The organism is Bacillus pinisoli (genome assembly GCF_023036475.1).
GTDB classification, from domain to species: Bacteria; Bacillota; Bacilli; order Bacillales; family SA4; genus Bacillus_BS; species Bacillus_BS pinisoli.
The window spans coordinates 230,687-346,029 of record NZ_JAJQKI010000002.1; the positions used below are offsets into that span (position 1 = coordinate 230,687).

116 protein-coding genes (2 of these 116 running past the window's edge) are annotated in these 115,343 nt (G+C 37.4%); 1 reads left to right on the top strand and 115 read right to left on the bottom strand.

Annotation, left to right across the window (positions count from 1 at the left end; all coding sequences use genetic code 11):
* The 102 genes from LT143_RS03580 to LT143_RS04085 all read right to left on the bottom strand — a co-directional run.
* Positions 1–1,662: the 5' portion of an FtsK/SpoIIIE family DNA translocase gene (locus LT143_RS03580; protein ID WP_246939776.1), read on the bottom strand. Its footprint begins 663 nt before the window's first position; the window shows 1,662 of its 2,325 coding nt (coding positions 1–1,662); it begins with the start codon at positions 1,660–1,662; the stop codon falls past the left edge of the window.
* Positions 1,663–1,882: 220 nt separating this feature from the next.
* Complete coding sequence (locus LT143_RS03585) at positions 1,883–2,110, bottom strand: YlzJ-like family protein (RefSeq protein ID WP_246939779.1); 228 nt, start codon at positions 2,108–2,110, stop codon at positions 1,883–1,885.
* Positions 2,107–2,853 (bottom strand): ClpP family protease, encoded by a 747-nt coding sequence (locus LT143_RS03590; RefSeq protein WP_246940374.1) that lies wholly within the window; start codon positions 2,851–2,853, stop codon positions 2,107–2,109. The genes LT143_RS03585 and LT143_RS03590 overlap by 4 nt, the downstream gene beginning before the upstream one ends.
* A 349-nt stretch (positions 2,854–3,202) precedes the next feature.
* Positions 3,203–4,858, bottom strand: coding sequence for a ribonuclease J (locus LT143_RS03595; RefSeq protein WP_246939782.1), 1,656 nt, complete (start codon positions 4,856–4,858; stop codon positions 3,203–3,205).
* A gap of 295 nt (positions 4,859–5,153) precedes the next feature.
* Positions 5,154–6,023 carry a 4-hydroxy-tetrahydrodipicolinate synthase gene (gene dapA / locus LT143_RS03600; protein WP_246939785.1) on the bottom strand — a complete coding sequence of 290 codons (870 nt, stop codon included), beginning with the start codon at positions 6,021–6,023 and terminating at the stop codon, positions 5,154–5,156.
* 20 nt (positions 6,024–6,043) lie between these two features.
* A complete protein-coding gene (gene dapG / locus LT143_RS03605) occupies positions 6,044–7,273 on the bottom strand; it encodes an aspartate kinase (protein WP_246939788.1) in 1,230 nt (409 codons plus the stop codon).
* A 58-nt stretch (positions 7,274–7,331) separates the two neighbouring features.
* Positions 7,332–8,375, bottom strand: coding sequence for an aspartate-semialdehyde dehydrogenase (gene asd / locus LT143_RS03610; protein WP_246939793.1), 1,044 nt, complete (start codon positions 8,373–8,375; stop codon positions 7,332–7,334).
* A 129-nt stretch (positions 8,376–8,504) separates the two neighbouring features.
* The gene (dpaB, locus tag LT143_RS03615) at positions 8,505–9,107 is read right to left on the bottom strand and encodes a dipicolinate synthase subunit B (protein WP_246939796.1); all 603 of its coding nucleotides are present in this window, start codon (positions 9,105–9,107) and stop codon (positions 8,505–8,507) included.
* Positions 9,107–10,006: a dipicolinic acid synthetase subunit A gene (gene dpaA / locus LT143_RS03620; RefSeq protein ID WP_246939799.1), complete on the bottom strand. Its 900-nt coding sequence runs from the start codon at positions 10,004–10,006 to the stop codon at positions 9,107–9,109. Before dpaA ends, dpaB begins: the two co-directional genes overlap by 1 nt.
* Positions 10,007–10,236: 230 nt before the next feature.
* Positions 10,237–10,497 (bottom strand): YlmC/YmxH family sporulation protein, encoded by a 261-nt coding sequence (locus tag LT143_RS03625; protein ID WP_246939803.1) that lies wholly within the window; start codon positions 10,495–10,497, stop codon positions 10,237–10,239.
* Positions 10,498–10,597: 100 nt separating this feature from the next.
* Positions 10,598–11,836 (bottom strand): M16 family metallopeptidase, encoded by a 1,239-nt coding sequence (locus tag LT143_RS03630; RefSeq protein ID WP_246939806.1) that lies wholly within the window; start codon positions 11,834–11,836, stop codon positions 10,598–10,600.
* Between the two features lie 216 nt (positions 11,837–12,052).
* Complete coding sequence (locus LT143_RS03635; RefSeq protein ID WP_246939810.1) at positions 12,053–13,036, bottom strand: polysaccharide deacetylase family protein; 984 nt, start codon at positions 13,034–13,036, stop codon at positions 12,053–12,055.
* A gap of 153 nt (positions 13,037–13,189) precedes the next feature.
* On the bottom strand, positions 13,190–15,313 hold the full coding sequence (gene pnp, locus LT143_RS03640; protein ID WP_246939812.1) for a polyribonucleotide nucleotidyltransferase: 2,124 nt from the start codon (positions 15,311–15,313) through the stop codon (positions 13,190–13,192).
* Positions 15,314–15,891: 578 nt separating this feature from the next.
* Complete coding sequence (gene rpsO, locus LT143_RS03645; protein ID WP_246939815.1) at positions 15,892–16,161, bottom strand: 30S ribosomal protein S15; 270 nt, start codon at positions 16,159–16,161, stop codon at positions 15,892–15,894.
* Between the two features lie 122 nt (positions 16,162–16,283).
* Positions 16,284–17,228, bottom strand: a complete 945-nt coding sequence (gene ribF / locus LT143_RS03650; RefSeq protein ID WP_246939817.1) for a bifunctional riboflavin kinase/FAD synthetase — start codon at positions 17,226–17,228, stop codon at positions 16,284–16,286.
* 31 nt (positions 17,229–17,259) lie between these two features.
* Complete coding sequence (gene truB / locus LT143_RS03655) at positions 17,260–18,168, bottom strand: tRNA pseudouridine(55) synthase TruB (RefSeq protein WP_246939819.1); 909 nt, start codon at positions 18,166–18,168, stop codon at positions 17,260–17,262.
* A gap of 98 nt (positions 18,169–18,266) precedes the next feature.
* Positions 18,267–18,626: a 30S ribosome-binding factor RbfA gene (rbfA, locus tag LT143_RS03660; protein WP_246939821.1), complete on the bottom strand. Its 360-nt coding sequence runs from the start codon at positions 18,624–18,626 to the stop codon at positions 18,267–18,269.
* 14 nt (positions 18,627–18,640) lie between these two features.
* Positions 18,641–18,919, bottom strand: a complete 279-nt coding sequence (locus LT143_RS03665) for a DUF503 domain-containing protein (RefSeq protein WP_246939823.1) — start codon at positions 18,917–18,919, stop codon at positions 18,641–18,643.
* Positions 18,919–21,093 (bottom strand): translation initiation factor IF-2, encoded by a 2,175-nt coding sequence (gene infB / locus LT143_RS03670; RefSeq protein WP_246939825.1) that lies wholly within the window; start codon positions 21,091–21,093, stop codon positions 18,919–18,921. The genes LT143_RS03665 and infB overlap by 1 nt, the downstream gene beginning before the upstream one ends.
* A 16-nt stretch (positions 21,094–21,109) precedes the next feature.
* Positions 21,110–21,415: a YlxQ family RNA-binding protein gene (locus LT143_RS03675; protein WP_246939828.1), complete on the bottom strand. Its 306-nt coding sequence runs from the start codon at positions 21,413–21,415 to the stop codon at positions 21,110–21,112.
* Complete coding sequence (gene rnpM / locus LT143_RS03680; RefSeq protein ID WP_246939831.1) at positions 21,415–21,693, bottom strand: RNase P modulator RnpM; 279 nt, start codon at positions 21,691–21,693, stop codon at positions 21,415–21,417. Before rnpM ends, LT143_RS03675 begins: the two co-directional genes overlap by 1 nt.
* Before the next feature lie 13 nt (positions 21,694–21,706).
* Complete coding sequence (gene nusA, locus LT143_RS03685; RefSeq protein ID WP_246939834.1) at positions 21,707–22,807, bottom strand: transcription termination factor NusA; 1,101 nt, start codon at positions 22,805–22,807, stop codon at positions 21,707–21,709.
* Between the two features lie 275 nt (positions 22,808–23,082).
* Positions 23,083–23,556 carry a ribosome maturation factor RimP gene (gene rimP / locus LT143_RS03690; RefSeq protein ID WP_246939837.1) on the bottom strand — a complete coding sequence of 158 codons (474 nt, stop codon included), beginning with the start codon at positions 23,554–23,556 and terminating at the stop codon, positions 23,083–23,085.
* A gap of 301 nt (positions 23,557–23,857) precedes the next feature.
* Positions 23,858–28,177 carry a PolC-type DNA polymerase III gene (locus tag LT143_RS03695; protein WP_418909799.1) on the bottom strand — a complete coding sequence of 1,440 codons (4,320 nt, stop codon included), beginning with the start codon at positions 28,175–28,177 and terminating at the stop codon, positions 23,858–23,860.
* 254 nt (positions 28,178–28,431) lie between these two features.
* Positions 28,432–29,691, bottom strand: coding sequence for an RIP metalloprotease RseP (gene rseP, locus LT143_RS03700; protein WP_246939840.1), 1,260 nt, complete (start codon positions 29,689–29,691; stop codon positions 28,432–28,434).
* Between the two features lie 13 nt (positions 29,692–29,704).
* Positions 29,705–30,853 (bottom strand): 1-deoxy-D-xylulose-5-phosphate reductoisomerase, encoded by a 1,149-nt coding sequence (locus tag LT143_RS03705; protein WP_246939844.1) that lies wholly within the window; start codon positions 30,851–30,853, stop codon positions 29,705–29,707.
* A gap of 36 nt (positions 30,854–30,889) precedes the next feature.
* Positions 30,890–31,678 (bottom strand): phosphatidate cytidylyltransferase, encoded by a 789-nt coding sequence (locus tag LT143_RS03710; RefSeq protein WP_246939847.1) that lies wholly within the window; start codon positions 31,676–31,678, stop codon positions 30,890–30,892.
* A 17-nt stretch (positions 31,679–31,695) separates the two neighbouring features.
* A complete protein-coding gene (locus tag LT143_RS03715) occupies positions 31,696–32,469 on the bottom strand; it encodes an isoprenyl transferase (RefSeq protein ID WP_272495676.1) in 774 nt (257 codons plus the stop codon).
* Between the two features lie 410 nt (positions 32,470–32,879).
* Positions 32,880–33,437 carry a ribosome recycling factor gene (gene frr, locus LT143_RS03720; RefSeq protein WP_246939850.1) on the bottom strand — a complete coding sequence of 186 codons (558 nt, stop codon included), beginning with the start codon at positions 33,435–33,437 and terminating at the stop codon, positions 32,880–32,882.
* Between the two features lies 1 nt (position 33,438).
* Positions 33,439–34,161, bottom strand: coding sequence for a UMP kinase (pyrH, locus tag LT143_RS03725; RefSeq protein WP_246939853.1), 723 nt, complete (start codon positions 34,159–34,161; stop codon positions 33,439–33,441).
* A gap of 127 nt (positions 34,162–34,288) precedes the next feature.
* Entirely contained in the window at positions 34,289–35,173 is an 885-nt protein-coding gene (gene tsf, locus LT143_RS03730) for a translation elongation factor Ts (protein ID WP_246939856.1), read from the bottom strand.
* Between the two features lie 145 nt (positions 35,174–35,318).
* Complete coding sequence (gene rpsB, locus LT143_RS03735; protein ID WP_246939859.1) at positions 35,319–36,026, bottom strand: 30S ribosomal protein S2; 708 nt, start codon at positions 36,024–36,026, stop codon at positions 35,319–35,321.
* A gap of 155 nt (positions 36,027–36,181) precedes the next feature.
* Positions 36,182–36,721 (bottom strand): hypothetical protein, encoded by a 540-nt coding sequence (locus LT143_RS03740; RefSeq protein WP_246939862.1) that lies wholly within the window; start codon positions 36,719–36,721, stop codon positions 36,182–36,184.
* 8 nt (positions 36,722–36,729) lie between these two features.
* A complete protein-coding gene (locus tag LT143_RS03745; protein ID WP_246939864.1) occupies positions 36,730–37,017 on the bottom strand; it encodes a hypothetical protein in 288 nt (95 codons plus the stop codon).
* A gap of 24 nt (positions 37,018–37,041) precedes the next feature.
* A complete protein-coding gene (locus tag LT143_RS03750; RefSeq protein WP_246939867.1) occupies positions 37,042–37,812 on the bottom strand; it encodes a FliA/WhiG family RNA polymerase sigma factor in 771 nt (256 codons plus the stop codon).
* Positions 37,813–38,276: 464 nt separating this feature from the next.
* Positions 38,277–38,627, bottom strand: coding sequence for a hypothetical protein (locus LT143_RS03755; RefSeq protein WP_246939869.1), 351 nt, complete (start codon positions 38,625–38,627; stop codon positions 38,277–38,279).
* Entirely contained in the window at positions 38,627–39,130 is a 504-nt protein-coding gene (locus tag LT143_RS03760; RefSeq protein WP_246939872.1) for a chemotaxis protein CheD, read from the bottom strand. Before LT143_RS03760 ends, LT143_RS03755 begins: the two co-directional genes overlap by 1 nt.
* Positions 39,117–39,761: a chemotaxis protein CheC gene (locus LT143_RS03765; RefSeq protein ID WP_246939873.1), complete on the bottom strand. Its 645-nt coding sequence runs from the start codon at positions 39,759–39,761 to the stop codon at positions 39,117–39,119. Before LT143_RS03765 ends, LT143_RS03760 begins: the two co-directional genes overlap by 14 nt.
* A 9-nt stretch (positions 39,762–39,770) precedes the next feature.
* A complete protein-coding gene (locus LT143_RS03770; RefSeq protein ID WP_246939876.1) occupies positions 39,771–40,235 on the bottom strand; it encodes a chemotaxis protein CheW in 465 nt (154 codons plus the stop codon).
* 22 nt (positions 40,236–40,257) lie between these two features.
* Positions 40,258–42,318: a chemotaxis protein CheA gene (locus LT143_RS03775; RefSeq protein ID WP_246939878.1), complete on the bottom strand. Its 2,061-nt coding sequence runs from the start codon at positions 42,316–42,318 to the stop codon at positions 40,258–40,260.
* Between the two features lie 16 nt (positions 42,319–42,334).
* The gene (locus tag LT143_RS03780; RefSeq protein ID WP_246939880.1) at positions 42,335–43,417 is read right to left on the bottom strand and encodes a protein-glutamate methylesterase/protein-glutamine glutaminase; all 1,083 of its coding nucleotides are present in this window, start codon (positions 43,415–43,417) and stop codon (positions 42,335–42,337) included.
* An 11-nt stretch (positions 43,418–43,428) separates the two neighbouring features.
* A complete protein-coding gene (locus tag LT143_RS03785; protein ID WP_246939883.1) occupies positions 43,429–44,295 on the bottom strand; it encodes a MinD/ParA family protein in 867 nt (288 codons plus the stop codon).
* Complete coding sequence (gene flhF, locus LT143_RS03790) at positions 44,292–45,458, bottom strand: flagellar biosynthesis GTPase FlhF (RefSeq protein ID WP_246939885.1); 1,167 nt, start codon at positions 45,456–45,458, stop codon at positions 44,292–44,294. The genes LT143_RS03785 and flhF overlap by 4 nt, the downstream gene beginning before the upstream one ends.
* Positions 45,455–47,491, bottom strand: a complete 2,037-nt coding sequence (flhA, locus tag LT143_RS03795) for a flagellar biosynthesis protein FlhA (RefSeq protein ID WP_246939888.1) — start codon at positions 47,489–47,491, stop codon at positions 45,455–45,457. The genes flhF and flhA overlap by 4 nt, the downstream gene beginning before the upstream one ends.
* A 24-nt stretch (positions 47,492–47,515) precedes the next feature.
* Positions 47,516–48,598: a flagellar biosynthesis protein FlhB gene (gene flhB, locus LT143_RS03800; RefSeq protein ID WP_246939892.1), complete on the bottom strand. Its 1,083-nt coding sequence runs from the start codon at positions 48,596–48,598 to the stop codon at positions 47,516–47,518.
* A gap of 2 nt (positions 48,599–48,600) precedes the next feature.
* The gene (fliR, locus tag LT143_RS03805; protein ID WP_246939896.1) at positions 48,601–49,383 is read right to left on the bottom strand and encodes a flagellar biosynthetic protein FliR; all 783 of its coding nucleotides are present in this window, start codon (positions 49,381–49,383) and stop codon (positions 48,601–48,603) included.
* Positions 49,384–49,385: 2 nt separating this feature from the next.
* A complete protein-coding gene (fliQ, locus tag LT143_RS03810; RefSeq protein WP_246939899.1) occupies positions 49,386–49,655 on the bottom strand; it encodes a flagellar biosynthesis protein FliQ in 270 nt (89 codons plus the stop codon).
* A 19-nt stretch (positions 49,656–49,674) separates the two neighbouring features.
* Entirely contained in the window at positions 49,675–50,340 is a 666-nt protein-coding gene (gene fliP / locus LT143_RS03815; RefSeq protein WP_246939903.1) for a flagellar type III secretion system pore protein FliP, read from the bottom strand.
* Positions 50,333–51,058 (bottom strand): flagellar biosynthetic protein FliO, encoded by a 726-nt coding sequence (locus LT143_RS03820; protein ID WP_246939907.1) that lies wholly within the window; start codon positions 51,056–51,058, stop codon positions 50,333–50,335. The genes fliP and LT143_RS03820 overlap by 8 nt, the downstream gene beginning before the upstream one ends.
* 19 nt (positions 51,059–51,077) lie before the next feature.
* Positions 51,078–51,440 carry a response regulator gene (locus LT143_RS03825; RefSeq protein ID WP_246939910.1) on the bottom strand — a complete coding sequence of 121 codons (363 nt, stop codon included), beginning with the start codon at positions 51,438–51,440 and terminating at the stop codon, positions 51,078–51,080.
* Between the two features lie 23 nt (positions 51,441–51,463).
* Positions 51,464–52,714 (bottom strand): flagellar motor switch phosphatase FliY, encoded by a 1,251-nt coding sequence (gene fliY, locus LT143_RS03830; RefSeq protein WP_246939913.1) that lies wholly within the window; start codon positions 52,712–52,714, stop codon positions 51,464–51,466.
* Positions 52,704–53,702, bottom strand: coding sequence for a flagellar motor switch protein FliM (gene fliM, locus LT143_RS03835; RefSeq protein ID WP_246939916.1), 999 nt, complete (start codon positions 53,700–53,702; stop codon positions 52,704–52,706). Before fliM ends, fliY begins: the two co-directional genes overlap by 11 nt.
* A 42-nt stretch (positions 53,703–53,744) precedes the next feature.
* Positions 53,745–54,182: a flagellar basal body-associated protein FliL gene (gene fliL / locus LT143_RS03840; RefSeq protein WP_246939920.1), complete on the bottom strand. Its 438-nt coding sequence runs from the start codon at positions 54,180–54,182 to the stop codon at positions 53,745–53,747.
* Positions 54,183–54,186: 4 nt separating this feature from the next.
* Entirely contained in the window at positions 54,187–54,405 is a 219-nt protein-coding gene (locus LT143_RS03845) for a flagellar FlbD family protein (protein ID WP_246939923.1), read from the bottom strand.
* Positions 54,406–54,451: 46 nt separating this feature from the next.
* Positions 54,452–55,348, bottom strand: a complete 897-nt coding sequence (gene flgG / locus LT143_RS03850; RefSeq protein WP_246939926.1) for a flagellar basal body rod protein FlgG — start codon at positions 55,346–55,348, stop codon at positions 54,452–54,454.
* Between the two features lie 70 nt (positions 55,349–55,418).
* Positions 55,419–55,784 (bottom strand): TIGR02530 family flagellar biosynthesis protein, encoded by a 366-nt coding sequence (locus tag LT143_RS03855; RefSeq protein WP_246939929.1) that lies wholly within the window; start codon positions 55,782–55,784, stop codon positions 55,419–55,421.
* Positions 55,785–55,799: 15 nt separating this feature from the next.
* Positions 55,800–56,252 (bottom strand): flagellar hook assembly protein FlgD, encoded by a 453-nt coding sequence (gene flgD / locus LT143_RS03860; RefSeq protein WP_246939932.1) that lies wholly within the window; start codon positions 56,250–56,252, stop codon positions 55,800–55,802.
* Between the two features lie 10 nt (positions 56,253–56,262).
* Positions 56,263–57,522, bottom strand: a complete 1,260-nt coding sequence (locus LT143_RS03865; RefSeq protein WP_246940383.1) for a flagellar hook-length control protein FliK — start codon at positions 57,520–57,522, stop codon at positions 56,263–56,265.
* Between the two features lie 41 nt (positions 57,523–57,563).
* Positions 57,564–58,157, bottom strand: coding sequence for a MotE family protein (locus tag LT143_RS03870; RefSeq protein ID WP_246939936.1), 594 nt, complete (start codon positions 58,155–58,157; stop codon positions 57,564–57,566).
* A gap of 8 nt (positions 58,158–58,165) precedes the next feature.
* A complete protein-coding gene (gene fliJ / locus LT143_RS03875) occupies positions 58,166–58,609 on the bottom strand; it encodes a flagellar export protein FliJ (RefSeq protein ID WP_246939939.1) in 444 nt (147 codons plus the stop codon).
* A gap of 3 nt (positions 58,610–58,612) precedes the next feature.
* Positions 58,613–59,932 carry a flagellar protein export ATPase FliI gene (fliI, locus tag LT143_RS03880; RefSeq protein ID WP_246939942.1) on the bottom strand — a complete coding sequence of 440 codons (1,320 nt, stop codon included), beginning with the start codon at positions 59,930–59,932 and terminating at the stop codon, positions 58,613–58,615.
* A gap of 6 nt (positions 59,933–59,938) precedes the next feature.
* The gene (gene fliH / locus LT143_RS03885) at positions 59,939–60,709 is read right to left on the bottom strand and encodes a flagellar assembly protein FliH (protein ID WP_246939945.1); all 771 of its coding nucleotides are present in this window, start codon (positions 60,707–60,709) and stop codon (positions 59,939–59,941) included.
* A complete protein-coding gene (gene fliG / locus LT143_RS03890; RefSeq protein WP_246939947.1) occupies positions 60,702–61,721 on the bottom strand; it encodes a flagellar motor switch protein FliG in 1,020 nt (339 codons plus the stop codon). The genes fliH and fliG overlap by 8 nt, the downstream gene beginning before the upstream one ends.
* Positions 61,722–61,732: 11 nt before the next feature.
* The gene (gene fliF, locus LT143_RS03895; protein WP_246939949.1) at positions 61,733–63,331 is read right to left on the bottom strand and encodes a flagellar basal-body MS-ring/collar protein FliF; all 1,599 of its coding nucleotides are present in this window, start codon (positions 63,329–63,331) and stop codon (positions 61,733–61,735) included.
* Between the two features lie 103 nt (positions 63,332–63,434).
* Positions 63,435–63,737, bottom strand: a complete 303-nt coding sequence (fliE, locus tag LT143_RS03900; protein WP_246939952.1) for a flagellar hook-basal body complex protein FliE — start codon at positions 63,735–63,737, stop codon at positions 63,435–63,437.
* A 15-nt stretch (positions 63,738–63,752) separates the two neighbouring features.
* On the bottom strand, positions 63,753–64,214 hold the full coding sequence (gene flgC, locus LT143_RS03905) for a flagellar basal body rod protein FlgC (protein WP_246939956.1): 462 nt from the start codon (positions 64,212–64,214) through the stop codon (positions 63,753–63,755).
* Positions 64,215–64,216: 2 nt separating this feature from the next.
* Positions 64,217–64,609 (bottom strand): flagellar basal body rod protein FlgB, encoded by a 393-nt coding sequence (flgB, locus tag LT143_RS03910; protein WP_246939960.1) that lies wholly within the window; start codon positions 64,607–64,609, stop codon positions 64,217–64,219.
* A gap of 457 nt (positions 64,610–65,066) precedes the next feature.
* Positions 65,067–65,846, bottom strand: a complete 780-nt coding sequence (gene codY, locus LT143_RS03915) for a GTP-sensing pleiotropic transcriptional regulator CodY (protein ID WP_246939963.1) — start codon at positions 65,844–65,846, stop codon at positions 65,067–65,069.
* Between the two features lie 45 nt (positions 65,847–65,891).
* Complete coding sequence (gene hslU / locus LT143_RS03920; protein WP_246939966.1) at positions 65,892–67,289, bottom strand: HslU--HslV peptidase ATPase subunit; 1,398 nt, start codon at positions 67,287–67,289, stop codon at positions 65,892–65,894.
* A gap of 10 nt (positions 67,290–67,299) precedes the next feature.
* A complete protein-coding gene (gene hslV / locus LT143_RS03925; RefSeq protein ID WP_246939969.1) occupies positions 67,300–67,842 on the bottom strand; it encodes an ATP-dependent protease subunit HslV in 543 nt (180 codons plus the stop codon).
* A 22-nt stretch (positions 67,843–67,864) separates the two neighbouring features.
* Positions 67,865–68,764: a tyrosine recombinase XerC gene (gene xerC, locus LT143_RS03930; RefSeq protein ID WP_246940386.1), complete on the bottom strand. Its 900-nt coding sequence runs from the start codon at positions 68,762–68,764 to the stop codon at positions 67,865–67,867.
* Between the two features lie 67 nt (positions 68,765–68,831).
* Entirely contained in the window at positions 68,832–70,136 is a 1,305-nt protein-coding gene (gene trmFO, locus LT143_RS03935) for an FADH(2)-oxidizing methylenetetrahydrofolate--tRNA-(uracil(54)-C(5))-methyltransferase TrmFO (protein WP_246939972.1), read from the bottom strand.
* A gap of 93 nt (positions 70,137–70,229) precedes the next feature.
* Entirely contained in the window at positions 70,230–72,305 is a 2,076-nt protein-coding gene (gene topA, locus LT143_RS03940; RefSeq protein WP_246939975.1) for a type I DNA topoisomerase, read from the bottom strand.
* Between the two features lie 203 nt (positions 72,306–72,508).
* Positions 72,509–73,396, bottom strand: coding sequence for a DNA-processing protein DprA (gene dprA, locus LT143_RS03945; RefSeq protein ID WP_246939980.1), 888 nt, complete (start codon positions 73,394–73,396; stop codon positions 72,509–72,511).
* Between the two features lie 65 nt (positions 73,397–73,461).
* Positions 73,462–74,364, bottom strand: coding sequence for a succinate--CoA ligase subunit alpha (gene sucD / locus LT143_RS03950; RefSeq protein ID WP_246939983.1), 903 nt, complete (start codon positions 74,362–74,364; stop codon positions 73,462–73,464).
* Positions 74,365–74,382: 18 nt separating this feature from the next.
* Positions 74,383–75,543 (bottom strand): ADP-forming succinate--CoA ligase subunit beta, encoded by a 1,161-nt coding sequence (gene sucC / locus LT143_RS03955; protein WP_246939986.1) that lies wholly within the window; start codon positions 75,541–75,543, stop codon positions 74,383–74,385.
* Between the two features lie 219 nt (positions 75,544–75,762).
* Positions 75,763–76,056 carry an EscU/YscU/HrcU family type III secretion system export apparatus switch protein gene (locus tag LT143_RS03960; protein WP_246939989.1) on the bottom strand — a complete coding sequence of 98 codons (294 nt, stop codon included), beginning with the start codon at positions 76,054–76,056 and terminating at the stop codon, positions 75,763–75,765.
* Complete coding sequence (locus tag LT143_RS03965; RefSeq protein WP_246939992.1) at positions 76,053–77,696, bottom strand: hypothetical protein; 1,644 nt, start codon at positions 77,694–77,696, stop codon at positions 76,053–76,055. Before LT143_RS03965 ends, LT143_RS03960 begins: the two co-directional genes overlap by 4 nt.
* An 18-nt stretch (positions 77,697–77,714) precedes the next feature.
* Positions 77,715–78,488 (bottom strand): ribonuclease HII, encoded by a 774-nt coding sequence (locus LT143_RS03970; protein ID WP_246939995.1) that lies wholly within the window; start codon positions 78,486–78,488, stop codon positions 77,715–77,717.
* Between the two features lie 66 nt (positions 78,489–78,554).
* Positions 78,555–79,415 carry a ribosome biogenesis GTPase YlqF gene (gene ylqF, locus LT143_RS03975; RefSeq protein WP_246939998.1) on the bottom strand — a complete coding sequence of 287 codons (861 nt, stop codon included), beginning with the start codon at positions 79,413–79,415 and terminating at the stop codon, positions 78,555–78,557.
* Between the two features lie 337 nt (positions 79,416–79,752).
* Positions 79,753–80,304: a signal peptidase I gene (lepB, locus tag LT143_RS03980; RefSeq protein WP_246940001.1), complete on the bottom strand. Its 552-nt coding sequence runs from the start codon at positions 80,302–80,304 to the stop codon at positions 79,753–79,755.
* Positions 80,305–80,471: 167 nt separating this feature from the next.
* Complete coding sequence (gene rplS / locus LT143_RS03985) at positions 80,472–80,816, bottom strand: 50S ribosomal protein L19 (protein WP_246940003.1); 345 nt, start codon at positions 80,814–80,816, stop codon at positions 80,472–80,474.
* Positions 80,817–80,956: 140 nt separating this feature from the next.
* Positions 80,957–81,694 carry a tRNA (guanosine(37)-N1)-methyltransferase TrmD gene (gene trmD / locus LT143_RS03990; RefSeq protein ID WP_246940007.1) on the bottom strand — a complete coding sequence of 246 codons (738 nt, stop codon included), beginning with the start codon at positions 81,692–81,694 and terminating at the stop codon, positions 80,957–80,959.
* Positions 81,695–82,210, bottom strand: a complete 516-nt coding sequence (gene rimM, locus LT143_RS03995; protein ID WP_246940010.1) for a ribosome maturation factor RimM — start codon at positions 82,208–82,210, stop codon at positions 81,695–81,697. It abuts the gene before it with no gap.
* 12 nt (positions 82,211–82,222) lie between these two features.
* Positions 82,223–82,600, bottom strand: a complete 378-nt coding sequence (locus LT143_RS04000; protein ID WP_246940014.1) for a YlqD family protein — start codon at positions 82,598–82,600, stop codon at positions 82,223–82,225.
* Between the two features lie 427 nt (positions 82,601–83,027).
* Entirely contained in the window at positions 83,028–83,258 is a 231-nt protein-coding gene (locus LT143_RS04005; protein ID WP_246940017.1) for a KH domain-containing protein, read from the bottom strand.
* A gap of 13 nt (positions 83,259–83,271) precedes the next feature.
* A complete protein-coding gene (gene rpsP / locus LT143_RS04010) occupies positions 83,272–83,544 on the bottom strand; it encodes a 30S ribosomal protein S16 (RefSeq protein ID WP_246940020.1) in 273 nt (90 codons plus the stop codon).
* Positions 83,545–84,090: 546 nt separating this feature from the next.
* Entirely contained in the window at positions 84,091–85,437 is a 1,347-nt protein-coding gene (ffh, locus tag LT143_RS04015) for a signal recognition particle protein (RefSeq protein ID WP_246940023.1), read from the bottom strand.
* 13 nt (positions 85,438–85,450) lie between these two features.
* The gene (locus LT143_RS04020; protein ID WP_246940026.1) at positions 85,451–85,771 is read right to left on the bottom strand and encodes a putative DNA-binding protein; all 321 of its coding nucleotides are present in this window, start codon (positions 85,769–85,771) and stop codon (positions 85,451–85,453) included.
* Between the two features lie 455 nt (positions 85,772–86,226).
* Positions 86,227–87,234, bottom strand: coding sequence for a signal recognition particle-docking protein FtsY (ftsY, locus tag LT143_RS04025; RefSeq protein ID WP_246940028.1), 1,008 nt, complete (start codon positions 87,232–87,234; stop codon positions 86,227–86,229).
* Between the two features lie 26 nt (positions 87,235–87,260).
* Positions 87,261–90,827 (bottom strand): chromosome segregation protein SMC, encoded by a 3,567-nt coding sequence (gene smc / locus LT143_RS04030; protein ID WP_246940030.1) that lies wholly within the window; start codon positions 90,825–90,827, stop codon positions 87,261–87,263.
* A 265-nt stretch (positions 90,828–91,092) separates the two neighbouring features.
* Positions 91,093–91,818, bottom strand: a complete 726-nt coding sequence (gene rnc / locus LT143_RS04035) for a ribonuclease III (protein WP_246940032.1) — start codon at positions 91,816–91,818, stop codon at positions 91,093–91,095.
* A gap of 147 nt (positions 91,819–91,965) precedes the next feature.
* Positions 91,966–92,199, bottom strand: coding sequence for an acyl carrier protein (gene acpP / locus LT143_RS04040; RefSeq protein WP_246940034.1), 234 nt, complete (start codon positions 92,197–92,199; stop codon positions 91,966–91,968).
* A gap of 67 nt (positions 92,200–92,266) precedes the next feature.
* A complete protein-coding gene (fabG, locus tag LT143_RS04045) occupies positions 92,267–93,007 on the bottom strand; it encodes a 3-oxoacyl-[acyl-carrier-protein] reductase (RefSeq protein WP_246940036.1) in 741 nt (246 codons plus the stop codon).
* Positions 93,007–93,951 (bottom strand): ACP S-malonyltransferase, encoded by a 945-nt coding sequence (gene fabD / locus LT143_RS04050; protein WP_246940039.1) that lies wholly within the window; start codon positions 93,949–93,951, stop codon positions 93,007–93,009. The genes fabG and fabD overlap by 1 nt, the downstream gene beginning before the upstream one ends.
* 25 nt (positions 93,952–93,976) lie before the next feature.
* Positions 93,977–94,963 carry a phosphate acyltransferase PlsX gene (gene plsX, locus LT143_RS04055; RefSeq protein ID WP_246940042.1) on the bottom strand — a complete coding sequence of 329 codons (987 nt, stop codon included), beginning with the start codon at positions 94,961–94,963 and terminating at the stop codon, positions 93,977–93,979.
* Positions 94,964–94,990: 27 nt separating this feature from the next.
* The gene (fapR, locus tag LT143_RS04060; protein ID WP_246940046.1) at positions 94,991–95,566 is read right to left on the bottom strand and encodes a transcription factor FapR; all 576 of its coding nucleotides are present in this window, start codon (positions 95,564–95,566) and stop codon (positions 94,991–94,993) included.
* 295 nt (positions 95,567–95,861) lie between these two features.
* Positions 95,862–97,910, bottom strand: coding sequence for an ATP-dependent DNA helicase RecG (gene recG / locus LT143_RS04065; RefSeq protein ID WP_246940049.1), 2,049 nt, complete (start codon positions 97,908–97,910; stop codon positions 95,862–95,864).
* On the bottom strand, positions 97,903–98,790 hold the full coding sequence (gene sdaAA, locus LT143_RS04070; protein ID WP_246940388.1) for an L-serine ammonia-lyase, iron-sulfur-dependent, subunit alpha: 888 nt from the start codon (positions 98,788–98,790) through the stop codon (positions 97,903–97,905). The genes recG and sdaAA overlap by 8 nt, the downstream gene beginning before the upstream one ends.
* A gap of 30 nt (positions 98,791–98,820) precedes the next feature.
* Complete coding sequence (sdaAB, locus tag LT143_RS04075) at positions 98,821–99,483, bottom strand: L-serine ammonia-lyase, iron-sulfur-dependent subunit beta (protein WP_246940052.1); 663 nt, start codon at positions 99,481–99,483, stop codon at positions 98,821–98,823.
* Positions 99,484–99,571: 88 nt separating this feature from the next.
* Positions 99,572–101,260, bottom strand: a complete 1,689-nt coding sequence (locus LT143_RS04080) for a DAK2 domain-containing protein (RefSeq protein WP_246940055.1) — start codon at positions 101,258–101,260, stop codon at positions 99,572–99,574.
* A gap of 16 nt (positions 101,261–101,276) precedes the next feature.
* Positions 101,277–101,639 carry an Asp23/Gls24 family envelope stress response protein gene (locus tag LT143_RS04085; RefSeq protein WP_246940058.1) on the bottom strand — a complete coding sequence of 121 codons (363 nt, stop codon included), beginning with the start codon at positions 101,637–101,639 and terminating at the stop codon, positions 101,277–101,279.
* A gap of 337 nt (positions 101,640–101,976) precedes the next feature.
* Between LT143_RS04085 and rpmB the strand changes: the two genes are divergently transcribed.
* Positions 101,977–102,165: a 50S ribosomal protein L28 gene (rpmB, locus tag LT143_RS04090; RefSeq protein WP_246940061.1), complete on the top strand. Its 189-nt coding sequence runs from the start codon at positions 101,977–101,979 to the stop codon at positions 102,163–102,165.
* Positions 102,166–102,333: 168 nt separating this feature from the next.
* On the opposite strand, the gene spoVM is transcribed toward rpmB, so the two are convergent.
* The 13 genes from spoVM to rpoZ all read right to left on the bottom strand — a co-directional run.
* The gene (spoVM, locus tag LT143_RS04095) at positions 102,334–102,414 is read right to left on the bottom strand and encodes a stage V sporulation protein SpoVM (RefSeq protein WP_058002606.1); all 81 of its coding nucleotides are present in this window, start codon (positions 102,412–102,414) and stop codon (positions 102,334–102,336) included.
* Positions 102,415–102,509: 95 nt separating this feature from the next.
* Positions 102,510–103,154 (bottom strand): thiamine diphosphokinase, encoded by a 645-nt coding sequence (locus LT143_RS04100; RefSeq protein WP_246940064.1) that lies wholly within the window; start codon positions 103,152–103,154, stop codon positions 102,510–102,512.
* Positions 103,155–103,220: 66 nt separating this feature from the next.
* Entirely contained in the window at positions 103,221–103,862 is a 642-nt protein-coding gene (gene rpe / locus LT143_RS04105; protein ID WP_246940067.1) for a ribulose-phosphate 3-epimerase, read from the bottom strand.
* A 2-nt stretch (positions 103,863–103,864) separates the two neighbouring features.
* Positions 103,865–104,743: a ribosome small subunit-dependent GTPase A gene (gene rsgA, locus LT143_RS04110; RefSeq protein WP_246940391.1), complete on the bottom strand. Its 879-nt coding sequence runs from the start codon at positions 104,741–104,743 to the stop codon at positions 103,865–103,867.
* Between the two features lie 16 nt (positions 104,744–104,759).
* The gene (gene pknB, locus LT143_RS04115; protein WP_246940071.1) at positions 104,760–106,709 is read right to left on the bottom strand and encodes a Stk1 family PASTA domain-containing Ser/Thr kinase; all 1,950 of its coding nucleotides are present in this window, start codon (positions 106,707–106,709) and stop codon (positions 104,760–104,762) included.
* Positions 106,709–107,467 carry a Stp1/IreP family PP2C-type Ser/Thr phosphatase gene (locus LT143_RS04120; RefSeq protein WP_246940074.1) on the bottom strand — a complete coding sequence of 253 codons (759 nt, stop codon included), beginning with the start codon at positions 107,465–107,467 and terminating at the stop codon, positions 106,709–106,711. The genes pknB and LT143_RS04120 overlap by 1 nt, the downstream gene beginning before the upstream one ends.
* A gap of 3 nt (positions 107,468–107,470) precedes the next feature.
* Positions 107,471–108,526 carry a dual-specificity RNA methyltransferase RlmN gene (gene rlmN, locus LT143_RS04125; protein ID WP_246940395.1) on the bottom strand — a complete coding sequence of 352 codons (1,056 nt, stop codon included), beginning with the start codon at positions 108,524–108,526 and terminating at the stop codon, positions 107,471–107,473.
* 44 nt (positions 108,527–108,570) lie between these two features.
* A complete protein-coding gene (rsmB, locus tag LT143_RS04130; RefSeq protein WP_246940076.1) occupies positions 108,571–109,932 on the bottom strand; it encodes a 16S rRNA (cytosine(967)-C(5))-methyltransferase RsmB in 1,362 nt (453 codons plus the stop codon).
* Positions 109,910–110,878 (bottom strand): methionyl-tRNA formyltransferase, encoded by a 969-nt coding sequence (gene fmt / locus LT143_RS04135; protein ID WP_246940078.1) that lies wholly within the window; start codon positions 110,876–110,878, stop codon positions 109,910–109,912. The genes rsmB and fmt overlap by 23 nt, the downstream gene beginning before the upstream one ends.
* Positions 110,879–110,889: 11 nt before the next feature.
* A complete protein-coding gene (gene def, locus LT143_RS04140; protein WP_246940080.1) occupies positions 110,890–111,354 on the bottom strand; it encodes a peptide deformylase in 465 nt (154 codons plus the stop codon).
* A 47-nt stretch (positions 111,355–111,401) separates the two neighbouring features.
* Entirely contained in the window at positions 111,402–113,819 is a 2,418-nt protein-coding gene (priA, locus tag LT143_RS04145; protein ID WP_246940082.1) for a primosomal protein N', read from the bottom strand.
* Complete coding sequence (gene coaBC / locus LT143_RS04150) at positions 113,816–115,015, bottom strand: bifunctional phosphopantothenoylcysteine decarboxylase/phosphopantothenate--cysteine ligase CoaBC (protein ID WP_246940084.1); 1,200 nt, start codon at positions 115,013–115,015, stop codon at positions 113,816–113,818. The genes priA and coaBC overlap by 4 nt, the downstream gene beginning before the upstream one ends.
* A 236-nt stretch (positions 115,016–115,251) precedes the next feature.
* Positions 115,252–115,343: the end of a DNA-directed RNA polymerase subunit omega gene (gene rpoZ / locus LT143_RS04155; RefSeq protein ID WP_246940086.1), read on the bottom strand. The gene runs 145 nt beyond the window's last position; the window shows 92 of its 237 coding nt (coding positions 146–237); its start codon lies off the right edge, out of view; it ends in the stop codon at positions 115,252–115,254.

The following is a 115,343-nucleotide window of genomic DNA, read 5'->3' on the forward strand; positions in this document are numbered from 1 at the left end:
TGCTTCCTCCGAATTTTGCCTCTTGATAAACTCATTATATCCCTCGATATTTCTAGTTCCTGTATGAGAGAATAATTCATATCTTCTTTCCATTTCAGAAACTACTTTTTTTAGTGCCTGTGAGGCTTTGCGTGCATCTGTAACCACTGGTGCAAGCAAATGCGGAATACCGTTATACACATTTAATTCTACCATTTTGGGATCAATCATCATCATCTTCACTTCATGAGGTTTTGTTCTCATTAATATACTAGTGATGATTCCGTTGATGCACACACTCTTTCCACTTCCGGTTGCTCCAGCTACTAGTAAATGCGGCATTTTATTTAATTCTGAAACAACTGCCTCACCTGAGATATCTCTTCCTAATCCAATGAGAAGTTTCGCATCTTTATTACTAGTATGAGGTGAATCTATTACTTCTCGTAGTGTTACCATTGAAACTTCTTCATTAGGGACCTCTATCCCAATTGCTGATTTTCCAGGAATCGGTGCTTCAATTCTTATATCCTTAGCAGCTAATGCTAACGCTAAATCGTCACTTAGATTTACGATTTTACTTACTTTTACACCCACATCAGGATACACTTCATATTTTGTCACAGCAGGACCTAAATGAACTTTTTTAACACGAGCCTTTACACCAAAACTTTCAAAGGTCCTTTCCAGCTTTCGGATATTTACACGGATTAATTCATTGTCTTGGCCGGTCGTCTGATTTTTTGGTAAAGCGAGTAATTCATATGGTGGTAGCTGATAATCTGGATTTTCTTCTTCCGTAAAGGTGAGCTTAGGAGCCTCTACTTCTTCTTCCTGTTTCTTCGGTTCATTTTTTATAGGTTCCATTGTTTCTGCAGTCGAGGTCTTGATTGATTGGTCTTGGAAGTTTGAAATAATCGGCTGAATGATTGCATCTTCATCCTCATCCTTACCAATTATTTCTATACTCTCATCCTCTACTCTTGGTATCTTTGTTTCTTTTTGTTTTTTTGTTTTTGCCTTTTTTGTACTTTTCCCTATACTTGTAATCGTTGCTTTAACGTCGGAAATAAAACCTAAAAATTGTTCCTTTAGGAATTGGACTATAGGTTGAAGTATCTTTCCAGAAACATCTTTAATTGACTTCCCTGTTAAAAGGATGCCTCCAATTACTATGAATAACACAGCTATTAGTTCAGTTCCTTGTGCCGCAAATAGAACATGAAATAACGCAAATAAAAGGGCGCCAATCATTCCTCCACCCAAATCGTGTGTAGCCGTTTTTTCGGCTAATTCCTGCTTAAATAATTCAAATGTATTAAGAATAACTGATGGTTCACTGAAAACTCCATCTTTTACAATTGCATCAAACAAGTTTACGTGACTGAATAGTAAAAGTGCAGCAATAATAAAATAAAGGCCAATTAGTCTACGGTGAAATAAATATGGATTTTGCCTTTTCCATATATAATAAATAGACAGACATAGAAACCCTAGTAGGAGTATAATATACCATTCACCTAGAAAGAATCGAGTGAAAGCAGTTAAGCTCTTCCCAACCATTCCAAGACCTGATATTCCAATACAGGTTAAGGCGAAAAGAGTTAAACCGATTAACTCGAATTTTAATGTGTCCTTCCACTCCTGTTTTTTTCTCTTCTGTCTTTGTTTCTGCTTTGCCATTGTTACACCTCAGATTTTTCTATATATGTCTATTATAAAGACAAGTTTTCCATAGTTACAATGTTTCTTTCTATTTTACAGACACTTTAGTTCAACTTAGTAGGATTTTACTAGTAGTATTTCGTTTAATTCAAGCGGTAAAACACGCTATATAAAAATAGCAATTAAATCATTTCTTACTAACTCTAAACTTATAAAAAAAAGAGCTTTAGGATAGCTCCTAAGCTCTAATCATATCTTGACTAAGTGCAATCATTGTACCAGGACAGTACTCCTCTGAAAGGTAGTGCTCTGGGTCTGTACTTAGCAAACGAATAATACGGTACTGGTCCTCACTCTTTTCAACCATCATGGAAACACCATTCATTTCTATCACTTTTTGATTAACGTATTGCTTTTCATCAGTGGGAAAGATATATTCTTCTGGCATTATTGTATATAAACTCACTGAATCATCTTCCCTTCTTGGTTAAACGTTGATCGTTCTTCAATAAGTTTATTTAACTTAGCTATAGCCTTTCCTATTCCCCCCACCTCATTAATGAGGCCATATTTTACTGCATCTTCACCAACCACGTTAGTCCCGATATCTCTTGTTAGATTTCCTTTTGAAAGCATTAGCTCTTTAAATCGATCTTCTGTTATGTTGGAATTCTTTGTGACAAATCTAATAACACGGTCTTGCATTTTATCCAGATATTCAAATGTTTGCGGTACCCCAATGACAAGTCCCGTCAGTCTGACTGGATGAATTGTCATTGTGGCAGTTTCTGCGATGAATGAGTAATCAGTCGAAACTGCTATTGGCACCCCAATGGAATGTCCGCCACCTAACACAACCGAAACTGTTGGCTTGGATAAAGATGAGATCATCTCTGATATAGCGAGCCCTGCCTCTACGTCTCCTCCTACTGTATTTAAAATAATAAGTAACCCCTCAATTTTAGGATTTTGCTCAATTGCTACAAGCTGAGGTATTAGGTGTTCATATTTTGTTGTTTTGTTTTGAGGTGGAAGCTGAACATGACCCTCAATTTGCCCGATAATAGTTAAACAATGAATTTTAGATTCATTTCCCATTTGAGGCACATTTGTTTGTCCAAGTTGTTGTATTTTATCTAAGAGACCCTCTTTTGGATCTTCCTTTTTCTCTGTTTCTTGTTCTTGATTGGTAAACCCTTGATTCTCCATAGACATGGAAGTTCCCCTTTCACTTTGTATGATACCCTTAGTATGAACTGACAACATGTTTTCATTCGACAAGTTAAAAGAAGAATAAAAAATAAATCTCAAAAATGAACAAAAGGCTCAAACTCCCCGTTATAGCCTCAAGCATAGCAAATGTTCCTTTGACCGAGGAAAAAGTGTCGTTCTTTATCTTTCGAGGGGCTGGGAGCTGTATCTAGATTGAAATGCACTAACAACAAGTTATCCACAGATGAAAGTTTAAAATTTCCAAAACAAAAAACCTACTTGCTTTCATTGAGCAAGTAGGTTTTTTTGTGGTAGTAATTACCGTAGTTCTAGCTTTAACCCGATATTATGCTTCCATAATGATTGGGAGTATCATTGGGCGGCGTTTGGTCTTCTCATATAAAAATTGATTTAGAGCGTCTCTTATACTAACTTTAATTGATGACCAATCCATATCTTGATCTCGGATACACTTTTCAACAATATCTTTTACTATGCCTGTCGCATCTTCTAGAAGCTTCTCTGATTCTCTTACATAGACAAAGCCCCTTGAGATAATCTCTGGACCTGCTAAAAGATGATTACGATCTTTACTTAAGGTGACAACAACTACTAGAATTCCGTCCTGAGATAATAAACGTCGATCTCTTAAAACAATATTTCCTACATCCCCTACTCCCAGGCCATCAATTAAAACATTTCCCGTATTAATTTTGAAGCCATAGGAAGCCGTATTCTTACTAAATTCAATGACTTCTCCTTTGTCAACAAGGAAAATACGATCTTCTGTCATACCTAAGGATTTCGCTACCTTCGCATGAGCATTTTGCATTCGATATTCGCCATGGATAGGAATTAAATACCTTGGATTCATAAGGTTTAACATTAATTTGATATCTTCTTGATGACCATGACCTGAAACATGGAGTTTTTTGTCATACACAACTTTAACTCCTGCACGGTATAACAAGTCAATTGATCTAGCGATACTAATTTCAGTTGCTGGTGTTGGAGCTGCTGCCACTATAACAGTGTCTCCGCTCTTTAATTGTACTTGTTTATGTGATCCTTTTGCTAATCGAGAAAGTGCACTCACTGGCTCGCCCTGATACCCTGATACAACTAGGACAACCTCATCATCTGCTAGTTTTGTGCGATCATTCCAAGAAGCATGCATTTCTTCTGGAATTTCTAAATAACCAAGCTCTTTAGCAATCTCAACAGAGTCATGCAACTGCTTTCCAACAAAGATGATTTTTCTTTTTGATTCTCTTGCAACTTCAACAATTTGCTGAATACGTTGGATATTGGTTGCATATGTAACAATAATGATTCGATTATTCTCTTGGTAGAATGCTTCGCTCAGAAATAATCCAACCTGATGTTCAGAACCAGAATACCCCGGCTTTTCAGCATTTATACTAGCTGACAATAAGCATAAGACACCTCTTCTACCAGCCTGTGCCATCTTTTCTAGATCTGCCCCATAAAGTCCTATGGAGGTTTGATCAAACTTGTAATCTCCAGTGCAAACAATTGCTCCTTGAGCTGTATCAAATATTATTCCAATAGAATCTGGGATATTGTGTGTAGTTCTAAAAAAAGAAACTCTTATTTCATTAAAATTTAGGGTTTGATGCTGATTCACCTCAACAAGTGAATAAGATTGATCACTTTTTAATTCTTGCTTAACTAATGCTAACGTAAACTTTGTACCGTATACGGGAACATTTAGCTTTTTTAATATGTAAGGTAAACCACCAATTTGTTCGGCATGGCCATGTGTTAGAAAAATCCCCTTAACCTTGTCCTTATTTTCTATTAAATAAGAGATATCAGGAATTACTGCGTCAATTCCAAACATCTCATCAGCTGGCACCATTAAACCCGCTTCTATTATAAAAATTTGGTTATTTGTTTCAATTACATACATATTCTTGCCGATTTCGCCGACTCCCCCAAGGGCAAATACTTTAATTTTGTCTATATCTTTCGTAGCCAATGTAAAATCCTCCTGTGTCCATAAAAAAATAGCCCCGTACCTCTTGCCATATCAACATTATAACTTATGCAAGAATTGGAATACAAGAGAATTATAGGGAGTTTTGAGTGCATTCAGACATCAACAACTCCTAGAAGTCTACTGTATATAATAAAAAAAATCAGCCTCGGGGCTGATTTTTTTGTGCTCTATTCTCACACTTTGTTGCTTATCAAGATTTAACATGCAGTAACTTGTCGTTCCTTTGTGCTACCATTTTAGAATTAAATTCAATCCATACGAATAGAGCTTTTCTTTATAGCGTGTTTAACGTATTCGTTAAAGTGATTCTTTCTTGATCTGTTAAAGGTACTAGTGGTAATCTAACTGAACCGACATCCAACCCTTTTAATTGTAAAGCTGTTTTTACTGGAGTTGGACTCGGAGCCTGGAATAACGCCTTCATAATTGGCAATAGCTTTTGGTGCTGTTTAGCTGCAGCTTTGTAATCACCTGATTGGAAGCTTTCAATCATCTGCTGCATTTCCGTACCTATTACATGAGAGGCAACAGATACTATTCCTTTTCCACCGATAGATAAGACCGGAATTGTCAGCCCGTCGTCACCACTGTAAAGTACAAAGTCTTCAGGAGTTGAAGCAATGATGTCTGTCATCAAATCTAAGTCACCACTTGCTTCTTTAACAGCAACAATGTTATCAATTTCAGCCAATCTCGTGATTGTTTCTACTGACATATTGACAACAGAACGTCCTGGAATATTGTAAAGCATAACTGGTAGTGAAGTAGATTGAGCAATTGTCTTAAAATGTTGATATAATCCTTCTTGATTTGGTTTATTATAGTAAGGTGCGACTAGCATTACAGCGTCTACGCCTGCTTCTTCTGCCTTTTTAGTTAACTCAATTGATTGACGAGTGTTATTACTTCCTGTTCCTGCGATTACTGGAACTCTTCCATTTACAACACTAACGACATGTTTAAATAGAGCCACTTTCTCCTCACTTGTTAGCGTAGGAGATTCTCCAGTTGTCCCAGCTATTACAAGGGAATCTGTACCATTGTTAATTAGATAGTTCACTAACTGAGTCGTTTTTGCAAAGTCAATATTGCCTTTACTGTCGAACGGGGTAACCATTGCTGTTGAAACTCTTCCAAAATCCATGCGATTCTTCCTCCTTAAACCTAAATCTCTACTTCGCTATCAGCAAGTTGAAAAGCTTCATGTAGTGAGTTTACTGCTAATACTAAATCTTCTTCTTTTACAAGAACCCATATGGTTGTATTACTGTCCGCTGATTGCAGTATTTGTATCCCATTTTCTGATAGGGCTGTTACAATCTTAGATGTAACTCCAGGGACACCACTCATACCTGCTCCAACTGCAGAAACCTTTGCACAATTTCTAGTGACAACAGGTTCATACCCAAGTTCCTCCAGAATTCCAATCGCACGATCTGTATTGTCGCCAGATACGGTGTAAACAACACTCGTTGGTGTTATATTAAAGAAATCTACACTTATTTCAGCACTTGCCATTGCTTTAAATACTTCTTTCTGGGTATTATAATGTCCTTCTTTTGAAATCACTCTTATTTGAGAAACATCCGAAACGTGAGCTATACCAGTAATGACTCTTTCTTTAAAGTCTGTTCCTTTTTTTGCATTACCTAGAGTTGTCACAAGTGTTCCTGTCGTATTTGTATAAGTGGAACGTACTCTTATTGGTATCTTCCCATGCATGGCAATTTCCACAGCTCTAGGATGGATAACCTTTGCCCCCTGATATGCCATATTACAAATTTCAGTATACGTAACTATATCAAGTGGTCTAGCATTCTCTACGATTCTTGGATCCGCCGTCATGACACCTTCCACATCTGTAAAAATGTCAATCCACTCTGCGTTCAAGGCTACTCCTAGTGCAGAAGCAGATGTATCGCTTCCACCCCTTCCTAGAGTAGTTACATCCCCATTTTTGGAGATCCCTTGAAAACCAGCGACTACAACTACGTCATACTCTTTTAGCATTTCAAGCAGGTCATTACATTGCATATCAATAATCTTTGCATTTTGATGGTCATTATTTGTGCGAAACCCGGCTTTTGCTCCTGTAATGGCAGCCGCATTAACACCTCTATTTCGTAACATGTTCGAGAAAACAATAGAAGAGATTGTCTCACCACATGACAATAATAAATCGTACTCTCGTTTACTGATGTTTCCTTTTGTCCCATTTACTAAGTCAAGTAATGTATCTGTTGCATAGGGATCACCATTTCTCCCCATCGCAGATACAACTGCTACTACTTTATAGTCTGAAGATAATGCCTCTTGAACATGCCTAATTGCATGTTCTCTACTTTCTTCTGTTTTTACAGAAGTTCCACCGAATTTCTGTACAATTATTTTCATGTTGCCACCCCATTTATCATGTTAGAGGCAAAAAGGGAGCAAATCCCCCTTTTTTGACTTATTTAACTATTTCTAATTTAATTAGACTCTCTGCAATCTGAACTGAATTCCATGCAGCACCTTTTAATAAATTATCAGATACAATCCACATATGGAATCCTTTATCATCTGATAAGTCCTTACGTATTCTACCTACAAACACGTCATTTTGTCCTACACAGTGTGCTGGCATTGGATAAACCTGTTCGTTAGGATTATCTTGTAAAGTCACTCCAGGTGCGTTAGCAAGTAGTGACTGAATATCGCTCGCTGTTACGCCTTCTTTTTCCACTTCGATAAATACACTCTCTGAATGTCCAGTGGCAACAGGTAGTCTAACACATGTTGCAGCGACCTGAAGCTCATCCATACTCATAATCTTTTTTGTTTCATTAATCATCTTCATCTCTTCAAAAGTAAAACCATTATCTTGGAACTTATCTATTTGTGGAATTGCATTAAACGCAATTTGGTATTTCTTTTCATCTGAACCTACGGGTAAAATTTGAGGAGTAAATTCTTCTCCTGCCAAGATTGACTTTGTTTGATTCATCATCTCTTCAACAGCTGCTGCGCCAGCTCCAGAAACAGCCTGATAAGTTGATACTATAACTTTCTTTAATCCATACGCCTGACGGATTGGCTCTAGAGCAACAACCATTTGAATGGTTGAACAGTTGGGATTAGCAATAATTCCATTATGATCAAATAATGCCTTTTCATTTACTTCTGGAACTACTAGAGGCGTATTTTCCTCCATACGGAATGCACTCGTATTATCAACTACAATAGCACCTCTTTTTACTGCTTCAGGAGCCAATAATTTTGAAACAGAGCCTCCTGCACTAAATAATGCTATTTGAACACCTTCAAAGCTTTCCGGTGTAGCTTCTTGAACTGTAATTTCTTCTCCCTTAAACACTACCTTTTTTCCAGCTGATCTTTTAGAAGATAATAATGTCAGCTTTGAAATAGGAAAGTCTCGATCTTCTAATGTTTTGAGCATTTGTACACCTACAGCGCCAGTTGCTCCGACAACAGCTACATGAAAACCTTTAACCATATTTATATAATCCCCTTCCACTATTAACAAAAGATATAATGACAAGCAAAGGAAGGAGAAAATGTTATCTTCTCCTTCAATTAATACCTTTTATTGTATCATAACTACATACAATAGAAGAATATATTTCTACTTCTCGTCTAAAAATCTCTCGATGACAACAGGTTGTAGCTGCTTGCCTTCAATAGCTGCAACCACGGTATCTACTAAAGATCCCATTCTCGCTACCATGGAGTTTGGCTTCTTTACTGGGTCATCTTGACCAAAAGGGATGAAATAAATATTTTTTGTTGCCATAAGTCTCATAAGGTTTACACCATTTAAGCCTAATGCATCGTTTGTGGAAATACCAAGAACAACTGGTTTTTGGTTCCTTAGTGTAGCTTTCGCCGCCATTAATACAGGTGAGTCTGTCATGGCATTAGCAAATTTACTCATTGAATTTCCTGTTAGAGGAGACACGACCATGCAATCTAAAGGGATTTTCGGACCAAGTGGTTCTGCTTTCACTATTGAATCTATGAGTTGATTACCTGTAATCTCTTCTAGCTTCTTTACCCATTCGTCTCCGTCACCAAATCTAGTATTCGTTAATCTAACTGTATTCGTGGCAACAGGAATTACTTCTGCACCAGCTTCCATTAGTTTCTCAATTTGTGGAACGACCGCATCATACGTACAATGAGAACCAGTTAAGCCAAAGCCAATTCTTTTACCTTTTAAAGATGTCATTATCCATTCCCCTTTCTGTCTAATACATCTTCCTTTAATAATTGTGATAATACATTAGCCACGATTTGACCTGCCGTTTTAGGTGCAACAATACCAGGTAATCCTGGTGCTAATAAAGCTTTTATTCCTCTTTTTTCTGCATAACGGAAATCAGTACCACCTGGCTTTGATGCTAAATCTATGATTAACGTGTGAGCTGGCATTTTAGAAATGACACTAGCAGTTACTATTTGATGGGGGACTGTATTGATACAAACATCAATATCTTGTACCTCGCTCTCAAGATCAGATAGTTGAAATGGCTGCATACCCATTTCAAAAATTCTTGCTAGATGCTCACTTTTTCTTGCACCCACCTTAACATTTGCTCCTAATGCAGAAAATGTTCTGGCAACACTCAACCCTACACGACCCATTCCTAAAATGATGACATTTGAATTATGAATAGTTATCTCTGTATGCTGAATGACCATCATGATGGTTCCTTCAACGGTAGGAATCGAGTTGTAGATAGCTACGTCATCTCGTTCAAATAACCTGACTAATTTTCTATTTGTTGTATCTACTAACTGATCAAGATAACTGTTACTTATGCCGGAATAAATGGTACAATGCTCAGGCGTTTTTGACATTAGCTCCGCAGTTAACACTACTTTTTCATTTGAAAAAATGGTATCTACTTCACCTTCACTATTCGTTCCAGCTACTGGCAGAACTATTGCATCAATTTCTGTGAAGTCTACTTCATCCATTTGTTCCTTTGAAGCACCAGTGAAGCCATGATCAAGCTGATCAAAGCCTATTAATGACAGCTTCGCATCTAAATCTGTCAGCTTTCGAATGACTTCTAGCTGTCTTGCATCTCCTCCAATTATTGCTATATGCAATCCAGTTAACATGGTTTTCATTCACCTTCTTTTTGTAATCTGGCAAGGCAATGTTATAAAACTAGTGCCCAACGATTCTGTTACTTTACTTCAACATCTTATGTAAGAAGGGTTTATTAGGTGAATGAATTATGTTTCTGTAAAGTAGCTGTTTTTTGCTATCATTTATATCCAGTCAGCTTTTTTAACCTTACCAAAAGAAAAAAGTGCCTTAAGCAATAGCTACTTAAGACACTTTGGGGCTATTTTCTATTCATATAAGGTGGTTCTTCATGAATGTCTATGATGATCATGTCTGCTCCAATTTTCTTAATATGATGCCACGGAACTTTAATTTCGGCCCCCTGCCTTTTAAAACCAAACCATTTCATTGTTGGAATAATAAAGGCTTTAATATGACCTGTTGTTTCATCGATCTCTAAATCTGTTTGGCCGAGAACCCCCAGTCGCTCCGCCCGTTTTAAATCCACGATTTCTTTTCCGCTTAGCTCACTTAGCCTCACTCTGCTCACATCCTTTACATTGGACTATCCTTTTTACATATTTATCATAAATTCATAAAAAAAATGCCTATAAGTCAAAACTTACAGACATTTGTTGTATTTATTGAAGCATATCAGGCAGTTTTCCATCAGGACTTACTAATGACACACATGGTTCTGAGCTAAAGATTGTTCTAGCAAGTTGATTAACTGAATCCTCTGAAACGCCATTGACCAATTGTAGAATTTCATCTAAGCTTCTGTGTCTTCTTAATAGGAGTTCATTCTTCCCATTACGACTCATACGACTATTCGTACTTTCTAAACTAAGCATTAGACTACCCTTCATTTGCTCTTTACTATTAGCCAACTCTTTAGATGTAATTCCTTTATCCATTAACGTAGTAAGTGTTTGTTGAATTGTTTCATATAAGAGGTTTAACTGTTGGCTCCCAGTTCCTCCATAAATCGTTAACATCCCATTGTCTTTAAAGGAGGAATGGTAGGAGTAAACTGAATAGGCCAGACCTCTTTGTTCCCGAACTTCTTGAAAAAGTCTACTACTCATACTTCCTCCAAGTATATTATTCAGGACAATTAGACTGTAAATTTTTTCGTGACCGACTGGTAAGCCATTATATCCTAGACATAAATGAGCTTGTTCCGTTTCCTTCTTTCTAGCGAGCCTTTCCGCATGAAAACTAGGTACAGTTGTTTCTTCTTGACTTTTTCCTGTTTCATAGCTGCCAAAGTACTGTTCTACTACCTTAATAAAACGTTCATCTATATTACCAGCAATTGAAACAACCACATTTTCGGGTGTATAGGTTTCTTTCATGTAATTACGTAAAGTATCACCATTAAAAGTAGAAAGAGTCTCTTCTGTCCCAAGGATTGGATATCCTAATGCATGCTCTTTGTATGCAGCTCGACTAAGTAAGTCATGAACGATATCATCTGGAGTATCCTCGTACATTTTTATTTCTTCATATACCACATTTTTTTCTTTCTTTAACTCTTCTTCATCAAAGGTTGAATTAAAAAACATGTCTGCAAGCACTTCTAATGCATAGTTGGCATGCTCATCTAGCACCTTAGCATAGTAACAGGTATACTCTTTTGATGTAAAAGCATTTACTTGACCGCCAATGCTATCGAATGATTCTGCAATTTCACGCGCCGATCGTGTGTTAGTACCTTTAAAAAACATATGTTCTAAAAAGTGGGAGACTCCATTATTTTCTGGTATTTCATTTCTAGAACCGGTGCCAATCCAGACACCAATTGCTACAGATCTAACAGTAGGAATATTTTCAAGTACGATACGAACTCCGTTATTACATGTATATTTCTTTATCAAAATCTTTCCTCCTAGGGTAGGATTTCTCCTAAATGTCCATTGTTTAGGCTCTTTTCTAAAACTTTGTTGCTTTCTAGCCTATTTCATCTGAAGTTAAACTCAATTTTATCAATAAATTTCCGTATTTATGATTAGAAAAGAGCTACTGTCTAGATGAAAAGCAAATAACATTAAACTAGTATTGAAAGCAACAATCTATACGAAAAGAGCCATTGTTTATTGTTGTCCCTGCGATGTAGGTGGAAGATCTACTCTTTTTTCACTCAATAGATTTGTCACATGACCAATCTTCAAATTTTTCTCTTTAATTCGTAAAATGAGTGAATCTAAAGATTTTGCAGTAGAATCTGTTGGATGCATCAAAATCAACGCCCCTGGATGTACTTTATTCATGACTCTTTCTATTAATGTCTCAGGTGTAGGCTTTTGCCAATCGATTGTGTCAACACTCCACATAATTGTGCCCATCTCAAGTTCAGAGGCAATCGTAACAACTTCTTGTCGATAGCTACCACTTGGAGGAGCAAACCATTTTGGTTTAATACCTGTCGTTGCCTCTATAACGTTCTGAGTAGAAACGAGTTGTTCTCTGACAAGTGAAGCAGTCATTGTCTTTAAATTAGGATGGTTATAGGAGTGATTCCCCACTTCATGCCCCGCATCCACAATCATTTTGGCTAGTTCAGGATTTTCTTTAACCCAACGTCCTTCAAGAAAAAATGTCGCATATACTTTATGCTTTTTCAACGTTTCTAGCATAGTAGGAATATATTCATTCCCCCACGCAACATTTATCAAGAAGGAGACCATTTTCTTTTCTGGATGACCTCTATAAATTGGTTCTGGAGGCAGATCAGATAAATGTACTGACGGTGGAATCTCCTTATACACTAATTTCTTTGGATCAAATATTCCATCCTTTTTCATGTTTTCATAAGAAGCTTCTACATCTACTTCTAAACCATTGTATCCAGGAGTTGCTTTCCATACTTTATCCACTACAGCATCTTGAGGACTTTTCTCATAATTTTCTCTGTTCTCTTGGATTTCTTCATATAATGAATCCACTTGTTTAGAAACCGTCATTGTTGGTTCCTTTAGTTCAGATAAATAATCAGTTGTATAAGGATTTTGTACCAATCCTAAGGTTAATAATAAAATTGAAGAAAATGTAAATAACTGCAAAGTTAATCTTTTCATGTTTAACATCCCCCTTGTAATTAAAAGTATGTAAAAGGGGGACAAGGTAGAACAAAAAGTAAAGCATCCTAGTATTCAACAAATTTCATGAAGTTGCCTTTTAAAAAAAGAAGCTGGGTGCCCAGCTTCTTCTAGTTTTTATGTTAGGCTCTGTTAAGATGTTGGGTTTGCATTTTCTGCATCTTTTTGTTCTTTTAGCACTACTTTGCGTGATAAGTTTACACGGCCTTGTTTATCAACCTCTGTAACTTTTACCAAGATCTCATCGCCGATGGCAACGACATCTTCCACTTTCCCTACACGTTCTTCTGCTAATTCAGAAATGTGAACAAGTCCATCTTTACCGCTAAATAGTTCAACAAAGCAGCCGAATTTTTCAATTCTCTTAACTTTACCTAAGTACATTTGTCCAACTACAACCTCACGGACTATGTCTTCAATAATCTTCTTAGCTTTTTGATTCATTTCTTCATTTACTGAAGAAATAAATACTGTGCCATCCTGTTCAATATCAATTTTAACGCCAGTTTCTTCAATGATTTTATTGATCTGTTTACCACTTGGACCAATTACATCTCTAATCTTATCTGGGTTAATTGTCATTGTTAAGATTTTAGGAGCATATTGTGACAATTGTGTACGTGGCTCGTTAATTGTGCTTAACATGTGTTCTAAAATGTGAAGTCGTCCAACACGAGCTTGAGTCAATGCTTCTTCTAAGATTTCACGTGAAAGGCCTTCAATTTTAATATCCATTTGAAGAGCTGTTACACCTTTTGCCGTTCCAGCTACTTTAAAGTCCATATCACCTAAGTGATCTTCCATTCCTTGGATATCAGAAAGGATTGTATAATCGTCACCTTTCTTCACAAGTCCCATTGCAATTCCAGCTACAGGAGCTTTAATTGGAACACCGGCATCCATCATAGCCAATGTGCTTGCACATATACTTGCCTGAGAAGTTGAACCATTTGATTCTAATACTTCAGATACAAGACGAATGGTATAAGGGAAATCTTTTTCTGATGGAATAATTGGTTCAAGCGCACGCTCCCCTAAGGCACCATGTCCAATTTCGCGACGACCTGGTCCTCTCATTGGTCCAGTTTCCCCAACACTAAATTGTGGGAAGTTGTAATGGTGCATAAATCTCTTTTCCTCTTCAATACCTAAGCCGTCTAGTATTTGAACATCTCCAAGTGCTCCTAATGTACAAACACTTAATGCTTGAGTTTGTCCTCTAGTAAACAAACCTGAACCATGTGTTCTAGGGAGAAGCCCAATCTCGGAAGCAAGTGGACGAATCTCATCTTGTTTTCTTCCGTCAGGACGAATTTTTTCTTGTGTGATAAGACGACGTACTTCTTCTTTTACAAGGATATACAGTACTTCAGAAACCTGACCTAGTACCGCTTTTTCTGCTTCTTTTGCCTCATAATGAGCCATTACTTCCTTTTTAACTTCAGATATTGCATTTTCTCGCGCATGCTTTTCATGTACTTGTACAGCTTTATTTATTTTTTCTTCCGCTAGAGCTCGTACTTCTTTTTCTATTTCTTCATCAACTTGGTAAAGAACTACTTCACGCTTTTCTTTACCAACGCTTGCAACGATACTCTCTTGGAATTCGATTAAACGTTTAATTTCCTCATGGCCAAACATAATCGCTTCTAGCATGACTTCTTCAGGAACTTCATCAGCACCTGCTTCAACCATGTTAATCGCATCTTTCGTACCAGCAACCACTAAATGAATGTCTGACTTCTCCATAAGCTCAATAGACGGGTTAATGATAAACTCATCATTAACTCTTCCTACAGTTACACCAGCAATTGGGCCTTCAAATGGTATATCAGATATACTTAGTGCTAAAGAAGAACCAAACATCGCTGCCATTTCAGAAGAACAATCCTGATCCACACTCATAACGATACTAATTACTTGCACCTCATTACGGAAACCTTCAGCAAATAACGGACGGATCGGTCGGTCGATTAAGCGACTAGCTAGAATAGCTTTCTCACTTGGACGACCTTCACGCTTAATAAACCCACCAGGGATTTTTCCAACTGCATATAATCTTTCTTCATAATTTACCGTTAACGGAAAGAAGCTTAAATCTTTTGGCTCCTTAGATGCTGTTGCTGATGATAATACAGCAGTATCTCCATAACGAATTAATACAGCCCCACTTGCTTGTTTTGCTAACTGTCCTACTTCAACGGTAAGCGGACGCCCTGCCCAAATTGTGGAGAAGACTTGCTTTTCTTGTCCCATATATGTACCCCTCTCTTGCATATCTTATTTCCTATGTATAAAGTCATAATAAATAACTATCCATAATAATATAGTATTTCCTATATTATTTAAAACATATCAATTGTCTGTATATATGTAAATATTTTTCACAATAAAACGTATAAAATACGTCTTATCTGTTATATATTGTCAGTTTCTTGTTGAAGGTTTATGCGATGCGTTTAGGGTCAGGTTAAGCGATTTGTGCAATTTTAACCGAGGCACATTGTATTCAAAGCCTAAGCTTTACAAAAGGCTATTTTCTAAACGATCTATACCCTGCATTTATCATTAATATGAGCTTGATAACTATAATGCAGCTCAGTAAGCAACAAAGTTATAGACAAACAAAAAGAACAAAAGGCGCAAGCGCCCCGTTTAGCCTAAAGTCTGTCCTTGGTAAGATCCAAGTGTAATTGACCTCAGGAGGGCTGGGTGCTTGCGCTAAATTACGCTAGACTTTAGCATGAATATTTTTTTATACTAATAAAAAAGCGGGATTTCTATCCCGCTTTTTTAAGTGGAGGACACATTTAGTACCTCCAGAAAACGACCTATTATCGACGTAAACCAAGCTTGTTGATTAGTTCGCGATAACGTGTAACGTCTTTGTTTCTTAAGTAGTTAAGTAAGTTACGACGCTTACCTACCATTTTTAAAAGACCACGACGTGAATGGTGATCCTTCTTGTGTGTACGTAAGTGATCATTTAATGTGTTGATTTGCTCTGTTAGGACAGCAATCTGTACTTCTGGTGAACCAGTGTCAGAAGCATGAGTCTTGTACTCATTAATGATTTCGTTTTTACGCTCTTGTGTTAAAGCCATCCTTTTCACCTCCTAATTTTCATCCCCAATTACCGAGCAAGCGTCGGTGACTCGACTTGCCAAGCAATGGTTCATAACATACGCTTACTATCATACCTAATCTAACATCATAATGCAAGTTTTTAAAGTTTTACTTTAAAAATTTCTTTTGCTTCTTTCACATCTATATGAATTCTTGTAACAAGTTCATTAATACCGTTAAATTTCTGCTCGTCACGAATCCGTGAATGGAATACCAGTTCTATATTTTCACCATAGATATTTTCTTTAAAGTCAAAAAGGTGAACTTCAATAGACTTCTCTGTTAAATTTTGATGAAAGGTTGGTTTATATCCGATATTACAAACTCCTCTAAAAGTTTGACCTAATACCTCCATCTCAACAGCGTACACGCCCGTTTTGGGAAGGTGGTAAGGTTCCTTTAATTGAATATTTGCAGTCGGAAAACCAATCGTACTCCCTCTTTTTTCTCCATGAACCACTTCACCAGTAATGCGATAATATCTGCCAAGGAGACCAGCAATTTCGTCAACTTGACCATTATTTAGCAACTCACGAATGGAAGTGGAGCTTACTTTTTGATTCTCTACTACCACTTTATCAATTACAGTCTGTGTAAACATCCCCCGAGAGTGGAATGGTAAAGTTTCCATTGTTCCCTTACCCATTTTGCCATAAGAGAAATCAAATCCAGCCACTACATGTTGAACATGTAAGCCAATTATGTATTCATCAACAAACTGCTGTGGAAGCAATTGTGAGAATTGTTCCGTAAAATTCACTATATATAGTTCATCAATACCAAGAGACTCAATTGCGTTTATTTTTTCTTGTAGAGGAGTCAACACATGATGAATAGCTTTTTCTTTTCTTAGCACGACAGAAGGGTGTGGATGAAAGGTCATTACTGCACTTTTCATACCTTTTTGTCCTGCTATTTCTTTTGCAGTTAGAATCACCTTTTGATGGCCCAAATGTACACCATCAAAATAACCAAACGCCATAACCTTATTTGACATTGTATCAGTGTTTGTTTGTGGTGGATGGCTTATATAAATTGTTTCCACGTCGATCACCTGATTTCTATTTAATCCCCCGCTAAATAGAGAGAACCTTCGTTGGTTTCATTAATCCTGTTTTAGTAGGATGTTTTTCATAAATGGCAAGTGCCTGCCCTGACTGATCAGTTATTAGTACATGATCATGTTCAAGCAGAACCGTAGTCATCTCAAGAACTGCACCATTTTTGACTTTTATTGCTACTTTATCATCAATTTGCAAGTTAGGCAAATGGTTTAGAGCTCTCTCCATTGGAATAAGTAAAGATTGAATGGAGTTTGTTTCTACTGCTTTTTCAATTTGTTCAAATGTTAAACACTCTTCTATTTGAAAAGGTCCAGAAGCAGTTCTAATAAGATGTGACATGTGTGCAGGAAATCCTAACTCTTCCCCAATAGTAACTGCAAGTGTTCGGACATAGGTGCCTTTACTGCATGTTACCTTAAACCTAAAACTTATTTCTGAACCGACAAACTCATCGCGATCATCTAATAATTCAAATTTGTAAATTGTAATGGTTCGTGTTGGTCGTTCAATGGTTATACCTTTTCTAGCATATTCATAGAGTTTTTTGCCATTAACTTTAACTGCTGAATACATAGGAGGCGTTTGCTGTATTTCACCAGTAAGTTTATTTAAAACATCTAATATCTCAGAACGCGTAATAACTCGATCAACTGGTACTTCCTCTATTTTTTCTCCTGAGCTATCTTCAGTAGTCGTAGAGTAACCTAAAGTTACTTCCCCCACATATGTCTTATTATTCCCCGTCATGTATTCAGCAATTTTTGTAGCTCGTCCAATGCACAATGGAAGCACTCCGGTTACATCTGGATCAAGTGTACCGGTATGTCCTATTTTCTTGGTTTTTAGTATTTTTCTCATCTTAAAAACGCAATCATGAGACGTTAGTCCCTTGGGTTTATGTAATAGTAGTATTCCTTCCATCTGTACCTCCGTGGTCACAGTTATGTTTCAATCTAGTCAAAAAGACAAAGTTGTAAACAAAACTGGATAGACGTATGTCTATCCAGTTTTATTGTTCTCTATGCTTCATCTTGCCTAGTGGATTTATTTAGTTCAGCCAGTAAGTTTTCAATACGATTACCGTAATCAACAGACTCATCGAATTCAAAAGAAATTTCTGGTGTCTTACGTAAACGAATTCGTTGGCCAATCTCACTTCTAATAAACCCTTTCGCTTTGGCTAGGCCTTTTAGTGTGTTCTGCCTTTGTTCGTCATCTCCCAGAACAGAAATGAAAACTTTAGCTTGCTGGAGATCTCCAGTAACTTCTACATCTGTTACTGTAACAAACCCAATACGTGGATCTTTTATTTTACGCCCGATAATTTCACCGAGCTCTTTTTTCATTTGCTCTCCAACTCGAGTTGCACGTAAACTCATACGATCACCTCGTTTTAATACCATTCAAAATTTGTAACGGCTCTTTCTATTTCCGGAAAGGAGTCAATCAACTTAATACAGTTTTGCAACTCTCTTTCAGTTGCCTGTTTTGAAGACGTAATGGCAACAATACCAATGGTCGTTCGTTGCCATACGTCCTGATGATTGATTTCTGAAACCGAAACATTATACTTTTGTTTAAGTCTAGATAAGATTCTTTGAAGAACTGCCCGCTTCTCTTTTAACGATTGTGCATCATAAATGAAGCATTCACATTCTACAAATCCAATCATTATCTCTTAATTTCCTCCATGACATAAGCTTCAATGATATCTCCTTCTTTAATATCATTGAACTTTTCAACGGTAATACCGCACTCATAACCTTGAGCGACTTCTTTTACATCATCTTTAAAACGTTTTAATGTATCCAGTTGCCCTTCAAAAATAACGATGCCATCACGGATTACACGTACACCACTGTCACGGGTGATTTTCCCATCTGTTACGTAACTTCCAGCGATTGTACCTACCTTTGAAACTTTAAACGTCGTACGAACTTCTGCCTGACCAATTACTTTTTCTTCAAACTCTGGATCAAGCATACCCTTCATAGCAGACTCAATTTCATCAATAACATTGTAGATAATTCTGTGTAAACGTACATCAACATCTTCTTGCTCTGCTGTCTTCTTAGCATTTACATCTGGTCTAACATTAAATCCGATCACAATGGCATTAGATGCTGATGCTAAGATGATGTCTGATTCAGTAATAGCTCCTACACCAGTGTGGATGATTTTTACACGTACACCTTCTACTTCAATCTTTTGAAGGGAAGCTGCAAGTGCCTCTGCTGAACCTTGAACATCCGCTTTAACGATAATATTAATGTCCTTAATATCACCTTGCTTAATCTGTTCAAATAAATCATCTAAACTCAATTTAGCTTTATCTCCACGTTGTTCAATAAGCTGTTTCTGCGCACGCGCTTCACCAACAGATCTAGCCATTTTCTCATCTGCAAAGACCATAAATTGATCACCAGCTTGAGGAACTTCGTTAAGACCTGTTATTTCTACTGGCGTAGAAGGACCTGCCTCTTTTACACGACGTCCTATATCGTTAACCATAGCACGAACACGTCCAAACGCTGTTCCTACAACGATTGGATCACCAATTCGAAGTGTACCATTCTGGACTAGAAGGGTAGCAACAGATCCACGTCCTTTGTCCAATTGAGCTTCTACAACAGTACCTGTTGCAAAACGCTTAGGGTTAGCTTTCCATTCTTCAACTTCACTTACTAATAAAATCATTTCCAACAACTCATCGATGCCTTCACCGTTTAATGCCGAAACTGGTACAAAGATTGTATCTCCACCCCAAGCTTCTGGTACTAAGCCGTGTTCAGTAAGCTCTTGCATTACTCGATCTGGATTAGCTGAAGGTTTATCCATTTTATTTACAGCTACAATAATTGGCACTTCTGCTGCTTTAGCATGGTTTACTGCTTCAACAGTTTGAGGCATAACACCATCATCAGCAGCTACAACAAGGATCGTAATATCTGTGATTTTTGCACCACGTGCACGCATTGTAGTAAACGCAGCGTGACCAGGAGTATCTAGGAATGTGATCTTTTTGTCATTTACAACAACTTGATAAGCACCAATGTGCTGTGTAATCCCACCAGCTTCTCCTTCTGTCACTTTTGTGTTACGAATAGAGTCAAGTAGAGTTGTTTTACCGTGGTCAACGTGTCCCATAATTGTTACAACAGGAGGGCGAACTTGAAGGTCCTCTTCTTTATCTTCCATATCATAGCCTTCAAACTCTGTTTCCTCGTAGACAATCTCTTCTTCAACTTCCACTCCGTATTCACTTGCCATTAGTTCAATTGTATCCTTGTCAAGAGTTTGGTTAATGGTAGCCATTACACCTAATCCGAAAAGCTTTTTAATAATTTCAGAAGGCTCTTTTCCAAGAGAAGCGGCTAATTCTGAAACAGTAAGTGAGCCAGAAAAAGTAATTTTCTCAGGTAATTCAGTTACCTTTGTAGGTGTAGACTGTTTTGTGTTTTTCTTATGAGCATTCTTTTGGAAAGCTACTTGCTCTTGATTACCTGTTTTCTTATTGTCTTTTTCTTTACGCTTATTAGCACCCTTCTTTTTACGAGGCTTATTATCTACTTCATCGTCCTCTTCATAAGCAGCAGCCTTATTCTTAACATTTGCTGCTGGTGCCTCTGCTTTCTTTTGAGGAGAAGCAGCTTGCTTATTCTCGGTAGCTTTTACTTCTGTTTCGTTTGACCCGCTAAATCGTTGGTCTAGCTTTACAACAACATCGTCCTCGATTGTTGTCATATGGTTTGATACTTCGACATTTAATTCTTTTAATATATTAATCACTTCTTTACTTGAAATGTTTTGCTTTTTTGCATATTCATAAACACGTATTTTACTCATACGTTCACCCCCGAATTTATTCCTCGAGCAATGTGTTCAGCTTTCTAGCAAATCCCTCATCCTGTATTCCGATAACAACTCTAGCGTCTTTCCCTATTGCCTGGCCTAGTTCATACCTGTTTTCAACACGGCGAAGTGGAATTTTATAGAAAGCACACTTATCAGTTATTTTCTTTTCAGTATTTTTTGAGGCATCCAAAGATAATAGCACAAGGCTTACCTTGCTTCGTTGGATTTCTTTAACAACCAATTCCTCCCCAGAAATTATCTTCCGTGCTCGAGCAGCTAGTCCTACAAGAGATTTCCATGGTTGTTGATTCACTATTGTTGACTCTCCTTCGCTTCTACTAATGCTAATAATTCCTCATAGATAGAGTCATTGATTTTGGTTTTCAATTGACTGGCCAATGTGTTTTTCTTTTTAGCCTGTAGGATAATATCTCGATCCTTACTTACATAAGCACCGCGACCAGCCTTTTTTCCAGTCAAGTCAATCGAAACGTCCCCTTCCTTTGAGCGGACAATCCGAATGAGTTCTTTTTTATCTTTCATTTCTTGACTCGCTACACATTTCCTTAAGGGAACCTTACGATTTGCCAACTTACTTCACCTCTTACTCTAATTCCTCTACTGGTAGCTTGTAATTTTCTAATGACTCACCTGAACCAACAATCCCCAGCTTCTCAGCATCAGAATGACTCTTAATATCTATTTTCCATCCTGTTAATTTAGCAGCAAGACGTGCGTTTTGACCACGTTTTCCGATAGCAAGTGAAAGTTGATTATCTGGAACGATAACTGTTGTTGCTTTCTCTTCTTCACTTACAATTACTTCTTCCACTTGAGATGGACTTAAAGCGTTAGCTACAAATTCAATTGGATCCTTTGACCATTTCACGATATCGATTTTTTCACCCTTTAGCTCGTTAACAATTGCTTGCACACGTCCTCCTTTAGGACCTACACAAGAGCCAACAGGATCTAAATCTGGATTGTCAGTGTGTACCGAGATTTTAGAACGGTCTCCCGCTTCACGTGCTACAGATTTGATTTCAACAGTACCATCAAAAATTTCTGGCACTTCTAGCTCGAATAATCGCTTTAATAAACCAGGATGTGTTCTCGATACAAATATTTGAGGACCTTTGGTTGTTCTCTCAACTTTTGTAATAAACACTTTAATTCGGTCATGTGGCTTATACGTTTCGTTAGGCATTTGTTCAGCTGCTGGAAGAAGGGCTTCAATCTTTCCTAAATTAACATAAATGAATCTAGCATCTTGACGTTGTACAATCCCAGTCATGATATCTTCTTCACGGTCAATAAATTCAGTATAGATGACTCCTCTTTCTGCTTCACGCACGCGCTGTGTCACTACTTGTTTTGCCGTCTGTGCAGCAATACGTCCAAAATCTTTTGGAGTCACTTCAATTTCAATAACATCCCCAACTTGATAATTAGGGTTAATTAATCGTGCTTGCTCTTGTGAAATCTCAAGTCTTGGGTCGAACACATCGTCAACAACATCCTTACGAGCAAATACTCTCATTGAGCCGCGCTCAGGATTTACATCTACCCTGACATTTTGAGCTTGATTAAAATTTCGTTTGTAAGCAGATATAAGTGCTGCTTCAATTGCATCTAGCAAGATATCTTTACTAATTCCCTTTTCTTTTTCTAACATGATAAGGGCATCTAATAGCTCACTACTCATTTTTCTTGGATCCCCCTTTAAAGAATCAACTGTATTTTCCATATCTTTTACAATTTAAAAGGTCCTGTATCTTTAACATAACCCATACTAAAGGAAAGCTTGTTTATCCAAGCAAACTTCCTATTCTAAGAAGGCCCATCTTTTATTACTTCCTTTTCCTCACTCTTAAAAACCGAGTGCCACAAAAAGCGGTCTCCTGTTTCAAAAAAAGACATGCTCTTTCTGAAACAGGAGCAGGAATGAGAAGTAATAAAGTAAGACTTGCGTCTAAATTACTAATTAAATGTAACGGCAAGACGTGCACTTGCAACCTTTTCAAATGGGATTGTTGTTACTTTCTTTCTAGTCTTAATCATGTAGGCCACTGTCACAGACTCCCCATCATAATTGAGTAGTTCACCTTCGAATTGTTTTTCACCATCGATTGGCTCATACGTTTTAATAAAGACTTGTTTGCCAATAGCCTTTTCAAAATCCTTGGATTTTTTTAAAGGGCGTTCAGCACCTGGTGACGAAACTTCCAAGAAATAAAGATGTGGAATTGGATCTGTTTCATCAAGACGTTCACTCAAACGTTCACTAACAGTACCACATTGTTCAATATCAATCCCATTACTTGAATCTATATACACTCTTAGAAACCAATCTTTACCTTCTTTTACGTACTCAACGTCAACTAATTCTAGATCTAATTCATTAAGTATAGGTGTAACTAATCCCTCTACGACTTCAGTAACTTTTTGACTCATTTATACCCTCCTTACTTTACACTTTCATATAAGCTCTTTTCTATAACTTTGTTGTTTTCTACGTTTAATCCGTTTACGGACATTTTTCAAAAACAACAATACTATGATCAGCCTACATATATAAGGTTTGATTAAAATTCCCTGCTTATTAGCAGGGATTACTAGTTATTATGTAAAAAAACTGACAGTAATACGAAAGAGTGGGTTTCCCCACTCTTCATCACGTCCTATTCATAGCATTTCCTCTGTTACTATAACATAATCACCTGTTTTATGCAAATAATAACAAAACCTGAAAACATTAGAAAAGAGACAATTGATTTTGATCTGGTAAGTCTTCTAAGCATCCTTGACTATCAAGATATTCCAAGATAGTTTTAGATATTTTACTTCGCTGCTGGAGATCTTCCTTAGATAAGAATTCTCCTTCCCCTCTTGCTTTTACAATATTTAATGCAGCATTTGTTCCTAATCCAGGAATAGAATTGAATGGTGGAATTAAGGTGTTTCCTTCCACAATAAACTCATTAGCACTAGAACGATATAAATCTACTTTTTGGAACGAATAGCCACGTTCACACATTTCTAATGAAATCTCAAGTACCGTCAACAGGTTCTTTTCCTTCGTTGAGGCATCAAATCCCTTGGCATTTATTTCTTCAATCTTTGCCTTAATTGCATTTGAACCTCTTACCATTGCTTCAATATCAAAATCCTCCGCTCTAACTGTAAAGTATGCAGCATAATAAAGGATTGGATGATGAACTTTAAAGTAAGCAATACGAACGGCCATTAACACATAAGCTGCAGCATGGGCCTTAGGGAACATATACTTTATTTTCAGACAAGAGTCAATGTACCAGTCGGGTACATTATTATTTTTCATTTCCTGTATCCAATCGTCAGGAAGCCCTTTACCTTTACGTACGTTTTCCATTATCTTAAACGCTAGGGAAGGCTCTAGTCCCTTGTATATTAGGTATACCATGATGTCATCACGACAACCGATTACTTCACTCAGGGTACAAATTCCGTTTGCAATGAGCTCCGATGCATTCCCTAGCCAAACATCAGTACCATGTGATAGACCTGATATTTGAACTAATTCAGAAAATGTTGTTGGCTTTGTATCTTCAAGCATCTGTCTAACAAATTTCGTTCCAAACTCAGGGATACCTAAAGTTCCCGTTTTACACATGATTTGTTCTGCAGTTACACCTAAAGATGAAGTTCCTCCGAAAATCTTCATAACTTCAGGATCATCCGTTGGGATTGTCTTAGGATCAATACCACTTAAGTCTTGTAACATCCTGATAACTGTAGGATCATCGTGTCCAAGTATATCAAGCTTTAACAAGTTATCGTGAATGGAGTGGAAATCAAAATGTGTCGTCTTCCACTCAGAAGATGAATCATCAGCCGGGAATTGTATAGGTGTAAAGTCAAACACTTCCATATAATCTGGTACAACTATAATTCCACCTGGATGCTGTCCAGTTGTTCTCTTCACTCCTGTACATCCTGAAACAAGTCGGTCTACTTCTGCACTTCGGATTGTTAAATTGTGATCGTTTGCGTACCCTTTCACATAACCGTAAGCTGTCTTCTCAGCCACTGTACCTATCGTTCCTGCACGAAAGACATTATCCTCTCCAAACAGAACCTTTGTATAGTTATGTGCTTTGGGCTGATATTCACCTGAGAAGTTTAAGTCGATATCTGGTACTTTATCCCCCTTAAAACCGAGGAAGGTTTCAAATGGAATATCATGACCGTCTTTTTTAAAGCGAGCCCCACATTCTGGACAATCTTTATCAGGTAAATCAAATCCGGAACCAACTGAACCATCATCAAAGAACTCTGAATGTTTACATTTTGGACAAACATAATGAGGTGGTAATGGATTAACTTCAGTAATCTCCGTCATCGTCGCAACAAAAGAAGATCCTACCGAACCACGTGAACCTACTAGATAACCATCATCAAGTGATTTTTTAACTAGTTTGTGGGAAATTAGATAAATAACAGCAAACCCATGTCCAATAATTGATTTAAGTTCTTTCTCCAATCGGTCTTCAACTATTTGAGGTAAAGAATCCCCATAAATTCTACGGGCCATCGCATAACTCATTTCACGCATCTCTTCATCGGCACCTTCAATTTTAGGAGTATATAAGTCATCTTTTATCGGCTTCACTTCTTCAATTAAGTCCGCAATATAATTCGTATTAGTAACTACTATTTCTTTAGCTTTTTCAACACCTAAAAAGGAGAACGCTTCGAGCATCTCATCCGTCGTTCTAAAGTGTACCTTTGGTAAGCGGTGTCGGTTTAGAGGATTGGCACCACCTTGTGAATTTACAAGAATCTTTCGATAGATATGATCTTCATGGTCAAGGTAGTGAACGTTTCCTGTTGCTACAACAGGCTTTTCTAGCTTTACACCGAGTTTTACTAGGTTTGTAATAATATCTATAAGAGCTCTTTGGTCTCTAACTAGTTCAAGTTCTATTAGATGTGAGTACACTTCAGGTGGATGTACTTCGATATAATCGTAAAACTGAGCAACTTCTTCCACTTCCTCAGGAGACTTTTGCATCATTGCTTCAAATACTTCTCCTTTATCACAGGCAGAACCGACTAATAGTCCTTCTCGATGTTTCATTAACTTGGATCTCGGTATTCTTGGCACTCGATAGAAATATTCTAAGTGAGATATTGAAATCAGCTTAAATAAATTTTTAAGACCTGTCTCATTTTTTGCTAGTAACGTAATATGTGATGGTCTTGCTCTCTGATAAGCATTTCCTTGACCCATATTATCGTTTAATTGGTCGTGATATTCAATTCCACGTTCAAGAGCATCTTTTAACATTTTCATTAACAGATAGCCGGTTGCCTCCGCATCATAAATTGCACGGTGATGTTGAGTTAATTCAATATCAAACTTTTTACATAACGTGTTTAAACGATGATTCTTCATTTCTGGTAGTAAGAATCTAGCTAACTCCAGTGTATCAATTACAGGATTTTGAGCTTTTTCATATCCGAGTTTCTTTAAGCCGACATTAAGGAATCCCATATCAAAACTAGCATTGTGGGCAACTAAACAATCGTGGCCAATCCAGTTTCTAAATCGTTCAATAACTTCAGCTACCTCTGGAGCATCTCTAACCATATCATCAGTTATTCCAGTTAAATCAATAGTTGTTGCAGATAGAGGGTGATGAGGATTAGCGAACGACTCAAATCTGTCTATAATCTGACCTTCTTTAATTTTAACAGCAGCAAGTTCAATAATAGTATCGTAAACGGCAGATAGACCAGTGGTCTCAACGTCAAAAACAACGTACGTATCTGTTGCCAGTAGTCTGTGCTGTTCGTTATATGCAATCGGTACCCCGTCATTTACTAAATTTGCCTCTAGACCATAAATTACTTTAATTCCGTTTTTCTTTCCTGCAGAGTATGCTTCTGGGAAAGATTGTGCAACCCCATGATCTGTTAAGGCAAATGCTTTATGTCCCCACTTCTTTGCTTGTGCTATTAATTTACTTACAGAAGTAACGGCATCCATTTGACTCATAGGTGAATGTGAATGAAGTTCTACGCGTTTTTCATCATCTGGAGCTAAATCCTGTCTTTTTACAGGTTCGATCTCCTGTATATCATTTGCCATCATGACAAGGTCACGGATGAATGTATCGTTTTGGACTCCACCTCTAACTTTAACCCACATACCTTTTTTAACTGACTGAAGTAATGGTATATCTTCTTTATCTCTTGAAAACATCTTAACAAGGAATGAGCTTGTATAATCTGTCATTTTAAAAGTTAGCAGATGTCTTCCGCTTCTCAATTCTTTTGTCTCAGCATCAAAAATATACCCTTGGATAACCACTCTTCTTTCCTCTTCTTGAATAGATTGAATGGATATTGGATCTTCTTTAATGGTATATCCAATGGTTAGAGGACCACTTTGTTCATGTGCAGGTTCTTTCTCTTTCTTTTGCATTTCTGTGATAGCAGCTAATACTTTGTTTCGGTCTTCTTGCTCTTTTTGCTCAACAAATTTATCAAATTCTTCCTGAGAATATTCAACCGTCGTTTCAATTTGCATTGTTGGAAACCCAAACTCCTCCAACTTTGCACTAATAGCTTGTCCATATTTTTTCTTTACTGTAATGGCTTCTGCATCATTTCTCGCTTTAATAGTAATTTTCGCACCTTGTAATGATGGAGTTTGATCCTTTAATAATGGAAGAAACATAGGAGAAACCGTTTCAAGTCTGTCAATACAAATCGGCCAATACTCAATAATGTCCTTTTCCAGTACATTTTTCTCAATTGCTTTGACAGAAAAACTTACCGTTGCAATATGCGAGAAGGCCTGAACAAGCTTGTTTGAAAATAGTTCAAAAATGGTAGCCGGTAATAATGTCGGCCAAATAAAAGAGAAGTGCCATGTATTTGCAACAGGATGGACATATACTTTCTCAATTCCTGCTCCTTTAAAATAATCTTTTACGTCTCCAGTAATATCTATTTGCTGTAATAGGATTCCAAAACGATCTATTTGTTCTGTTGAAAGGTCTATCACGAATAGATCTCTCCTCTCCATGTCATGCGGTAGTTAATTTCACTCGAGTAATTAAGGTTAACACTTTCTAAAGTACTCTTCTGAAATATTGAAGGTACCCCTTAATTGCTGAGGTACCTTTTTGGTCTACTTCTATTTTACAATAAATCTTGTAATTGTCTCGATTAGATTTTCAGTATTTATTTCCAATCCTTCATCTTTACTTTCCTTGACTCACTTGCTACATGTTACAAATCAATAGCTCTATTCTCATACTATGTTACTTTAGATACCTATTAGATATCAAATATACGTTGGATATCATTCCAAGTAACAACTAACATTAAGAGCATTAAAAAAGCGAATCCAACAAAATGAACCAAACCTTCTTTTTGACGATCAATCGGTTTTCCTCTAACTGCCTCGACTAAAAAGAACATTAGTCTGCCCCCATCTAAAGCAGGTAATGGTAATAAATTTATAATCCCAAGATTTATACTTAAAATAGCTCCCCATCTCATCAAATTATATATGCCGGTCTGTGCTACTTCATCAGTTGCTGAGTAGATTCCAACTGGACCAGATAGCATATCAATAGAGAATTGACCAGTAATTAATTTACTAAGTCCGACTAAGATTTCCTTTGTCCAATAATAAGTTTGAGTGAATCCATACTTAACAGAACTTATAACACCCTTTTCTACTGGACTGTAGACCCCAATGACACCATACGTTTCATCGCCTGAAGTTGCCTTTCCAGGAGTAATCAGAAGATCAATTGGAGTTCCTGCACGATCGATTGTAAACGATAACTCCTCTTCAGGGTGTTCGCGAATGATGTTAACAACATCTTCCCAAGTTGATACATCGACCCCATCAATGGTCTGTATAATATCCCCTTGTTGTAAACCTGCCTGATCAGCAGGACTTTTTTCTACAATCTCACCCAGTCTTGCCTCATTTACTGGGCTACCTTGTAAAAACCCAAGTAATAAGAAGATTACTAAAGCTAACAGAAAGTTCATTGCGGGTCCTGCAATAATGGCCATTGTTCTCTGTCCAAGCGTTTTTGAGCTGAACTGTCTATGATAGGGAGCAATCTGTGTTTCTTGTCCATCAATGACAAACACAGCTTTTTCATGAACTGAAAAACGTTCTAACTTTTCTTCATCTTGCTCATATCCGGCAATATAAAGCTGTTTTTCAAGATCCGCTTCTTCTACTTCAATGACTCTAGCATGAGGAAACTTATCTTTATTATTTAATATAATTTTAGTGACTTCATTTGCAGAATTTATGATTAATCCAACATGATAACCCGGTTTAACATCTATTGTCTCAGGGTCCTCTCCTGCCATTCGCACAAAACCACCGATTGGTAACAATCGTATTGTGTAGACCGTTTCGTCTTTTTTAAAAGAAAAAACTTTTGGTCCAAACCCTATTGCAAATTCACGGCATAAAATACCTGCTCTCTTTGCAAACACTAAGTGCCCTAATTCATGAAAAAATACAAGTGCACCAAATATAATCACAAATGCTATGACTGTATTCAATAATAACCCACCTTTACTGTAGTAGTGATGTTACATACCTTCTAGTCTCTTCATCAACTTGTTGAATAGTTTGTAGATCTGGTTCGTGAATAGTTTGATGCGCTTCTAAAGCATTCTCAATTAAGTTCTCAATTTGTAAAAAGCGTATCTTACCAGATAAAAATGCTTCTACCGCTACTTCATTTGCAGCATTTAACACTGTAGGCATCGTTCCACCCACTCTTCCTGCTTCATAAGCCAATGCTAAACACTTAAATCTTTCAAAATCAATTTTATTAAAATGAAGTGTCCCCATTTCCCATAGGTTCAACTTTTTTGCTAATGGCAATGGTAGTCGGTTTGGATAGGTTAACGCATACTGAATTGGAACTCTCATATCTGGTGTGCCAAGCTGTGCGATTACACTTGTGTCATCATATTCGACCATTGAATGAATAATACTTTCTTTATGTAAAATTACTTCAATTTTTTCATATGGTAAATCGAAAAGCCATTTAGCCTCTATCACTTCAAGTCCTTTATTCATCATCGTAGCTGAGTCTATCGTTATCTTAGCGCCCATAGACCAATTTGGATGAGCAAGTGCTTCTGTTACCGTCACATTTTCAAGTTGTGATCTTGTTCGATCTCGGAAACTACCGCCTGAAGCTGTTAAAATTAATCGGCTTATTTTAGATTGGTCTTGTCCAACTAGAGATTGGAATATTGCCGAATGTTCACTATCAACAGGCAACAAGCTGACATTGTTTTCCTTAGCCACCTTTGTAACAATTTGTCCAGCCGTCACAAGAGTCTCTTTATTAGCAATCGCAATTGTCTTCTTTTCTTTAATTGCTTCTAAAGTTGGAACTAATCCCACACTGCCTAAAACAGCATTAACAAGAACTTCTGCATCTGGGTGTGTTGCTACCTCAACCAATCCTTCATGACCGAAAACAACTTTTCCAGGATAACAAATCTGATTAACTACCTTTTCTTTGTCCTCTTTTGTTAATACAGAAATAAGACTAGGTTTGAATTCATTAGCGATCTTCAATCCAAGTTCAATATTTTTTCCAAATGATAGAGCTACAACTTGAAATTCTTCTGGATGAAGCCGAACAATATCAAGTGTTTGAGTACCTATTGAACCAGTAGCTCCTAATAAGCTAATTTTTTTCATATTTACGCTCCTATTGCTAACATGCTAGTCAAGCTACTAAATAAACTGAAGAAAATGAAAAATTGGTAGTACAAATAAAAGACTATCAAAGCGATCTAGTATTCCACCGTGACCTGGTAAAATAGATCCCGAATCTTTAACATGATAATGCCTTTTTAAAGCAGATTCAACCAAGTCTCCCATTTGCCCAAATATTGATAATAATATTGTAATAATAATCACCATCAGTAATGACTCATTTATTGGCAAGATCATATGAAAGATAAAGGCAATTATTAATGCACACACAATACCACCTATTGATCCTTCAACTGTCTTATTGGGACTAATTTCTGGCCAGAGCTTTCTCTTTCCCATAGCGCGACCAACAAAATAAGCTCCTGAGTCAGTTGCCCAGATTACAAACATAGCAAAGAACAAATATTTTAATCCTTGTTCATTAATTTCTATAAAGTAATAAAAACCAATTCCTATATAAATCGTAGCTAAAATAATAAAAGCTGCATCATCAAAAGTAAAAAGATTCTTTGTAATAACAGTATAAGATAATAAAAAAACCACAGCTAATAGGGCAATCTCAACCTTGGTAACATTTAACTCGCTAAAAAAGTTAATGCTAGTAGTTGGATATAAAAGTACCCATATTAACAATACACTTAGTATACCTGGAAACGTAAGGAGAGAGATTTTTTTCATTTTTAACAATTCATAAATGGAGATTGTTGCCAACAAATAAATCAAAAGAGTGAACGGCAAACCTCCAATGATCACTATTGGCAAAAAAACTGCAGCAGCTAAAACTGCTGTTAATATTCGTTGTTTCATATAAATGTCATCACCCTTTATACGCCCCCATAACGACGGTGTCTTGCTTGAAACTCATGAATAGCTTCAAGTAACTCATTTTCAGTAAAATCTGGCCATAACACATCAGTAAACCAAAATTCAGTGTAGGCAAGCTGCCATAGCATGAAATTACTTAGTCGATATTCACCACTAGTTCGAATTAATAGGTCGGGGTCGTTTATTTTACTAGTCATTAAATATTGTGAAATCAATTGATCATTGATTTCATCTTCAGGAAGATGTCCTGATTTAACATCAGCTGCTATTTCTTTAATTGCTTTTGTAATCTCATCTCGCGATCCATAATTTAGTGCAAAATTAAGTATTAAGCCTGTATTATCTTTTGTGTCTACCATTGCTTTTTCTACTGCTCTTCTAGTATGTGATGGTATCTCTTCTGGATTCCCCATCATCTGCACTCGAACATTTTGAGTAATCAGTTCTGGTAAGAACGTACCTAAAAATTCTTCAGGTAATTTCATTAAGTACTCAACTTCTTGTTTAGGTCTCTTCCAGTTCTCTGTTGAAAAGGCGTAAAGAGTTAACACTTCAACTCCCAACTCATTTGCAGTTCTTGTAATTCTACGAACTACTTTCATGCCCTCGTGGTGTCCAGCTATGCGAGGTAATGCCCTTTTATTTGCCCATCTACCATTACCATCCATTATAATGGCAATATGCTTAGGAATAGGCTTTGACATAACATCTTCTTTTGTAGGTGATATTACATTCTCTTTTTTATTATTCCAACGTTTTAGTTTATCAAGCATCCTCTTATCCCCCATCATTACCATTATAAACAAAGCTTATCCACAGTTCAAAAAAACTTAAGCTACCGTGTATTCATAAAGCTCTTTTCTAAAACTTTGCTTTTGAACTACTTTATCTGAAGTTAAGCTTATTATAAACGACAAAATGCCATAATTATATTTTAGAATAGAGCAACTCTCTCTATCTAAAGCACTGGATATTGTACTACCGAGTAAAAATCCGCCTTCCTGAGATTTTTACGTAAGTAACATCTTAACAAATTACAGCCATTCATAAGCATGATATTCTAATTATATTTATTGATTGTAAGGATCTATCCCTATTACGTATCCTATACAAAAAACAATTTAAAAAACCCCCTAAATATAGAGGGTCTATAATACTACTCATTATTTTACCGTCTAATGGCTTAAACTGCCATAATTTCTTTTTCTTTTTCTTTCGTTACGTTATCAATTTGCGCAATATGTGCATCCGTTTCTTTTTGGATGTTATCAGTGAAACCACGTAATTCGTCCTCTGTGATTTCTCCATTCTTTTCAAGTTTCTTCAACTCGTCATTACCATCACGGCGGATGTTACGAATTGCGACTTTCGCTTCTTCACCGTACTTTTTCACTAGTTTCGTTAATTCTACACGACGCTCTTCTGTAAGAGCAGGGATAACGATACGAATTACCGAACCATCGTTTGTAGGTGTGATCCCTAAATCAGACTTTAGGATTGCTTTTTCGATCTCCCCTATTGATGTTTTATCATAAGGTGTAATAAGAAGCATTCTTGCTTCAGGTATATTAATAGATGCTAATTGATTAACAGGAGTTGGTGCACCGTAATAATCAACTGTAATTTTATCTAATAATGATGCACTTGCTCGACCTGCACGGATTGTAGCAAGTTCACGTTGATAAGCTTGAATTGCTTTGTCCATTTTTTCTTTTGCATTCTTCACAACTTGTTGAGTCATTTTACTTCCCCCTCACAATTGTTCCAATGTTTTCACCTAACACTGCACGCTTAATATTTCCTTCTTCCATAATAGAGAATACGATTAATGAAATATCATTATCCATGCATAAAGAGGACGCTGTTGAATCCATAACAGCTAAACCTTCTTTTAATATATCTAAGTAAGATAATGTTTCATATTTTGTAGCTGTTTTATCAATCGTAGGATCAGCACTGTAAACGCCATCCACATTATTTTTTGCCATTAAGATTACTTCAGCTTCAATTTCTGCCGCACGAAGAGCTGCTGTTGTGTCCGTTGAGAAATATGGATTACCGGTACCAGCAGCAAAAATTACTACTCGACCTTTTTCTAAGTGTCTAATCGCTTTTCTACGTATGTATGGCTCTGCTACTTGGCGCATCTCAATTGATGTCTGAACTCTTGTTTGGATACCAAGATTTTCCAGACTATCTTGTAGTGCGAGTGAATTCATCACGGTAGCTAACATTCCCATATAATCTGCATTAGCACGGTCCATACCCATTTCACTACCGGCTTTACCACGCCAGATATTTCCGCCTCCAACTACTACTGCCACTTCGACTTTCATATCCGCAATCTCTTTTACCTGTTTAGCAATTGATTGAATGACAGACGGATTTATTCCAAAACCTTGATCTCCAGCAAGTGCTTCTCCACTAAGTTTTAGTACAACACGTTTGAATTTTGCAGACGTCATGTTTACCTCCTGCGAACCAAGTAATTTATGTAGGCTCTTTAAGCCTTGTTTAGTCCTGATTTTTTATTTCCTTTTGAAAATAGGGAACACAGTGTGTTCCCATTAGCATGGCAATATGAGCAATAGACTATTGCTTATTTACTTGGCTCATAACTTCTTCAGCGAAGTTATCTTGACGCTTTTCGATTCCTTCACCAACTTCATAGCGAACGAAGCTCTTTACTGAAGCTCCCTTGCTTTCTACGAACTTACGAACTTTTTGGTCTGGATCTTTAACAAAGCTTTGGTCAAGCAAGCAGATATCTTCAAAGAATTTACCTAGACGACCTTCAACCATTTTAGCAACGATATTTTCAGGCTTGCCTTCATTTAAAGCTTGCTGCGTTAACACTTCACGCTCACGTTGAATTTCTTCCTCAGTAACTGCACTTCTATCAACGTATTTAGGGTTTACAGCTGCGATATGCATCGCAACATCTTTTGCAACAGTCTCATCAGTTGTACCCTCAAGTACAGTTAAAACTCCAATACGACCACCCATGTGAAGATAAGCACCAAATGAGTCGTTGTCAGTTTTAGTTGCAACTGTGAAACGGCGAAGAGTTAGCTTCTCACCAATTTTTGCAATCGCACTATTAATATGCTCACCTACAGTAGCACCGTTGTCCATTGTTTGTTCAAGTGCTTCTTCAACAGAAGCTGGCTTATTCTTTAATAAGTGTGAAGATAATTCTCTTGTTAAGTTTAAGAAACCTTCGTTTTTCGCAACGAAATCTGTTTCTGAATTTACTTCTAGAATTACAGCTTCATTTCCTTGAGTTTCAATTACAGCAAGACCTTCAGCCGCAATACGGTCTGATTTTTTCGCAGCTTTAGCAATACCTTTTTCACGAAGATAGTCAATTGCTTTTTCCATATCTCCATTAGATTCAGTTAAAGCTTTCTTACAATCCATCATTCCAGCGCCTGTTTTTTCACGTAATTCTTTTACCATTTGAGCTGTTACAGCCATTGTAAAATCCTCCTTAGTCATACTTACTTTATGTAGTAAATGTGTTCTATTTTTAATATTGCCGATTATCAAGTGATTCAACCTACTGTATTTGCTTAAAAAAGGTGATAAAAGGCTTTTGTCCCCTTATCACCTTCACTTAAAATTATGCAGTAGTTGGTGCTGTTTCTTCACCTTGTTTAGCTTCAAGAATTGCATCAGCAATCTTTGCAGTTAAAAGCTTCACAGCACGAATTGCATCGTCATTTGCAGGGATTACATAATCAATTTCATCTGGGTCACAGTTAGTATCAACAATACCAACGATCGGGATGTTTAATTTATGTGCTTCAGCAACTGCAATACGTTCTTTACGTGGGTCAATGATGAATAAAGCATCTGGTAGTTGCTTCATATCTTTAATACCGCCTAAGAACTTCTCAAGACGATCTAATTCTTTCTTTAAGTTGATAACTTCTTTCTTTGGTAAAACTTCAAAAGTTCCATCTTCTTGCATCTTTTCGATGTCACGAAGGCGCTTAATACGCTTTTGAATTGTTTCAAAGTTAGTTAAAGTACCACCTAACCAACGTTGGTTAACATAGTACATACCTGAACGCTCAGCTTCTTCCTTAACAGAATCTTGAGCTTGCTTCTTTGTACCAACAAATAGCATAGTTCCACCATTTGCTCCAAGTTCTTTAACGAAGTTATAAGCTTCTTCAACTTTTTTCACAGTTTTTTGTAGGTCGATGATATAAATCCCGTTACGCTCTGTGAAAATGTACTTCTTCATTTTTGGGTTCCAACGGCGTGTTTGATGACCGAAGTGAACACCAGCTTCTAGTAATTGCTTCATAGAAATTACTGACATGTGTATTCCTCCTAATGGTTTTTATTTGCCTCCGCTCATATCATTTTCGAACAAAACTGTTACCAGCACCATTGTCCAAATCTATAAGCGTGTGTATTTAACACCAAGAGTTACTATAACATAGGAAAATGGCATAATCAAGCTTCATTTAGCAGTTATTCATTAAATTTTAGAAATAACTCGATTTCTGTCACACCTTTGCTTAACTTCTTGGCAATCTCTTCAATTGATAATCCATTTTTATGTAAGATCTTAGCTTGTTGACCTACAGGTAAAAGATTAAAAAGGCTCTCTTCTTCCTCTTTAGAAACTTTTGTTACTTTAGGTTCTTCAGTTATTTCTTCTTTTTTATATGTTGGTAATAAAGCAGACAAATCTTCATTAGTTAATTGAGTGTCAAGTGTATTAATACTAGTATAAGTGTTTTTCTTATTTTCTACCGATTTCTGGATAGGTTTAGATGGTTGTTCCTCAGATGGGTTCTGTTTTTCTTTTTTCACCTTGTTTAAGAATAGTTCATTCTCTTCTTTCATTTCAACGACATAAGCAGATAAAACATCTTCCATGTCTTTTAATAGGTTGACTTGTTTACGTTCAAGTTCCCTCGTTTGTTGTAAACGATAATACAGAAGGATGATTATAAAGAATGAGATAGCATGTAGTATGAAACTAACAATAAATAAAAAAGTATACATAAACGCTCCTAGCCACTAATATCAATTGTTTTCCCAATGTATGGGTGACGTTCTTTATGGTCGTGATTGTTTTTAACTGACTTACCTTCCTGTGAGGATTGATGTAAGTGAAGGCTTGATGGGTCATTTTTATCCTTTTTATTTACTTGTTTTCGTCTTTTTTGGTCTTGCTTTTTTGCTCCTGTTACAATTTGGTCTTGCATATGCTGACCTCTTTGCTGAAGCTGTTCTTGAATCTTCCCAAAATCTTGCGTTCGTGGAAGTGCAACTTGAAGCTCAACTAATTTTAAACTCAATTTAACCCACTCCCTTTAACAAATCTATTGATAAATGGTATCTAGGATTTTCTTCATCTTAAACAATGCTTTAGAATGTATCTGTGAAATTCTAGAGGTTGACAGGCCCATCACGTTACCAATTTCCGTTAATGTGAGCTCTTCTTTATAGAATAAACTAACAACAATTTGTTCATTATCGTTTAACTGTTCTATCACAACTGCTAATTGTTCTACTAACTCATCTTTAAGTAGTTTTTCCTCTGGAGTCGGAGTTCTTTCATCTTTAATTGTAAATTTGGCCGATTCTTGAGAATCATCTTGATCTCTCGGCCCTTCATCTATCGAAAGAACGTTAGCAAAAAAACCTTCTGTGACTGATTGCTGAACCTCATCTTCAGTTAAGCCTAATTCATCAGCAATTTCCTTTGCAGTTACCGTCCTCATATGTTTTTGTTCTAATCTTTCAATGACACCATCAATCTTCTTTGCTTTTTCACGAGAACTTCTTGGTAGCCAATCTTCTTTTCGAAGACCGTCGATAATCGCTCCTCTAATGCGAAAAGAAGCGTATGTATCAAACTTAAGATCTCGTGTTGGATCAAACTTTTCTAGAGCATCGTATAAACCCATCATTCCTAAGCTCTGTAAATCATCTTTACTAACACTTTTTGGCAGTCCTACTGCAATCCTCTGAACATGATAATTCACAAGCGGTAGATACATCCTCATTAAAGAATCCCCAGCTTGACTATCACGGGATTCAATCCACCTCTGCCAATACATCTGATCTTCGTTCGAGGAAACCTGAGTCATGCCAATCCACCCCCTAAAATAAGAAATGCTGAAGTGGCTCGTTCAGCCCTGACAAGCAAATGTTCTGAAGCGAAAAAAATGGTGGTTTTTCCATTTTATTCGCTTCAGGTTATTTGACTCGAAGGGCTAGCCACTGAAGCTAGACAATAAGAAATGCTGAAGCGCCTTGCTTAGGCCCGACAAGCAAATGTTCTGAAGAGAAGAAAATGGTGGTTTGTCCATTTTATTCTCTTCAGGTTATTTGACTCGAGGGCCTAGGCGCTGAAGCTAGACAATAAGAAATGCTGAAGCGCCTTGCTTAGGCCCGACAAGCAAATGTTCTGAAGCGAAAAAAAGGTGGTTTGTCCATTTTATTCTCTTCAGGTTATTTGACTCGAGGGCCTAGGTGCTGAAGCTAGACAACAAGACAACAAAAAATGGTGAAGCGCCTTGGTTAGGCCCGACGTAGAAATTAGAAAGCAAACTTATTTTTCCTTTTCATTCAACATTTCTCTAATATAACGAGCAGCTAATTCTGCTTCTTCATCGTTTAACAGATCTATTGAATCCTTTATATGAGTGAGATCCGCTTGTGTCTGATTAGTAACAAGATTTTTGCTTCCGGTTTTCTCCATTGTCATAGTATTACCTTTAGGGTCACTCATTATATAATGAAACATCCAGCGAAATAAATAAGCAATAATAAAAAAAGATACGAAGGAAATCAACCCACGTATCATAGACGTTAATAGACTATTGTTGGTATACGCGGAAACAAACACAATCAAAAACCCAATGAAGCCAAATATAACATTTATAAGTCCAGTTCCAGCCATTATAAAATGATAACTCCTTGATTTACTGTACGTATCATTAGTTCTTTATTTTTAGGATTAAACTCAATTGTACGACCGCTATTTCCACCAACATCTTCAGCTAATAGTTTTATGTTTAGCCGCTTCAGTTCTTCCTTAACTGCTTCCACATTTCTTGGTCCAATTCTCATCATCTCACTACCAGATGTAAATTGAAACATTTGTGCACCACCTGCAATTTTAGCCTTTAGTACGTTTGGGTTGCCACCGGCTTTTCTAATGAGTTCGACAAGAGCCTCTAATGCTGTATCTGCATACTTGGCAATATTCATCGTCCCTGTTTTTGCTAGAGTTGAATCAGGGAGCATCACGTGTGCCATTCCAGCTACTTCTTGAACGGCATCATAGATCACTACTCCAACACATGAGCCAAGACCAGATGTGCGAATAATATTAGGTGGTTGAACAATATTCATATCTGCAATGCCAACCTTTATGACAGAAGAATGCTTATTGTCCATCATCTGAAACACCCAAAGCTTTAAAAATGGTAGAAAAAGAATGAGGATCAGGCAATAAAAAGAAATGTCCTTCCACGCTTCCTTGTACCGTTTGTTCTTCTTCTTGTAAAGCTGTGTTAATTAGGATGGCATAGTCCCCAACTGTTGACAATTCCATTAACCCGAAACTAATGATAGCGCCTACCATGTCAATACTGATAGCAGGAACAGATGGATACATATTCAAATTAGTAAAATCAGAGAATGAAGATAAATAAGAGCCTGACAATATATTGCCTAATTCCTGTAATGCTGACAACGCCATCTCTGGATAGGGAGGATTGTCTAGGGAGAATGACGAGTCCTTTGTTAATTGCTGTATGAACCGGGACGCTTGTTCAATAGAAAGAATGTAAAACATGCTTCCAGGGGCATCCCCTTCAACTCTTAGAAATACACTTGCAACAACACTTTCCATGCCACCTACAATATCCATCATCTCATTAAAGGAGACAACCTTTACATCTGGGACTTTCATATCAATTTTTTTGTCAAGTAGCTTCGAGAGTGCTGTTGCTGCATGCCCTGCTCCAATATTACCGACTTCTTTTAAAATATCAATGTGAGTTTCATTAAAGTTCTTTAGAAATGACATATTTTTGCCCTAGCCTTGTAGCACTTTTAGTTCTTCGGGATTTAATACAGCATCTAACTTTAATAAGATCAGTAAGCGTCTTTCTATTTTGGCAACACCTTTAATATAATTAGCCTCTACCGCTCCCACAACTTCGGGAGGAGGCTCAACAGCTTCAACTGGTATATCGATTACATCATTTGCAGCGTCTACAATTAGGCCTACTTCCATATTCTCTAGGGAAACAATTATAACTCTTGTACTGTCCGTGTATTCCTGTTCTACAAGCCCAAAACGCGTTCTTAAATCAATAACCGGTGTAACTAATCCTCGCAGATTTATGACACCTTTAACAAATTTAGCTGTTTTCGGGACACGTGTAATATGTTGTACTTTTTCAATAGATCGAACCTGCTGAACAGGCACACCATACTCTTCATCAGCCAGTTGAAAAACAATGACTTTAACATCATTTGCGTATATCTCTTCTGTCATCTTTTAGTTCCCCCTTTCTTCCTTATTTAATTAACGCATTACAATCTACAATTAGTGCTACCTGACCATCACCTAATATAGTGGCACCTGAAATAGCGAAAACTGAAGTTAGATAGTTACCCAATGATTTCAACACAACTTCTTGTTGCCCTATGAATGTATCAACCACTAACCCTGCCATCTTGTCTCCTTTTCTAACAATAACAACAGATAGAAATTCATCGGATTGGTTCATTTGTTTGACTTCAAAGACATCCTTTAGGAATACTAGAGGCACAACCTTACCTCTAAAATCAATAACTTTTTGGTTATGAGCATTCATTATGTCTTCTTTTTTCACAATAGCTGTTTCTATAATAGAAGATATTGGTATCGCGTACTTCTCCTGCTCTAATTCCACCAACATGACAGAAATAATGGATAATGTTAATGGAAGTTGTATTGAAAACGTAGTACCTTTTCCTTCAATAGAATCAATTGAGATAGAGCCTCCAAGTGATTCTATTGTGTTTTTAACCACGTCTAATCCTACACCACGACCAGATATATCCGAAATTGTCTCTGCCGTTGAAAAACCAGAGGACATGATTAGTTCATAAACTTGTTTATCTGATAGTGTTTGTGCTGTTTGTTCTGAAACAACACCTTTACTTATAGCCTTTTTTAGTACCTTATCTCGGCTAATTCCACCACCATCATCTTCGATTTCAATGAATACGTGATTTCCACTATGATAAGCCTTTAAAACAACAGTCCCCTCTTCGTTCTTTCCTTTTTGTCTTCTCACATCTGGCATTTCAACGCCATGATCAATTGCATTTCTTAATAGGTGAACGAGCGGGTCTCCAATTTCATCAATTACGGTTCTATCCAATTCTGTCTCTGCACCTACAACAACAAGTTCTATTTTCTTTCCAAGATCTCTAGCCAGTTGGCGTACCATTCTCGGGAATCTGTTAAAGACGGTCTCAACTGGTACCATTCTCATGTTTAGTATAATGTTTTGTAAATCACCTGAGATTCTTGACATTCTTTCAACCGTTTCATTTAACTCTTGGTTATTTAAATCACTTGAAATCTGTTCTAATCGACCTCTATCAATAACTAACTCTTCAAACAGATTCATGAGGATATCAAGTCGTTCAATATTAACACGAATCGTCTTATTGCTGACGTTAGCTGCTTTTGTTTGACTTTGTTTTTTCTCTTCCGTCTCATTTATTACTTGTACATCTTGTTGGATGTATTCTGAAGGTAGGACTTCTATTTCTTCGTCCTTTTCTTGTACATTAGCATCAAGTAATGATAAATCAAGAAGGTTAACTATCACTTGATCAACTTCTGATACCTTTGACACCTTTGCCTCAATGTCCTTAGGCGTTTCTTTTGAAACAACTGTTACAGTAAAGGAGTCTTCAAATTTCTCATCTTCTAAAAGTTCAACACTTGGATTTGATTTGATAACCTCACCTAGCTGCTCTAATATTTCAAAGACCATAAAAACTCTGGCTGCTTTTAGGAGGCAGTCTTGGCGCAGAGATACTTTTACCTCGTAACCTTCAAACCCCTGTTCACGTGATTGCTGAAGCACCGTAATTTCAAATTGATCATAGTTTTCAGATAAATCTTGTCCCACATTAACATTTTTTTGATCAACAACTTTTTCCGTGTTAGATGTCGGAGAGTTCGTTGTGATTAAAGATTCACCCTTCTCAATTGCAACAAGCTTAGCTACTACTTCTTTAACGTCACGTTTTCCATCACCACCAGCTGCAATCGAATATACCATTGCTTCTAGATCATCAACAGATTGAAACACAACATCTAATAACTCAGCAGTAACTTTTATTTTGTGGTTTCTAATTCCATCAAGGACATTTTCCATTTGATGTGTTAAACTAGCTAAATCCTCATAGCCCATAGTAGCAGACATACCCTTTAGAGTATGAGCGGATCTAAAAATCTCGTTAACTATGGAGATATCTTCTGGATTTTTCTCAAGTACTAATAGATGATCATTTACTGCCTGAAGATGTTCTTTACTCTCTTCAATAAACACCTCAAGATATTGGTTCATTTCCATATGTGCATCCCCTTATTTACTTTATCATCTTCAAAATTTCTTCCGCAATTTGCTCTAGTCTAGCTACTACATCAATTTTATTTGAAGCGATAGCAGTCTTTGGCATCCCGTAGACGATACACGTTTCTTCTGATTCTGCAATACTTTTTACCTCTCCAGAATCTTTTAATCTTTTTAGACCCTCTGTACCGTCTGAACCCATGCCAGTCATGATGACTGCTACTTTAGCATAATCAGTGATATCACTAATCGAATCAAATAAAACATCTACTGCTGGTCGATGACCATTTTTAGGGGGTGTCTTTTCTAGTTTAGCTGCAAGAGACACCCCGAGTTTCACTACCTTTAAGTGATAGCCGCCTGGTGCAATATAAGCAACACCTTTTTTTAACACTTCACCATCTTCAGCTTCCTTCACGTCTATTTGACAGATGGTATGTAACCTATCTGCCAATGATTTAGTAAATCCAGGAGGCATATGCTGTACAATTACTATTGGTGCATCTGTTTCCTTAGGAAGCTTAGTTAGTACTTGTTGAAGTGCACGAGGCCCACCTGTTGATGTTCCAATACATATCAATTTTTTTGATAATGAAAACCCTTTTAATATTGAATTATTTTTCTCTATTTTACTACAATCTTCGACAATTTTGGTAGGTGTTTTTGCAATTTGAGTATGGTGACGCAGATTTCTTGCATTAACTTTCGCCGCAAGAAAAACTTTTTCAGTTATTTCATCTTTTACTTTATCAATATCAAGAGAAATCGCTCCAGAAGGTTTAGGGATAAAATCAACCGCCCCGTATTGCATGGCTAAGATTGTATTCTCTGCCCCTTCTTTTGTCGTACTCGAGAGCATAACAACAGGTACAGGATGAATCTTCATAATTTCTTTAAGAGCTTCAAGCCCATTTAGAATAGGCATTTCTACATCTAAAGTAACTACGTCTGGTTTCAGTTCTACTACTTTTTGAACGGCATCTTTGCCATTTCTTGCTACATCAATCACTTCAAATCTGTCGTCTTCCTCAAGAAAGCTTGAGATCATTTTTCTCATAAATGCAGAGTCATCCACAATTAATACTCTAACTTTGCCCACGCGATGAATTCCTACCTTTCTGAGAAGTATGTTCTGAGTTTAGTAATAAATGAAGCAGGCTTTTTCTTTTCTAAATCATTCGGCAAACCGTTTAAATAACGATCTGTTAATTCTGCTAATGAAATACTGATTTTAGACTTTGGCTCAAAAATTGAAAATGGGATTTGTCGACTTACTGCTTTATTAACAATACGGTCGTCAGGTAAGAAGCCTAATAAGGATATATCTTTAAGAAGAAACTGTTTCATAACCTGACTCAACCTTTTAAGTGTACTTACCCCATCCTCTGTACTTTGAGCTCGATTCACAACTAAGTAAAAATCTGCGTTATTTTCTTTGCTGCAAATAAATTTCATCATAGAATACGCATCTGTCATAGAGGTTGGCTCAGGAGTTGTAATAACAAAAATCTCGTGTACCGATAAGAGAAACTGAAGTGTATCCTCTGTAATTCCTGCCCCCATGTCGAACAATATATAGTCATATTGAAGTGAAAGTCGTTCCAATAAATTTAAAAGATAGTCTAACTTATCTCTATCTAGTTTAAATAAGTTGGATAATCCCGTACCACCAGAAATATAAGAAAGACCCTCTGGTCCGCTCTTAATAATATCTTGGAAGGACATATCTGGTTCAAAGATATCAATGAAACTTACCTTAGAAGAGTGACCTAAGAGGATGTCAATATTCCCCATTCCGATATCCATATCAAACAATAATACGCTATGACCTTTCTTTGATAGATTAATCGCAAAGTTTAGGGAGAAGTTTGATTTTCCAACTCCGCCTTTCCCACTTACAACAGCCATGACTTTTGCTTCTTTTTTACCCTGCATCTTTAGAAGTCTTAGACGTAAACTTTCCGCTTGATCTCTCATTCTTCATTATCTCCGAGGACTGTTTTTACGATCGTCATAGTAGACGCTTCTACAATATCATCTGGCACATTTTGACCTACAGTTATATAGGCAATTCCTTTGTCATAAGCGCTCATTAAATTTAACATTGCTCCATATTGAGACGTTTCATCTTTTTTAGTAAAAATAAGTTTTTCAATGTTAATTGTAGAGAATTGCCTATAAATCTCGTGCATATCTTTTAGCTTCGATGTGAGAGAAAGTACGAGGAATGTTTCCATTTCCTCAGAAAAATCAATAACTTCTCTCAATTCATTTACGTATTGCTGGTTTCTAAAATTACGGCCTGCCGTATCAATAAAGACTAAATCATATGAAGCAAATTTTTCTTTAGCCTTAATAAAATCTTCTATGTTATAACATACTTCTATTGGAACATTTAAAATTTTCGCATATGTCTTAAGTTGCTCAATAGCTGCAATTCTGTAGGTATCAGTTGTAATAAAAGCTACTCTCTTTTCAAACTTGAGGACACAGTTCGCAGCAATTTTTGCCAAGGTTGTTGTCTTTCCAACCCCTGTCGGTCCTATAACGTTGATATATTGCTTGTTAAAAGAGATTCCACCATGATTAAATTGATCAACAAACTGTTTAACATGATGCCTAAACCATTTAGTTATTTCTTGGTCCTCTACATTAGCATCATGCTTATACCATTGTTCCACAAGCTTATTCAGTATCTCAACTCTAATTACATCGTCAACTTCTTGATCCATTAGAATCTTTTCAAATTTCTGTAAAGCAAGGGGGTAAGATGAAGATGTTGAACCTTGTTGCGTTGACATATGTTTAATGAGTGACTTTAGTTCATCTAATTCTTGTTTCAGATCAGACTGAGAAGAATCTTTTTTAAGCGTATTTTGATCTAATTCAGTATTTACTAATGGTTTTTTTATAAGTGGTTCCTGAACTGGCCTTGGCTTTTCCTTTTGCATCGGTTCATTAGAGAAGGGAGAGGGATCGATTGCAGCAATAACCTCAATATTCTTTTTTGTAAAGAACCCAAACAGTCCCCCTGTGTGAACAACCTTAGAGTTCAAGATGACTGCATCCTTGCCAAGTTCAGCTCTTATTTTTTTCATAGCCTCTGGCATGGTAGGAGCTATATATTTTTTTACCTTCATTCTATATTCACCACCCCAACACTTTGTACCTCAACATTTGCCTCTAGTTCATTATAGGAAAGAACAGGAACATTAGGTAAATATCTTTCAATTAATTGTTTTACATACATTCTTACAGCCGGAGAGCACAGTATAATGGATTGTTGTTCTTGTAGAGAAAGTTGTTCTACTTGTGTAGCGACAGCTTGAATAATATTTTGTGAGACGGTAGGATCTAATGATAAGTAATTACCATGTTCTGTTTGTTGAACTCCCTCTGCAACAGCTTTTTCAACGCGTCCAGACAAGGTTACAACCCTTAATACGTCCCCTTCATTAACAAACTGTGACGTAATCTGACGTGCTAATGCTTGTCTAACGTATTCTGTTAGTATATCCGTATCCGTTGTCATCTTTCCAAAATCCGCTAAAGTTTCAAAGACAATTGGAAGATTACGAATGGAAACTTTCTCTCTTAACAGTTTAGCCAATACCTTTTGTATATCCCCAATTGATAATGGGTTAGGTGTTACTTCCTCTACTAAAATTGGATAGGAATCCTTAATATGATCAACTAGCTGCTTTGTTTCCTGTCTACCTAACAGCTCATGAGCATTTGTTTTTAATAACTCAGTAATATGTGTAGAAACAACCGAAGGAGGATCAACCACTGTATAGCCGAACATTTCAGCTCTTTCTTTTACATCATCTGTAATCCATTTTGCTGGTAATCCAAAAGATGGCTCAATCGTGTCAATACCTTCTACTGCATCATCATCCATACCAGGACTCATTGCTAAGTAATGATCAAGTAAAAGCTCTCCTCTTGCCACTTCATTACCCTTTATCTTTAATCGATACTCATTAGGCTGTAATTGAATGTTGTCTCGTATTCTTACAACCGGAATAACAATTCCTAATTCAATGGCTAACTGTCTTCTAATCATCACAACCCGGTCTAATAAATCTCCACCTTGATTCGTGTCAGCTAATGGAATGAGTCCGTAACCAAATTCGAATTCAATAGGGTCAACATTTAAAAGATTAACCACACTTTCGGGACTCTTCATCTCATCGGTTTCAATCATCTCTTCTAGTGCTTCAAGCTCTTGTTCATCAGGTTCTTTCACACGACCTAACATAAAACCTCCAAAAGCTAGCAGTCCAGCAATCGGAATAGTTAGAAGGTCATTTAATGGAGTAGCTACTCCAAGTAAGAAGATGGTTGCTCCAGCAACATACAGCATCTTTGGAAATGCGAAGAGCTGTGTTGTAATATCGGTTCCTAGATTCCCATCAGAAGCAGCACGAGTCACAATAATCCCGGTTGCTGTTGAGATCATAAGTGCCGGAATCTGTGAAACTAACCCGTCACCTACCGTTAAAATAACAAAGGTCTGTACAGATTCATTAATAGATAGGTCCATTTGAACCATACCTATAACAATTCCGAATAGAATATTAATGATTGTAATAATAATACCTGCAATGGCATCTCCTTTTACGAATTTACTCGCACCATCCATTGCTCCGTAAAAATCAGCTTCTCTTTGGATCTTTTCACGACGTTCTGTAGCATGTTTTTCTGAAATTAACCCAGCGTTTAAATCCGCATCAATTGCCATCTGTTTTCCTGGCATTGCATCTAGTGTAAAACGTGCTGCCACCTCAGAAACACGCTCTGAACCTTTTGTAATTACCATAAACTGAATAATAATCAAAATTAAGAATACGACAAATCCAACCAACGCATTTCCACCGATAACGAAGTTTCCAAACGTATCAACTACGTTTCCAGCTTCACCATTACTTAGAATAGAACGGGTTGTAGATACATTTAACCCTAGTCGGTACAGTGTTAAAATTAGTAATAACGAAGGAAACACTGACAATTGCAAAGGCTCTTTCATATTCATGGAAGTTAATAACACCACAAGCGCAAGTGTTATGTTTACCATGATTAAGATGTCTAGCAAAATAGGTGGTAAAGGTATGACAAGCATGATTATGATTAAAACAACACCAACTATTACTGGTAAGTCTCTTGCTGACATTTTCCAACTCTCCTTACATACGATCTACACCTTTTGCTTGAGACGATAGATATAAGCCAGAATTTCGGCAACTGCTTTGAAGAACTCTTCCGGTACAGCATCTCCGATTTCTGTTTGCTCATAAAGAGCTCTAGCAAGCGGCCTGTTCTCAATCGTCGGAATCTCATGATTTTCTGCGATGGAACGAATTTTCAACGCAATATAATCAACTCCGCTTGCTACGACATACGGTGCATCCATTTTTGTTTCATCATATTTTAAAGCAATTGCATAGTGAGTAGGATTCGTAATGATTACATCTGCTTTAGGTACTTCTTGCATCATTCGTTGCATCGCCATCTCACGCTGTTTTTGCTTAATTTTCGACTTTATTTGAGGATCACCCTCAACATTTTTATACTCATCTTTAATATCTTGCTTCGACATTCTAATATTCTTTTCGAAGTCGAATTTTTGATAGATATAGTCAAAAACAGATAAAAATAATAGCATAATTGTTGCAGCAAAACCCATTTTTAACACGAGCATAGATAAGAATACTAACGCTTCTTCAATACTCACTTGAGACAAACGCATGATTCCATCCCAATCAAACCAAAGAACAGTAAATGTAACTAAGCCTACAAATGTAATTTTTAATGAAGATTTTAATAATTCCACAAGTGCTCTCATGGAAAAAATGTTTTTTGCACCTTTTATCGGGTCTAGTTTTTCAAGTTTAAACTTAATGGCTTCAGGTGCGAATAAAAAACCAATTTGCATATAGGTAGCCATTACTCCACCTATCAAGGCGACAAGCATGACTGGAAGGATAATGAACGCAATCTCAGGCAATAAAGTAAACAATAAACTAAATGTAGTTTCTTCCGATAATTCTAGTAGCATGAAATCTTCAAATGTCTTTCTGAACAAATTAAGCATCCGTTCAAGCATCATTCCACCACTAAACCAAAAAAAAAGGAACACAAATAGGAGAAGGATGGCTGCATTTACATCCTGACTTTTCGCTACCTGCCCCTTTTTTCTTGATTCCTGACGTTTCTTAGGAGTCGCTTTTTCTGTTTTTTCACCAGCAAAGAATTGGAGATCTAGCGTAAATCGATACAACGTTATGCTCCTCCCCCGATTAAATGCATGAGTTCCCGCATTGCATATTGAGCTTGTTCAAAAAGGTTTCCAACTAACATAATGAAAATTGACATCATTACAATTAACATGATAAGGCTAACAATAATCTTTAATGGAATACCAACTACAAATATATTTAACTGTGGTACTGTCCGAGCAACTATTCCAAGTGCAACATCCACTAAGAACATTGACCCTACTAAAGGCAAGGACATTTGAAAGGCAATGATAAACATGGAGTTAAATGTTTGAATTAGATGATTTAACATTCCTTCACTACCAAAAGGAATCCATAATTGATCAATTGGTACGGCCTGATAACTATAAAAAATACCGTCTATTAATAAATGATGCCCATTAACACTTAAAAGAAAAAGAAGTGATATTATGTATAAGAATTGACCCATAAGAGGGGACTGGGCACCGGTCTGTGGATCAACCACATTAGCAATAGCAAATCCCATTTGAAAGTCAATAAAGCCACCTGCAATCTGAATAGCAGACAATAATATGAAAGCTGTTAGCCCTATTAAGATCCCAACAAGAAGTTCTTTAATAATTAACAATATATAGAACTCATCAAATTGAAGAGTTTGAGGGATTTCTATCGTATAGTACATGATAAAAGATAAAAAGACAGCAAGACCTATTTTATGAGTATTGGGAATCGTTCGATATGAAAAAATCGGTACCGTAATAAAAAAACCACTTAATCTTACTAATATTAGTAAGAAAGCTGACATTCTTATAACAAATTCATCCATAGCTAGCCCACATACTTATGAAGATTGTTTAATATATCATAGGTAAAGCTAATCATTCTTGACAGCATCCAAGGTCCAAAGAAAATGATTCCTATAAAAACAGCAACAATCTTTGGAATAAAGGCTAAGGTTTGCTCTTGAATCTGAGTTGTTGCTTGAAAAATACTAACTAACAATCCGATTCCTAGTGCTAATAGCAGTAGAGGTCCACTTATCATTAATACGGTATAGATAGCTTGTTCCGCCAAAGAAATAACAAATTCAGAACTCAAAAACAATCACTTCCCTAATTTAAAAACTGACAAGTAAAGACTTAACTACTAGATACCAACCATCTACCAATACAAAAAGTAAAATTTTAAACGGTAGTGAAATCATAACTGGAGGAAGCATCATCATCCCCATTGACATTAAAATACTCGCCACAATCATATCTATTACTAGGAAAGGAATAAACACCATAAATCCGATCTGGAAAGCTGTTTTCATTTCACTAATCGCAAAGGCGGGTACTAGTGCAGTTAGTGGTATATCTTCCACAGTTTGTGGCCTTTCTATTCCCGCATAGCCAAGAAAAAGAGCTAAATCCTTTTGTCGAGTATGTTTGCTCATAAACTCCTTTAATGGTAAAACCGCTCGTTCATAGGCCTCATCTAATGTAATCTCCTCATTAAATAAAGGTGTTAAAGCTGCATCATTCACCTCTGTGAAAACAGGTGTCATAATAAAGAAGGTTAAGAACAAGGCAAGGGCCAGTATGACTTGGTTAGGCGGCATTTGTTGTGTACCAAGAGAAGTACGAACAAAGGATAATACTATTAATATTCTTGTAAAGCTAGTCATGAGGACTAATATACTTGGTGCGATGGATAGCACTGTAAGTAAGAGCAAGAGCTTGACAGATGTTGAGACATTTTCAGGATCGTTTGTATTAAAGAATTCCATGAATTCAGTCATTGCTCTTATTTCCCTTCTCTTTCAGTTCCTCTAATAGCTTTTTTCTCCCACTTGCAAGCTCACTAAGCTGAGAAGATAAGATAGATTTAAAACTAGAATCAGATTCTCGCTGCTCATTTTTTCTGCTTTTTAGTTGTTGAATGACCTTAGTAAAGATATCACCAGACTGTAACAAGTGCTGAACATCATTTTGCTGTTGATTAATAATTTGTTTAATCTCATCTTCAGACTCAATTTCTTTTAATAATTGAATACTTTCACCTACACCAAGGACTAAAATTCGCTCTCCAACTTTCACCAATTGGACAGACCGGTTATTACCAAGGCTTGTCCCACCAAGGTTAATCATTGTTTTTGTAGGGTCATAGGTTTGATTTCTCTTCTTGATAAACCTTAAGGTTACATAAAGCAGCATGAACACTAAAAATAAGGCGAATATGAGATTAAAAAAATCAAAGACAGTAAATTGACTGTCAACAGCAGCTTGGTTAGTATCTGTATTTAGAAGAGGACTCTCCGCTTCTGTATTATCCTCTTTACTTTCCTGGTCTTCATTATTCTCTTTAAAAAATTCATCGACAGTCTTTTTCTCTTCATTTTCATTCTGGTCAACAGTTTGGTTCTCACCTTCTACTCCCGCAGCAAAAGCTATATTCGTGTCAAACGGAAGTAGAAGGCAAAACAGGCTCATGACCATCAAAAACTTGATTCGTAGCAATTATGCCACCTCAATTATTTTATGATAGTGTTTTTCCTATAGCTTCTAGTACACGGTCTGCTTGGAAAGGTTTAACAATGAAGTCTTTTGCTCCAGCTTGAATAGCATCAATAACCATTGCTTGCTGCCCCATCGCAGAACACATGATGACTTTAGCATTAGGGTTAATCTTTTTTATCTCTTTTAATGCAGTAATCCCATCCATTTCAGGCATAGTAATATCCATTGTTACTAGATCTGGTGTATGTTCTTTGTATAATTCAACAGCTTGTTGTCCATCTGCTGCTTCACCAACTACCTCATAACCGTTTTTAGATAAGATATCCTTAATCATCATTCTCATAAATGCTGCATCATCAACTATTAAAATTCTATGTGCCATAATCTCCGTACCCCCTAGTAATATTAACGTAGATTTTTAATTCGATCGCTTTGACTAATAATGTCTGTTACACGAACACCAAAGTTCTCATCAATAACAACTACTTCACCTTTAGCTACCAATTTATTATTTACTAAAATATCAACTGGTTCACCTGCAAGCTTGTCTAGTTCAATAATAGAACCTGAAGAAAGCTCTAATATATCTCGAACAGAACGCTTAGTTCTACCTAATTCAACGGTTACTTGTAGCGGTATATCAAGTAGCATATCTAGGTTTTTACTTTCTCCACCTACTAATGGTGCAGGCTCAAAACTTGAGAAAGCTGCAGGCTGTACAGAAGGCTGATACCCAATTGGCATTTGATTTACTCCAATATGCTGTTGCTGTTGTGGAGCAGGTGCCTGATATTGAGTTTGTTGTGTACTTTGTTGTGTACTTTGTTGTGTACTTTGTTGTGTACTTTGTTGTGTACTTTGTTGTGTATAAACTGGTTGCTCTGCCACAGGTTGAGACATTGGTTGTGATTGTTGTGGCGGAGCAGGAGTTTCTTTCTTCACTTCTACCTGTGGTGCTGCCACTGGACTTGGATTTAAAAGTTCCTCCACTAAACTTTTTGCAAAATTTAATGGAAGTAATTGCATGATGTTAGAATCGACAAGATCACCAATTTTTAAACGAAAGGCAACCTGAACAAGTACGTCTTGTTCCTGTAGCGACTCTCCACCATCTCCCTCTTTTAGATCCATTACTTCGATACTCGGTGGTGAAATGTCCACTTTTTTATTAAAGATGGTAGACATGGAAGTAGCAGCAGAACCCATCATTTGATTCATCGCTTCCTGTACTGCACTTAACTGTATCTCACCAAGTAGGTCTTGTGGATTTCTTCCGTCTCCACCAAGCATAAGATCCGCAATAATCGCTGCGTCTGATTGTTTAATTACTAATACGTTCGCTCCTAAAAAACCAATTGTGTAACTGACTTGGATGGCCACATATGGGTGTGGAAATTCATCAGCCAGATCTTTTTGTAATATCGTTGTAACTGTAGGAGTCGTTATTTCAACCTTTTGGTTTAATAGTGTAGATAGGGCTGTAGCCGAACTTCCAAAAGAAATATTACCAATTTCCCCTAGTGCATCTTGCTCCATAGGAGACAAATGCTCCTCAGTTGGGGGCTGTTCGTTGGATGGGATGTCTAGTGAATCATCCGCACTTCCTCTTAACAATGCATCGATTTCATCCTGAGACAACATATCATTATTCATCATCTATATCTCCCCCCTTAAATTGTTCTATAATTTGAACAGCCATCTTTTTATTTACTTTACCTGGTTGTCCTAAAAATTTCGGCTCATCACCTATTTTAATAACAATAGGTGAATGTATGTCTTGTTCTAATTGAATAACATCCCCTATACCAAGCTGTAGGAATTCATTAATTGAGATCTCTGAGTTTCCTAGCTGTGCACTCACTGGTAAATCAGCTAATCTAATATTCTTTTCTAATGCCTCAATTTCTTTTGGTGCTCGTTCTTTTTTACTATTTTGCATCCAATAGTGAACAGATAACTTTGGCATGATTGGCTCAAGGACCACGTGTGGAATACAAATATTTATCATACCACTTGAATCACCAATTTGAGTGTTCAAGGAAATAACGACTACTGTGTCATTAGGCGAAACCATTTGCAGGAATTGTGGGTTAACTTCAAATTCTGTTAATATGGGTTCAATTTCCGCAATCGTAGACCAGGCTTCTTTGAGATTTTCAACCGCATGCTCAAACAACTGAGACATAATCTTAGTTTCAATTTCAGTTAAATTCTCAACCTTATTCATACTTATTCCTCGGCCACCTAACACTCGGTCTAACATGGTATAAGCTATGTTTGGATTAATTTCAATAATTAATCTTCCGTCTAATGGTGGCACCTCAAACACATTAAGAATCGTCCTTTTGGGAATTGATCGGACAAATTCTTCATATGGAATCTGGTCTGCCGAGGCTACTGATATTTGAATATAAGTTCTTAACTTAGCTGAAAAGTAGGTAGTTAGTAGTCTGGCAAAGTTTTCATGGATCCTTGTTAAGCTTCGAATCTGGTCCTTAGAGAAACGTAACGCCCTTCTAAAATCATAAGATTTTACTTTTTTAGTGGTTTGTTCTTTCTTTAATTCATCGGCGTTCATTTCCCCGGTCGAGAGAGCGGAGAGTAGGGCATCTATTTCACTTTGTGATAGAACTTCTCCTGACAAAAAGTTCACCTCCTCTTAACCTTTCCATTTTGTATCAATTAATTATTGAAGGACAAAAGATGTAGTGTATACCCTGACAATTTTTCCTTCTTGCATTAATTTATTCGCTTCGTTTTTTATGATATCTTCTAGATTTAAAATACCTTCTTTACCGTTGAACTCCTCAGATGTCATTTGCGAAAGCTCTTGGATAATAATGTTACGTACTTGGAAATCACGTTTTGCCAATTCATCCTTTGCCTTAACATTATCAGTTTGTATTTTGAATTGAATCTTAATGAAGTTACCTTCAAGAAGATTAGTTGTAATTTCAGGCACGTCTACCGAGTATTCAATAATTTCATCAATTGTCGGCTCTTTTACTTCTTCCTCATGTTCCTTGCCAGTAAACTTCATGATGACAATCATTGCAACTGCTCCAATAAGAAGAATAGTTAAAATTATAATAATCATTGTAACAAGTGCTTTTTTATTCTTCATGGATCTAAGTATCCTCCCTATTAGGTGGTAGCGGTTGACCTAATATCGAAATTTGACGAAAGAAGTCTGTTACTAACAGAATAACATCATCCTCATTCTCTCGCACGACAATTTTTTTTCCATTCGTTAATGTAATTGTTGTATCTGGGAATGACTGTATTTGCTCTATGTAGATTGCATTTAAGCAAAATGAGCTCCCATTTAAACGTGTTAATTTAATCATAAAAGCGGGGGCTTATAGCGCGCTTAAGCCCCCTACCTCCTTAACTTTATCGTTTTAGATTAACAAGTTCTTGTAAGATTTCATCAGAAGTTGTGATAATACGAGTATTAGCCTGGAATCCACGTTGTGATGTAATCATGTCTGTGAACTCTTCTGAAAGGTCAACGTTTGACATCTCTAAAGTACCTGCAACGATTGTACCTGAGCCATTTTCACCTGGGACACCAATAATGGACTGACCAGAGTTAGCTGTTTCTTTAAATAAGTTACCACCAGCCTTTTCTAATCCACCACTATTAGGAAACTTTGCAACCACAAGTTGCCCAGCTTCTTGCAATGTCCCATTATTATCTACATAATTTACTGTCCCATCTGAACCAATACTGAAGCTTTTTGCATCGGTCGGTATCTGAATTAAGGATGCACCAGTTTGTCCATTAACAGTTTTCTGTCCTAGAACAAATAATCCGTCTCCAGTTACTACATACCCATCCTTATCCATGTAGAAGTTTCCAGCACGAGTATAATTATATTCCGCTGATTCAGCAGATGAAATAGACCCATCAGCATCAGCATCAATAAAAAGATTATTATTAGCGGCAATATCGGATAATTGATCATTTAATGGCCCTACAATAAAGAAGCCATCACCAGAAAGAGCCAAATCTAGTGAACGTCCTGTTGTCTGTAAACTTCCTTGAGTATGAATTGTATCAATAGAAGCCAACTGTGAACCTAACCCAACTTGTTGTGGATTTACTCCACCGCGTGTATCAGTAGAAGCACTTGCACCTGCAATTTGTTGGCTGACTAAGTCCTTAAACATTACTCTTCCCTTTTTGTAGCCATAAGTATTTACGTTTGCGATATTATTTCCAATTACATCTAACTTTGTTTGGAAGTTTTTCATACCTGAGATACCCGAGTACATTGAACGTAACATTTACTGTTTCTCCCCTCTTTAATGGTTGCTTCGATCAGTCCGCAACCCTTGGCCTCCTTAACGGTCCAGCCTATAGTAATATGGTTCCATTAATATTTGTGAAAATTTGCGAATTTGCTTCTTCACGGTCCATTGCTGTAATCACTGTTTGATTCTTTGTATTAACAATTAACGCTGCTTGGTCCATAACAACTAATGAATCGATAATACCTTTACCTTTTGCTTCAATCATTTTCTTCTGTAGTTTTGTCCAACTTTCTTCCGCAATCTCAATATTTCGTTCTGCTAATCGTTTCTGAGCATGTTTACTAATCTTAATTCCAACAACCTCTTGGAGCACATCTTTAAAGCTTGTACTTGATTCAGTTTTAATCTGTGTCTTGTTATGCTTTAATGACAGAGGGTGGTGGGATATTTGATGTATCCGATGATCCATACACCTTACTCCTCTCTAATTTGAAGAAGGGCTAGTGATTTTAGTAAGAGCACTTGGTACAATAATCGTTCCATCCTCTAGCTCTAGCTGTACTTCTAAATTCTTCTGAGAAATTGACTTTACAATTGCTTCTTTTGTTTCAGTTACGTTGTTTCCATTATCATCAACAGTTGTATGAATCCATTCGACTTGCTTACCAATCATCTCACTATATTTCAAAATATTGTCAGACTTTTGAGTAGTGATAAATTGTTCAAGCATTTTATTCATATTTGTCATTTGTTCTAATGAAGTAAAAGTTGCCATTTGAGCAATAAAATCTTTGTCTTGCATTGGATTCATTGGGTCTTGATTTTGAAGTTGTGTCATTAGGATTCTTAAAAAATCATCTTTCCCCAATACATCACTATTACTTTTTTGAGTGGGTTGGTTTTTCAAATATAAAGTCGGATCTAATTTTACTGACATGATTTCTCACCTACACTTCGATATTCATTAGTTCTTCTAAAAGAGTGGCTCCAAAAGAATTTTTATCTTGGTGATCCTCTACTTCCTCTTGACTTTGCTTTCTAGTCTGTTGCTGTTGTTGACTTCCATCACGATCAAGAGATCGGTTAAATTCTTCTTGTAATAGTTGAGAGTTAATTATTTCCAACTTATCTACTTGAATGTTCTGAGCAGCAAATGCATTTTTAAGTCCTTGTAGCTGTGATTCTAGCATTTCTTTTGCTGCTGCTGTCGTCGAAACCATCCTTGCCGTTAGAAGACCATTTTGTTGAAGTAGCTCCACTCTAAGCTGCCCAAGATGCTCTGGGTATAACTTAATTAGAAGCCTCATACCACCGTTTGCATTCTGCAGGTTACTTTTTGCTAGTAAGCTTTGAAACTCTTTAATGAATTGCTCTTGATTTACCGTCTTCGAGCCACTCTGCTCAATAAATAAAGCAAATTGCTGAGTACGATTAATATTTTGAGTTTCAACCCCCATAAAGGATACTTTACTATTCGAATCTTGTGTTGATTGACTCAAAACAGATTCATCTTTCTTCATAGTTCTTACATATAGATGACGTAAATAGTCCAATTTTTCATTTTCAGCTGTCGCAATAGGGTTCTTACCTGTCAATTTTGCATGAACGTTTGATAAAAATTGATGAAGCTCAGTTGTCAAACCCTGCTTAGCAAAACTTGGATCTTCCTTTGTCAGATTATGGAGTTGTGCGTTTAGTTTTTGGAATAGTGTTCCTAATGATTCCTTCAATTTATCTTGAAGCTGTTCATTTCCAGTCTGTTGCTGTACAAAGATAATACCAGCAAGAAGGTTTTCTAATTGGATGTCGTTACCTTCATCCGATAATAACTGCTTAAGGCTAATGCCAGACTCAAAAAGCGATGTTATTTTTTGTAGTAAGTCCGATGGAAGCATTTCCAGCCAAGAGAGTTCTTCGCTAAGTAGCATCTCCTCTGTTAACTCCATTGAGAGTTCAGGAGCATCTACTAGTTCTTGAATCGTTTCTCTCAATTCTTCTACCGATTGCTCTTGTTGTGCTTCACCAGTAAAAGCTTTAAACACTTGTTGTTTTTCGTTCTTTAACTCTTTGTTTTGACGTTCTGTTGTATTCTGTTGCACCTGATCTTTTAGTAAAGAAGCAAAAGGAGAAGTGGGTTTGTCTAATTTCTTAGTACTTGCTCTCGTGAATAGGTCTGGACCTTTAGACATCACACTCATTTTGGACATGTTCACTATTATTTCACCTCCTTTCAAAATTGGAAAACGAATCAGGTTTCATCTGCTAACAGTTTAGTAAATCTTGCTGCATCCGTTGGCTCCATCTTTTCTAAGATACTTCCTAAGGCTTCTGTAGAGAGAGCTCTTAATATAGTAAGAGCATCTTGGTCATCTAATTCAGATAGAATTGCTGCTGCATTCTTAGATGACATAGATTCATATATCTTAGATAATTCATCGATCGTTTGCTTAGTTTCTTGTTGTTCTAATTCTTTAGCCTTTAGTTGTTCTGTTAAGTCTTCAATTTGTGCCTGTAAAGAGCTCATTTCTGTTTCTCTTACCTCTGCTTCTTTTTCTAGCTGCTCAATCATGGTTAGATTCTCTTGATTGGTAGCTTCTAGATTTGACACATCTTGCTTGAGCTTCGCTTCCAAATCAATTGTCCCTTCCTCAGCAGGTAAAAGTTTAGACACGCCAGGAATATGTTGGCCATACTTCTGAATAGCTCCAGCAACATCAACACCTGCAAATGTAAGGACTACGATAGAGACAATAACCGCAAAGAGGAGTGGGATTACACCTACAAAGAGAAACCATTGAAATTTATTTATGAGTTTGGATTCATTTTCTTGAAGCTGTTCCAATATATCACCTAACTTCCTCTATTCATAAATTGTTGGATTGATATATCATCCATCAATCTATTTTCCTCCGCATTCATCAACTCTAAAAACTGAGAAAACTGCTTTTCTTTTATCTTTTCATACTTTTTGACCTCGATGTTTTTCTCCAAAAGAAACTGTTCTTGCTCGGTCATTTTTTGTCTTGCATTCAAAACTAGACCCTGTAAGTGGTTAATTGTTTTCTCTAAGTTTTGTATAAACTGTTGATGATGTCTTAGCTCTTGAATATTCAATCCACCGTTCACTTTCTCAAGTTGTGATTCTTCTAAATCTTCTTTTTGTTTTAACGAATGGTAAAGCTTCTCTGCTACTTCTTCAAAACTCTTTACTGATTGTTGATATGATTCTAGGGCACGTTCTTTTTCGGTTTCTTTGATAGACAGGGTTTTTTGAAATTTGTACGTAAAGTTCATTTTTTATCCTCCTGTCCCTATTAACGCTTTTAGCATTTCAATACTTTCGTCTCTGGAGATTGATTCATGAGTACCTTGTTTAAGAAACGAGATAATCTTCGGATAGTAACGAATAGCTTCATCAATTTCCCGAGATGAACCCCGCTTATACGCTCCAATATTAATCAAGTCTTCTGAGTTAATATAAGTTGATAATAGTTCCCTCAATTTTTCAGCTGATATTTTGTGCTCTGTAGCGACAATATGGTTCATTACACGACTAATACTTTTTAACACATTAATTGCAGGGAACTGACCTTTATTAGCCAGTTGTCGATCCAGAACGAAATGTCCATCCAAAATCCCTCGAACAGTATCAGCTATCGGTTCATTCATATCATCACCGTCTACCAACACTGTATAGAATGCTGTGATGGTCCCATGTTGATTGGTTCCTGTTCTTTCAAGAAGTTTTGGTAAAGTTGCAAATACTGATGGCGTATAACCTTTGGTGGTTGGCGGTTCACCAACAGCCAATCCAATTTCACGTTGAGCCATTGCAACACGAGTGACAGAATCCATCATTAACATGACATTTAAGCCTTTATCTCTAAAATATTCTGCTATCGCGGTCGCAGTATATGCGCCTTTAATTCTCATTAAAGCAGGTTGGTCAGAAGTAGCTACCACTACGATCGATCGTTTTAATCCTTCAGGGCCTAGATCTCTTTCGATAAACTCTTTCACTTCACGACCACGCTCGCCGATTAGAGCAATTACATTTAAGTCAGCAGTAGTGTTTCTTGCAATCATGCCGAGTAATGTACTTTTACCAACACCACTTCCTGCAAAGATCCCCACGCGTTGGCCTTTTCCGACTGTTAATAGAGAATCGATGACACGTACACCAACATCTATACTCTCCTCTATCGTAGGCCTGTCCATAGGATTGGGTGGTGATTGATCTGTTCCAACACTGGATAAACCTTTAGGAAGAAGGCTTCCATCTAGAGGTAAACCTAAGGAGTCGACAACTTTACCTATTAATCCACTTCCAACCTTAACTTGGAGTGGTTTTGAAGTAGCCTCAACTATACTTCCAGGTGAGATATCATTGATGTTTGTAAAAGGCATTAAAATAACGAATTCGTCTCGAAATCCTACTACTTCAGCAGTGACCTTTCTTTGTTTCTTACTTGAGCCAACATATATATGACAAACATCTCCAATAGAAGCTTCTGGTCCTTGAGATTCAATCATCAACCCTACAACTCTGGCAACTTTACCAAATCGTTTATAGGAATCTATATTGTGTATTTCATTCAAAAGTTCTATTGCCTTCACGTGAGTTTATTCCTCCTCTATTAACTCAAGAAGCTTCACTTTTAGTTCATTCAATTGACTATCAATACTTGCGTCAATTCGCCCAAATGACGATTCTATCAAACAACCATAGTTAGATAACTCTTCATTTGAATAGATGTAGAGACTTTTATCACCGTTAAACAATGCTTTTAACTCGTCAATCTGTGCGTACACTAGTTCATATACGGAAGGGTGCACAATGATATTTACATCTGCATAGTCCTTCACTTCTTTTATTGCTTGCTTTACAACTTGTATAAAGTCTTCTCTCGTTTCATCGAGATGAACTTTCAAAATTTTGTCTGCTACTTTAAGTCCAAGCTTTAAAATGGTTTCTTCGGCTTGTTCTAACTGTTCTGTATAACTGACTTTTGCCTGTTCAACAATCTGATTGGCTTCAGTAATTAAAGTAGAATACTCTTGCTTAGCAGCTTGTTCGCCTTGTTGCAATCCAACTTGAAAGCCTTCTTGTTGCGCTGCTTCCATTAGAAATTTCTTTTCAAGCTCCCACTCTGCCTTTAATTCAGAAATTTGATCTTGCACCTGTTGAAGCATTGCTTTTGCCTCATCAGTAACACGTTCTTTTTGTTCCTTGGCGTCAGCAAGTATTCGCTCTGCTTCTTGGTTGGCCCTTAGAAGAGTGAGTTCTGGTGATACTTCTTCTCCGATAGATGGAATAAAAACGGGTTGAAGCTTAATCACTTTTTTTTCATCTTCATGAGGATTTACGTATTGGGATTTGATTAATCTAGACAATGATATCATCTCCTCCACCGCGGGCAATAACGATTTCACCAGCTTCCTCTAAACGTCTTATAATAGCAACAATTCTAGATTGAGCCTCTTCTACATCACGCAGACGAACTGGTCCCATAAATTCCATTTCCTCTTTAAATGTATCCACCATACGTTTAGACATATTGCTAAACACAATATCTTTAACTTCTTCACTTGCCACTTTAAGTGATAGCATAAGATCTGCATTCTCGACATCACGAATAACACGTTGAATGGCTCTGTTATCGAGCGTAACGATATCTTCAAATACAAACATACGCTTTTTAATTTCTTCTGCTAATTCAGGATCTTGAATTTCAAGTGCATCTAAAATAGTTCGTTCTGTACTACGATCCACTCCATTCAACACTTCAACAACTGCCTCAACTCCACCAGTTTGAGTATAATCCTGTGTTACGGTTGCAGAAAGCTTACGCTCAAGGATTTGTTCAACTTCGTTAATTACTTCTGGAGAAGTACTATCCATCAATGCAATTCTTCGAGCAATATCTGCTTGCATCTCCTGTGGCAGTTCTGACAATATCTGTCCTGCTTGTGATGGGTCCAGATAGGATAACACTAAAGATATTGTTTGTGGATGTTCATTTTGAATAAAGTTTAATATCTGAGCTGGATCTGCCTTACGAGCAAAATCAAAAGGTTTAACTTGTAAGGAAGAAGTTAAGCGATTGATAATATTTGCTGCACTTTCAGGACCAAGTGCCTTCTCTAGCACTTGCTTTGCGTAAGAAATACCTCCTTGGGAGATATAGTCCTGTGCTAATGCAATTTGGTGGAATTCTTCTAGAACTTCCTCTTTTGCACCGCTGTCTACTTTTCTAACTCCGGAAATCTCAAGAGTGAGTTTTTCTATCTCTTCTTCAGACAAGTGTCTGTAGACAGATGCAGATACATCTGGACCTAATGAGATAAGAAGGATAGCAGCTTTTTGTCGGCCAGAAAGCTCACCTTTATTGTCTTTTTTCGCCATACACTATCCTCCTACTCTTCAGCAATCCAAGATCTCAATAGTTTTGCAAAATCTCCAGGATTGTCTTTTGCTAGTTTTTCTAATTGTGTTTTAATTACGTCAGACGCAGTTTCCTTATCGTCATTAATATCTTGAACAGAAGCTGCTTGGAAAGGTTCTTCATATTCAATCTCTTGCTTATCTTTCTTCTTTTTCTTTCTAAATAATAGGAATAATAATAGCATGATAATAGCTAGTAAACCCCCACCTGCAGCATAAGCCCATAAAGGAATGGTTTCGGCAGCTGGTGTTTCAAAATCTACTTTACCGTTGAATGTTTGTACAGATACTGCAACTTTATTTTGCAACTCTTCGTCCGTTAACTCAGGAGCACCTGCCTCCTTCGCAATTGAAGTACGAATAATTGTATTTAAAATCTGTTCAATTTCATCAATAGATTGCTGTGGTAATGATGTAGGATCGTCCGCAGTAGGCGGTTCAACCATAACTTGAATTCCTAAATCACGGACTTTATAAGGACTTTCAACAATTTCTTTCCTGATTCTATTTACATCATTGTTGATACGCTCTTCAATTTTTTCATATTCACCCGAGCCAGTAGCTCCACCAGTAGCATAGTTTGTAATATCTGTTTCACCTGTTCCATCTACACCCTCTGCTAACGCTCCGTCACCTGTGTAAGTTTCTGTAATTCTTTCAATACTAACAGCAATACCTTCCATATTTTCAGTATTTACTGGAGTAACTAAATTTTCTTCTCTGTTTTCTTGTGTAAAATCAATATCAGCAGTTACGGAGACAACTACCTTATCTTGCCCCATCATCAACCCAAGCATTTGCTGAACTTGACGTTGTACATCTCTTTCAACTTCTTGCTTGATTTGATATTGTGTTTGGAATGCAGTAGCTGAATCTCCAATTTCGTTAGAACCACCATTTTTTAGATCAAAATACTCAAAAAGTTGATTTGTAATGACGATATTATCAGTAGGTAGGTTCGGTACACTTTTTGAAACTAGATTATATAAAGCTTCAATTTGTTGCTCTTCAAAGCGATATCCGGGCTTCGTATTTAAAACGATTGAGGCAGAAGCTTCTTGTCCAGTTTCAGACATCCAAACAGATTCTTCTGGAAGATTAATCATAACCTTCGCATCATTTACTCCTTCTATACCTTTCATTAATTCAGCCAGCTCTGTTTGCATTGCATCTAGCTTTAACACATTAAACTCATTGTCAGTCATACCGAATCCTGCATTTTGGCTAAAGAATGAATAATCAATACTCCCACTATTCGGGAATCCCTCTGCTGCCAACTCAACCTTTAACGTATCCACTACTTCTTGTGGAACCATAATTGTTGTACCGTTATCAGCAATTTGTGACTGAATACCTCTTCCATCTAATTGCGTTTTAATTTCGCCTACTTCAGCAGGACTTAAGTTACTATATAAGGGCGAATAATCCACTTTCGAAGAGACCATGGAAACTATGACGATTAATGTGATAAACAGTAATAGTGAACCGATCATCATACCCTTTTGGCTTGATGAACGATTCTGCCAAAACGTCTTCAGTTGGTTCATTTGTAGTTGCATTTTTTCGTTCATTATATTCCCCCGGTTATTATGACGTATTGTTTACTCATTGGTAATAACCGCTCCCAGTTATTTTCTCTTTATCTAATATCTCTTTTCTCTATCTCTTTAATTATTAAACTTGCATTCTCATAACTTCTTGATAAGCCTCAACTACTTTATTTCGTATTTCTAGAGTTGCTTGAAGAGTGATACTTGCCTTTTGCGATGTAATCATAACCTCATGTAAATCTATATTTTCACCGTTAGCAAGCTTCTGTGTAGCAAGATCGGATTGATTTTGTGATTTATTTACTTGATCTATTGAATTCTTTAGAAAATCAGCAAACTTCTGCTGTGACACTGCAGGTGATGCTTTTAATGGTACAGATGAACTAGTAGGAATGATCCCAGCTTGACTTGTAATCTTGTTTATCATTTATATTCCACCAACCTATTTCCCGATTTCTAATGCTTTCATTAACATTCCTTTGTTTGCATTGAACACAGTCACATTAGCTTCGTATGACCTGGTAGCACTCATTAGATCCACCATTTCCTTTAAAGGGTCAACATTAGGCATTTGTACATACCCTTCTTCATTTGCATCAGGATGCTCCGGATTGTATACAAGTTTGAATGGTGCCTTATCTTCTACAATTCTAGTGACTTTCACTCCGTTCCCAACAGAACTAGCGCTTGTACTATTCATTGCATGACTTAGCACGTTTCTGAATTTAGAAGATTCGTTTGCTTGAGTAACGACCATTTTACGGGTATAGGGCTGCCATTCACCATTCACAAACTTTCCTCTAGTTGTATCCACGTTTGCCATATTGGAAGAAATGACGTCCATACGCAAGCGTTGGGTTGTTAAGGCCGAAGCACTAATATTAAGACCTTGAAACATCGTCATAATTACTTCCCTCCAGTAATGACAGTTTTTAACGAGTTAAATTTACCACTTATCCGTTCTATTAATGCATTGTAGTAGATTTGATTTTCAGCCATTTCAGACATTTCCTTATCTACATCAACACTATTCCCATTGTGGTTATATTGTGAATTTGGCCTACTTACAACAACACCGGAAGACTGGCTAGCATTCGAAAACTGAAAATGTCTTGCATCCGTACGGTGTGCTTGCATAGCAGAATTTAACTCAGATTGAAAAGAAGGTTTCAACACTTCTTTCGCTTTATAATTAGGCGTGTCGACATTTGCGATATTTTGTGCAATCGTTTTTTGTTTAAGTGTGGAGTATTTTAGCGAATTTTCAAGTTGATTAATTGTGCCAGAAAATAGCTTCATATGTGTTCACCTCACCTTTTTTATGTTAATTAGTTATATTAATAGTTCAATTTCAATGTTATTTATCCTCTAACATTGTAGAGAATTCTAGTAATTATGTCTATGACGAGTCACATAATAATAAAAAATCGTTAATTAGTACTAGTTATTCTCACAAAACTTTACGTGCAAAGTTTTATGTATCACACTGACCTATTCTCATTATATACAATGTCGAAATTTGTAACATCATTAATTTTAACTAAATCGGTATATTTTTACCATTTTCGACATGAATTTAATTATTTTCGAAAAAAATTATGATATTAATTCACAAATAACGTGATTTGCCTACTCTTTCATAAAAAATGTATCCTCATTTTCCTATAATCACAAATTTCGGACCTCTCGAACAAACATTGTTAAAAACTCATAAAAAAAACATCTTATCTAACCAGATAAGATGTTTTACGTTTAATTAACTTGTTTTTAATTTGGAAAGCTCATGAAGAAACTTATCATTTAACACTTTGATATATGTACCCTTCATCCCTAGTGAACGTGATTCAATTACTCCCGCACTTTCTAGCTTTCTAAGTGCATTTACAATAACTGATCTTGTAATACCAACACGATCTGCAATCTTACTTGCAACAAGTAAGCCTTCGTTTCCGTTTAATTCTTCAAAAATGTGTTCAATTGCTTCTAACTCACTATAAGATAACGAACTAATTGCCATTTGTACAACAGCCTTACTTCTTGCTTCCTCTTCAATTTCTTCTGACTTTTCACGAAGAATTTCCATACCTACTACTGTTGCACCGTATTCTCCAAGAATTAAATCATCATTTAGGAACGGGCCAGTAAGACGGGCCAAAATTAATGTACCTAAACGTTCACCACCACCGATGATTGGAACAATTGTCGTTAAGCCTTTACTAAACAGGTCTTTGTTTTCAACTGGGAACGCTGTATAAGGGCTGTTAATATCAAGGTTAGAAGATGTTTCACTTATATTAAATAATCCATTTGTATATTCTTCTGGGAACTGACGATCTTCAAGCATTTTAATCATACGTTCATTTTCAATTTTTTGGTTAATAGCGAATCCTAATAGTTTTCCTCTTCGACTAACAACAAAGACATTTGATTCTATTACATCACGTAATGTCTCAGCCATTTCCTTAAAGTTAACAGGCTTACCAGCAGCCCTTTGAAGCATTGCATTAATCTTCCTTGTTTTGTCTAATAGTTCCATTTAACTTGCTCCTCCTAATAGTAACTCCATGTTCCATCTCTTATTCTATAAAATAAACTGACTTAAGTCACGATTCTTTGCGATTGTCCCCAGCTTTTCTTCCACATATTGAGGAGTGATGACAATTTTATCCATAGTGATATCTGGCGCTTCGAAAGACAAGTCTTCAAGCAATCTTTCCATAATTGTGTGCAATCTTCTTGCTCCAATATTGTCAGTATCCTGATTCACTCCATACGCAACTTCTGCCATCTTACGAATAGCATCGTCAGAAAATTCAATTTGTATACCTTCTGTTTCTAATAAAGCTATATATTGTTTGATAATGGCGTTATCCGGCTCAACTAGAATTCTTACAAAATCTTCTACCGTCAATTTCGTTAGTTCCACGCGAATTGGGAATCGCCCTTGTAATTCTGGTATTAAATCAGATGGCTTTGCAATATGGAAAGCACCCGCAGCTATAAAAAGGACATGATCAGTTTTAACAGGTCCATACTTCGTTACAACAGTAGACCCTTCAACGATAGGTAAAATATCACGCTGAACACCTTCTCTAGAGACGTCAGCTGAACCTCCCTGACTTTTGCCAGCAATCTTGTCAATTTCATCAATAAATATAATACCAGTTTGCTCTGCTCTGTTTACTGCTAGTTGGGTAACTTCATCCATATCAATTAACTTTTGTGCCTCATCATTTACAAGAACCTTTCTAGCCTCTCTAACTGTTAACTTGCGCTTTTTCTTTTTCTTTGGCATAAAGTTACCTAGAACGTCCTGCATATTCATTCCCATTTGCTCCATGCCAGAGCCTTGAAGCATATCAAACATAGATTGCTGTTGTTCTTCAATTTCAATGGTCACCATGGTATCTTCTAGTTCTCCAAGCGCAAGCTGATGAGCCATTTGTTTTCTTTTTTGTGAGAGGGTTTGTTCATCTTGTCTATCATCATCGTCATTATTACTTTGGGTCTGATTCCCACCTAGAAGCATCTCAAACGGATTTTTAAAAGAAGTTTGTTTTTGTTTTGCAGGCACTAATAATTCAACAAGTCGCTTATTTGCATTTGAAAGTGCCTTTTCTTTTACATCCTGCATTTTTTCTTCTTTTACTAAACGCACAGAGGTTTCAACTAAGTCGCGAACCATGGATTCTACATCTCTACCTACATAGCCTACTTCCGTAAACTTTGTTGCTTCTACCTTAATAAATGGAGCACCAACAAGTTTTGCCATTCTTCTTGCAATCTCTGTCTTACCTACGCCAGTAGGACCAATCATTAAAATGTTTTTCGGTACTACTTCATCCCGTAGGTTTTCGTGTAGCAGACCTCTTCGATAACGGTTCCTTAACGCAACTGCCACTGCTTTCTTCGCCTTCGTTTGTCCAACTATATATTGATCGAGACGCTCAACAATTTGACGTGGTGTTAAATTCATCATCAGGTCCCCCTTATAGTTCTTCAACTATGATTTGGTCATTAGTATACACGCAGATCTCTTCAGCAACTTCTAGTGCCGCTTGAGCAATTTCTTTAGCCGTCATTGTTGTACCTGCATATTTTTTTAACGCTCTACCTGCAGAAAGGGCATAATTTCCTCCTGAGCCAATTGCTAGAATACCATCATCAGGCTCAATTACCTCTCCTGTACCAGAAACTAAGAGAAGATGCTCATGGTTCATTACGATAAGCATTGCCTCTAATTTTCTTAATACTTTGTCACTTCTCCACTCTTTTGCTAGTTCCACTGCTGCCCTTTGAAGATTTCCGTTATATTCTTCTAGTCGCCCTTCGAACTTTTCAAAAAGAGTAAAAGCATCAGCTACTGAACCTGCAAAACCAGCAAGCACTCGTCCTTGAAAGAGTCTTCTTACTTTCTTCGCCGTATGCTTCATAACAACCGCATTCCCAAATGTTACTTGACCATCTCCAGACATTGCACATTGACCGTTATGTTGAACTGCAAAAATAGTTGTTGCATGAAATGTAGACATTGTGAAGTCTCCTTTCAATATTCTATGCTCTAGGATGATGATTCATATAAATTGTTTTTAGTCTGTCCTTTGTAACATGAGTATATATTTGAGTAGATGAAAGCTGAGAATGACCTAAAAGTTCCTGGACTGTCCGTAAGTCAGCTCCTTCATTTAACATATGTGTCGCAAAAGTATGTCTTAACACGTGAGGACTTATATGAATAGTTAAGCTCGCCTGTTCAATCAAATCATTGAGTATAACCCTGACTCCTCTTGGTGTCAACTGAGTACCTCTGTAGTTCAGAAACAATGCTTCGCTATTATTTTTACCTTTAAGGAGAAGCTCCTTCCTACCATTTTCTATATATGTTTCAAGAGCATCACTTGCAAAGCTCCCAAAAGGTACATAACGTTGTTTACTTCCTTTACCATGAACTAGTATCGTTCCAAGACTAAAGTCAAGATCTGGTAACTCCAATTTACAACATTCGCTTACACGTATTCCCGTCGCATACAACAACTCAAGGATGGCTTGATTTCTTTGACCCAACGGTGTTGAAACATCACTAACCTCAAAAAGCTTTGCAAGCTCGTCATGGTATAGGAATTGAGGTACACGCTGCTCTCTCTTTGGTAGTGATACGAGTGCAAACGGGTTATCATTAACAATATGTTCTCTCATTAAAAACTTGTAAAAACTTCTTAGGCTAGAAATTTTACGAGCAACAGATTTTCTTGCCAACTTCTGTTTAAATAGTTTTGTTAAGTAAATACGTACCTCTGTGTATGTAACTTGTGTAAGTTGATTAACTCCTTCTGAATCCATAAAACGAGCAAACTCTTCAATGTCCTGTGTATAATATACGATTGTATAAACAGAATAGTTTCGTTCTATTTGTAAATATTCCGTAAAACTTTTTAGTAGTTCCTTTGTCGTTATCACGCCATCACCTCACAAGGGCGAATAAATCTTAACACAATTTATTCGCCCTTGCAATGATAAACCATTATTTATTTATAAAATTCTGAATTGTTTCCAGCGCTCTGGAAGCGAATGCTTCATTTCGAGCTTGTTTATTTTTAATTTTCTTATCTAGTTCTCTAAATAACCCAAAGTTAGCATTCATCGGTTGGAAGTTATTTGGGTTAGCTGTTGTAATATATCTTGCCATACTTCCAATTGCCGTTTCATGAGGAAATATTACTAACTCCTCTCCCAATACAAGGTTAGCCGCATTCATACCTGCAACTAGTCCAGAAGCGGCTGATTCAACATACCCTTCCACACCTGTCATCTGTCCCGCAAAAAATAAATCCTCTCTTTCACGATATTGATAAGTAGGTTTTAATAACTTTGGAGAACTAATAAAGGTGTTTCGATGCATCACACCATAACGAACAATTTCAGCATTTTCTAATCCTGGAATTAACCGGATCACTTCTTTTTGAGCTCCCCACTTCAAATGTGTCTGAAATCCGACAATATTGTATAGAGTACCAGCTGCATCGTCTTGTCTTAACTGAACAACTGCATGCGGTATTTTCCCAGTTTTCGGGTCCTCTAAACCAACAGGCTTCATCGGACCAAATAATAAAGTCTTCTTTCCTCTTCCAGCCATCACTTCAAACGGCATGCAACCTTCAAAAAAGACCTCTTTTTCAAATTCTTTCAGAGGAACTGCTTCTGCGGCCATTACTGCTTCATAAAAACAATCAAACTCCGCTTCTGTCATGGGACAATTTAGGTACGCTGCATCTCCCTTGTCATATCGAGATTTAAGATACACCTTTTCCATGTCAATGCTATCTTTTTCAATAATAGGAGCTGCAGCATCATAAAAATACAAATACTCTTCCCCTGTTAGGCTTTTAAGCTTGTCCGAGAGAGTTTGAGAAGTTAATGGACCTGTTGCTATTATCGTTGGTCCTTCAGGAATGTCTGTAATCTCCTCATTAAACACTGTAACATTGGGATGATTTTTGACAGAATCAGTCACATAGGCTGCAAATTCATGTCGGTCTACTGCGAGTGCTCCACCTGCAGGAACCGAGCAAGCATCAGCCGATTTTATAATAATAGAATTTAGCATTCTCATCTCTTCTTTGAGAACTCCGACTGCATTCGTTAAATTATTTGCACGTAAAGAATTACTGCACACCAATTCAGCAAATTTATCTGTGTGATGTGCTGGTGTTTGTTTTACGGGTCTCATTTCATAAAGATTCACTTTTATTCCTCGATTTGCAAGTTGCCAAGCTGCTTCAGACCCAGCTAAACCTGCACCTATGACATGAACGACCTGATTACTCATGTAAAGACCTCCAACCCTAAAAAAATGCTTTTCTTATCCTGATAAAAAATCAAACTTAGCTAAAAACAGAACGATGTGAGAAAACTCACATCGTTACTTTTGTTGATCTTCTTTATAGTCACAGCTAATACACTGTACTTGAATACCTTTTTTCAACTTCTTCTCAACTAATAAAGACTCGCACTTTGGACATTTTCTTGCAATCGGCTTATCCCAAGAAATAAATTCACACTCAGGATATTGATCACATCCATAAAAGATACGACGCTTTTTACTTTTTCTTTCAATAATTTTTCCTTTTTCACAGTTCGGACAATCTACACCGATATCTTTAACAATGGCTTTAGTATGTCGACATTCTGGGAAGTTAGAACACGCCATAAATTTACCATATCGCCCCATTTTGTAGACCATGCCATGACCACACTTCTCACAGTCTTCGCCTGCAGGTTCATCTTTAATTTCAATTTCCTGCATTTCGTGTTCAGCTTTTTCAAGACGTTTTTCAAAGCCTTTATAGAACTCATCAATAATATTGACCCAGTCCACATCACCGTCTTCTACGGCATCTAAGCTTGTTTCCATTTTTGCTGTGAAATCAAGGTCAATAATCTCAGGAAAAAATTCCATCACTAAACTAACGACAATCTCACCTAATTCGGTTGGAACAAAACGCTTATTATCAAGAGCAACATAACCACGTTTTTGAATTGTATCTAAAGTAGGTGCATACGTGGACGGCCTACCTATCCCTGACTCCTCAAGGGTCTTTACAAGCCTCGCTTCAGAGTATCGCGGCGGCGGCTGAGTAAAGTGCTGATTTTCCTCAATATCCTTAAGAACCAGTTTTTCACCCTCTTCTAAAGGTGGAAGGAGACGGTCTTTTTCTTCATCTTGATCATCATTTCCTTCAACATATACCTTCATAAAACCCGGGAATTTTATTTTAGAACCAGTTGCCCTAAAGATGACTCCATTGTTTTCTAAATCAACTGTCATCGTATCCATGATGGCAGGTGCCATCTGACTAGCTAAAAAGCGCTCGAATATGAGTTTGTAAAGACGCAACTGATCACGTGATAAGAACTCTTTTATATCATTAGGTGTACGACTTGTAGAAGTCGGTCTGATACCTTCATGAGCATCCTGCGCATTTTGATTCTTTTTGTTTACTTTTGTTTCATTAGCTAAATATTCTTTACCATAATTAGATGTAATAAACTCTGACGCTTCTTGCTTAGCCGTATCGGAGATTCGAGTAGAGTCCGTTCTCATATAGGTAATTAATCCGACGGTACCTTCTTTTCCTAAATCGATTCCTTCATAGAGTTGCTGAGCTAGCATCATGGTCTTTTTTGCTCTAAAATTTAGCTTTCTAGCAGCTTCTTGCTGTAGAGAAGACGTTATAAATGGTGGTGCTGGATTACGCTTACGTTCTCTCTTATTGACGCTCTTAATTGTAAAGGACTTTCCGTCTAACTTCTTCTTAATTGCCTCTACTTCTTCTTTAGTTTTGAGCTCTGTTTTTTTACCATCGACTCCATAAAAATCTGCCTCTATTATTTCTTTACTCTTTAGAAAATCTGCTTTAATACTCCAATACTCTTCAGGTACAAACGCTTGTATTTCTTTTTCTCGTTCAATAATAAGTCTAACAGCAACCGATTGTACCCTTCCGGCACTTAAGCCTTTTTTAACTTTCTTCCATAGTAATGGACTGATATTGTAGCCCACTAATCGATCTAGAATACGACGTGCTTGCTGAGCATCAACTAGATCCATGTTAATAGCACGTGGATGCTTAAATGATTCTTTTATAGCGTCTTTTGTTATTTCGTTAAAGACAACACGGCAATCAGAAGTAATATCTACATCAAGTGTATGGGCCAGATGCCAAGCAATTGCTTCCCCTTCGCGGTCAGGGTCAGCTGCGAGGTATATTTTCTTTGCTTTTTTGGCAGCTGTTTTTAATTCTTTTAATACAGGACCTTTTCCTCGAATGGTTATATATTTTGGTGAATAATGATCTTCAACTTGAACACCCATTTGACTCTTTGGTAAGTCGCGGACATGTCCCATTGATGCTTTAACTTTATATTTTTTCCCTAAATATCGTTCTATTGTTTTAGCCTTAGCAGGCGATTCAACAATTACTAGATAATCTGCCATATGTATGTGTTCCTCCTTAAGAGGTAATAGTTCAAGAAAATAATGTATGAAATCTTCACTTATATTAAATATTGATTAACCATTTGTCAAACTAAATTACATATTTTTGTTAAATTTGATTAGGTTAATAGCAAGTACCTGTTGTTTAATACGCTCATCTTCTATTATATTACTCTGTATTTTTTTTACTTTTACATTCTAAGCTACAACTGATCATTCAACTCCATAACTATATCCTCTGGTGTTAAAACCATTTTTGCTCCCTGTTGGATTAACAGATTAGACCCTTTAGAATAGCTTGAAGTAGCCGGTCCAGGAACGGCAAAAACTTCTCTATTCTGCTCTAGGGCAAAATCGGCTGTTATTAAAGACCCACTTTTTTCTTTTGCTTCTATAACAATAGTCCCGAGTGATAAACCACTAATAATTCGGTTTCTAGCCGGAAAATGCCATTTTTGAGGCTTACGGTCTGGTGGATATTCGGAAACTAATACCCCTTCCTTACACAGCTTATGGGCAAGTAATTGATTCTCTTTTGGATAGAGCCAATTAAATCCTGAACCAAGTACAGCAATTGTATGACCGTTATTAGCATCTGTGACTTCGTGAACAAGTGCATCTATACCTTTCGCAAGACCACTGACTGTTGTCCACTGCTCTTTTACAAGTTTACTTACAAAGAACTGAGTCATTTTCTTTCCATATGAAGTGGGAGTTCTCGTACCTACAATTGAAAGCATTTTATTATTAAGTAATATGTCACAATTTCCCATTACATATAACACCCAGGGTGGATTATAAATATGCTTTAGTCTTGGCGGATATGTATCGTCAAACCTTGTTATGCACTGAATATTTTGACTATTGTATTTTTCTAGCATACTTCCAATTGTCACAGAATGCAAACTTTTATAGATGGAGTTCAGTTTATCTGAAGGTATTTTAAATTGTAGCTTTTCTTGCAGATGAAGAGGAGAGTGCTTATAGAAGCTTTCTAAAGTGGGGTCAACTTCAAGAATGGAATGGAGAATGTTCCAAGTAACCTCTCCACATCTATGAAGATGTAGAAGTCTCTGAGTAAATAGATTCATTTTTACCTCCCTTTTATATGAAGAAATAAGTAGCTCCATATAGGAGCTACTCTATAAACATTACATTAGTGAGTTTTACACTTTTCGTAAATTCCACGCTCATGAAGCACTGAGATTAATGTTTCACCCATAACAGATGGAGTGTCAGCAACCTTAATTCCACATTCGTTCATTACGCGAATCTTCTCGTCTGCAGTACCTTTACCACCAGAAATAATCGCACCAGCATGGCCCATACGCTTTCCTGGAGGTGCTGTACGTCCACCGATGAATCCTACAACAGGCTTCGTCATATTTGCCTTTACCCATTCAGCTGCTTCTTCTTCAGCTGTTCCACCGATTTCACCAATCATAATGACTGCATACGTATCTTCATCTTCGTTAAATGCTTTTAATACGTCGATAAAGTTCGTTCCATTAACAGGGTCTCCTCCAATACCAACCGCTGAAGATTGACCAATACCTGCTTGCGTTAATTGGTGAACAGCTTCATAAGTTAGTGTTCCTGAACGAGAAACAACCCCAACATGTCCTTTTGTATGAATGTAGCCTGGCATAATACCAATCTTACACTCATCAGGAGTAATAACACCTGGACAGTTTGGACCTACTAGGCGAGTCTTTTTACCTTCCATATAACGCTTAACCTTTGTCATATCAAGCACTGGAATATGCTCTGTAATACAAATTACAAGATCTAACTCAGCGTCTACACCTTCCATGATTGCATCTGCAGCAAATGGAGCTGGAACATAGATAACAGAAACGTTAGCACCCGTTTTTTCAACAGCTTCTGAAACTGTGTTGAATACAGGTACCCCTTCCACTTCAGTTCCACCTTTACCAGGAGTAACCCCACCAACAATCTTTGTTCCGTATTCAAGCATTTGCTTTGTATGGAAAGCTGCAGTTGAACCTGTAATACCTTGTACGATTACCTTTGTGTCTTTATTAACAAATACGCTCATGTTTGTCCCCTGCCTTTCTTATCCTACTAGTGATACAATCTTTTGTGCGCCGTCAGCCATAGAATCAGCTGCAACAATATCTAAACCAGATTCAGCAAGAATCTGCTTACCTAAGTCAACGTTTGTACCTTCTAAACGTACTACTAAAGGTACACTTAATTGAACTTGCTTTGCAGCTTCTACTACACCTGTTGCAATAATGTCACATTTCATGATTCCACCAAAGATATTAACGAAAATACCTTTAACGTTTTGATCTGAAAGAATGATTTTAAATGCTTCTGCAACCTTTTCTGCTGTTGCACTACCACCAACATCAAGGAAATTAGATGGGCTTCCACCGTAATGCTTGATGATGTCCATAGTAGCCATTGCAAGGCCAGCACCATTTACCATACAACCAATATTTCCATCTAGTGAGATATAAGCAAGATCATATTTTGAAGCTTCAACTTCCTTTGGATCTTCTTCTTCAAGATCACGTAATTCTAAGATATCTTTATGACGATATAGTGCATTAGAATCAAAGTTTAACTTTGCGTCAAGAGCCATTACATCACCATCACCAGTTACTACAAGTGGGTTAATTTCAGCAATTGAACAATCTTTTTCAACAAATGCTGTATAAAGACCCATCATGAACTTAACTGCTTTTCCAACTAGTTCTTTAGGGATGTTAATGTTGAAAGCAATTCTTCTTGCTTGGAAGCCTTGTAGACCTACAGCAGGATCAATTACTTCTTTGAAGATCTTTTCAGGAGTAGCTTCTGCCACTTCTTCAATCTCCGTTCCACCTTCTTCAGAAGCCATAAGAACAACGCGTGAAGTAGCGCGATCAAGTACTAACCCAACATAATATTCCTTTTTAATGTCGCAGCCTTCCTCAATTAGTAAACGCTTTACTTCTTTACCTTCTGGGCCTGTTTGGTGAGTAACTAGTGTTTTACCTAGAATTTCGCTAGCATATGTACGAACTTCATCTAAGTTTTTAGCGACTTTAACACCACCAGCTTTTCCACGTCCACCTGCATGAATTTGTGCTTTTACTACACAAACTTGTGTACCTAATTCTTTAGCAGCTTCTACAGCTTCTTCAACAGTAAAAGCAACTCTACCATTTGGGACCGAAACCCCATATTTTCTGAGGACCTCTTTACCTTGATACTCATGGATATTCATTGTTCATCCTCCTATCATTATGTAACAAAAATAATAGACTGCGTTTTCATTGTATAAAATGAGACGTACCTTGTCTAGCATAACTCAATAATAAATATACAACTGAGAGATTTCTAAATTTTCAATAAACTTTAAATATCTATAATTTTATTATTCTTAATATTAACTACGCTCTTCAACACTAGAATTATACAAGGAAAATCCAGGAAAAAAGCCCACTCATGAGTGAGTAGGCTTTTTTAGTTCTCGGTCAACTCGATAGACAAAAGCAAAAACTTCTGCCACTGCCTGATAGAGCTCTTCAGGAATAGATTCATTAATTTGAAGTTGACTCAGTAGCTCAACTAATGAGGTATCCTCTTGTATAGGAATATTATTTTCTTTGGCTTTTTGAATAATATTTTCTGCCACTAGGCCTTTTCCCTTAGCAACTACTTTCGGGGCACTATTTGTTATAGGATCATAGGACAGAGCTAATGCTTCCCTCCGTGCTTCAAGCTTGTAATCTGTCATATTTTTAGATCCACTCCTTGGTAATCCTTCTGTTTAAAGTTAAAAGCCTTAGGATCTTGTTGATTTGTAGATTTTTTCTCAAGAGAATCTATAACCTTTACGGAGGATAATATATAATCCAATGAAGATAGATTCTCTTTTAATATATTATATCCTTTTGAAACAATGTGTTGAAGACCTTCTGTTTCATTAAAGATGGATATATTTATAACGCGATTTTGAACTTGCATATCAATGATCGTCTGGTTAATATTCTCTAAATCTAGGTAAAATAAAATCCTGCAGAAGCCTGAGTCAATCTGACCGTCCTTCTTTTTTCTCCCACTCCATTGGATTGTGATATCGGTTAATTTATTGCCTAAAGCAAGAGGGAACTGCATGTATAACTGTTGTATCGGTCCATTTGATTCTTGAGCCAGCAGCTGCATTCCTGTTAGACGATGTAGCAACGACTCCATTTCCTTCCCATTTGGTCCAAGTTCAGCTATTGCTTGTAATAAAAGCGCTTTTAGGGATTCCAATTTAGCTGGAGCCTCTATATCATTTTTTACAAACGTCGCTATTTCTCTTTCATGCTCTAATCCCAATGTCTGAATCATTTGCTTTAATTGGTGTTTTACTTCGGTACCATCTTCCAAAAAACTTTGTGTGAATTGATTAAATTTATCTAATAGCTCTTTTATTAAATTTGCTTCCACAGGCGAAGTTGTACCTGAATTCCCTTGAGCTAACTCTCTCATTCTGGCTGAAATCTTAGACAAGTCCACTGGGGAAAGTGAGTTAACTACTTGTTTTATCATTTCTTTTTCTGCTGGGTTAGACGTTCCATTTATACTTAGTTGATCCGTTTTTAATAGTGTTTCTGGTAGAGAGGATTTACTAAATACTTGTAACTCATGAAGCAATTTTAGGGCCGCCTGTCTCGCTTCGTTTGAATTGTTAGAAGAAAACCATTGCTCAACGAGAGATTCGACTACCTTTTGACTCACAGTAATAGAATTCCCTTCCCTCAAACTTACTATAAGATCCTTTAGTTGTCCTGTTACCTCTGAATTCGAGAACTTTGGACTATCTAACAATTTCGCTAATTGTTCAAGTTGAGTAGATAGTTTAGAAGGTTTTTGAAACTCTATAAGTGATTTAAACGTTTCATTTGTAAACGGCAAGTCCTTTTTTAGCATCATCTCAATAGCGGCAGTTCCGTTAGAAGGTTTACTCAGCTCCTTGATCCACATGGAAGCTTTAGAGAGTTGTTCCTTTGTAAATGGTAGATTGGAAGTTAATAAAAACTGTAAAAGTTGATGATTTAGTTTTGTATCTGATAATTGAAACTGACTAAGTAAAGAGCCAATTGAATCCTTTCCAGCTAATTGTCCTTTTGGATTATGCTCAATTACTTTTAACACTAAATCACCATTTTGAGATGGCTGTGCTTCAAACCAATACCTTCCGTTCGCTTCAATCGACGTATCTATTTGTGCATGGAGCCTAAGAGACCCAAGTTGAACAAGAGCGGTATTATTAGGAAATAATTTCTCAACTTTACCAGATATCACTTGTCCAGGTCGAAGTGATAAAGAGGGTGAACTATATATACGCTCACCGCTAATAAATGATGAGATGAGACTTGCAGGATTCATACCAGCACCTCCATACTCTTATTGAACGGCCACCTCTTTTATCGGAGCAAAAGAACGGCGGTGTTCAGAAATAATACCATATGACTCGATAGCTTCTAAATGCTGTCTTGTACCGTAGCCCATATGATTCTCAAATCCATAGTGTGGATACGTTTCACCAAGATTCTTCATGTATTTGTCTCTTGTAACTTTTGCGATAATTGAACTTGCTGCAATGGATACACTATTCTGGTCACCTTTTACAATTGAGTGCTGTGGTATATTAAGATTAAGTTTCATGGCATCAATTAATAAATGGTCGGGGTATGGTTTAAGTTGGTGGATAGCCTCTTCCATTGCAAGTTTCGTAGCCTCATATATATTAACTTCATCTATTTGAGAAGCATGAATCACACCTATTCCAATGCTAATAGCAAGGTCTTGAATCAGGTGATAGTAATACTCTCTTTTACTCTCCGTTAATTGCTTAGAGTCATTAATTCCGATTAACTCTACTTGTCTAGGTAGAATAACGGCTGCAGCAACCACAGGACCTGCTAGTGGGCCTCTCCCCACCTCGTCTACACCGGCAATAAGATGATACCCCTGTTCATGAAGTTCTCGCTCATATGTAGTCATCTGTTGCCATTGTTCCTGTTGTCGAAGCAATTCAGCTTGTTGCTTTTCATATTGCTCCATTAGTCGAATGACACCTTTTCGGGTATCTTTTTTAAATTTGGTTAATAGCTTATTATCTAAACTCGATTCTTTCATTAAAGAAGCTATTTCAGCTATCGTGTAATCTTCTTTCATACATAACACACTCCTAACTTTTATATCGGAAGTTTATAAAAAAAATAAAGACCTGATTATCAGGTCTTATTCGTTATTCCAATCAGACGGTGTTTCGAATGTTAATTTTCCAAGTTTGCCGGAACGAAGCTCTCTTAAAATCAACTCTGAAGTCTTATCATAATCAATAAGTCCACCACCCATTAGACATCCTCTCTTCTTACCAATCGCATCAAATAACTCCACGATATCTTCCGGAATCTCTTGGAGGTCATATCTTTTCTTCAACGCATCAGGATAATTATCTGTTAGAAATCTTAATGCAAATACGGCTACATCCTGCAAATTAATGATTGTATCCTTTATTGCACCTGTAGTTGCCAGGCGAAGGCCCACTAATTCATCTTCAAATTTTGGCCACAGAATTCCCGGTGTATCTAATAATTCCAATTCTTTTCCTACCTTAATCCACTGTTGAGCAGTAGTAACACCAGGTCGATCTCCCGTTTTTGCAATATTTCGTTTCGCTAATTTATTAATGAGTGTGGATTTACCCACATTTGGAATTCCAATGATGAGTACACGTATCGCACGTGGATTTAGCCCTTTCGCTCTCATTCTCTCCCATTTTTCATGGACAAGTTCCTGACAACTAAGAATAATTTGTTTTAAATTTGTACCAGATTGTGCATCTATAGCTAATGTCTTAATCCCTTTATTTTCAAAATGCTGAATCCATTCATTTGTCTTTCTATCATCTGCTAAATCTGCTTTATTCAGAAGCATTAACCTTGGCTTAGTTGAGACAATCTCGTCAATCATTGGATTTCTTGAAGAATTTGGAATTCTCGCGTCTGCTAATTCTACCACCACATCAATTAATTTAAGTTTTTCTTGTACTTGGCGCCTTGCTTTTGCCATATGTCCTGGAAACCATTGAATTGTCAAGATGTTCACCACCTTTTACTAGTTTTATTATAACTTCGATTTTTATACAATGGACATGTTAGTAGCTACTAAAAGATGAGTTTTTCTTTTCCTCATAATTTGTTGCTTTTCGTGAGTTACATGTAAATAAATTGTCGTTACATCGCGCTCCAGACACTTACTTTCCTTGGAAGGAAGGATATTTTCACTATCGTGAAAAGACCCTTTCCTCTACTTGCCGCAGGATCAAGTGTCTTTCGCTCCATTCCACCACCCATTAAGAGCCTAAGAAAAAGACAACTTATATGTAGGCATTAAAAAAGGGAATGAGTAAGACTCTTCCCTTCCTACTAAAATATTAATCGACAAAACGAATTTCAGAGAGAGGCCAATATACCACATTTGTCTTACCTATAACACTCTCCATTGGTACAAATCCAATATCTCTACTATCTTTACTAAATCGACGATTATCCCCCATTACAAAGAGATGACCTTCAGGAACTGTTTTCTCTCCCCATAATTGTTCTAACTCAAAATCATATGTTAGAGGTGCATCTATTAACTCGGTCTTCGCACCATCAAGATACGGTTCTTCTATGGGTTCACCATTTATGTATAACACATCATTTTTATATTCAACGTGATCGCCTGGAAGCCCTATTACACGCTTTATGTAATCCTTTTGCTCAGGTGCATGAAACACAACAATATCAAAACGTTTCGGTTCACCAATATTGTAGCTCAACTTGCTAACAACCATTCGATTCTGATCATGGAGGGTTGGCATCATTGATAATCCGTCTACAACAATTGGCGCAAAAAGAAAGTAACGTATACCTGCAGCTAATAATACAGCAATTACCAGTGCTTTCATCCATTCCCAAACTTCGCTTTTCTGACGGGTCATCACTTATCCTCCACTCATTATACCGGTTTATTAGAAAAGGAGCTTGATACTCAAGCTCCTGATTTCTTATTATATACACAGAGCAATTTACTACTTGCTCCCTAGCATTTAATAGGTTAAACTTCACATCATTGTGGACACGGCCACAATGATGGAAGTTTTTTAGCTTATCGTACCTCTTTAATACGTGCTGCTTTTCCACGTAGATTGCGTAAGTAGTACAGCTTCGCACGGCGAACTTTACCACGACGAATTACTTCGATTAGCGCAATTTTAGGTGAGTGTAATGGGAAAGTACGTTCAACACCAACACCGTAAGAGATCTTACGTACTGTGAATGTTTCGCTAATTCCTCCACCACGACGCTTAATCACAACACCTTCAAAAATCTGGATACGCTCACGAGTTCCTTCGACAACCTTTACGTGTACACGTACAGTGTCACCAGAACGGAAAGCTGGAAGATCAGATCTAAGTTGTTCTTTTGTGATATCTTCGATTAATTTTTGCATCGTATTCAACTCCTTCCGAACAGATGCTCATGACAACGCATTTTGGTCATTGCAGCGGAACACCGTTATACAGACATCAGCTTGTAAACAGCCTAAGTCACAAGTAACATCATACCATACAGATATATAGGTTGCAATAGCTAGTCAGTCTCTTTTTGAAGTTCAGATAACCATTTTTTTTGTTCTTGAGTAAGGTTTTCCTCAATAATTAAATCAGGTCTCCTGTTTAACGTTCTCCTAAGAGATTCTTTAGAGCGCCATTCTTCAATTTTTTTATGATTACCTGATAATAGTACATCAGGAACCTTATATCCTCTATATTCAGCTGGTCTAGTATATTGAGGGTGTTCCAGGTATCCTGTACTAAAGGAATCCTTTTTATGAGAAGCCTCATTGCCTAGTACATCCGGTAGTAATCTTACGACACTATCTACTATCACCATTGACGCTAACTCTCCACCTGTTAATACGTAGTCACCAATTGAAATTTCATCGGTAACTACATATTCTCGAATTCTTTCGTCATAACCTTCATAGTGTCCACAAATAAAAATCAAGTGATCTTCCCTAGCTAATTCCTCTGCTTTTTTTTGAGTGAATCTTTCCCCTTGAGGACACATCAAAATTACTCTGGGTGAAGAAGCGGCTTCCTCTTTCAAATGGTCCACAGCATCAAAAATAGGCTGAGGAGTAAGAACCATCCCTGCACCGCCACCATATGGATAATCATCAACATTCTTGTGTCTATTAGCTGAATAATCACGGAAATTAATGACATCAATTTGAACTGCCTCTCTCTCCTGAGCAATCTTCATCATGGAATGCTGCAGAACACCTGTAAACATGTCAGGAAAAAGAGTTAGAATGTTTATTTTCATTTATGAAAGCAATCCTTCCATAGGTTGAATAATAATGAGTTTATTTTCAGTATTAATTTCTTTAACAACCTCTTCAATATAAGGGATTAAGGCATCTTTTTGACCATGTCTTTGTATGACCCATACATCATTTGCACCTGTTGAGAGGATCTCTTTAACTTTACCGAGTTTTTCTCCCTCCACAGTTTCCACTGTACAACCAATGATTTCATGGTAATAGAATTCACCTTCATCTAATTCACCTTGTTGGTCTTCAGGTATCTTAATCATAGCTCCTTTAAAACGTTCAACATGATTCACATTTGTGTACCCTTCAAATAATAGTAAATCAAAATTTTTATGGACACGGTGTCCTGTCACTTTTACTTCAATAGGGTCTTCATTTTGTGAGAAGATAAACAATGTGTTTCCTTTGGCATATCTTTCCTCCGGGAAGTCAGTGGTTGAAATAACTCGAACCTCCCCCCTTATACCATGAGTGTTAACAATCTTTCCTACGTTAAACCATTTACTCAAACTTTGTCACCTCTATCTGATATCTACTACTTTGCCTTCTTTAACTACAATTGTCTTATCAAGCTCATTCCATTGGTCACCAATCTCAACATCAATTACAGCCTGGACTTCTTGTTGTTTAATCTCACTACCTACTGGTAGCATATGTAATTGCTCTATCATGAAATCAATATTATTTATTTTATCCAATCTAGCCTTTACTTCATGCTCATAGCTTTGCAGCTGAGAAAATTGATGCTTTTGATCTGCCCTCATTTTTTTCTGTTCAAACCGTAGCTGCTCACATTCTTTTTGGAGCTGGAGTTTTTGTTGTGAGAATTGCTCTACTAAATCATGTTTACTTTTTTCTGTCAGGATTTGTTTAACAATCACAGTTTGTAGAACTTTCAACCTAACTCCTCCTTAAAAGCAAGTTCGTCATTTTACGATTCTTATCTAGCAAACAAGACGCAAGCCCTACATGAACATTGAGACAAAAATAAGTAATGGTTTCTATACCTTTGTTCTTTTGTATGCCGCGCTTTCCTTAAGTGGGAAGATGTGGACAAATAAAGAGCAGAAAGGAATTGTGTCTCTAACAATAAAAGGCTCTATTCGGTATTGTTGCTTTCGGTAAAAATCCTAAAGCCGGATTTTTACTCGGAAGTACAGTGGTCAGAGTTGCTCTTTTCTTTTCTAATCATTATCACTTCGGTTTTATAGTATGAGATGTAGAAAAGAGTCCTATAAAAAAAGGGAGAGGAAAATCCCCACCCTTTAGTGTTTCTTGTTGAATTAAGCAACAGTGCTAGTCGCAACTGCAATGAAACGAAGCTTTTTACTGAATATCTAGATGTATACGCTTATTACTAGTTGATGAGGCAGAAGAGTAGATAACCGAACGGATCGCTTTTGCAACTCGTCCATTTTTACCTATGATTTTTCCTACATCATCTTTATGAACAGTAAGCTTATAAGTAATATGATGGCTGTCTTCGACTTCATCGATGACAACCTCCTCCGGATAATCCACTAAAGGCTTTACAATCGTTTCAATTAATTCTTTCATCTGAGTTCACTCATTACTTGCTATTTCTAGCAACGTGGAACTTTTCCATGATTCCTTGCTTTGAGAAAAGGTTACGCACTGTGTCAGATGGCTTTGCACCATTTTGTAACCACTTAAGAGCAAGCTCTTCGTTAATGTCTACTACAGCTGGAGCTGCAACAGGATTGTAAGTACCAATTTCCTCAATTAGACGACCGTCACGTGGAGAACGAGAATCTGCAACCACTACACGATAGAAAGGATTTTTCTTTGAACCCATACGCTTTAAACGAATTTTAACTGCCATTTTATATAGCACCTCCGAAATTTTTAAATAAAAGATTATTTATTGGATAAATCTATATCCTTGTTTTCACAACAAAATATATCATACCAAGAACCAAAAAGAATGTAAAGTATTTTTTCTTAACAGTACAAAAAGAAAAGCTGAAGCGGCTCGTTTAGGTCCGAAAAGCAAATGTTCCTCGGGCGAAGAAAAGGGCGGTTTTTCCCTTTTATTTGAACGAGGGTTATTTGACTCGAGGACCTAGCCGCTGAAGCTAGACAACACCGAAAAGCTAAAGCGGCTCGTTTAGCCCTGACAAGCAAATGTTCCTCATTAAAGAAAAGGGCGATCTTTCCCTTTTATTTGATGAGGGTTATTTGAATCGAAGGGCTAGCCGCTGAAGCTAGACAACACCGAAAAGCTGAAGCGGCTCGTTTAACCCTGACAAGCAAATGTTCCTGACAGAATAAAAGGGCGCACTTCCCTTTTATTCTGTCAGGGTTATTTGACTCGAAGGGCTAGCCGCTGAAGCTAGACAACACCGAAAAGCTGAAGCGGCTCGTCACCCTACATAAACGGAAACTTAAAGCCACCCTTTTTCTTTCCTTTTTGCTGCATACTGGACATTTGCTTCATCATCTTCTTCATGTCCTCAAACTGCTTAAGTAATCGATTCACTTCCTGGACAGAAGTTCCACTTCCCTTGGCAATTCTTTTTTTACGGCTTGCATTAATTATTTCAGGTTGTACCTTCTCTTTCTTAGTCATTGACTTAATAATAGCTTCTACATGACTAATTTGCTTTTCATCAACCTGAACATTTTTAAGACCCTTCATTTTATTGGCACCTGGTAGCATTCCGAGCAATTCATCTAATGGACCCATACTTCTTACCTGCGCCAACTGATCTAGAAAGTCATCAAATGTAAAGGACATCGTCCTCATCTTTTGTTCTAGTTCTTTTGCTTTTTCTTCATCTACATTGGCTTGTGCTTTTTCTATGAGTGTAAGCACATCACCCATACCTAGAATCCGAGAAGCCATTCTTTCAGGATGAAATGGTTCAATAGCGTCCATTTTCTCTCCTAAACCGACGAATTTTATTGGCGTATTCGTGACAGCTTTTACCGATAATGCGGCCCCACCACGTGTATCACCGTCAAGTTTAGTTAAAACTACACCCGTAATGTCAAGCTGTTCATTAAAACTTTCAGCAACATTTACGGCATCTTGACCAGTCATCGCATCGACAACTAGGAAAATTTCATCTGGTTTTGATAGCTCTTTAACGTCTTTCAGTTCGTTCATGAGGTTCTCATCTACATGAAGTCGACCAGCTGTATCAATTAGAACATAATCATAATGTTCTTTTTTAGCATGTTCGATCGCTTGTCTTGCAATCTCAACAGGGCTCACCTGGTCACCTAATGAAAAGACTGGCATACTCAGTTGCTTACCTAAGGTTTCAAGCTGTTTAATCGCTGCTGGACGATAAATATCTGCAGCAACTAGCATTGGATTTTTATTGTATTTTTTACGAAGCAGGTTAGCTAGCTTACCAGTTGTAGTTGTTTTACCCGCTCCTTGTAATCCAACCATCATTATTATGGTTGGCGGACGATTGGATACTGCAATTCTACTTTGTTCTCCACCCATTAAAGCAGTAAGCTCTTCTTGAACAACTTTGATGACTTGTTGACCAGGAGTTAAGCTTTTCATAACCTCTTGACCAACAGCTCTCTCTGTTACCTTTTTTACAAAATCTTTTACTACTTTAAAGTTAACATCCGCTTCTAACAGCGCAAGACGAACCTCACGCATCATTTCCTTCACATCGGCTTCAGTTACTATACCTTTGCCCTTAATCTTTTGAATGGTACTCTGTAATCGGTCGGCTAATCCTTCAAATGCCATCGCTTGCCTCCCCCTAATCTAATTGATCCAGTTCATCTATTAGCTTTTTTACCTCTTCTGCATGATGTAGATCATGTTTTAACTTTTTAATAATCTCTTGCCTCTTTTGAAACTTTTCTAGTAAATGAAGCTTGTCCTCATACTCTTCAAGCATAGCTTCCGTTCTCTTTATATTATCATAGACTGCTTGGCGACTAACTTCATATTCTTCGGCAATTTCACCTAAGGAGTAGTCATCTAGGTAATACAACACCATATAACTCCTCTGCTTTGGAGTTAGTAGTGACTGATAAAAATCAAATAATAGATTCATCCTAGTTGTCTTTTCAAGCACAAGAAATCCCCCCTTGTTAAGTGAATTACCTTTACAAACTAACATCTTACATGAGTATAAATAACCAGTCAAGAACGAAAAGCTGAAGCGGCTCGTTCAGGTCCGACAAGCAAATGTTCCTCATCAAAGAAAAGGGTGATTTTTCCCTTTTATTTGATGAGGGTTATTTGACTCGAGGACCTAGCCGCTGAAGCTAGACAAACCGAAAAGCTGAAGTGCCCCGTTTAGCCCCGACAAGCAAATGTTCCTCATCAAAGAAAAGGGTGATTTTTCCCTTTTATTTGATGAGGGTTATTTGACTCGAGGGGCTGGGCACTGAAGCTAGACAAACCGAAAAGCTGAAGTGCCCCGTTTAGCCCTGACAAGCAAATGTTCTGGAGAGAAAAAAATGGTGGTTTTCCATTTTATTCTCTCCAGGTTATTTGACTCGAAGGGCTAGCCGCTGAAGCTATCACTTATTGTTCTTCTACATTCGCTCCTTCAGCTTCTTCAAGCATGTCACTAAAGAGTCCAAATACAAATTGTTCAGCGTCAAACTCTTGTAGGTCATCCATTTTTTCTCCGAGACCTACAAATTTCACTGGAGTATTTAACTCATTACGAATAGCGAGCACAATTCCACCTTTTGCTGTACCATCTAGCTTAGTTAAGACAATACCTGTTACATCAGTTGCTTGAGTGAACGTTTTAGCCTGACTCATTGCATTTTGTCCGGTAGTTGCATCAAGAACTAGAAGAACCTCGTGTGGAGCACCAGGGATTTCCCTTTCAATTACACGCTTTACCTTTTCAAGCTCTTTCATTAAGTTTACCTTGTTTTGTAAACGTCCGGCAGTATCACATAGTAGAACATCTACTTGTCTTGATTTAGCAGCTTGTACTGCATCATAAACAACCGCGGCTGGATCTGATCCTTCTGATTGTTTAATTACAGGGACACCTACACGTTCTCCCCAAACTTCTAATTGATCAATAGCTCCCGCTCTAAACGTGTCCCCTGCTGCAAGCATAACTGACTTTCCATCTTGCTTTAATTTATGAGCAAGTTTTCCAATCGAAGTGGTTTTGCCCACTCCGTTTACACCCACCACTAACACGACCGTTAAACCTGATTCTTGGATATTTAAGGCATTATCAACGCTTTCGCCACCCTGGTAGATTTGAACAAGCTTTTCAGAAATGACGGCATGCATATCACGCGGGTCTTGAATATTACGTTTTTTCACCTCATCCTTTAGCTCATCAATAAGCTCCATCACCGTTGAGACACCAACGTCTGCTGAAATCAAAATCTCTTCTAGCTCTTCAAAGAAATCCTCATCTACTTTTCGATAGCGATACACTAAATCATTTACACGACCAGCAAAAGAGTCCCTTGTTTTTGTTAAGCCTTCTTTAAATTTTTCCGTAACGGTATTAGTTTGTTTTGAGATGCTTTCTTTTAATTTTTTTAAGAAACTCAAAGTTAATCCCTCATTTCATTCTATTACTATATTCCAACAAGATCCTTTGAGTCTTCAAGCCTTACAGATACAAGCTTTGAAACTCCGGACTCTTGCATGGTAACACCATATAAAACATCACTCTCTTCCATGGTACCCTTACGGTGAGTGATGACGATAAATTGTGTTTCTTTACTAAATTTCTTTAGATATAGTCCAAAGCGGTGTACATTCGCATCATCAAGTGCTGCTTCAACTTCATCAAGTACACAGAAAGGGACAGGTCTTACCTTCAAAATAGAAAATAGTAATGCAATTGCAGTCAGTGCTCTTTCTCCACCAGATAATAATCCTAGATTTTGAAGTTTCTTTCCAGGTGGTTGGGCTACAATTTCTACACCTGTATTTAATAAGTCCTCTGGATCTGTCAGTCTAAGATCAGCCCTTCCCCCACCAAATAATGATTTAAATACGCCTTCAAAATGAGAACGGATAGCAGTAAAGGTTGTTTCAAATCGCTTCTTCATTTCCTCATCCATTTCATCTATTACTCTAAAGAGAGTATCCTTAGCTTCAACTAAATCATTTTTCTGCTCAAGTAAGAAATGGTGGCGCTCTGAGACACGCTCATATTCCTCGATGGCGCCAAGGTTTACTGAACCTAACTCCTCAATAGCAAGTTTAATCAGTTTCACTTTTTTCCTCGCTTCATTACTGTCAACAGTTAACGGGAACTTCTCTTTTGCTGCCTCAAAACTAAGCATATATTCCTCGCGTAGATGTGTTAAGCGATTTTCAAGTTCCACATCTAAACGGTTACTCTTTACTTCTTCATCCTTTACCACTTCAACTAATTGTTTATATTGTCTTCGGACTTCTTTTAGCTCGTTCTCAATATCCTCCATTTTCAGTTGGAGCTGCAGTCTTTCATCACGCCTTGAGGAGATAAGCTGAAGCGTATCGTTTTTGTCAAGAAGCTTTTGCTTTGCTAGTTGCTCAAGTTGTTCCTCTCCTGAATTAGTGGATGTCATTTCACTAGAAAGTAAAGTAAGGTCCTCTTTCGTGACCACTAATAATCTTTCAGTGTCTTTTAATTCTTGTTGAAAGCGATCCACCTTCTCTTGTTGATTCATTAGTTCTTGCTTCTTTTCAGCAAGCTGAATCCTAATGTTCGTTATATCTGTTTGAAGTGTTTCCTTAGATGCCTGTTGCTTCGCTTTTTGTTCAGTTAGCTTCTTTATTTCTTCATCCAGGTTTTTTATCGTACCTTGAAGTTTGTGTAGATCCTCTTCTAGTACTAGTTGCCTTGACGTCATTCTATTTTGATCGGAAAGGAACATTTCCTTTTCATGATCATACATGGATAAGCGTTCATTTAAACTCTTTTCCTCAACTTCTACTTCACGAATACTAGATTTTATTCCTTGTTCCTTAAAGCGAAGCTCTTCACCTTTTGCTCTTTGCTCACTTAATAGAGCCTCATCGTCTAGTATAGTCTTCTTAAGGCTCTTTACATACTCCTCAAGCTTAATCGTCTTCTCTTGAATTTCATTCATTCTGTTAGTTAATTGCTCAAGTTCACGTTGTCTACCAAGTAGTGAGTTGGATTTTTGCTTTACCGCACCACCTGTCATGGCACCTCCTGGACTTACAACATCCCCTTCAAGCGTAACAAGTCGGTAACGATAATTAATAAGTTTAGCAATTTCATTTGCTCCCTTAAGGTCAGTCGTAATGATAACATTCCCCAATAGGCTACTTAAGACATTATCATATTTATTTTCATATGAGATAAGATCTGCTGCTACACCAACAAATGCTTCATGAGAATTTAGGCGTCTCAATTGATCTTCTTGTACTTTTTTCCCTGAGATAACCGATAAAGGTAAAAATGTAGCTCGTCCAAAATGATTTTGCTTTAGAAATTGGATAGCTTTCCTAGCGTTTATTTCATTATCTACGACGATATGCTGCATAGATGCACCCAAGGCAATCTCCATTGCTGTCTCATAATCCTTTGGGACAGAAATCAACTCAGCGATAGCTCCTTCAATACCATCTAATTTATGATCTCGGGCTTTTAAAACTTCTTTTACCCCTTGAAAAAAGCCAGAATAATCCTCCTGCATTTCTTCCAACGTTTCTTTTCTTGATTTTGTTTGCTGAAGTACCTGATAGCTTTGATACAGCATTGATTCTTTTTTCTGGTAGTCCTCTTTATTTTTTTCAATTTTTACTTGGAGCTTTCGAAACTCGTCAATCTGTTCATTCAACTCTTCTTGTTGTGTCTCTAACTGATGAAGCAGAGCAGTCTTTTTATCAACAAGATCCTGACGTAACAATACGAACTTTTCATTAGATTGATCAAGTCTTTCATTCCTAGCTTGCTGTTGCTTTAATTGCTCCGAAATATGGGTAAGCTCATTCCGCTTAGAAGCCTGATCATTTAAATGTTCAATATAGTCACTCTTAACATTTTCGAGCAATTCCTCTAAATCAACAGAGTGGGAGCCCATTTCCTTTTCCACTTCTGACAACTTACTGGTCAATACTTTCACATTACCTCTAAGTTCTTCAAGTTTTTGAAGTTCACTAGATAGAAGCTCTCTGTATTTAGATGCTTTTATCTCGTTTTCTTCAACTGTTTTTTCTAACTGACCTCTATTTTGATAAGCATTCTTCTTTCTTTCTTTTAATACTTCTTTTTGTCCTTCTAGCTTCTCTAATTCTTCACTAGTTAGAAGAAGTACCTCTTGAAGTTGTGAAATCGAATCATCAAAATCTCGAAGCTTGTTTCGGATGGTTTCAAGCTGTATTTCCTCACGCTGAATCATGGAGGCAAGTTGAAGCTCTTGATCTTTATGCTTTTCTAATTGTTCTAATAGTGTTTTCCATTTAGAATGAAGGTCTTCTATTTCATAAACGGTTAAAGCGACTTCATATTTTTCTAATTCTTCCTTACGTTCTAAATAATCTTTAGCAATTGAGGACTGAAGTTTTAATGGTTCAAGTTGTTTCTCGAGTTCGTGTAAAATATCTTCCACACGGTTTAAATTGTCCTGAGCATCTGCAAGTTTACTCTCCGCTTTCTTTTTACGAGTTTTATACTTTAAAACTCCTGCAGCCTCCTCAAATATAGTTCTTCGCTCTTCAGCTTTGCTACTAAGTATTTCTTCTACTTTACCTTGTGAAATGATAGAAAAGGCTTCTCTACCAAGCCCAGAATCCATAAATAAATCTACAATATCCTTCAGGCGACATGATTGTTTATTTATTAAGAATTCTGAGTCTCCAGAACGGTACACCCTTCTCGTTACACTTACCTCATGGTAGTCAATCGGAAGAAACTGATCTTCATTATCCAAAGTTAATGTAACTTCTGCCACATTTAACGATTTTCTTGAATCACTACCAGCAAAAATGATATCCTCCATCTTAGCACCACGAAGTGATTTTGCAGATTGCTCCCCTAAGACCCATCTTATTGCATCAGTTATATTACTCTTTCCACTCCCATTCGGGCCTACTACAGCAGTTACACCTGGTACAAAGTCAACTGATACCCGTTCGGCAAATGATTTAAAGCCGACTATATCTAAACGTTTGAGGAACATAGATTCCCCTCCTACATAATCTTAATAAAATGTATCTTGTATTCTATAAATATATGAATATTATACTGATTGATTTTAACACAAAAAGACAAAAGTCGTAAGCGCCTAAAGGGAAACAAGACTTGCCATACGCTTTTAATGAATTCAGTCCCTTTATCTGTATATTAATTGTGCCATAAGAATTTACTTAACAGCGAAGAAGGAACCCCCATTTTCAGGGGATTCCTCCTTCGTTGTTAGAGTTCTTACTTCATGTAAGAACTGCTTAATTCCCTTTTAATTTTTGCAACGCCATCTGAGCGGCTTGCTGTTCTGCTTCTTTTTTAGATCTCCCCACACCAGTACCTAGTGTTTCACCATTTAAGTAAACACGTGATTCAAACACACGGTTATGAGCAGGACCTTTCTCTTGCAGTACCTTATATTCAATAAGGCCACTTCCATCACGTTGTATTAACTCTTGTAATTGACTCTTAAAATCCATCACATGAGAAAAAGCACCCTTTTTAATTTTAGGAAAGATGACCATCTCCAAAAATGTCCAAACTTGATCAATTCCTTGATCTAAGTAAAGAGAACCAATAAACGCCTCAAATACATCTGCTAATAACGCCGGTCTGGCACGTCCACCAGTGAGCTCTTCTCCTTTACCAAGTAGAATTAACTCTCCGAACTCTAAATCATTCGCAAACCTGACAAGTGATGGTTCACAAACAATGGAAGCACGAAGTTTCGTTAATTCTCCTTCACTCATAGTTGGATAGGTTTCAAACAAATATTTGGAAATGGTTAACTCTAGAACAGCATCCCCCAAAAATTCAAGCCGTTCGTTATCTTCAAACGGCCTTCTACGATGCTCATTCACATAAGATGAATGGGTAAAAGCCTGATATAAAAGTTTTTCATTTTGAAAGTGTAATCCTAATTTCTCCTGAAATTCTTTAAATGATTTTTTTTGTAAGCTAAATGACCTTCTGTTCGTTGATTTCATAAACCGTTCCTCCAGGCTATATACCATCTGCAATGCACATAAGAAGATGTAAAATCTAAAAAGCTTTTACCTTCAAAAAGGCAAGAAGTCCCGTATAGAATACGGGACAACATGTCAAAATCTTTGATAGAGAATAAAAAGAGTCTATTATAGACTTTCTTGTATGTAATTAACAGCATCTCCTACTGTTACAATCTTTTCAGCATCCTCATCAGAGATTTCCATATCAAACTCGTCCTCTAATTCCATAACAAGTTCAACTACATCAAGGGAATCTGCTCCTAAATCGTCCTTGAATTTAGCTTCAAGCTTTACTTCAGCCTCATCAACTCCAAGACGATCTACAACAATCTTCGTTACACGCTCTAAAACATCAGCCATCAAATTCACCTCCCCTCAAATTATTATAGTCAATACTAGTAAAAAATACTAGCCTCTACTAAAAAGCTTACATGACCATACCGCCATCCACATGAAGAGTTTGACCTGTCATATATTTACTATCTTCTGAAGCCAAGAATGAAACTACCTTTGCAATATCCTCTGGCTCACCAAATCGAGCTAATGGGATTTGTTTTAGCATTTCGTTTTTCACATCTTCTGGAAGCTCATCTGTCATATCAGTTGAAATGAAACCAGGCGCAATCGCATTAACATTAATATTGCGGCTTGAAAGTTCCTTTGCTACTGTCTTAGTCAGACCGATGACCCCAGCCTTTGCAGCAACATAGTTTGCCTGACCCGGATTACCACTCACTCCAACAATTGAAGCGATGTTAATAATCTTACCGCTGCGTTGCTTCATCATTTGACGAGTGACTCCTTTGGTACACTGGTAAACACCTTTCAAATTCGTGTTTATAACAGCATCCCATTCTTCATCCTTCATTCTCATCAATAGGTTATCTCTTGTAATACCCGCATTGTTGACTAAAATATCAAGAGACCCGAATGATCCAATTACTTCTTTAATCATATTTGTAACAGCTTCACCATTTGAAACATCAGCTTGAATAGCAATAGCTTCTCTTCCTAGTGCTTTAATGGCATCCACCACTTCATTGGCTTTCGCTTCACTTCCTGCATAATTGACAGCAACATTAGCACCTTTTGAAGCTAATTCAATTGCGATTGCTCTACCGATACCTCTTGATGCTCCTGTCACTAAAGCGACCTTACCTGTTAACATTATATTTCCCCCTTTAATGATTGGATCGTAGCTGTTAACGTTTCTTCATCATATACTGCAAAGGTTTTTAAAGAGCGATCAACCTTTTTCACTAACCCAGATAGTACTTTTCCAGGTCCGATTTCAACGAAAGTATCAACGCCTAGCTCCACCATTTTTTCTACGGATTGTTGCCACCTAACTGGAGAATATAATTGTTCAACAAGTTTTTCTTTTATCATATTAGCTTCAGTCATTGGTAAGGCTGAAACATTCGCTATTACCGGAACCTTTGCTTCATGAATTTGGATCTCGTCTAACGTCGCTTTTAATTTCTCTGCAGCGGGTTGCATTAATGAAGAGTGGAATGGACCACTCACCTCTAGCGGAATTACACGCTTCGCACCTCTTTCTTTAGCTGAAGCAGAAGCTAATTCAACACCTTTAGCTGACCCAGAAATGACAATCTGTCCAGGACAATTAAGATTTGCAAGTTGAACCGGATTACCTTCCCTGGTAACCTCCGCCGTAATTTCTTCTAACAGTTCTTCCGTTATCCCTAGGACGGCAGCCATTGCACCCAATCCAGCTGGTACAGCTTCTTCCATATACTCACCACGTTTTCTAACAGCATAGACTCCATCCTCAAAGGAAATACTCTCTGCTGCAACAAGAGCTGTATACTCTCCTAAACTGTGACCTGCAACATAGTTAGGAATAATACCAGCTTGTTTGAACTTTTCATATATAGCCATGCTTGTAGTTAATAGAGCAGGCTGAGTATTGACTGTTAAAGTAAGTTGATCTTGTGGACCTTCAAAAATTATAGACGATAAAGAGATCCCTAACTTTTCATCAGCCTTATCAAAAATTGCTTTAACTTCTGGATAGACGCCCGCTAACTGACTGCCCATCCCCACTGATTGGGAGCCTTGTCCAGGAAAAATAAAAGCGATTTTACTCATTTCTTAGTCCCCTCTCCGTTTACATTTATTCTTTCTTTTCAAATGCCGAAATGAATGTTTCAGTCACTTGATTATTTAAGATTTCTCTCGTTTGTCTAATAGCATGGAACATTGCATTGGCATTGGAAGAACCATGCGCTTTAATAACAGGTGCTTTCAAGCCAAATAATCCAGCTCCACCATATTCTGAGTAATCCATCGTCTGCTTTAGACCCACAAGTTTCGGCTTCAAGATGGAAGCTGCAAGTTTTGCTGAAAAACTGCTAGTAAGTGCTGATTTCAACATAGTAAATACTGATAATGCTGTACCTTCAATTGTTTTTAATGTTACATTCCCTGTAAAGCCATCTGTTACAATTACATCAGCTACACCATCCATTAGGTCACGTGCTTCAACATTTCCTATAAAGTTTAGATTAGCGTCCGCAATTAATTGATAGGCTGCTTTTGTTAGTTCATTCCCCTTTTTTTCCTCAGTTCCTACATTTAACAGACCAATTCGAGGATTCTCTATTCCACGTACCTTTTCTGCATAAATGGAACCCATAATGGCATACTGCAGCAAATGTTCCGGCTTAGCATCAGCATTAGCACCAACATCAAGAAATAAAAAACCATCCCCATTTATCGTTGGCAAGGTTGGTGATAAAGCAGGACGTTCAATTCCTTCAATACGTCCTACCACAAAAAGACCTGCTGTCATAAGGGCTCCCGTATTTCCTGCTGAGATACAACCATCAGCCCTACCTTCGCTTACTTCCTTAGCCATTAGTACCATCGAAGAATTCTTTTTCCTTCTTACTGCTCTTACTGGTTCATCAGTTGCTTCAATAATTTCATCTGTATGTATAATTGTAATTCGCTCATTCGAAGTTAATAGTGGCTTAATTTGGTTCTCATCACCCACTAATGTAATACTTATATCAGAGTATGTTTTGACTGCTTCTAAAGCACCTTTTACTATTTCAGTAGGAGCATTGTCGCCCCCCATTGCATCTATAGCAATTCTCATATCTTCCCCTCCTATTTTAAGGGTAAGTTATTTTTGTTCGATCATGCTAGAACGGAACATTTGAAACTCACCTGAGAAAACGAGCTCTGTACCAACGAAGCTATTAACTTCAACGGTCGTTCTCTCCTTTTCCTTATCGACGAAAACCACTTTCGCCTTGGCTACAACTCGTTCTCCTACTTTTACCTGTCGGGTAAAACGAATATTTGCCTTTGCTGTAAGGGCCAATTCATCATTAATTACAGCCACTGCTAGTGAATTTGCTTGGGCGAACAAATGATGGCCTCTAGCAATTCGATTTCTTTTAAAAACATGTTCTTCTTTTACGTCAAATATGGAGATAGCAGAGTGATCTGGCTCAAAGTCAATAATTTCCCCTATTACCTCATCAATGGGTAAGGAGCGAACTTCTTTAACAAGCTGTTTCTCTGCCACATTTTTGATTCTCTCTCGCAATTCAGGTATAGATAGCTCTAAACGATCTAATCTTATTGTTTGTATACTAACAGTAAACTTTTCAGCCAATTCCTCATCTGTAATAAAAGGATTCTCTCCTATTGTCTCCAGAAGAAGCTGCTGTCTCTCTTGTTTATTTTTTCTCATACAGACACCTTTCGTACTATTAAGACTAGGTACTAACAGTAGTATATAATTTAAGGGAGCAGAATGCAACAATTTCTATTGCAAACTACTCCCCCGAAAAGCTGAAGCGGCTCGTTTAGCCCTGACAAGCAAATGTTCTGGAGAGAAAAAAATGGTGGTTTTCCATTTTATTCTCTCTAGGTTATTTGACTCGAAGGGCTAGACGCTGAAGCTAGACACCGAAAAGCTGAAGTGCCACGTTTAGCCCCGACAAGCAAATATACCTTTCCATGCATAAACCTACCCTCTAACCGCACTAATCCAACTTCTCTCCATCCAAAGCCCCGCTTGCCTCTACCATTTCTCTTAGGAGTCGGTACTCATCTACTTCCCAAAACGCCTTAGATTGGATAAGTTGAACTGCATCTTGCCTGGCCACTTCTAACGCACGATAATCATGAACCATATCAGCAACTTTAAATTCCGGTAATCCGCTTTGCTTTCGTCCAAAGAAATCTCCAGGTCCTCTCAACTCTAGGTCTTTTTCAGAGAGTTCAAAACCATCATTCGTTTCTGTCATAATTCTCATTCGTTCTTTACCTGTCTCAGATTTTGGATCTGCAAGTAGTATACAATAAGATTGCTCCGCTCCTCGTCCCACTCGTCCTCTCAATTGATGAAGCTGTGATAAGCCAAAACGTTCTGCATCGTATATAACCATAATTGTTGCGTTAGGCACGTTGACTCCAACTTCTACTACAGTTGTTGAAACAAGTATCTGTACTTCATTCGCACTAAATGCTCTCATAACCTGATCTTTTTCATCAGCTGGTAATCGACCATGCATAAGACCTACTTGATAGTTTGTAGAAAATGTATGAGTTAACATACTGTGAACATCTATAGCATTTTGCACATCAAGATGTTCGGACTCTTCGATTAAGGGACAGATGACATATGCTTGTCTTCCTTTTTTAAGCTCCTTTTCAATAAAACCAATGACTCTTTCTAGCATACTATGCTTGACCCAGTATGTTTCAATTTGCTTTCTTCCAGCAGGGAGTTCATTAATCACAGAAACATCCATTTCTCCAAATGCAGTAATCGCAAGTGTTCTTGGGATGGGAGTAGCCGTCATAAAGAGAACATCAGGAGCTTCTCCTTTTTCCCGCAATACTCTTCGTTGCTCTACACCAAAACGGTGCTGCTCATCTGTAATCACAAGCCCTAGACGAAGAAAATTCACTTCTTCTTGTATAAGGGCATGCGTACCAATTAAGAGATGAATGGTACCTTCTGCTAATTCTCCTAAAAGCAACTTCCGTTGTTTCCCTTTTACGGAGGACGTGAGCAGTGCTACTTTAACTCCAAATGGTTCTAATAATTTTTTCAGGCTATCCGTATGCTGCTCTGCTAAAATTTCTGTTGGCACCATTAAAGCTCCTTGAAATCCAGATAGATAAGAAGCATATAGAGCGATTGCAGCAACTACCGTTTTACCTGAACCAACATCACCTTGTAATAAACGGTTCATACGATAGGGTGATTTCAAATCAGTAGTAATTTCACATACTACACGTTTTTGTGCATCAGTTAATGAAAAAGGCAACCCGTTAATAAATGCATCTAGTAGTTTTTCATCGTATTCATGAGCTTGTCCCGCTGAGTTTTCACGCTCGTATTTTCGTAATGCTTGCATCTTTAATTGAAATAATAGAAATTCTTCATAAACCATTCTTCTTCTTGCTTGTTTAACATCTTCAAAATTATTCGGGAAATGGAGGAGACGAAGAGTTTCACGCTTAGAAAAGAGTTTATAACGATCTCTTAGCGATTGTGGAAAATAATCAATTATTTCATGTTCATACTGAGAAAAAGCGTTAGCGATATAACGTTGCAAGGCTTTAGTTGTTATTTCACCCTTTGTGTGGTACAAAGGTTTCAATTCCTGTTGCCTCTCTATTTCTCCAACTTTCATCTCACTGACAGTAATGGTTTGACGATGCTGATCCCACTTACCGGTCAGCGTTACCTCGGTACCCAGTGTTAATTTGGTTTTATGATAAGGTTGGTTAAAGAAAACCGCTGATATCAGATAACGGTCAACTAATATTCTCGTTGTTAATCTTGACTTTTTCTTTCCAAAATACATTAAAGAAGGTTCACTATGAACCTTCCCCTGAACCGTTACTCGTTCCTCGTGCTTTACTTCAGACAAATCCTTTAATCTGTAATCCTCATATCGATAAGGGATATGATCAAGGAGGTCATGAATGGTTGCAAGTCCCATCTCTTTTAAAGCAGTTTCTGTCTCCACTCCAACACCCTTAACGTTTATGACAGATTCGTCTAATATACTAGTCACGTTTCGTAAGCGGGATTCCGAAGATTTTAGCTTCTAACTCTCTTCCAGTCGGAGTCGCCGCTAACCCTCCTTGTGCAGTTTCTCGTAATGCAACAGGCATTGTCTGACCTATTTTATACATCGCGTCAATGACCTCATCACAAGGAATTCTACTTGTAATGCCTGCAAGAGCCATGTCTGCTGCAATCATCGCATTAGCTGCTCCCATTGCATTTCGTTTGACACAAGGTACCTCTACTAATCCAGCTACTGGATCACAAACAAGTCCTAACATATTTTTTAAAGTTATAGCCATTGCCTCTGCTGCTTGACTAGGAGTACCACCTGCAAGCTCAACAATGGCAGCTGCTGCCATCCCAGCAGCAGAACCAACCTCCGCTTGACATCCACCAGCTGCTCCTGAAATTGAAGCATTGTTGGCTACTACAAAACCAAACGCACCCGCCGTAAATAGAAATTCAAGCATTTGTTCTCTTGTTGGTTTTAATTTTTCTCTAACTGCAAATAACGTACCTGGAACTACACCAGCAGAACCGGCTGTAGGAGTAGCACAAATTGTTCCCATTGCAGCGTTTACTTCATTGGTAGCAACAGCTTTACTCACCGCATCTAAAATTGTTGGCCCAGATAGGAAATTCCCTTTTTGGATATACGCTTGAAGAAGTACCGCATCTCCACCTGTCAATCCTGAATGCGACTTCACTCCAGCAAGACCTCTCTCAACGGCTTGCTCCATAACAGTTAAGTTCTTATCCATTAACTCTAGTAATTGTTCGCGCGTACGATTTGTTACAGCCATTTCCTGTTGAATCATAATTTCTGCGATCTTTACTTGTTTTGATTCAGCCAGTTCAATCAACTCTGCTACGTTCCTAAACATCATCAAAATCCCTCCTTGAACAATAGATTATTAGTCCACAATTTTTGTAACATTGATAATATTAGGTAGAGTAGTAAGCTCTTCTATAATCTTTTCATCAATTTGCTGGTCAACCTCAATCGTCATGAGTGCAAGTCTTCCCTTTTCTTTACGTGATACATCCATGTGCCCGATATTAATTTCATGCTTTGCTAAAACGTTAGATACTCCAGCAATTGTGCCATATCGGTCATTGTGAACAACTAAAATAGCCGGATTCGATCCTGAGAGTTTTAGAGTGAATCCATTTAGCTCAGTAATCTCAATCTTTCCACCGCCTATTGAAATACCAACTAGTTCAAATTCACCATTTTCGTCTCCGATATGAACTCTTGCAGTATTAGGGTGATCCGTAACTGCTTCTTCTTCTCGGAAATGAATCGTAATTCCTGCCTTTTCAGCAATCTCAATAGAGGATATGATTCGTTCATCAAATGTATCAAAATCTAGTATTCCACCAATAATCGCCACATCTGTACCATGACCTTTATACGTTTTTGCAAAAGAACCATAAAAAGAGACGTTAATCCACTTTGGCTCCCTTCCAAAAAGGGTACGAGCAACTCTTCCAATTCTTGCAGCTCCCGCCGTATGCGAGCTTGATGGTCCAATCATGATAGGTCCGATAATATCAAATACACTTTTATATTTCATCATCCACCACTCCCCAATAACATCTATGTCTAAAAAACTTTTCCACAAACTAATAGAAGGGAAATCTCCCTTCTATTAGTTTACAGCATTATTCAATTGAGAAGATATAGGAATATAAAGGTTGATTTCCTTTATGAACTTCTACTTCTACATCTTCGTATTGGCTTTCAAGGAAAGAAACTAATTCCTCCACTTCTTCATCAGAAGCATCTTCACCCTGAAGAATGGTAATAATCTCATCTTCTTCTGTAACCATACTAGACATTAATTGTTTGGCAACTTCGAGTTGTTCTTTAGCTGTCACGACAATTTTACCATTGGCGATTCCCATAAAGTCATCTTTTTCTATTTCTAATCCATCAATGGTCGTATCACGGACTGCATAGGTTACTTGACCAGTTTTAACGTTGCCTAATGCGTCCTTCATAAGCCCACTGTTTTCTTCTAAGCTTACTGTCGGATTAAAAGCAAGTAAGGCAGCCATCCCTTGTGGGACTGTTTTAGATGGTATGACTACTACATTTGGCCCGATCACGGATGCAGCTTGTTCAGCAGCCATAACAATATTACTGTTGTTAGGTAGGATGAAGACCTGTTTTGCGTTTACTTCTTCAATGGCCTTCACAATATCCTCAGTGCTCGGGTTCATCGTTTGACCACCCTCGATAACTGCTCCAGCTCCTAAGCTCTTAAACAACTCAGCAATACCAGATCCCATGGCAACAGCTACAACTCCAAAGTCAGCCTGTTCTTTTGGCTTTGCCATCGTTGCAACTGGAGCAGCATGGCCTGTCGTTTCTTGATCAAGGAAATCGGTATGCTGTTGTCTCATGTTTTCAATCTTCAAGTTAATTAAGCTTCCATACTTTTGTCCGTAGGTTAATACTTCACCAGGATATTCAGCATGAATATGTACTTTAACGAGTTCTTCATCAGCGATTACTAACAGAGAATCACCGTGCGCACTAAGGTCAAGTCTGAATTGCTCCTCACTGAAAGGAAATTCATTTGTCTTATCTTTCTCGAACTTCACCATAAATTCTGTACAGTATCCAAATTCGATGTCCTCGGTATTAATATGACCAGCCACACTCTTATGGTGTTCAGCATTCACCATTTCAGACATGGAAGGACCTGATGTAGAAGCACTTGGTAGTTTTTCTCCCTTTAATTCTGCAAGGAAGCCTTCGTACACAATAACTAACCCTTGTCCACCACTATCTACTACACCCACTTCTTTTAAAACAGGCAGTAAGTCAGGAGTACGGTTTAAAGATGCTTTTGCCTCAGTTAGAACCTCTTCCATTAACGCAACAATATTATCCTCTGTTTTCGCGACTGCCATCGCACGTTTTGCGGCGTCTTTTGCCACTGTTAAAATGGTTCCTTCTACTGGCTTCATTACAGCTTTATAAGCCGTTTCAACACCTGCTTCTAAAGCTTTTGCAAACTCTGCACTATTAATGGTTTCTTTTTGCTCAATCGACTTTGCAAACCCTCTAAACAACTGAGAAAGAATAACCCCAGAGTTTCCTCGTGCACCCATTAATAAACCCTTAGCCAAGCTTGATCCTACTTTACCAATATGAGGATTTATATTATTCTTCACTTCTTTTGCACCTGAACTAATTGAAAGATTCATATTAGTTCCTGTATCTCCGTCCGGTACTGGAAAAACGTTTAAGGCATCCACCATTTTTACGTTATTACCTAAGTTTTCTGCGCCTTGTATCACCATTTGCGCAAAACGTTTTCCATCCAATGTTGTAATTGTCACTAAACTTTCCTCCTCACTAAATGTTCGTCACACGAACACCTTGCACGTAGATATTAACTGTCTCTACTGCAAGTCCAAGCGTTTGATTCAATGTGTACTTTACTTTTGTTTGAACATTATGAGCTATCTCAGAAATCTTTGTTCCGTAGCTTACGATAATGAACATATCGATATGTATCTCGTCATTTTCTTGACGTACCACAACACCCTTAGTAAAGTTTTCTTTTTTTAGAATCTCTGCGATCCCATCTTTTAATTGTTTTTTTGATGCCATTCCCACAATCCCATAGCATTCCACTGCTGCTCCACCGGCAATGGTTGTAATGACGTCATTAGAAATATCGATATTTCCGTATTGTGTTTTTAATTCAATGGACATTTTTTATTTCCCCCTTTAAATTTGAACTTGCGTTTTCGTATAAGTTCCAGGTTAGGAGACCAAGTATATCTGGGATACTATTCACAGCTATCGTCATTTTACTATACAATTATTCAATTTAAAAGCAAAATTGAGTCCTTTAGCACTTTCCTTCCGTATTATTATACAGCAAACGAAAAAATACTATGTCAAGGTTTTTTTCTTGATTCAATTATTGCATTATCAAAAGCATTATGATAAAGTTAAAAAGTATTTTTACCTTAGAATGAGATAGAAGTATTTATGGTATATCTACATAAATACTGGATTTATATAGGTAGCAAGGAGGGAAAAAATAATGGCTCGTAAATGTGTTATCACTGGTAAAAAAGCTTCTTTTGGAAACTCTCGTTCACACGCAATGAACTCTAACAGACGTTCTTGGGGCGCTAACCTTCAAAAGGTTCGTATCTTAGTAGATGGAAAGCCTAAGCGTGTATACGTTTCTGCAAGAGCACTTAAGTCTGGTAAAGTAGAACGCGTATAATGACCTAAAAAGACGATGTTACTTCATCGTCTTTTTTTGTTGGCTTTTTTGACAGGTTTCCTCTTACTTGTTAGAGGGTTTAGAAGAAAAAAAGTGCCCTATAAAGGCACTCCCCTCTCTTTACTTCTAATTATGAGTAAATCTTTTAAATCTTTCTAGAAACCCCTTCTATTCTTTCTTAAACGTTCCCAGCATTGCACGTACTATCCCACCTAAAAACTTTGGTAACTTAATCGTATAAAATTTCATAATGTCCCTCCTATAAACAAAATACGGGTAATAATCATGTACGATTTCTTAAGTAGTATATGAGTAATAATAAAAATAGTACCAGTACCTAAAAATTAATCTTTACTCTTTACCATTATGACTATGCCATGATTGAACGAAAAAGTACCAGTTTCTTGAATTAATTCATTACTAACACATAAAGATGTCCCCCAAGTAAGATCACAGTCAGCTAACGGGTACTTGAAATCATTCGATAACGTCATCCCCTGTATTTTTTCTGAAAAAGGTAAGAAAGAGATATAACGATATTCTAGTTCCTTATAAACTTTATACGTTCCCGGTTCGTATAGGGAAAGAACATTTTGTTGATCAATGAGCTCAACCTCTATTTGATTTGATAAGCCTTTTACTAATAACTGAATCGTAGCTAACGAGTGATCCAGCCTACCTCCAGTTACTCCAAACAATCTAATTAATGTAGGCTTTTGAATAATTGCCCAATCCAATGCAAGCTCAATATCTGTTTGATCTTTTTCTGCGGGTGAAATAGCAAGATGTTCACATTGTTGCCTCAACCAACTAAGTTCTTCCTCTGAAACAGAATCAAAGTCCCCAATCCCTATTGCGGGCACAATTCCTCGCTTAAGACTATAAAGCAGTCCCCGGTCCACTCCAACCCATTTGATTTCGTTCTCAGTGTATTTGGATAAGTCTGGTATTAAATGCTCGGGACCGCCCGCCACGATATGTATAATCATTTGATTCCCCCTACTACTTATTTCCTGAACATAAAAAAGTAGACTACTTAGTCTACTTTAAAGGACCTATCTTAAGGCTTGTATTGCTTTAACACGGTCTTTTTGACTATATACTGCCGATCCAGCGACTAATACAGTGGCTCCAGCCTCTACACATAATTTCGCAGTGTCTACATTCACTCCACCATCTACCTCAAGCTCAACGCTTAATCCTCGCTCTCTAATCCAACTAGCAATCTTTTGGATTTTTGGTAGTGCAGAATGAATAAATTGCTGTCCGCCAAACCCTGGATTTACAGTCATAACTAGAACTAAGTCCACTTCATGAAGGATAGGTTCAATCATTTCAGCTGGAGTGGCTGGGTTAATAACCACTCCTGCTTTTACACCGAGATCCTTTATTTGTTGAATTGTTCTGTGGAGGTGCTTACATGCTTCAACATGAACAGAAATAATATCTGCACCTGCTTTTGCAAAGCTTTCAATATAACGTTCAGGATGTTCAATCATTAAGTGGACATCTAGTGGTAATGTTGTAATAGGTCTTATAGCCTCAACAATTAAAGGCCCAATTGTTATATTTGGAACAAAATGTCCATCCATTACATCGACATGTATATAGTCCGCTCCAGCTTCTTCTACACTTCTTATTTCTTCTCCAAGCTTTGCAAAATCAGCTGATAATATAGATGGGGCAATTTTGTACATCCTTAATACCTCGGCTTTCGATCTTTGATTTCTTGAAGAAACTCTAAATAATTTTCATATCTATATTCTTTTATTGTACCTTCTGCTACAGCTTCTTTTATTGCACACTTCGGTTCAGTTAAATGGGTACATCCTCTAAATTTACAGTTTTGCTGAATACGTCTCATTTCAGGAAAGCAGGCAGATAGGTCTTCTACCTCTACATCCATAAACTCAAGTGAGCTAAACCCTGGTGTATCCGCAACAAAACCGTCCCCTATCTCAATTAGTTCAACGTGCCTTGTGGTATGTTTCCCACGACCTAAATGGGTAGATATTTCATCTGTTTTTATCTCCAAATCTGGTCTTAGCACTTGAAGAATAGAAGATTTACCCACACCAGATTGCCCCGCAAATACCGATACCTTGTCTTTAAAATATGGTAAAAGCGACTGCACTGTTTCTGCATCATCCGTTGATGTGAGCAATACGTCATATCCTGCTGCACGATAGTCAGATGCGTATTCTTCAATTTCCGCTAGGTCGTGTTTTCCCACAACATCCATTTTACTAATACAAATGATAGGTAAGATATGCTTTGACTCAATTAAAACAAGAAAACGGTCTAATAATAATGGATTAAAATCTGGTTGAACAGCTGAAAAAACTAATATCGCCTGATCTACATTGGCAATAGGAGGGCGTACTAAGTCGTTTTTTCGTTCAAGTACCTCCATAATATAGCCTTCATGCTCATTTTCAGCCTGAAAGACAACCTCATCGCCAACAAGTGGGGTGATTTTGTTTTTCCTAAAGACCCCTCTGCCACGACATTGCGTTGTGCCAGCTTCATTCATTACATAATAAAAACCGCTCAATGCCTTAATAATTTTGCCTTGCATAGCCTCACTCCTTGTATTACTCATCATCGTAATTAACAGTTACTTCTTCGACAGTATTACCATCTATTAAAACTTTGTAAGATGCGCTTTTTTTATAAGGAATATTTAATCCTATATTGAAAGACTTATCTGCTGTAATTTTATCAGAAACAACAGGTGTGCTCATATCATGATCTAGGTCATCAACATATATTTGTACCTCTTGTGGTTGACCCTCTTGCCCTTCTACCGGCTCGTAAGTAACTTTCACTAATCTTGTAATGGTTTTATTTTTTGGTTCTGGTCCTTTTGAAACGACGATAGAGACGTTTTGCCCTCTCTTCATCTCTGTACCCTCAGCTGGTTTTTGTGAAATAACTTTACCTTCTTCAACTTCTTCTGAGAAAGCTTGTTGTGTATCAACAAGATTAAGCCCTTTTTGACCAACATAAATATCAACTTCACCTTGAGTGTAACCTACTAAATTATCAAGAAGGAAAGAAGGAAGACCTTTACTTACACTAAGAACTAAGTCTGTTTCACTTAACACAAATTCGCCAGATGGTGGATACTGACTGGTAATTTCTCCAGCTGGAATTGTGTCAGAGTACTCCTCTTCTATCAACACTTCCTTAAACTTGGCTTCTAAGCTAGATATGATTTCTTCAATATTTTTACCTATATAATTTTCAATCGACTCTTTCTCTTTCCCCTTACTAATATAAAGGGTAATGACCTGGCCTTCTTTTACCGTTTGACCCGCGTTTGGAACCGTTCGAACGATAAGTCCATCCTCAATCTCATCATGAAATACTTCCTCTGATTCATCTCCCACAACAAAACCTAAAGAAACAAGCTCATTATATGCTTCTTGATATGTTTTATTTGCTACATCAGGAACAACAACATCTTTAGGTAATAAGAGAGAAGGAATAACTGTAATAGAAGCAACAGCCGCTGCTGAAAGTAAAAAGAAGATGGAAATGACCCAAATCGCTATTTTTTTTCCACGGTTTTTTTTAGGCTCTTTTGCTTGTTTAGATTCCTTATGGATGATCGTGTTCTCTGAATCGGTGTCTTCAGAGATCTTATCGCTTGTAATTATAGGAATTGCTTTTGTAACATCTCCCTCCTCAACTGGAGGCTTGTAAGGAGCTTCATTTATTCGATGTGGCTCCAATGATGTACGCAAATCTTCTTCCATTGCCTCTACTGTGTCATAACGGTGAAAGGGGTCCTTGGCTGTTGCTCTAAGTATAATATTCTCTAGACTTTGAGGAATAGCTGGATTCCATCGCTTTGGAGAAGGCGTATCATTTTGTAAATGCTTTAATGCTATTGAGACGGCAGACTCTCCAAAGAACGGCATCCTCCCCGTTAGTAACTCGAACATTACAATCCCTAACGAATATACATCAGACTTTTTCGTGGCCATTCCGCCACGGGCTTGTTCAGGTGAAAGGTAATGAACTGACCCTAGAAATGAATTGGTTTGAGTAATCGTTGTTGAACTTAAAGCAACAGCAATCCCAAAGTCAGTTACTTTAACGATCCCATTTTCATCAATAAGTATGTTTTGAGGCTTTATATCCCTATGTACAATATGATTTTCATGAGCGTTTGCTAAAGCAGAGGTTAACTGAATCATGATGTTAACACTCTCTTCATTGGAAAGTGGGCCATATTTCTGGATATATTGCTTCAGAGTAGTACCATCTATATGTTCCATGACAATATAAAAAATATTATCCTCTTCCCCAACATCGTAAATACTTACAATGTTTGGATGGTTCAAACTCGTTGCCGCTTGTGCTTCACGGTGAAAACGGCGAATAAACTCTTCGTCATTCGAAAAGTCAGGACGCAACACCTTTACAGCTACATTACGCTCTAATATCATATCTTTTGCAAGATAAACATTCGCCATACCACCGCCGCCAATGGTGTCAATAATTTTATATCGTCCGCTTAATCTTCTGCCAATCATTAACGTCCACCACTTTCTGTTTGAACGCTTTCTAGATCAATGAGAATAAGAGTAATATTGTCCTCTCCCCCATTTTGATTAGCTAATGACACAAGAGTGCTACCTTTTTCATCTATAGGTACATCTTTTACAATTCCCTCTAGTATTTCATCGCATGTGACCTTGTTAGAAAGTCCATCTGAGCATAAAAGTAAATAAGTAAGCGTGTCATTAGAAACTGTTTTCACATCAATCTGTGCGTGTAAATCAGTTCCTAATGCACGTAAAAGCACATTTTTTCTTGGATGAAACTCAGCATCTTCCCTAGAAATTTGTCCGGAACGAACAAGCTCGTTTACTAGAGAGTGATCCTCTGTCGATAATTGAATTGATTTGTTTTCTACTGTATAACATCGGCTATCACCAATATGAGCAATTGTTATGAATTCATCAGAGATAACAGCAACCACCAGTGTAGTCCCCATGCCCTCGCATTCAGGATGTGCCTTTGAATGCTGAAAAAGCTGTTCATTTACGAGTATAATATGACTTTTCAACCATTTCTCTGCTTCTTCAGGTGTTTGGATAGAAGTCGTGTCTTCCCAATATTTTTGAATAAGTTCAGTAGCCATTTTACTAGCCACATCTCCTGCTTGATGACCGCCCATTCCATCAGCCACAACAGCTAATACTTGATTGGCCCCATTGTAGAAAACTCCACCGTTGTCCTCATTATGCTGCCTAACTTTTCCCCGGTCTGATAAAAAAAACGTCTTCATAGTTCACCTCGTCTCCTCTTGACGCTCCTTTGCACGCAATTGTCCGCAGGCTGCGTCAATGTCATGGCCATGCTCTCTTCTGATTGTTACGTTTATGCCATGCTTTTTTAATGTGCGTTCAAATTCAAAGATTTGTTCTTTTGGTGTACGCACATAGTCTCTCTCAGGCACATAGTTTACTGGGATTAAATTTACATGGCACTTAATACCTTTAATAAGTTGAGCTAACTCTTCAGCGTGAGCAACAGAGTCGTTTTCTCCGCCAAATAAACCATATTCAAAGCTTATTCGTCTACCGGTCTTATCAACATAGTATCGAACTGCCTTCATGAGCTCTTCTAACTTGTAGGCACGATTAATTGGCATTAATTTACTTCGCAATTCAGTATTTGGTGCATGTAAGGATATCGCGAAATTAATTTGCATTTTTTCGTCGGCAAAAGCGTAAATTTTAGGTATAATCCCACTTGTTGAAACAGTAATATGTCTTGCTCCAATATTAAGAGCCTTATCATGATTAATAATTTTTAAGAAGGAAAGCATAGCATCGTAGTTATCAAATGGTTCACCTATACCCATAATTACGACATGACTCACTCTTTCTCCTGTTTCATCCAAAGCTTTTTGTACATTTACTACTTGAGCTACTATTTCTCCTGCCTCTAAATTACGTTTCAAGCCTCCGAGAGTAGACGCACAGAACGTACAGCCAATTCGACAACCTACCTGCGTTGTGACACAAACTGAATTTCCATACTCATGTCTCATTAAAACAGTTTCAATCGAATAACCGTCATGAAGTTCAAAAAGAAACTTTATGGTACCATCCTTTGATTCTTGTTTAATAATTGTTTTTAACGTAGTTAATGTAAAGTGTTGCTTTAATTTTTCTTGTAGTGACTTGGAAATATTGGTCATCTCTTCAAAAGACGAGATTCGCTTGTTATATAACCACTCAAAAATTTGGTTACTCCTAAACTTTGGTTCACCATTTTCTTTTAACCAAAGCTCTAATTCTTCTATTTTTAAAGAATAGATAGAAGTATGTTGATCGCTCATTTTCTCTTGCTGTTTAGTCTTTGTTGATGCTTCTTTTTCCACATTTACACCTGCTTCCTTAATGATGAGATAAAAAATCCGTCCGTCCCAAAATGGTGGGGGAGAATTTGTATTTGTGCCCCGTTATGTTCAGCATTGCCTCTTATCTTTTCTGGTAACCGTTCTAATAATGAGGTGTCCCTCTCAAAATTAGTGTGCGAAAGTAAGAATTTTTTTACTACTTGATCGTTTTCTTCTTGATCCATGGTACATGTACTATAAATAAGAGTGCCACCTTTTTTTAATAATGGCGCAATTGCTTCTAAGATTCTATATTGAATAGATGCAAGACTTTCTATATCTTTTTCGTCTTTTTGATATTTGATATCCGGCTTTCGTCTAATTACACCAAGTCCTGAGCACGGAGCATCTACTAATATCTTATCAAATGTTTCATCCTCATATTTTTCTGCTAGTTTCCTACTGTCCATGACGAGTGTTTCCACATTTGTTAGATGTAGTCTTGTTACTTGTTCGTTAATTAGTTTGACCTTATGATCGTGCAAATCAACTGAAATTACTTTCCCTGTGTGGTGAAGTAATTCTGAGATATGTGTTGTTTTACCTCCTGGAGCTGCACAGCTATCAAGTATTAAATCGTCCTTCTTCGGACTAACTGCCCGTCCAACAAGCATCGAGCTTTCGTCTTGTATCGTAAGTAATCCTTGTTTAAAAGCGTTGGTGTTTGCAAAATTTCCTTTTTCAATCATGATAGCATCTTCAGAAAGCACACCAGGCTTGACGTGGATTCCCTCATCTTCAAGTTTTTTACTCACTTCTTCAATGGATGTTGAAGAACAATTAACTCTAGCAGTGGGAACAGGAGGTAGTAACGTTTCTTCACATAGCTTCCTAGTTTCTTCGAGTCCATATTGAGTCGTCCAGCGTTCGACCATCCAGGTTGGAAAGCTTGTTTCTACAGCTACTCTTTCAACAGGATCTTGTATTTCCTCTAATGAACGAAAACCTTCTCTTTGAAGAGAACGTAGCACTCCATTAACCATAGAGGAAATGCCCTTATGGCCTCTTCTCTTTGCAATTTCAACAGCTTCAAATATAGCCGCACGATCTGGTACTCGATCTAAATAATGCATTTGATAGACTGTCATTCTTAATAAGACTCTAACCCAATCATCCAGCTTTTTTTGCTTTTGAATATAAGGAGCTATAAAATAATCCAACGTCAACTTTCTTTGGATTGTACCGTACACAATCTCAGTTAAGAGCCCAATATCCTTTTGTGTGACCTGGTGTTGTTTAATAGCTTGATTTAGTAATAAATTGCTGTACGCTTGGTTTTTTTCAATTTGTAGTAATAAGTCAATTACTACTTCTCTTACATTTTTAACTCTTGCTGTTGTTTTCATGTTCAGCTCCTAACATGGTCCCTACTTGTAGGTCAGTTCCCGCCCCACGAAGAAATTGCTCTCCACTCATCTTTGTTTTTCCGGCTGGCTGCAATTGGGTAATCTTAATTGCTGTCTCATTACCTGTTGCAACAACTATTCCATCGGCATCTAGACGTATAATTTCTCCTGGTTTTCCACCTGATTGTAATGGAAGCTTCTCTCCCCACCACACTTTTAGAACCTGTCCTTCAAGATAGGTATAAGCGACCGGCCATGGATGTAGGCCACGAATATGGTTATAAATAACTTCACCTGTAAGGTCCCAATTAATGCGTTCCTGCTCTCTTTTAATATTAGAAGCAAAGGTTGCTTCAGCATCATTTTGCTGAATAGGCTGAATAGAACCATCTATTAATTGAGGAATCGTTTCAGATAATAGCTCAGCACCAGCAATACTTAACTTATCATGTAATGTCCCGACATGGTCATTTTCTAATATAGGGACCTCGACTTTTGATAAGATATCCCCAGCATCAAGTTTCTCTACCATATACATAATGGTTACACCTGTTTTTTCTTTTCCCTGAATGATGGAATAATGAATAGGTGCTCCGCCTCTTAACTCAGGTAGTAGGGAGGCATGTACATTAATGCACCCGAGTCTTGGTGCATCTAATAAGGCCTTAGGTAAAATTTGACCAAAAGCTGCCGTCACTATAAGATCAGCACCTAGAGCAATAATCTTCTCATATTCTTCATGAACTTTGATTTTCTCAGGCTGATAAACAGGAATATTATGTTTTAGCGCTTCAACCTTCACTGGTGGAGGAGTCAGTTCACGTTTTCTTCCTTTTGGACGATCTGGCTGTGTTACGACTCCTATAACTTCATATCCATCCTTAATGATTCTTTGTAAAACGGGAACCGAAAAATCTGGCGTACCCATGAAAATAATTTTTAGCATGAAAGTCCTCCTTATGACGTTTCTTCATTGTACAGAGTTCGTGCTTTTGAAGGAAATAAAATGCCTTCAAGATGATCCATTTCGTGCAAAATTACTCTTGCAAAGAAATCTTCTGCTGTTAATGTAAAGAATTTACCAAATTTGTCTTGAGCACGGATCTTTATTTTGAATGGTCGCTCAACATCACCAAAAAGGCCCGGAAAACTTAGGCAGCCTTCGGGACCAATTTGACTTCCTGACTGTTCTAAAATAACGGGATTAATGATTGGAATCACATTTCCATCATCATCCTCTACAATAGCAATTTGCTTTTCAATCCCAATTTGAGGTGCTGCTAATCCTACACCATCAGCATTAATCATACATTTTTTCATCGAAGTTAATAATATTCTTAAATCTTTATCAAAACTTTTAACTTTTTCACAGCGCCTTTGTAATATCTCATTGGGATAGGTTAAAATCGTTAATTTATTCATGTTATTTTCCTTTTCATTTTACATAGAGTTAACTATTGGGATCATCCCTACATAATCATATAGGGATTCATATCAATTGTAATTTGCAAGTCCTGTTGCATCTCGCGTTGATAATGCTCCAGTAGATCCTTTAAATACAATTTAAGCTTTGGTTCATCCTTGTATTTTATCATGCATTGATAACGATATCTATTTTTTATCCGTGGAATAGGTGAAGCCGAAGGTCCGAGAACAATTGTCTGGTTTGAAAGATTAGAGCGTAAATAGGTGGATATTTTCTCCGTGATGGCTACCACCTTCGTAAGTTCAGGGTGACTGACAGTGATTAACGTCACATAGTAAAATGGAGGATACTGGTGTAATTTCCGCATACCCATTTCTAGCATATAAAAATCCTGGTAGTTATGCTGACTAGCCAGTTCCACACTATAATGCTCTGGTGTATACGTTTGAATGACCACCTCACCAGGGAGATCATGCCGGCCCGCCCGTCCACTTACTTGTGTTAGCAACTGAAACGTTTTTTCACTTGATCTGAAATCGGGTAAATGTAGCATGGTATCTGCCGTCAACACACCAACCAGAGTAACTCTAGGAAAATCTAACCCTTTGGCAATCATTTGTGTGCCAAGGAGAATATCAGCCTTTCCTTCGCCAAAAGCAGTTAATAGCTTTTCATGTGCACCTTTTCGACTTGTCGTATCTACATCCATTCGAATAATACGGGCCTCAGGAAGTACCTTTCCAATCTCTTCTTCAACCTTTTGTGTCCCCGTTCCAAAAAAACGTATGTGGTCGCTTTGACAAGAGGGACAGTTTTTCACAACAGGTTCCTCATACCCACAATAATGACATTTTACTAATTGTTGTGACCTGTGGTATGTCAGAGATATATCACACTCAGGACACGTTACGACAAACCCACAATCGCGACACATGATGAACGTTGAGTACCCTCGTCTATTTAAAAATAAAACGGTCTGTTCTCCCTTTTGAAGACGATCTTGTAGCTTTTCAAAAAGAGGAGTAGAAAACATCGAGCGATTCCCTTGCCTCAATTCTTCCCGCATATCGACAATTTCAACGTCTGGCATCCCCTTATCATGCATCCGCTTGGTTAAAGGTAGTAACTCATACAGTCCTTTTTTAGCCCGCGCAAATGTTTCTAAAGTAGGTGTTGCACTACCTAATACTACTGGACAATCATGATATTTCCCGCGATATATGGCAACGTCTCTTGCATGATATCTTGGGTTTTCTTCCTGTTTATAGCTCGATTCATGCTCTTCATCGATAATAATAATACCTAGATTTTCAAACGGAGCAAAGATAGCAGATCTAGCGCCAACCACTACATTTACTTCTTTACGGTAGATTTTTCTCCACTCGTCATATTTTTCACCAATGGATAGTCCACTGTGCAAGACAGCGACACTAGAACCAAACCTTCCCTTGAATCGTTCAACCATCTGTGGAGTAAGTGAGATTTCAGGTACCAACACAATAGCTTGTTTGCCTTTTTTTAGTACTTCTTCAATGGATTGAAGGTATACCTCCGTCTTCCCACTTCCTGTTACTCCATATAAAAGATATACTTGATGCTGATTCGTTTCAATAGATGCTAAGATGGGCTTTATAGCATTTGTTTGTTCTATTGTTAATGGCAGAGGAGTCGTTCTTTTAAACTTACGATCTTGGTGCGGGTCTCGGTACACTTCTTCATCTTTCTCAATTAAAATGCCTTTCTCAAGAAGTGCTTTTATAGGTGAATCTGTTGTAGATAAATCTTGCTTTAAAAAGATACGTGGCACTTTATCTAACTGGTTTGTAATAAAATATTCTAGAACTTCCTTTTGCCTAGCTGCCTGGGCCTTCATAGAGTCCAAGAATTGTAGAGCTTCTTCTTTAGAACAGTTTAAATAAAGAACTTTATGTGTTTTTTTCTTTCCTTTTGCTTTCACCACGTAATTAATTTCAACAAGACCGTTCTTAATCTCTTTTTGAATAAGTCTAATTAGATTAGGCTTATTCTCTACTTCAGACCATGGAACAGTTAGTCCTCTTTGAAACAAAGCTTGAAGTAAAGAAGGCATAGACGAAAAAAGATCAGGCTTTAGCAATTCTACCTCTTTTTCATACTTTGCTTTTAATGCGGCAGGTAACATGGCTTGAAAGGAAGATATTTGGTAGCTTAAAGTTTGGTCTGTTACCCAACCTCCTAATTGCAGAAGCTCTTGATTAAGGATAGGTTCAATATCTAATAGCTCTTGTATAGGTTTGAGTTTCTCTATATCCGATGAAGAATCTATATCTACAACAAACCCTTGAAGGCTGCGAGGTCCAAATGGGACCACTACCCGGACACCAGGTTGTATGAGTCCAAGATACTGCTCAGGAATGAGATAATCAAATGCCCGGTCCGTCTGTCTTGCTGGAACATCCACAATTACCTTTGCAATATTCATTGCTTCTCTCTCCAAAGTTTTTCAACCTCTACTAAAATTTCAAGAGCTACTTCCTTTTTTGATAGAATCGGAAGCTTTTTTACCGAGTTATCTTTTCCCACGAGGGTTACGATATTAGTGTCACCTTGAAATCCAGCTCCCTCTTCGTTTACGTTATTAGCAACGACGAGATCAAGATTTTTTCCATCGAGCTTTCTTCGCGCATATTCTTCTACATGATCTGTTTCTGCAGCAAATCCTACAAGTAGCTTGTCCTCTTTCATTGTGCCAAGTGTTCCTAATATGTCAGTCGTTCTTTCAAATTCTAGAATAAGAGGTCCTTCTTGTTTTTTCATCTTATGATCTGCTGCATGAACTGGACGATAATCTGAGACAGCTGCCGATTTAATGACAATATCCATTTTCGGAAAATGCTCCATAACCTCGTGATACATTTCCTCTGCTGACTCTACTCTAACTACTTTTACATTCATAGCAGTTGATAGATGGGTAGGCCCTGTCACAAGTGTAACATCTGCGCCTAACTTTGCAGCTTGTTCAGCAATCGCAAACCCCATTTTGCCCGAGGATGAGTTAGAGAAGAATCTAACCGGGTCCAATTTTTCTCTCGTTGGTCCAGCTGTTACTAGAATGGATAGTCCTTTTAAGCGTTGTTCTGGAAGTGTAAAGTGATCAACAACTAAACTGGTTATTTTCTCAGGTTCTTCCAGTCTTCCTTTTCCAACATATCCACATGCTAAATAACCTTCAGAAGGCTCAACAAATCGATAACCATCATTATATAAAATCTCAATATTTCTTTTAACAGCAGCGTTTTCATACATATGTACATTCATGGCTGGAGCAACCCATACAGGGGCCCTTGTAGCAGAAATAGTAGTGGTTAGCATATCATCTACAATTCCGTTTGCTAATTTCCCAATAATATTAGCTGTTGCCGGTGCTACAATCACTATATCAGCCCAGTCTGCCAAATCAATATGAGCAATGACATTTGCATCTTTCTCATCAAACGTATCAGTATAAACAGGATTCCGAGATAAAGCTTGGAATGTCAAGGGTGTCACAAATTCAGTTGCAGATTCAGTCATAATGACTTTCACATTAAAGTTCGCTTGGACAAGCTTACTTGTAAGAGCGGCTGCTTTATATACGGCAATTCCCCCACTAACACATAACAAAATATTTTTCTTCAAAGCGAATCCCCCCTATTATGAAAGAAGTGGATCTGACCCTATACTTCCTAAATAGGGCCCAAGTCCACTTTTATTTATCTATACTTTTAAGGCTCAAGCACCGTTTAACCATACCTCCCCTACTTGCAAGACAGTGAGAAGTACCTTTAAACAGTCTATATTAAGAACCAAGACATGGAGAACTTGTTTTCTTAACAAAACCAGCCTGAAAAAAATAACAACCTACACTTAGGTTGTTATCGTAAGAATTCTTGTGTTTCTTCTGCCGCTGTCTTTCCTTCTTGCGCTTTAATTCCTAATACTCCAGCTGAAATTTCTTCTAACGCTT

Excerpts from the sequence above, each read along its gene's own strand:
- LT143_RS03590 (WP_246940374.1), bottom strand. The coding sequence starts at position 2,853 with ATGGAGAATCAAGGGTTTACCAATCAAGAACAAGAAACAGAGAAAAAG.
- dapA (WP_246939785.1), bottom strand. The coding sequence starts at position 6,023 with ATGGATTTTGGAAGAGTTTCAACAGCAATGGTTACCCCGTTCGACAGT.
- dapG (WP_246939788.1), bottom strand. The coding sequence starts at position 7,273 with ATGAAAATAATTGTACAGAAATTCGGTGGAACTTCTGTAAAAACAGAA.
- asd (WP_246939793.1), bottom strand. The coding sequence starts at position 8,375 with ATGGTTAAAGGTTTTCATGTAGCTGTTGTCGGAGCAACTGGCGCTGTA.
- dpaB (WP_246939796.1), bottom strand. The coding sequence starts at position 9,107 with ATGACATCTTTAAAAGGTAAAAGAATTGGCTTTGGCTTAACTGGTTCT.
- dpaA (WP_246939799.1), bottom strand. The coding sequence starts at position 10,006 with ATGTTAACTGGATTGCATATAGCAATAATTGGAGGAGATGCAAGACAG.
- LT143_RS03635 (WP_246939810.1), bottom strand. The coding sequence starts at position 13,036 with ATGAAAAGATTAACTTTGCAGTTATTTACATTTTCTTCAATTTTATTA.
- pnp (WP_246939812.1), bottom strand. The coding sequence starts at position 15,313 with ATGGGACAAGAAAAGCAAGTCTTCTCCACAATTTGGGCAGGGCGTCCG.
- rpsO (WP_246939815.1), bottom strand. The coding sequence starts at position 16,161 with ATGGCTTTAACACAAGAGCGTAAAAACGAAATCATTAATGAGTACAAG.
- truB (WP_246939819.1), bottom strand. The coding sequence starts at position 18,168 with ATGGAAGGAATACTACTATTACATAAACCCAAGGGACTAACGTCTCAT.
- rbfA (WP_246939821.1), bottom strand. The coding sequence starts at position 18,626 with ATGAGTTTACGTGCAACTCGAGTTGGAGAGCAAATGAAAAAAGAGCTC.
- LT143_RS03665 (WP_246939823.1), bottom strand. The coding sequence starts at position 18,919 with ATGATTGGATTTGTAGAATGTGAATGCTTCATTTATGATGCACAATCG.
- infB (WP_246939825.1), bottom strand. The coding sequence starts at position 21,093 with ATGAGTAAAATACGTGTTTATGAATATGCAAAAAAGCAAAACATTTCA.
- nusA (WP_246939834.1), bottom strand. The coding sequence starts at position 22,807 with ATGAGTAGTGAGCTATTAGATGCCCTTATCATGTTAGAAAAAGAAAAG.
- rimP (WP_246939837.1), bottom strand. The coding sequence starts at position 23,556 with ATGAGTCAAAAAGTTACTGAAGTCGTAGAGGGATTAGTTACACCTATA.
- LT143_RS03695 (WP_418909799.1), bottom strand. The coding sequence starts at position 28,177 with ATGGAGAGGAGAGATCTATTCGTGATAGACCTTTCAACAGAACAAATA.
- LT143_RS03705 (WP_246939844.1), bottom strand. The coding sequence starts at position 30,853 with ATGAAAAAAATTAGCTTATTAGGAGCTACTGGTTCAATAGGTACTCAA.
- LT143_RS03710 (WP_246939847.1), bottom strand. The coding sequence starts at position 31,678 with ATGAAACAACGAATATTAACAGCAGTTTTAGCTGCTGCAGTTTTTTTG.
- LT143_RS03715 (WP_272495676.1), bottom strand. The coding sequence starts at position 32,469 with ATGCTTGATAAACTAAAACGTTGGAATAATAAAAAAGAGAATGTAATA.
- frr (WP_246939850.1), bottom strand. The coding sequence starts at position 33,437 with ATGACTCAACAAGTTGTGAAGAATGCAAAAGAAAAAATGGACAAAGCA.
- pyrH (WP_246939853.1), bottom strand. The coding sequence starts at position 34,161 with ATGACGTCTGCAAAATTCAAACGTGTTGTACTAAAACTTAGTGGAGAA.
- tsf (WP_246939856.1), bottom strand. The coding sequence starts at position 35,173 with ATGGCTGTAACAGCTCAAATGGTAAAAGAATTACGTGAAAAAACAGGC.
- rpsB (WP_246939859.1), bottom strand. The coding sequence starts at position 36,026 with ATGTCAGTAATTTCTATGAAGCAATTACTAGAAGCTGGTGTTCACTTC.
- LT143_RS03740 (WP_246939862.1), bottom strand. The coding sequence starts at position 36,721 with ATGTATACTTTTTTATTTATTGTTAGTTTCATACTACATGCTATCTCA.
- LT143_RS03750 (WP_246939867.1), bottom strand. The coding sequence starts at position 37,812 with ATGACTCAGGTTTCCTCGAACGAAGATCAGATGTATTGGCAGAGGTGG.
- LT143_RS03755 (WP_246939869.1), bottom strand. The coding sequence starts at position 38,627 with ATGGCTGGAACTGGACTTATAAATGTTATATTTGGCTTCATTGGGTTT.
- LT143_RS03760 (WP_246939872.1), bottom strand. The coding sequence starts at position 39,130 with ATGATGGACAATAAGCATTCTTCTGTCATAAAGGTTGGCATTGCAGAT.
- LT143_RS03765 (WP_246939873.1), bottom strand. The coding sequence starts at position 39,761 with ATGTCATTTCTAAAGAACTTTAATGAAACTCACATTGATATTTTAAAA.
- LT143_RS03770 (WP_246939876.1), bottom strand. The coding sequence starts at position 40,235 with ATGACAGAAGAGATATACGCAAATGATGTTAAAGTCATTGTTTTTCAA.
- LT143_RS03775 (WP_246939878.1), bottom strand. The coding sequence starts at position 42,318 with ATGGAAATGAACCAATATCTTGAGGTGTTTATTGAAGAGAGTAAAGAA.
- LT143_RS03785 (WP_246939883.1), bottom strand. The coding sequence starts at position 44,295 with ATGAGAGATCAAGCGGAAAGTTTACGTCTAAGACTTCTAAAGATGCAG.
- flhF (WP_246939885.1), bottom strand. The coding sequence starts at position 45,458 with ATGAAGGTAAAAAAATATATAGCTCCTACCATGCCAGAGGCTATGAAA.
- flhA (WP_246939888.1), bottom strand. The coding sequence starts at position 47,491 with ATGTCAGCAAGAGACTTACCAGTAATAGTTGGTGTTGTTTTAATCATA.
- fliR (WP_246939896.1), bottom strand. The coding sequence starts at position 49,383 with ATGGATGAATTTGTTATAAGAATGTCAGCTTTCTTACTAATATTAGTA.
- fliP (WP_246939903.1), bottom strand. The coding sequence starts at position 50,340 with ATGACTGAATTCATGGAATTCTTTAATACAAACGATCCTGAAAATGTC.
- LT143_RS03825 (WP_246939910.1), bottom strand. The coding sequence starts at position 51,440 with ATGGCACATAGAATTTTAATAGTTGATGATGCAGCATTTATGAGAATG.
- fliY (WP_246939913.1), bottom strand. The coding sequence starts at position 52,714 with ATGATGAATAATGATATGTTGTCTCAGGATGAAATCGATGCATTGTTA.
- fliL (WP_246939920.1), bottom strand. The coding sequence starts at position 54,182 with ATGAAGAATAAAAAAGCACTTGTTACAATGATTATTATAATTTTAACT.
- LT143_RS03845 (WP_246939923.1), bottom strand. The coding sequence starts at position 54,405 with ATGATTAAATTAACACGTTTAAATGGGAGCTCATTTTGCTTAAATGCA.
- flgG (WP_246939926.1), bottom strand. The coding sequence starts at position 55,348 with ATGTTACGTTCAATGTACTCGGGTATCTCAGGTATGAAAAACTTCCAA.
- LT143_RS03855 (WP_246939929.1), bottom strand. The coding sequence starts at position 55,784 with ATGGATCATCGGATACATCAAATATCCCACCACCCTCTGTCATTAAAG.
- flgD (WP_246939932.1), bottom strand. The coding sequence starts at position 56,252 with ATGTCAGTAAAATTAGATCCGACTTTATATTTGAAAAACCAACCCACT.
- LT143_RS03865 (WP_246940383.1), bottom strand. The coding sequence starts at position 57,522 with ATGTCCAAAATGAGTGTGATGTCTAAAGGTCCAGACCTATTCACGAGA.
- fliJ (WP_246939939.1), bottom strand. The coding sequence starts at position 58,609 with ATGAACTTTACGTACAAATTTCAAAAAACCCTGTCTATCAAAGAAACC.
- fliG (WP_246939947.1), bottom strand. The coding sequence starts at position 61,721 with ATGGCGAAAAAAGACAATAAAGGTGAGCTTTCTGGCCGACAAAAAGCT.
- fliF (WP_246939949.1), bottom strand. The coding sequence starts at position 63,331 with ATGAACGAAAAAATGCAACTACAAATGAACCAACTGAAGACGTTTTGG.
- fliE (WP_246939952.1), bottom strand. The coding sequence starts at position 63,737 with ATGATAAACAAGATTACAAGTCAAGCTGGGATCATTCCTACTAGTTCA.
- flgC (WP_246939956.1), bottom strand. The coding sequence starts at position 64,214 with ATGACGATGTTTCAAGGTCTTAATATTAGTGCTTCGGCCTTAACAACC.
- flgB (WP_246939960.1), bottom strand. The coding sequence starts at position 64,609 with ATGAAGCTATTTTCTGGCACAATTAATCAACTTGAAAATTCGCTAAAA.
- codY (WP_246939963.1), bottom strand. The coding sequence starts at position 65,846 with ATGGAACTATTAGACAAAACAAGGAAGATTAATGCAATGCTTCAAAGG.
- hslU (WP_246939966.1), bottom strand. The coding sequence starts at position 67,289 with ATGATGAATTTAACACCACGTCAAATTGTTGAGCGTCTCGATCAATAT.
- hslV (WP_246939969.1), bottom strand. The coding sequence starts at position 67,842 with ATGTCTACATTTCATGCAACAACTATTTTTGCAGTTCAACATAACGGT.
- trmFO (WP_246939972.1), bottom strand. The coding sequence starts at position 70,136 with ATGAGTAATCAGGTCGTTCATGTCATAGGTGCAGGTTTAGCTGGGTCT.
- topA (WP_246939975.1), bottom strand. The coding sequence starts at position 72,305 with ATGGCAGATTATCTAGTAATTGTTGAATCGCCTGCTAAGGCTAAAACA.
- dprA (WP_246939980.1), bottom strand. The coding sequence starts at position 73,396 with ATGAATCTATTTACTCAGAGACTTCTACATCTTCATAGATGTGGAGAG.
- sucD (WP_246939983.1), bottom strand. The coding sequence starts at position 74,364 with ATGAGCGTATTTGTTAATAAAGACACAAAGGTAATCGTACAAGGTATT.
- sucC (WP_246939986.1), bottom strand. The coding sequence starts at position 75,543 with ATGAATATCCATGAGTATCAAGGTAAAGAGGTCCTCAGAAAATATGGG.
- LT143_RS03960 (WP_246939989.1), bottom strand. The coding sequence starts at position 76,056 with ATGACAGATTACAAGCTTGAAGCACGGAGGGAAGCATTAGCTCTGTCC.
- LT143_RS03965 (WP_246939992.1), bottom strand. The coding sequence starts at position 77,696 with ATGAATCCTGCAAGTCTCATCTCATCATTTATTAGCGGTGAGCGTATA.
- LT143_RS03970 (WP_246939995.1), bottom strand. The coding sequence starts at position 78,488 with ATGAAAGAAGATTACACGATAGCTGAAATAGCTTCTTTAATGAAAGAA.
- lepB (WP_246940001.1), bottom strand. The coding sequence starts at position 80,304 with ATGACCCGTCAGAAAAGCGAAGTTTGGGAATGGATGAAAGCACTGGTA.
- rplS (WP_246940003.1), bottom strand. The coding sequence starts at position 80,816 with ATGCAAAAATTAATCGAAGATATCACAAAAGAACAACTTAGATCTGAT.
- trmD (WP_246940007.1), bottom strand. The coding sequence starts at position 81,694 with ATGAAAATAAACATTCTAACTCTTTTTCCTGACATGTTTACAGGTGTT.
- LT143_RS04005 (WP_246940017.1), bottom strand. The coding sequence starts at position 83,258 with ATGAAAGAATTAATTGAAACGATTGTAAAGCCTTTAGTGGATTATCCG.
- rpsP (WP_246940020.1), bottom strand. The coding sequence starts at position 83,544 with ATGGCAGTTAAAATTCGTTTAAAGCGTATGGGTTCAAAGAAAAATCCT.
- ffh (WP_246940023.1), bottom strand. The coding sequence starts at position 85,437 with ATGGCATTTGAAGGATTAGCCGACCGATTACAGAGTACCATTCAAAAG.
- smc (WP_246940030.1), bottom strand. The coding sequence starts at position 90,827 with ATGTTCCTCAAACGTTTAGATATAGTCGGCTTTAAATCATTTGCCGAA.
- rnc (WP_246940032.1), bottom strand. The coding sequence starts at position 91,818 with ATGAAATCAACGAACAGAAGGTCATTTAGCTTACAAAAAAAATCATTT.
- acpP (WP_246940034.1), bottom strand. The coding sequence starts at position 92,199 with ATGGCTGATGTTTTAGAGCGTGTAACGAAGATTGTTGTAGATCGTCTT.
- fabG (WP_246940036.1), bottom strand. The coding sequence starts at position 93,007 with ATGTTAACAGGTAAGGTCGCTTTAGTGACAGGAGCATCAAGAGGTATC.
- fabD (WP_246940039.1), bottom strand. The coding sequence starts at position 93,951 with ATGAGTAAAATCGCTTTTATTTTTCCTGGACAAGGCTCCCAATCAGTG.
- plsX (WP_246940042.1), bottom strand. The coding sequence starts at position 94,963 with ATGAGAATTGCTATAGATGCAATGGGGGGCGACAATGCTCCTACTGAA.
- fapR (WP_246940046.1), bottom strand. The coding sequence starts at position 95,566 with ATGAGAAAAAATAAACAAGAGAGACAGCAGCTTCTTCTGGAGACAATA.
- sdaAA (WP_246940388.1), bottom strand. The coding sequence starts at position 98,790 with ATGTTTAGGAACGTAGCAGAGTTGATTGAACTGGCTGAATCAAAACAA.
- sdaAB (WP_246940052.1), bottom strand. The coding sequence starts at position 99,483 with ATGAAATATAAAAGTGTATTTGATATTATCGGACCTATCATGATTGGA.
- LT143_RS04085 (WP_246940058.1), bottom strand. The coding sequence starts at position 101,639 with ATGTCCATTGAATTAAAAACACAATACGGAAATATCGATATTTCTAAT.
- rpmB (WP_246940061.1), top strand. The coding sequence starts at position 101,977 with ATGGCTCGTAAATGTGTTATCACTGGTAAAAAAGCTTCTTTTGGAAAC.
- spoVM (WP_058002606.1), bottom strand. The coding sequence starts at position 102,414 with ATGAAATTTTATACGATTAAGTTACCAAAGTTTTTAGGTGGGATAGTA.
- LT143_RS04100 (WP_246940064.1), bottom strand. The coding sequence starts at position 103,154 with ATGATTATACATATCGTGGCGGGCGGTCCCGAGCATTTAATACCAGAC.
- rpe (WP_246940067.1), bottom strand. The coding sequence starts at position 103,862 with ATGTACAAAATTGCCCCATCTATATTATCAGCTGATTTTGCAAAGCTT.
- rsgA (WP_246940391.1), bottom strand. The coding sequence starts at position 104,743 with ATGCAAGGCAAAATTATTAAGGCATTGAGCGGTTTTTATTATGTAATG.
- pknB (WP_246940071.1), bottom strand. The coding sequence starts at position 106,709 with ATGATTGGCAGAAGATTAAGCGGACGATATAAAATTATTGACACCATT.
- LT143_RS04120 (WP_246940074.1), bottom strand. The coding sequence starts at position 107,467 with ATGAAGACGTTTTTTTTATCAGACCGGGGAAAAGTTAGGCAGCATAAT.
- rlmN (WP_246940395.1), bottom strand. The coding sequence starts at position 108,526 with ATGAGCGATCAACATACTTCTATCTATTCTTTAAAAATAGAAGAATTA.
- rsmB (WP_246940076.1), bottom strand. The coding sequence starts at position 109,932 with ATGAAAACAACAGCAAGAGTTAAAAATGTAAGAGAAGTAGTAATTGAC.
- fmt (WP_246940078.1), bottom strand. The coding sequence starts at position 110,878 with ATGCTAAAAATTATTTTCATGGGTACGCCAGATTTTTCGGTTCCCGTT.
- def (WP_246940080.1), bottom strand. The coding sequence starts at position 111,354 with ATGAATAAATTAACGATTTTAACCTATCCCAATGAGATATTACAAAGG.
- priA (WP_246940082.1), bottom strand. The coding sequence starts at position 113,819 with ATGAATATTGCAAAGGTAATTGTGGATGTTCCAGCAAGACAGACGGAC.